This window comes from Erwinia sp. AK-PDG3-5 (assembly GCF_056821705.1).
The window spans coordinates 230685-346027 of record NZ_CM165967.1; the positions used below are offsets into that span (position 1 = coordinate 230685).

Genomic DNA, 115343 nt, shown 5'->3' on the forward strand with positions numbered 1-115343 from the left:
CTGAAAAACGCGCTTCTTGTATACTTTTTTTGCGTTTTACTAACAAAAGTTTAATCAGGTAGCCGAAATGAAAAAATTCTTTAAACGTGTGTTGCACAGCTATGTTGAAGCGTTCAAACACGTGCCGCCAGGCGCCATGTCTTAATGGTTCCGGCCAGACACCCTCGATAGCCTCGGTCAGGGACCGACCGGTGGTTATCACTTTCTTCTGTTCTTCACTGCCTTCCGCTCTCCCTAAAAATCTTCTTACGCCTTCTGAACCCGTCCAGCTATCGGGCGATTTGCTGTGCCTGTCGATCGCCGCATTGTTAGCGTAAATGGAATAAAGTTACGTGCTGGCGGGTGATTATCTTTCCCCTATTATCATTCAAGCTGTCTCCATCCAATCCAATGAGGAATTCAGCATGACAACGTTAAACAACAAAGTGGCTATCGTAACCGGCGCTTCGCGCGGTATTGGGGCGCAGATTGCTCTGCGCCTCGGTGAAGAAGGCTTTAACGTGGTGGTCAATTACGCCAACAGCGCGAAGGAAGCCAACGACGTGGTGGTGCAGTTGCAGGGGCTGGGGGTGGATGCGATGGCGGTTAAGGGCGATGTTTCTCGCTCGGATGATGTCGCCGCACTCTTTACCGCCGCCGAACAGAAGTTTGGCCGCATCGATGTGCTGGTGAACAACGCGGGCGTGTTGAAAACTCTGCCGCTGATTGAGCACTCCGATGAGCTGTTTGCCCAGACCTTCGCCATCAATGTACAGGGGGTGTTTAATACCCTTCGTGAGGCGGGGAAACGGCTGGCGGAAGGCGGACGCATCATCAATCTCTCCAGCTCTGCCATTGGCTTAAATATGCCTGGCTACGCGATTTATAACGGCAGCAAAGCGGCGGTCGAAGCCTTTACTCACACCTTCGCCAAAGAGTTGCGGGGTCGCCAGATCACCGTGAATGCCATCGCGCCCGGCCCGGTGGCCACTGAACTGTTCCTGAACGGTAAAAGCGACGAGCTGATCCAGAACCTGGCCAATCTCAACCCGATGCAGCGCCTCGGCCAGCCGGATGATATTGCGGCGGTGGTCGCCTTCCTGGCCAGCGAACAAAGCGGCTGGATCAACGGCCAGGTCATTCGCGCCAACGGCGGGATGGTCTGATTTATTTCCCCCATCGCGCATTTACGCCTTACACTCATTAAGTACCGCGTTAAGGGTCACCGTGGGGCCTGGTGGCCTCACTTGTTTTCGACGGATTGAACCCGACTTGTCTCAAAATAGTTGTGTGAAAAGAAGGTGTTAATAGATGGAATTTAAAGATTATTATGCCCTGCTGGAGGTTGAACCGACGGCAGATTTGAAAACCATTAAAACGTCGTACCGTCGGCTGGCGCGAAAATACCATCCCGATGTCAGCACCGAAGCCAATGCCGAAACGAAATTTAAAGAGATGGCAGAAGCTTACGAGGTTCTGAAGGATAGCGACAAGCGCGCTGAATACGACAATCTGCGCTTACACCGCGACGATCCCCGCTTCTCACAATCCGCACCGGACTTCGGTGGCGGATTTGGTCAACATTCTCAGGGTAATACCGGTGACTATTCTGACTTCTTCGAATCCATCTTTGGCCGTCAGGGCGGTGGATTCCAGGGGCAGACGCGACGTCATCCACCAAGACGAGGTCAGGATTTGGAAATGGAAGTGCCGATGTTCCTTGAAGAGACGCTGGCCGGCGACAGCCGCAACGTCTCCTTCACCCTGCCAGTGCTGGATGAGTTTGGTCGCCAGACGGATGAAATAGCAAAAACCCTGAAGGTGAAAATCCCCGCAGGCGTGGTCGATGGCGAGCGTATTCGCCTGAAAGGCCAGGGCGTGGCGGGCAGCCACGGTGCGGGGAACGGCGATTTGTATCTGGTGATCCGCGTGGCGCCGCATCCGCTGTTTGAAGTCGATGGGCAGAATTTGCAGATTGTGGTGCCGCTGGCTCCGTGGGAAGCCGCGCTGGGCGCGACGATTCAGGTACCAACCTTGACCGGAAAAATCGCGCTGACCATCCCGGCGGGCAGTCAGAACGGCCAGCGAATGAGGGTCAAAGGCAAAGGCCTGGTCAGTAAAAAAGGCAGCGGCGATCTGTTTGCCATTTTAAAAGTGGTGATGCCGGGCAAAGCCGATGAGCAAACGGCCGCTCTGTGGCGTGAGTTAGCGGAGAAGGCCGCCTTCGAGCCGCGCTCAGCATGGGAGAACGCATCATGAGTGAACATGTCCGCTATACCGTGATTGAGATTTGCCGTTCGGTGGATATTTCCCCTGAAGATCTGACGGAAGTGGTGGGGCTTGGGGTGATTACCCCGCTGGAAGTGACGCCAGGCTGGATTTTCGATTATCACGCGCTGCGTAGCCTGCGCAAAGCACGGCAACTGCAAATTGAGCTTGAGCTGGAGTGGGCGGGTATTGCGATGGCGCTGACGCTGATGGAGAAGGTGGAGCATCTGGAGAAAGAGAACGCCCATCTGCAGCGCCAACTTGAGCGGCTGCTGCACACCCATTAATTTTCCGGTGTGGCGAAGTGTTCAGGGTCGGTTTGCCCGACCCTGATTTTCATTAATCCTGGCTTTGATATTCATCCAGCGTGGCGTTCTGGCACGCTTCGGGACTCTGACGCGCTTCCTTCTTCTGGTTTTCATTCAGGTTCATCCAGGCGGCGATCACCGTTCTGGCTTCATCTTCATCAAACTCCGGTTTTTCCTGCGCGGAAGGCGACTGACCGCGTGCATCCAGCGCTTTCAGTTTGGCAATGTAGCTGTCCACAGAGCCGCTGGTTTTTTCCTGGGTCACTAACGTACACAGATTGGCGATATAGCCCTGAGCCGGATCGTCAGAGTCATCTGCGGCCTGCGCCGCGCCGGTTGCTGCCATTATGGCGAGCAGCATTAGTGCTTTTTTCATACCTGCTCCTTGTGAAAGGGGTGAAGTTAACGCATCTTCCATCAGGCAGCCTTTAAATTGCAACTGTTTCAGCCTGCTCGCCAGTGTCGATCGGATTGATGACAGAATTTCATTCAGACTCTTTTAAAGATTCAGGATCGCACGATGGTGGGTTGTGCCGCTCTGTTGCTGTGCTTCAGCATTGGCCTGGACCAGGTCACGGTGGGCATCGATACAGCATTAAGCCTGAAGCAGGCGACGACAAGCTGGAGCGGATTAAATACCTTCGCCCAGCGTGCGTCTTATTTTTCCAGCGCGCCGAGAGCCACAGTCAGTATATATATGGGCGTTCATGGCTGGATGGGAATTATTGGCTAAAGGATTTATTTAACCTTTTCTGGCATGGCAGAAGAGTGATGGCTTGAAATTAACCATTTTTCGCCATTCCAGGCATAGGTAAAGGTATAGCGAGCCGCTGCCTTGCTGCCATCTTTAAAGGTGAAGGTGTAAGTTCCGCTATCAATCGCTTTATTACAGCCAATACGAATAGTACGGCTATCAATATGGCCAACCGGTTTTTTCGCCAGGAAGTCTTCAAAATAATGAATGCGCTCTTCATCGGTCAGACGGACCTGATTGGAAAGTGTTGGCAGTAATACTGCATCTGAAAGGTAGTTTTCAGAGACTGTTTTTGCGTCGCCCGTTTGCAGAGAAGCGTTCCAGCGGTCGAACATTGATGCAACTTCCTTTTCGTTCATCTTAACGCAACCATGACTTTCCTGCGCAAAGGCAGCCGATGACGTCAGCACACCAGCAATAATAAGACCGGTTATTCCAGCTTTCATTTAATTCATTCCCATGATGTTTCATTAATTTTGTTTTTTCGAAGGGAACGGTAGCAACAGTAGATTAAACGCGGAGTAAACCTTTCCAGATGGCTAAACGGGTGCGGGAATATTGCTGATTTAGATCAATTTCATTCTCTTTTTTTAATTTAATTATCGTCAAATGATATTATCAGAAATGGGGTGTCGGAATTATTAAGTTTCCGCCTGTGTAATAGCCGTGGGCAACATTATTTTTACAGAAGGGGGATAAATGAAGACAGCCACATAGTGTGGCTGCCGGTAATCCTGTAAGAATTAGTGCTGAATCAATTTCCTGACCCAGGCAATAATCTCGGCATCTTTACCCTGTTCAAACAGGCAGTGTTGGAAGCGTTTACCACCCACGGCGGTTTTTACCAGTTCCGGGTCGATGGCCCGCAGCGTATCCAGGTAGTTTTCCTTGATCACCGCACTCTTCACCTGGTTCAGAATACCTGCGTTACGCACCTGAGGCTCTTTACGGTCAAGCGGATAGCCTTCGCCTTTGCGACCGGTGAAGGCCTTCTCAAAGATATAACGCACGTTCAGCTCCGCGCCCCAGCCAAAGCCTTTAGCAAAAGGTAACGACAAGGCGTTGCCGTTATTGATCTGCGCAAACAGGAAAGCGTCAGCCGGATCGATACAGTAGCCGCACACCACGCCCGGATGGATATTAAGTGACATTAATGCGCCCTGCCCGGTGCCGCAACCCGTGACGACAAAATCTACCGCTTTAGCATTCAGCAGGATACTGGCCATGATCCCTAAGTGAATATAGGTCAGATGGTGGTCCTGATCGTCCTGCATACCCACGTTAAACACCGCATCCTTGTTGTCTTTAGCGACCGCTTCCAGCTGGGCTAACACCAGCGCATTTTTCCCCGCCTGGCTGTTTTCCATCATCAGTGCAATATTCATATTTACTCCCATTTAAGGCTTATTCATTCAAAAAAAGGGTAGAAGGGGCTAGCGGGCAAGCCAGCCGCCATCTACCGCAAGGGTATATCCGTTAACGTAGTCAGACGCTTTAGAGGCCAGGAAAACCACCGGGCCCATCAGGTCCTCCGGGGCGCCCCAACGTCCTGCCGGAATGCGATTAAGAATGTCTTTGTTGCGCGTTGGGTCTTCGCGTAACTGCTCGGTGTTATTGGTAGCGATATAGCCGGGTGCCAGCGCGTTAACGTTGATGCCATGCTTCGCCCATTCGTTGGCCAGCTCGCGGGTCAGGCCCATCACCGCGCTCTTCGAGGCGGTATATGACGGCACGCGAACCCCGCCCTGGAAAGAGAGCAGGGACGCGATGTTGATAATTTTTCCGCCGTGGCCCTGTTTAACGAACTGACGGGCGACCAGCTGGGACAGAAAGAACAGCGTCTTGATGTTCACATTCATTACGTCGTCCCAGTCCTGTTCGCTGAAATCCAATGCCTCATCGCGGCGGATGATCCCGGCGTTGTTGACCAGAATATCGATTTGCCCCATCTCGCCGACCGCGCGCTCAAGCAGCGACGCCAGTTGATCCTGTTTGCCCAAATCGGCATTCAGACTCAAAAAACGTCGACCTGCTGCCGTGACTTCCTTAGCGGTTTCTGTGGGTTCACTGCGGTTTATGGCGACAATGTCGCACCCGGCTTGCGCCAGGCCGACGGCCATACTCTTCCCCAGTCCGGTATTGCACCCGGTGACCACGGCGACCTTGCCGTGGAGAGAAAAATCGTTAAGGATCATGCGGTTTTCCTTTATTTAAAGATAGACATGCAGGTATTCCACCAGGCATAAAATCGCCATCGCCTGGCCATACGGCATCGACGTCAGCGGGACCTGGCGGTAGTAATCAAGGTTTTTGCCCATTGCGGTGCCAAAGGAAACCTGGGTCAGTTCCCCCTCGGCATTGATATGCTTAATCAGTCCTTTCAGCGCCTTTTCCGCCACAGCGATGTAGCGGTCGTCGGCATAATGGCAGCGAGCAGCTTTCAGCATGCCGAAGGCAAAGCCCGCGGTGGCGGAGGCTTCCAGATAGGAGGTCGGATCGTCCAGCAGCGTGTGCCACAGGCCGCTCTCATGCTGGCAGCTCTCTAGCGCCGCCAGCTGGCTGGCAAGCACCTGCTGAAGATAACGCCGGGTGGCGTCTTTCTCCGGCAGATCCAGCAGCTCAAGGAATTCCGGGATGACAATGGTCAGCCAGCTGTTACCGCGCGCCCAGCGGGCATTGGCAAAGTTGTGGTGGCCTTCAAACGTCCAGCCGTGGAACCACAGCCCGCTCTGGCGATCCATCAGATACTGGGTATGCAGCAGGAACTGATATTTCGCCTCTTCAATGTAGTCCGGGCGGTTCAGCAACTTGCCAATCTTCGCCAGCGGCAGCACGGTCATCATCAGCGTGTCGTCCCACAGCTGCTGATGGTTTTCCTCTGCCAGCGTAATGTGTTGCAGACCGCCGCAATCGGTACGCGGCATCTTGTGCACTATCCAGTCGGCCCAGCTTTCCAGATAGGGCAACCAGCGTGGGTCTTTACTCTCTTCATAGCGGTAAGCCAGCGTCAGGAACGGGCAAACGGTGTTGACGTTGCGGGTGGTGGAACCCTCCGCGAAGCGGTCGCTAAACCAGTCATCAACGATTGCCCGCAGACGGTCATCACCGGTCTGGCGGTAGTACTGATGAATACCGTACAGCCCGATGCCATGCGTCCACTCCCAGCCTGCCCAGCCTTTAGTATCAATTACCCGTCCGTCATCCAGTCTTAACAGGAACTCGCCAGACTCATCGGTAATGTTCACCAGGTTATCCACCAACTTATTGATCAGCTGATGTAATTCTTTACTGGAGATAAAGCGGTCCGGCTGGCGGAGCAGTTCGCTGTGTTTTACGGGATAGACCAACATATTTTTTTGTCCTCGAATATTCAGGGATGACGGGTTAACTGACTGGCGACAGGTTCAACCAGCGGCGTGACGGGCAATGGCGTCACAGCAGGCTTGTTGCGGTTGAGGTAGCCAATATTGTTGTTGCCCCACAGCGCTTCGTACGGCAGTCCGGCAAGCATCTCGACGGTTGCCCGGGCCTCAGGGGTGATATTGCCGGGTACCACATTGCCGGCTGCACGCATTTTCTCGGTCTCTTCACGCAGCGTCTGATGCGTTGCCAGGTTGAGTTTGAAGCGCAGGGAGATAAAGAAGCCGAAGCACAGCATCACCAGCGTGCCGCCACAAAGGATGCCGAGAATAGCCTCGCTGACCGTTGAAGTTTGCGTGCTGCTGCCAGCGACAAAACCGGAGAGCTGCATCAGGATGCCGACCAGCATCACCGCGCCAGCCTGGGAGGCTTTGCGGGTCAGGGTCATTATTCCGGCGAAGATACCCTCACGACGTTGTCCGGTGATCACTTCATCGACGTCAGAAATGTAGGTGTAGATGTTCCATGGGACATAGTTGATACCGCCACGGCCCAGTCCGGCAAGGCCCGACACCAGCAGCAGCAGCGAGAACACATCGTTCAGGCCAGCGTAATGCAGCACGCCGTAGGAGAGGGTGCTCAGACCGAAAAGCACCACCACGATGCGGTAAGAGGGAGCAGGTCCAAAACGGATGCACAGCGGGATCATGCCCATCACGGCGATAAACTGCATGATCGCCATGGTGCCCATCAGATTGGAAGCCAGGCTGGCGCTCTGCATCAGCACGAACACCACGTAGTAGGTGAACACCGCATTGAACACGTCCTGAGCGATATAGCCGCCGAGATACATGCCGAGATGTTGGCGGAAAATGCGCACGCGCAGCGTGGAGGACAGCTCAATCTTCAGCCGTGAAAGGCTTTGCCAGAGCGTCAGTTTCTGCTGCTCGGCTTCCAGTGCGGCAGCGGATTTTTTCTCGGCCGGCCGTTCCCAGGTGTTGAACCACACCAGCGTCAGCACGATGGCGCAAATCACCGAGAACACCAGGCTCGAATAGAAGAAGGAGATCACGTTATCTTTGCCGAAGTAGCTCAGCAGCACGCCCGGCAGGAAAGCTGCCAGAATGGCGGAAAGCTGCGCCAGGGCGATACGTGCGCCAGAGAATTTGGTTTTCTCTTTGAAATCATCGGTCATTTCCGGCACCAGCGTTTCGTATGGCACCAGAATTGAGGTGTAGACCACTTCAAACACCAGATAGGTCATCAGGTAATAGACGTAAGTCATATCGCCGACCCACATCAGGCTGTAAGTGAAGACCAGCGGGATACCGGTCAGAATGAAGAATTTGCGGCGACCAAAGCGCTTGCCCAGCCAGGTCGAACCGAAGTGGTCGGTCAGATAGCCCATCAGCGGGCTGACCACGGCGTCCAGCACGCGGGCCATGGCAAAGATGGAAGTAGCTTCAATGGGGCTGAGCCCGCAGAAGGTGGTGTAAAAATAGAGAAGCCACGCAGAGGTTAGCGCCATGGTGCCAGCGCCGAGAAAATCTCCTGATCCGTAGGCTAAATAAGTTAGCGTTCCTGGTTTACGTATCTTCATAGTGCCCATCCTGGTTAGACAATTGTCAGACCCGGCCTTATGTCGGGGATGAGCTAAGTTAGAACCAGCACGCACAGAAAACCTTTGCGATTTTGCCAGGTTTGAGGAGGTTGTGACATTAAAAAGAAGAAACCGGACACCGATCTCACCAATTTAATAAAATGCCGTTTCATTTTTATTGAAGTGCCGTAGTGAGGGGTGGGTTTGGTGCGGTTTTTCTTCTTTGCGCTTCTTTACCTGTCACATCCGCTGACAGACTTTTTTATCCACTATGGTTAAGCCTTGTTTATGCTGATTTTTCTTCTCCCTTTTCCTCATTTGATAAGGATTAACCTGTGTCGAACATCCTTCGTGGCCTGGTCTTTGCCAGCCTGCTAACCGGTTTTTCTGCCACGGCGGCGGAGACCACACCGACCTACGGGCCGGAACTGCAAGGTTTTGATTTCCCTTACCCTATTCAGAAATTCGATTTCACCTCGCAGGGTCAGCCGCTCAGCATGGGCTACATCGATGTGCAGCCGACAGGCCAGGCCAACGGCCGCACTGCGGTGTTGATGCACGGCAAAAACTTTTGCGGCGTGACCTGGCAGGATTCGATCGATGCGCTGAGCCACGCCGGTTACCGCGTCATAGCCCCGGATCAGATTGGTTTTTGCACCTCCAGCAAACCCGCCCATTACCAGTACAGCTTCCAGCAACTGGCGCTGAATACGCAGAACCTGCTGAACAAGCTGCATATCGACAAGGTCACGCTGGTGGGCCACTCAACGGGTGGGATGCTGGCGACGCGCTTTGCGCTGATGTATCCGCAGGAAGTGCAGAAACTGGTGCTGGTGAATCCGATTGGTCTGGAAGACTGGAAAGCGAAGGGGGTGCCGTGGCGCAGCGTCGATGACTGGTATCAGCGCGAGCTGAAAACCTCAGCGGCCAGCATCAAAAAGTATGAGCTGAACACCTATTATGTCGGTCGCTGGAAGCCAGAATACGACCGTTGGGTCACCATGCTGGCCGGGTTGAATAACGGATCGGGCCACCAGATTGTCGCCTGGAATTCGGCGCTGCTGTACGACATGATTTTCACCCAGCCGGTGTACTACGAGTTCAAAAATCTGAAAATGCCGACCGCGCTGATGATTGGCACTTCAGACACCACAGCAATCGGCAGCGATATTGCCCCGCCGGAGGTGAAGGCAAAAATCGGCCATTACAATCAGCTGGGCAAGCAGGTTGCCGCGTTAATTCCACACTCCACGCTGATTGAATTCCCGGGAATGGGGCACGCGCCGCAGATGGAAGAGCCGGCGAAGTTTAATCAGGCGCTGATCAAAAATCTGGATCAACGTTAACGGCACTGCGACGTACAGGCCTGCAGGCAAGACTGTATTTTGGCACCACAGCCACTGTCATCATTGCGCTGACACTGGCTGTTCTGCACATAGCAATTTTGCTGGCACAGGCTGACATCACACTTTGCCGCCACCGGTGTAGCGATAATATCCTGCTTGGGCGGCACTAACGGCAGTTGAGACATTTGCGAACAGGCGGTACCTGAGAACGCCAGCGCCAGCAAGGCCAGAATGCCAGTCATCTTCATCGTTATTTCCCCAGAAAAAATCATGCAAAAGCGATACTGACAGCATAGATAGCCTGGTCAAAAACGCGAAGATTATCGGGCTGATATGCGACGACGGCCGGATGAAACCGTTGGCGGTAATTCTTCTGCCATCCTGGCGCTGTACTATGATTATCAGCGTGGCCTGAGTGCTCACACATTACAGCCTCACTCCGGCCCCAACGCCCGCAAGATCCTTCCGGCCTGATCCGCCGTTAGCGGGTAATCAAAGAAGCGCTGATAGAAATCCTGGGTGGTTTTCACCATATCGAGATCCGGGAATAACGCCGGATGCAGCCGCTTTGCCGCCCATTGGATTTGCAGCGCGGCTTCGGTACCGTAGCGATCCCAGGGGAAAACCCCGGCCGGGTTTTGCCACACCCGGTGGTTTTTTACCGCCTTCAGGTTGCTGAATAATGCCGCGTAATCGGAGTCAGTAATAGCACCTGCACCGGCACCAATAATGATGATATCCGGCTGCCAGAACAGCACGTTCTCCGGCGAGGTTTCCTTCATATTGCCGCTCACTTCCTCGGCTGCATTGCGCCCGCCGGCCAGTTTGATCCAGGTATCAATCAGCGTATGGCTGCCATCCACTTTTAACGGATGAAGTGATTCAATATGCAGGACGCGCGGGCGCTGGTCAGCCGGCAGCGCCGCCGTTCTGGCCTGAATCGCGGCAATATGCTGGTCCAGGTAGGCGTTGTACGCCTGCGCCCGCTGACGCGCTTTCTCCGTCCCGACCACTTCAGCAGTGGTCAGCAGGGAGCGCTTCATGGACGGGAAGTCGTCAAAGCCCATCACCAGCGTTGGCAGGCCAGCCTGGCGATAGGCGGCGGCATCGCCATCTTCTGCTGCGACAAACACGGCATCCACTTTTCGCATCAGCAGCGCTTCGCTCTCGAAACTGCGGCCATGCACCGACAGCGCCTGATTTAACGACGGCTGGATTTTAAACATCCACGGCCGGTCTTTGGCGTGATTTACCGTTGCCACGATCCGGTCGCCCGCACCCAGCGTCATCAGCAGCGAATGGTGTGCATACCAGCCATCGGCAATGCGCGTTGCCTGAACGGGTACGGTGACGCGATTCCCCGCGTCATCGGTTACCGTGCGGGCGAATAGCGACTGGCTAAACGTGGTCAGGCTCAGTGCCGCCAGCAGCGGCAGCAGGATCGGGCGCATATTCATCAGGACCTCATCAGAAGTTAAGCTGCATGGAAAGCTGCACCATTCGCGGTTCACCAATCTGGGCGCTGGCATAACCGGCACCGCTGTAGCCGTTCAGGCCGCCGGGCACAATGTTGGTCCAGTAATGGCGATTGGTCAGGTTGGTCATATCCAGCCGGAACGTGGTGTCCGTATTGAACAGCCGCGTTTTGTAGCGGGTCCCGGCATCAAAGGTGGCGTAGCTGCCCACCCAACTGTCGTTGGCGTTATCGGTGCTGCGGCGGCCAACGTAATGCATCCCGCCGTGAATATCAGTGCCGCTCAAGAACGGCAGATCGTAAGCAGCAAACAGGCTGGCGGTATAGCGTGCCAGGCCGACAATCTGCTTATCGTCGGTGGTTGTGCTGGCGGTATCGCGCAGACGCGGATCGAGCCAGGTCATGCCGCCATACAGATGCAGATTATCGCTGAGATCGCCGTCGGCCATCAGCTCCAGGCCCCGGTTGCGCTGGTTACCATCAACGGCATAGTCACCGCTGGGAGTGGTATAGGCAAACGGACGATCGATCTGGAACAGCGCGGCAGTGAGCAGGACTTTGCCTACCGCCAGCTTGCTGCCTACTTCCACCTGCTTGCTGCGGTACGGCGCCAGAATATTGCCGGCGTTGGCGGCTCCGGTCGGTGCGGTATCGCCCTGTTGCAGGCTGTCGGCATAGGTGACGTAAAGCGTCAGCGGATCGACCGGCTTAAACATCAGGCTGGCAGAACCACTGAACCCGCTGTCATTTGACTCGCTGGTGCGGCTGCCGGTTTTGGCGTAGTTCGCCGAAGTCAGGAAGCTTTCGCTACCGGCCAAGAGCAGGCTCCACTGCGGCGAAAACGTCAGCGTATCGCTGAGTAAAAAGGCCTGCTGGGTGGCGGTCGCCGAATGGTAACGATGGGTAAAATCAGGATAGTCCGGCTCGGCGAACGCCTGCGGATTGTCCAGCGACGCGCTGCCCAGCGTTGAGGTTGCGCCGTTGAGCGGGTTTTCATTCTTCCAGACAAAGCCGCGCATGCCGGTCGAAATCTGGTGATGCAGCCAGCCGGTGTCCACTTCGCCGTTGAGGTTCGCCATATAGCTATTGAGGGTAAAGCGGCTGGCGGTGGCGGACGAGGTGGTGGTTTTGTAATGGCCGGCGTTGTCGGTAAAGGTGTTGGTCACCGCGGTCGATTCGCGGTCGGCAATCTGGCGAAGTACGCCCACTTCGCCCTGCCAGTTGCCATCAAAATCATGCTTCAGATGCAGGCTGGCGGTCAGCGTAAGGTTATCGTCACCGGCATAGGACTGGCCGAGATGGGCGGTTTTCGGGTTGGGCGCTGACGGGAACGACAGCCCGCTGCCCAGCGCGAATTTGCCCGGCAGGCCTTTATCATAGAAGTGGTAGTAGCTGAAGTTGGTTTCCAGCACGGTTTTATCGGTCAGGTTGGCGTCCAGCGCAAGGCTGAATAGCTGACGACGTTTTTTACTGCCGCTGACGTAGCCGTTGCCTTCATCATCAAGGAGGTTCGCGCGATATCGCAGACGATCGTTATCATCCAGCGGACCACTAAAATCACCCGATACCAGATGGCTCAGCCCGGTTCCGCCACCGAAGGTCATGCTGTGCTGAGCGATATCGGTCGGACGTTTGGCGACAAAGTTAAACAGGCCCGCCGGGTTCGCCGGACCGTACAGCGATCCCGCCAGCCCGTTCAGCACCTCCAGATGATCAAACTGTTCCGCCGCGTAGTCGGTGGTGGAGACCACATTCAGCCCATCAATCATCGAGTTCTGTACCACGCTTCCCTGCATACCGCGGGTCTGCGGCCGCGCGCCATCGCCCTGCACGGACGGCATATAGCGATAGATATCGCTGAGGCTTTTCAACTGCTGGCGCTTCATCAGCGAAGGGGAGATAACCTGAACGGCATAGGGGGTGTTGCGGATATCCTGCTTGCCGAGGTTACCGAGCGTGGCCTGTTTATCCGCTGCGGGAACGTCGCGATCCGGCGCCGCGGCGTTGACCGTCAGCGTTTTATCTGCGGTTGCGGCCTGCGCCTGCAACGCGAAAAGAATCACTACGCTAAGCGCACTTGCCTTAAAAGAGGGGGTTACCACTGCCATTGTTATACTTTGCCTTACGATGCTTAGCGGCTCGGGCGGCCACCTGTGCGGGGATGCGGTCAAAAGAGCGCAGAGATTAACATATCGCTATATCATTTCGTATATAACGACAGGCTTGCGCAAGAGTTCGGAGGATGCTGCTAAAAGCGCGCTAAAAAGCGAAGTATGCTAACGAATTTAGTGTGACTGACATCACATTATTTTGCCACTGTCAGGTCATAACCTCAGGCTATACCCTGCCGATAAACAAGCATTATCCCGGCTGTCATAACAGTGAAATAGTCTTCTCAGGCAAACCCTGCAACCTGATAAGAGATAACCCTGATGCTGATCCCTCAACCCTATTTGTTATTCCTTGGCGATGTTACCGATCCGCTGGCGGCTAAAACGGCGCGCGGCATCCACGTCTGGCGTCCTGAGCAGTGCGTTGGGCAGATCCGTCTGCCGGGCTGCACTGTCTCTCTGGGCCTCGACGATCTGACCATTGAAGCCGCCGTCGCGGCCGGTGCGAAAACGCTGGTGCTCGGTACCGCCAATGCCGGTGGCTATCTGCCGGAACACTGGCTGGACACCGTGCGTGGCGCCATCGGTGCCGGACTGAACGTGGCCAGCGGCCTGCATTATCGCCTGGTGGATAACGAAGAGCTGGTGGCGCTGGCGAAAGCGCAGGGCGTTGAGCTGTTCGACATCCGCCATATGCGGCCAAAACTTGACGTGGGCAGCGGTAAGAAACGCAGCGGCAAACGCGTGCTGACGGTCGGCACCGACTGCTCGGTCGGCAAAATGTATACCTCGCTGGCGCTGGAATCCGCCATGCGTGAGATTGGCCTGAAGGCTGATTTCCGCGCGACCGGGCAGACCGGCATTCTGGTTGCGGGTGAGGGGATCGCCATCGATGCGGTGATTGCGGACTTTATCGCTGGCGCGGCAGAAGCGCTGTCTCCGGCCAACGAGGCCGATCACTGGGATATCGTGGAAGGTCAGGGTTCGCTGTTCCATCCCTCTTATGCCGGCGTCAGCATGGGTCTGATCCATGGCGCGCAGCCGCACTGGCTGGTGATGTGCCACGAGATGCACCGTCCGCATATGCGTCACCTGCCGCATCAGCCGATGGTCAGCCTGGCAGACTGCGTGGAAGCCAACGTGCGTGCCGCGCATGTCACCAGCGACAGCGTTCAGCTGGCCGGTTTCGCCATCAATACCTCTAACTACAGCGAGCAGGAAGCCCGTGATTACTGCCAGCAAATCAGTGAGGAGTTTGGCGTGCCGGCCACCGATCCGGTGCGTTTTGGCATTGCGGAGATTGCTGCGCTGCTGAAAGAGCGGGGCTGATTATGCGCCGGATGCAGGTTGAAGTTGTCGAGCTGCCGTTAGCGCGTCCGTTCGCCATCGCGCGCGGTACCCGCACGGCGGTGACGGTGGTGCGGGTCACGCTGGAAGAACAGGGCTTTATCGGGCGTGGCGAATGCACGCCAACCGCCCATTACCACGAAAGTGCCGAAAGCGTTACCGCGCAGCTGGCGGCGGTGCAGGAAGAAGTGGAAAACGGTCTGACGTTAAGCGAGCTGCAAAACCGTCTGCTGCCGGGGTCGGCCCGTAACGCGCTCGACTGCGCGCTGTGGCGGCTGGATGCGGCGCTCAACCGACAAACGCTGTGGCAGCGTCTGAATGCCGAGCCTCCTGCCACCGTGATCACTGCCGAAACGCTGAGCCTGGACAGCGTGGAGATGATGACAGCCGCGGCGGCGGATGCGGTTTCGCGCGGGGCGATCCTGCTGAAAATCAAACTCAACCGCGACCTGATACTGGAAAAAGTGGCGGCGATCCGCGCCGCCGCGCCGGACGCCACGCTGATTATTGATGCCAACGAAGCCTGGAGCGGGCTGGATCTCAGCAGCCTGTTCTCGGCGCTGACCCACTACAACATCGCGATGATCGAACAGCCGTTGCCTGCGGGTAACGACGCCGATCTGCAACGCTTCGATCACCCGATCCCGGTCTGTGCGGATGAAAGCTGCCATCACGTCGGCGACATCGCCGGGCTGCGGAACCGTTACGAGATGATCAACATCAAGCTCGATAAATGTGGCGGCCTGACCGAAGCGCTGGCGATGGTGGAAGCCGCGCGGATCCACAAATTACGGCTGATGGTGGGCTGCATGCTCGGCTCCTCACTGGCGATGGAAGCCGCGCTGCCGGTGGCCGTCTCGGCGGAACATGTTGATCTCGACGGGCCGATCTGGCTCGCGGCGGACAGCTCCCCTTATCTTTCCTACAACCAGGGTCGTATCTGGCTTTAATCCAGCGACTACCGGAGTCACGATGACGGAACGTATTCACTCAGAACCCACCGCCACCGGATCCGGCAACGCCTCGCCTGTACTGCAGGTTGAGGATTTGAGCGTCAGCTTTAGCGGGCGCTCCGGGAAAAACCTTGCGCTGAAAGGCGTCTCCTTCACCATCAATAAAGGCGAAATTGTTGCCGTGGTTGGCGAAAGTGGCTCGGGTAAATCGGTCACCTCGCTGGCGGTAATGGGCCTGCTGGCATCGTCTGCCACCATTGAGCGCGGTGCGATCCACTTCAGCCCGCGCAGCGGCGTGAAGCACCCGTTGCTGACCATGAGCACCGAGGAGCGCCGCAAGCTGCGCGGTCGCGATATGGCGATGATTTTTCAGGAGCCGATGACCTCGCTAAACCCGGTCCTGCGGATTGGCGATCAGCTGACGGAAGCCCTGCGCGATCACCAACTGTGCGACAGCAAAACTGCCAACGCCAAAGCCCGCGAGCTGCTGCGCAAAGTGCGTATTGCGGATATCGATCGGGTGATGAAAAGCCATCCGCATTCCCTGTCCGGCGGCATGCGCCAGCGGGTTATGATTGCCCAGGCGCTGGCCTGCGATCCGCAGCTGCTGATTGCCGATGAACCGACCACCGCGCTGGACGTCACCGTTCAGGCCCGCATCCTGCAAATCCTCCGCGACCTGCAACAGCAAAGCGATATGGCCGTGCTGTTTATCACCCACGATATGGGCGTGGTGGCGGAAATTGCCGATCGGGTGGTGGTGATGTATCGCGGCGAAGTGGTGGAACAGGGCCGCGTGGAGCAGATTTTTGCCGCACCCGAACACCCTTATACCAAAGCATTGCTGGCAGCGGTCCCGCGTCTGGGAGATATGAAAGCCAGCCGCTGGCCACAACGTTTTCCGCTGCTGGGTGAAGAGCAGGATGAGGAGGCCGGCGTGCAGATCACCGCGCGTTATGAGCAGAAGCCGCTGCTGGATGTGCGTGGGCTGAAGGTGTATTACCCCATCCGCAGCGGGATGTTTTCCGCGCTAACCCATCGTGTCCACGCCGTTGAGCAGATCGATTTTTGCATTTGGCCAGGGGAAACGCTGGCGATTGTCGGCGAAAGCGGCTGCGGCAAATCCACCACCGGACGCGCGCTGCTGCGGCTGGTTTCCAGCGAGTCGGAGAGTATTCACTTTCGCGGCGAAGAGATCAGCCTGCTGAAAGAGCCGGCGTTTCATGCGCTGCGCCGGGAAATTCAGATGGTGTTCCAGGATCCCTATGCCTCGTTAAATCCGCGCCTGACGGTGGGCTTCACCATTGCCGAACCGCTGCTGCTGCATGGGCTGGTGAAATCCCTGGAAGAGGCGACGCCGCAGGTTCAGTCATTACTGAAAAGCGTCGGATTATTGCCGGAACATGCCCGCCGCTATCCGCATGAGTTTTCCGGCGGCCAGCGTCAGCGTATCGCCATCGCCCGCGCCATGGCGCTGCAGCCGCAGGTGATTATTGCGGATGAAGCGGTGTCGGCGCTGGATGTCTCCATTCAGGCGCAGGTGGTTAACCTGATGATGGACCTGCAAAAAGAGACCGGCGTGGCGTGGATCTTTATTTCGCACGATATGGCCGTCGTCGAGCGTATCGCCAATCGCGTGGCGGTAATGTACCTCGGCCAGATTGTGGAAATTGGCCCGCGCCATGCGGTATTCAGCAACCCTCAGCATCCGTATACCCGTCGTCTGTTGGCCTCCGTTCCGGTGGCCGATCCTGCCCGCCGTACCGTGCGTGAACTGGACGACGGCGAAATCCCCTCGCCGCTGCGTAAAGCCGGGGAAGAAGTGGCAAAACTTCGTTACCGCCAGGTCGACCTGCATCACTGGGTTGCCGAAGGGGACATGCACCGTTAGCACTTATTTCATTTACCATTCTGGAGAGACACCATGAAGCCTTTTTTACGTCGTTCTGCCGTCGCCCTTGGGCTGTCACTGTGTCTGGCGGGCATCGCCCAGGCGCAGGACCTGCGGATTTCCGCCTATGTCGATATCACCGGTCTTGATCCACACGATACCTCGGACAACGCCAGCTATTCGGTGCAGGCGGGGATTTTTGAACGCCTGTTCCAGTTCGACAGCAAAATGAAGTTGGTTCCGTGGCTGGCGACCGATTACACCAGCAACGCGGACGCCACCGAATTCACGCTCAATCTGCGTAAAGACGTTATCTTCCAGGACGGCACGCCGTTTGATGCCGCGGCGGTAAAAGCCAACCTCGACAGGCTGGCCGATCAGACCAAAGGTCTGAAGCGTAACAGCCTGTATAAGATGATTAAAACTGTCACCGTCGTGTCGCCAACCCAGGTCAAAATCGATCTTAACCAGTCGTTTGGCGCCTTTATCAACACCCTCGCACACCCGTCGGCGGTGATGTGGAGCCCGACCGTGCTGAAGCAGTACCCGGACGAAGCGCAGCTGCGCCTGCATCCCACCGGCACCGGCCCGTTCAAATTTGTCAGCTGGCAGCCGGGAAAAGAGGTCAAGCTGAGCAAGTTTGACGGTTACTGGCAGAAAGGCTGGCCGAAGGTCGATAACGTCACCATCACGCCAAGCCCGGAAGACTCCACCCGCGTCGCGGCGCTGAAGTCCGGCCAGGTGGATGCGATCTATCCGCTGCCTTCCGACCTGATCAAAACGGTAGAGAGCGACAGCAAGCTGGCGGTTCAGCGCGATGAAAGTATTTACCTCTACTACATGGCGATCAACACCCAGCATAAATCGCTGGCCGATGTGCGCGTGCGTCAGGCCATCAACTACGCCATCAACCGTGATATCTGGCTGAAAGTGGCCTACGCGGGCATGGGCAAACCGGCCACCTCGGCGATCCCGCCGGCGGTGCAGTTCTACGCCAAACAGAGCGATCCGGATTACCGCTATAACCCGGAAAAAGCCAAAGCCTTGCTGAAAGAGGCCGGATTCGCCAACGGTCTGGACCTGAAGCTGTGGGTGACCAACGCCACCGCCAGCGTGCGTGCTGCGCAGTTCCTTAAGCAGCAGTTGGGTGCGGTCGGCATTCGCGTCTCGGTGACGCCAATGGATTCCGGTGCGCGCAACGCCAAACTGTGGGGCGTGAAGGATCCGAAGCAGGCCGAATTCGACCTCTATTACGGCGGCTGGTCAACCTCGACCGGTGATGCAGACTGGGCATTGCGTCCACTGTTTGCGACTGAATCCTGGGTACCGACATCGTATAACGTTTCTTACTACAGCAACCCGGAAGCGGATAAAGCCATTGCGGCAGCGCTGCAAACGGCCGATCCGGCGAAGCGTGCGGCGGCTTATGCCAAGGCACAGACCATCATCTGGAAAGATGCGCCCATCGCCTTCCTCGGCTCGCCAGATAACCTGGTCGGCAAGAAGAAGAACCTGACCGGCGTGTCGATGCTGGCCGACGGCTCGTTCCTGTTCGATCAGGCGGAGTTCAATTAATCCTGAGTCTGCGGCGGGAGCGATCCCGCCTTTGCTGCTGGTACACCCGAATTAACCCGGAAATCGCCTATGTTTGCCTATCTTGTCCGACGTTTACTGGAAATGATCCCGGTGTTGCTGGTGGTCTCCCTGTTGGTATTTGCCTTTATTAAACTGCTGCCGGGCGATCCGGCACGAATTTATGCCGGTCCCGATGCGCCAATTGAGGCGGTCGAGGCGGCACGACAGCATTTAGGCCTCAACGATCCGCTGCCACAGCAGTATCTGCACTGGCTGGGCGGGCTGGTGAAGGGCGACCTCGGCGTCACCTATCGCACGCAACAGCCGGTCACCGAGGTGATTGCCCAGGGCTTTATGCCGACGATGTGGCTGGCGCTGGCCGGATTTGCCTGGTCGGTATTGCTGGGGCTGATTATCGGCGTGATCTCGGCGCTGAAACGCGGGAAATGGCAGGACTGGACGCTGATGAGTCTGGCGGTGGGCGGCATATCAATGCCGCCGTTCTGGTTGGGGCTGCTGCTGATCCAGTTTGTGGCGATGCCGTTTGGCCTGTTTTCCGTCAGCGGCTTCAACCAACCCAGCGACATTATCCTGCCGGCCATTACGCTGGGATCGTCGGTGGCGGCAGTGATGGCGCGCTTCACCCGTTCGGCCTTTCTGGAAGTGGCGCAGGAAGACTACGTGCGCACTGCCAGAGCGAAAGGGCTGCGTAACCGGCTGGTGACCTGGAAACATATCATGCGCAATGCGCTGATCCCGGTGATCACCATGCTGGGCTTACAGTTTGGTTTCTTGCTCGGCGGATCGATCGTGGTGGAAAGCGTCTTCAGCTGGCCGGGTCTGGGCTGGCTGCTGATCGAGTCGATCAAAACCCAGGATCAGCCGGTGATTCAGGCGCTGGTGATGCTGTTTGTCTTTGAATTTATTGTCATCAACCTGCTGGTGGACCTGCTTTACGCAGTGGTAAATCCGGCCATCCGTCTGCGTCAGGAGCCTGCATGAAGCCAACAACCGAAGCGGCCATCGCGCAAACCGTGCTCGAGAACAGTACGCTGCGCTCGCCGTGGCACGATTTTATTCAGAACCTGATACGCAATCCGCTGGCGCTGGTGTCCGGTGGCTTTATCCTGCTGCTGGTGATTGTGGCGGTGTTTGCGCCGTGGATAGCGCCCTGGGATCCGATGGCTCCCGACTGGATGGCGCTGTCGGCACCGCCTTCTGCCGCGCACTGGATGGGCACCGACGATCTGGGTCGCGATGTGCTCAGCCGCATTATCTACGGCGCGCGCATCTCGCTGTATGTCGGCGTGCTGTCGGTCACCCTTGGGATGCTGGTCGGCATCGTGCTGGGACTGCTGGCGGGCTATTACGGCCGCTGGGTGGATATGCTGATTATGCGCGGCTCCGACGTGCTGTTCGCCTTCCCGGGCATGCTGCTGGCGATTGCAGTGGTGGCGATTTTAGGTCCAGGCTTAAATAACGTTATTATCGCCGTCGCGGTGTTTAGCGTGCCGGTATTCGCCCGTATCGTGCGTGCCTCGACGCTGTCGTTGAAGCAGGCGGCCTATGTTGAAGCGATGCGCTGTGCCGGTGCGCCGGATCGGGTGATTTTGATCCGCCATATTCTGCCGGGCACGCTGTCGAACGTGATTGTCTATTTTACCATGCGTATCGGCACCAGTATTCTGACCGCCGCCGGCCTGAGCTTTATCGGCCTGGGCCCGGAGCCGGATGTGCCGGAGTGGGGCAATATTCTGGCGATGAGCCGCAATATGATGATGGCCGGAGAGTGGCACGTCAGCGTGTTCCCAGGGCTGGCGATTTTTATTACCGTGCTGGCATTTAACCTGTTGGGTGATGCGCTGCGCGACACCTTAGATCCGAAACTGAAAGGGTAAGCAGATGGATTATCGTCAGGCCGCGCTCGACCTGTTATTGCAGCGCTGGCGAGAGACGCGCCGGTTGGGCAATCCTCGCGGCATCTGTGGTGCCACTAACAGCCTGAGCGATGTGCCGGGCGTTCGGGTCGGGCACGCCACGCTGGACGAGGGCGAACGCCAGACCGGGGTGACAGCGATTGTGCCGCCGGGCGACAACCTGTTTACCCAGCCGTTACCTTGCGGTGCGGCGGTGTTAAACGGCTTCGCTAAGCCGGTCGGGCTGGTGCAGATTGAAGAGTTGGGCGTGCTGCAAACGCCAATCCTGCTGAGCAACACGCTGGCGGTGGGCACGCTGTTTACCACCCTGGTGCGCGAGGCGATTAGCCATAATCCGGAGCTGGGGCGCTCGCTGCCGACGGTGAATCCGCTGGCGCTGGAGTGCAACGATGGCTGGCTGAATGACATTCAGGCGCTGGCGGTGACCGAGCAAATGGCGCAGCAGGCGCTGCAGTCTGCCTCCGCTGCGTTTCCCCGTGGCAGCGTCGGAGCCGGGCGCGGCATGAGCTGCTTTAGCATGAAGGGGGGCATTGGTACCGCCTCACGCAGCCTCCCGACACTGAATGCCACGCTGGGCGTGCTGGTGCTGGCTAACTTTGGCGCCTTAACCGCGCTGACGCTGGACGGGGTCAGAGTGGGTGAGGCGATAGAACCGCTGCTGCCCGAGCTGACGCCGCAGCGCGATGCCGGTTCGATTATCATTATTATGGCCACCGATGCGCCGCTGGATGCCCGGCAGTTAAAGCGGATAGCGAAGCGCGCCGGTGCCGGCCTGGGCAGGCTTGGCAGCTACTGGGGCCACGGTTCCGGCGATATCGCGGTGGCCTTCTCCACTCACCCGGTGCCGCAGCCGCCGGAGGAGTCGGCGCTGGAACCGCTGTTATCCGCCGCTGCCGATGCCACGGAACATGCCGTGCTGGATGCGCTGCTGAGCGCCGAAGCGGTCACCGGATTCCGTGGGCATCATCGCCCGGCATTAAGCGAATTATTAGATCGACTGGCTGCAGTCCTTGACGCCTGACTTATCCCTGGCGCGGCGCACGCTGGCCGCGCTGCAACCCCCTGGATTCTGCTGAAGGTCTTCCCCAATGAAAATTTTTATCTCCGCCGATATTGAAGGCATCGCAGGCGTGATGCGCCCGGAACAGTGCAGTCCGGGTCACGCCGAGTATCAGCTGGCACGTGGTCTGATGGAGCAGGAAATAAATGCCGCCATCGACGGCGCCTTTGCCGGTGGCGCAACGGAAGTGGTGGTTGCCGACAGTCATGCGCAGATGACCAATCTGCGGGCGGAAAACATCGATCCCCGCGCGCGTCTGGTGCAGGGTAAACCGCGCGGGTTATCGATGGTGGAAGGGCTGGAGCATCAGCCATACGACGGCATGATGTTCGTCGGTTTTCACAGCGCCGCAGGCGAGTTTGGCGTGCTGGCGCATACCATCAACGGTCGGGCGTTTTACCGGGTCAAAATCAACGGCGAAGTGATGGGCGAAAGCGATATCTATGCCGCCGCCGGCGCGGAGCAGAATGCGCCATTGTGGCTGGTGACCGGAGATGACAGGCTGCAACAGTGGATGGCCGATTACTATCCCTCGGCTGATTACGTCTGCGTCAAACGGGCGATTTCACACACCTGCGCCGAATCACTCAGCCCGGACGCCGCCCGCACCGCCATTCGTCAGGCCGCTGAAAAAGCAGTGAGGCGCGGCAGAAAAGTCAGCACCACCCGCGTTACCGCGCCTTACCAGCTGGAACTGATGGTCACTAAACCGGTACTCGGCGATCTGTTCTGCCTGGTCCCTGGCGTCACGCGGCTGGATGCCGTCACCGTCGGATACAGCGCCCAAAATATGGCGACCCTCGTCAGCCTGCTGAGCGCGTTCTCCTATCTGGCCTCGACGCAGAACTGAACCTGACCTGTGCAAACGTTTTTCAAGCTGGGTATTGTCGTTGTGGTTGATTATTGACCGACCAAAATTGTGCGCGTGGTCTGGTCAAACAGGTCAACTTTGTGGCTTGTGCTGACCAGTTTGCGGGTGGATGTATGCGCAAGATGAATCTGATCACCAATGATGGCAACCTCATCAAACACTCCGCCCGTTATATCGCTATCACCGCCTGTGGTTAACGCCGGTACTTCACCATCCGGCTGCGATTAAGCACCAGCTTCAGGCTGTCGCCGTCGACCTGCACGGCAAAGCGCTTCTGCCACAGGCCATCCTGCGCGGTGGCCAGCAGGCGGCCTTTGCCGAGCGGCACCAGCGTGGCGTGAATGGCGGCCGGGCCAATGCCCATCACCATCTTGTCACCGTTGATAACCAGCTCACTGCGCATCGCCGGGATGTGCCAGCGGCCCTGTACCGGCGGTAAGGTGGTGCTGTCCGCGTCCACCGGCACAAACTGGCGGGCGGCGAGGCCAATCTCACCGCTGATGGTGCTGCCCTGCTGGCGCAAACGAACCGGGAAGGTGCTGGACAGCGACACTGCTTCACCCGGCACGTCGCTGTGATAGAGATTCTCAGCATTGCCCAGCCAGTTGATGCTGTCGGCATTCACTTCCAGCCAGTCACTGCCTTCCTCCGCCACGTACAGACCGGGCGTCAGGCTGTGGCCGCGTTGCGGCAGCGATTGCCCTTGCAGCGCGGCCATGATCGCCAGCGCCGAATCGAAGCTGGCGACATCTTCGCGGTTGGCGACCAATGCCAGACCCACTTTTTGCTGCGGATCGAGCAGGAAATAGCTTTTATAACCGGCATGGGAACCGCCATGACCAACCAGTTTCACCTTGCCTGCCGACGAGTGGGCGATCCCCAGACCGTAGCCGGTCACCCGGCCATCGGCGAGCTGGCGCGGTGCAGCCAGCCTGTTCAGCGTCTGTTCTTCACGCAGCAGGTGCTGAAGCCATCGGCTGAGGTCGGTGACGCTGCCGGTAATACAGCCGGATGCCGACAGGTGCAGTCCGGCGCTGGCGAGCAACCACTGCTTGTTGTGCTGCCAGTAGCCCGGCACCAGGCCCGGCACGACGTCGAACCAGGTTTCCGGTGCGCTAAACGGGATGCCCAGCGGCCGGTTAATCTGCCCGGCGATAAGCTCAGAGAACAGCACGCCTTTGGCCTTCAGCGCTTCCTCGACCAGGCGATAGCCGGTATTGGAATAGGACACTTCACTGCCCGGCGGATAACTCAGGTCGCCCATCTCGGCCAGCAAAGCCAGTAAGGCCGCGGCGCTGGTGGCGTTGTAAACCGACAGGCCCAGCAGCGAGAGGGTTTCGCGCACGTCCGGCAGGCCGGAGGTCATATCCAGCGCGCGACCGACGGTCACCTGGCCGTTTTCGCCGGTCAGCTGCGGCAGATGCTGCACCAGCTTGTCCTCCAGCCCCAGATGCTGGCTGGCGGCACCGGTCACTAACGACGCGAAAATATGCTTGGTCACCGAGGCATAGCGCACCACGGTATCACCATCGAAGGCGCGGCCCTGCGCCAGATCCGCCAGGCCACCGGCGCTGATGCTGTGTATTTTTTCACTGTCGAACAGCGCGATAGCCCCGCCCGGTGCGCCGGGCTGTCCCCAGCCGGTGGTAATCTCGTCCGCAACCTTTTTCGCCTGCTGCCAGTTAAGGGTCATGCTGGTTCCTCCAGCGTCATGCTTAAATCAAACAGTTGCAGGGTGTGCGGGTGCTGAATGCGTCGCGCGCGCAGGTCGTCGGCGCTTAACATCTCAACCATTTCACCCTGTTGCATCACCCCAATATGCGCACACAGGTGGGTGACCACCGCCAGATTGTGCGTCACCATAATGTAGGTGAGTTTGCGTTCTTCCCGCAAATCACTGAGCAGATTCAGAATTTCCGCCTGCACCGACACGTCCAGTGCCGAGGTGGGTTCATCCAGCAGCAGCACTTCCGGTTCGGCTATCAATGCACGGGCAATCGCCACGCGCTGGCGTTGACCACCAGAGAGCTGATGGGGAAAACGGAAACGCACGCTGGCTGGCAGGCCAACGTCTGACAGTACCTGAGCGATGCGTTGCTCCGCGCGATCGATCCGGTGGATCAGCAGCGGCTCATGCAGAATGCGATCGATTGTCTGGCGCGGATGCAGCGATCCGTACGGATCCTGAAATACCATCTGCACCTGGCGGAAAAAGTTGCGCCCACGGTTGGCAGACAGCGCCATACCGCCGAAGGTCATCTCGCCGCGCCAGTCACTGTTCAGCCCAGCCAGCGCGCGCAGGATGGTGGATTTGCCTGAGCCGCTTTCGCCGACGATGCCGAAGCTGGCGCCGCTGGCGACGTCAAATGACACGCCCTTCACGACGTCAAGCGAACCAAAAGCAATGCGTAAGTCTTTAATTTTAATCATGGTTATTCCTCCCGCCACGCGGCTTCACGCTGCATCACGGGCAGACGCGCGCGCGGATGGCGGAGCGAAGGCAGGCACGCCAGCAGACCTTTAGTGTATGGATGCTGCGCCTGCTGCAGATCGCCCGCCGCCAGCATCTCGACAATGCGTCCGCTGTACATCACCGCCACGCGATCGCAAAAATGCGAGACCAGCGGCAGATCGTGACTGATCAGGATCAGCCCCATGCCGCGCATCGAAACCAGATCGTCAATCAGCCGTAAGATCTCCGCCTGCACCGTGGCATCCAGCGCGCTGGTCGGTTCATCGGCGATCAGCAGTTCAGGATCCGGTGCCAGCATCATCGCAATCATCACCCGCTGGCCCATGCCGCCCGACACCTCATGCGGATAGCGTTTCGCCACTAACGCCGGGTCGCGGATTTTCACCTGCGAAAGCAGATCGACGGCGGCCTTCAGCGCGTCGCGCTTGCTGCCGCCTTTGTGTTCACGCCAGGCCTCGGCAATCTGCTGACCAATGGTCATCACCGGATTCAGCGAGTATTTCGGGTCCTGCAAAATAAAGCCCACGCGTTTGCCGCGCACCTGACGCATGACTTTTTCACTGGCACCCCGCAGATCGATACCGTCGAAGCTCAGCTTATCCGCCGTGACCTTCGCGTTGCCGGGCAGCAACTGCATCAGGCAGCGCGCGGTCAGCGACTTGCCTGAGCCACTCTCACCGACGATGGCAAACTTCTCTTTGCCGACGCTGAATGAGACGCCGCGCACCGCTTCAAACGTCTCCGTGCCGCTGGTGAAGCCGATGCGTAAATTTTCAATTTCAACCAGCATTTACTGCTCCTTAGGATCCAGCACGTCACGCAGGCCATCGCCGAGGAAGTTGAAGGCCAGCGAGGTTAAAAAGATGGCGATGCAGGGCATCAGCGGCACCCACCATTCGCTGAACAGGAAGCGGCGCGCGGTGGCGATCATCGTTCCCCACTCAGGCGACGGTGGCTGCGCGCCCATCCCGAGGAAGCCAAGGCTGGCCGCGGTGATAATGATTGAGCTCATATCCAGCGTCACCCGCACAATCAGGCTGGGCACGCACAGCGGCATGATATGGCGCAACACGATGCGCAGCGGCGACGCGCCGCTAATCCGGCTGGCAGCGATAAAATCACTGTGACGAAACTGCAGCGTTTCGGCGCGGGCAAGGCGTGCGTAAGGCGGCCAGGCGGTGAGGGCAATCGCCAGAATGGCGCTCTCGACGCCGGGCGTTAAGGCAGCGACAAACGCCAGCGCCAGAATGAGCCGGGGAAAGGCCAGAAAGATATCGGTGATGCGCATCAGCGTTTTATCCAGCAGGCCACCGGCATAACCGGCGATACAGCCGATAAACAGGCCGATGGGCGCGGTGATCAACACCACCGCAATCACCATGCCTAAGGTGGTTCTGCCGCCAAACAGGATGCGGGTGAAAATGTCGCGTCCCAGCTCATCGGTGCCCAGCCAGTGCAGCGTCGAAGGGCGGGCCAGGCGGTTAGCCAGATCCTGAAAACCGGGATCGTAAGGCGTCAGCAGCGGTGCGGCCAGTGACAGCAGCAGCATCAGCAGCACCACCAGCAGGCCGCTCATCGCCAGCGGATGGCGCTTCAGCCCCAGCCACAGGCGATAACGTCTGCCCCACACCGCCTGACTGCGGGTGGTTGGCGTCTCGTTAAGTAGCCAGGCTCTTGATAAATTTGTCATTTTACGCGGGGATCCATAAGTCGGTAGAGAATATCGGCGCACAGATTCAGCAGCACATAGGCGGTGCCAACCAGCAGCGTCGCGCCGACAACCGGGTTCATATCGGCATTCATCAGCGAGGTGGTGAGGTATTGCCCCAGCCCCGGCCAGGAGAAGACGTTTTCGGTGACTACCGCGCCTTCCAGCAGCCCGGCATAGGTCAATGCCAGCACGGTCACCAGCTGAACCGCCACGGTCGGAAAGGCGTGACGCCAGACGACCCGACGTGAAGAGAGCCCTTTGGCGCGGGCGGTGATAACAAATTCGCCGCTCAGCGCGTTCAGCATAAAGGTGCGGGTCATACGGGTGATGTACGCCATGCTGAAATAGGCGAGGATCAGCACCGGCTGGGCCATATGCGCCAGCGCATCCCAGAAGGCGTCATAATCTTTCGCCAGCAGGGAATCCACCGTCAGCAGGCCGGTCACCTGCGGCACCATATCCTGATAAATGATGTCCTGACGGCCAGGGCCAGGCGCAATGCCCAACACCGCGTAGAACACCAGCAGGCTGAGGAGCGCGAGGACAAACACCGGCAGGGAGTGACCGGCCAGGCACAGCACGCGGATCACCTGATCGATCCATTTCCCCTGACGCACGGCGGCCCAGACGCCTAATGGAATGCCGATAATCGCCGCGACAATAATCGCCGCCGTTGCCAGTTCAAGCGTGGCCGGGAAAAAGCGGGCGATGTCCTGGCTGACCGGGTTAGAGGTCAGAATGGAGCGACCAAAGTCACCATGAAGAATTTGGGTCAGATAGTGCCAGAACTGAATGTACAGGGGCTGATCCAGCCCCATTTCCTGTCGAACGCGCTCGATGACGGCCTGCGGGGCGTTATCGCCTACCGCGGCCAGCACCGGATCGGTCGGCATCACCCGACCGATAAAGAACGTCAAAACCGACAGACCAAACAGCGTCAGCAGCAGGCTTCCCAGCGTGCTGGCAATACGGGTTAACCACGACATCAGGCTTTTTTCACCAACTCGTAAGGGTTGTCATTCAGCACGGTGATGTGCATGCCGGTGACGCCTTTGGTGCTGGCGTAGGTGTTCAGTTTCTGGAACATGAAAATGAACGGGCTCTTCTCGCGGTGCATGGTCTGGATCTGCTCATAGAGGGCAATACGTTTCGCCGGGTCTTTTTCGTGCAGGGCCGCTGCGGTCATTTTGTTGAAGTCTTCGTCGGACCAGCTGCAACGCCACGCCAGTGAACGCACGCGGGCGGTGTCGCTGTTATCGGTATTGACGCTGAACGCTTCGGTGTTGGAGTTCGGATCAAAATAGTCAGCGCCCCAGGCGGTGATCGCCAGCTGATGCTGACGGGCGCGCATCTTGGTCAGGACCTGGCGGTTTTCAGCGGAAATCAGCTGAACCTTGATGCCGATGGCACCGAGCTGCGTCTGGATAGCCTGAGCAATGTCCGGGAAAGGCTGGGCGGAGTAGTGATCCAGCGTCAGCTCAAACCCGTCCGGGTAGCCCGCTTCGGCCAGCAACGCTTTCGCTTTTGCCACATCCACCTTAAACGGCTGGTCGTTTAACGCCGCCGGGAAACCGGCTGGCAGTAGGCTCTGATGGACTTTGTAGGTCAGCGGAATAATATTTTTCTGGATGCTGTCGTAATCAATCGCCCACTTCAACGCCTGCCAGACCTGCGGCTTCTGCAAATGTTCGTTTTTGGTGTTGCAGGACATCAGCATCAGGGTGCCGACCATCTGCTGAACCACGTGGAAATTCGTGTCGCCCATCAGCGGCTTAAGCTGCTCGGTGGTCAGGTCGCGGGCGATATCCACATCGCCTTTTTGCAGCATCAGCAGCTGGGCAGAGGGGTCAATAATATGTTTGGCGATCACCCGCTTAATGGTGCTTTTTGACGGATGGTTGTCGTTTTTCTCCAGAATAATGCTCTCGCTGGCTTTCCACGCGCGCAGGGTGAACGGGCCGCTGCCGGCGCTGTGCTGCTTGATCCAGGCATTGCCCTGATCGTCGCCGGCCTGGTTCGCCAGCGCGGTTTTCTTCTGCACGATGCTGCCCACCGGCGCGGACAGGCAGTACAGCAGGAAGGTTTCGGCGGCGGGTTCCGCCAGGTTCAGCACCAGCGTGTGGGCATCTTTCGCCACAATCATCTGGTCAACGTTGTCTTTGGTGAAGCCGAACTGGTTGATGATAAAGGCCGGGCTCTTATCCAGCTTCACTACGCGTTGCAGCGAGAAGGCGGCATCATCGGCGGTCATCGGGCTGCCATCGGCGAATTTAACCGCCGGGTCGAGATGGAAGGTGAAGGTCTTGCTGTCGCTGCTGACGTCCCAGCTTTTCGCCAGTTCGCCCATCACTTCATTCGGCTTGGCCGGATTTGGCATTACCAGGCGTTGATAAAGGTTACCGCAGACTTCAGAGCCGATGGCTTCAAAGCTTTCGGCCGGATCCAGGCTGGTCATGTTGTCGAGCTGCATCGCCATCACCAGCATCGAAGGCGGGGTGGCGGCAAAGGCGCTGTTCAGAGAAAGGTAAGAGAGAAAAGGAACCGCACTGCATCCTGCAAGAAAACGTCTTCTGGTAACCATGGTATCTCCAACATATTGAAATTAAAGAAAAATAATGAATTTTATTGTGCTTTCTGTCTTGACAGCCACCGACGATCTCGGGTAGTACTGAAAGGAGAAGCTTTTTTTGCTGCGCGAAGCAGCATGCGCTTTGCTGGTGCAGCCTGCCTCAGCATGGCGCACCGTTAATCCCCTAACCTGAGAGCGGAATTCTCCCATGCAACAACTGCGTTCTGATGCCGTGACCGTGCCCGTCTTTGACGGCCATAACGATCTCCTGATGCGCCTGTGGCTGTCCCATCAGGACGATCCCGCTTCCGCTTTTCTCAACGGTCCGGCTGCGGGCCAGATGGACCTGCCACGAATGAAGCAGGGCGGTTTTGCAGGCGGTTTATTCGCGGCGTATGTGCCTTCGGCTGGATCCAGTGCAAGAAGCGCGCCAGCTGTCAGAAAAAACCGATCGGTGCCGGAATACAATGAGATAGAACCGACGCCATCGCGCGAAGAGGCGCTGGAAATCACCCTGTCTATGATTGCCACCTTATTGCGCATTGAGCAGCAGTCGGCGGGCGCGGCACGCATCTGCCGCACGGCGAAAGACATTCGTCAATGCATGCAGGACAGTGCAATCGCCATGGTGATGCACATCGAGGGAGCAGAAGCGCTGGATGAAGATCTGGCGTTACTGGAGGTGCTGTATGCCGCCGGTTTGCGCACGCTGGGCCCGCTGTGGAGCCGGCCGAATATTTTTGGTGACGGCGTGCCGTTCCGTTTCCCTTCATCGCCGGATATCGGCAACGGCCTGACGGACGCGGGATTAAGGCTGGTTCGCGCCTGTAACCAGAAGCGCATCATGGTGGATTTGTCGCATATGGATGAGAAGGGCTTCTGGCAAACGGCGAAAATCAGCGACGCGCCGCTGGTGGCCAGCCATTCCAACGCCCATGCGTTGTGCCCACAGTCGCGTAATCTGACCGATCGCCAGCTGGCGGCCATCCGCGAAACCCACGGCTTTGTCGGGGTGAATTTTGGCACCAGCTTCCTGCGTGGCGACGGTAAAAAAGCCGACGATGCCACGGTGCTGGAAATCGTCCGCCACGTGGATTACCTGGTTGAAAAGGTGGGTGAAGATAACGTCGGTTTTGGATCGGATTTTGACGGCACCACGCTGCCGCCGGATATGAAAGACGTGGCGGGATTGCCGTTGCTGGTCGGGGTGTTAAGCGAGCACGGTTACGACCGGCCATTGCTGGAAAAAATTTGCTACGGCAACTGGATCCGCGTGCTGGAAGCCACCTGGGGTGAATAACCATGCGCCTGCGCCATATTGAGGTTTTCCAGGCGATTGTTGAAGCCGGCAGCATCAGTGCGGCGGCGCGGCAGCTCAACGTCTCACAGCCGAACGTCAGCCGGGTGCTGAATCATGCCGAGCAGCAGCTCGGTTTTACCCTGTTTGAACGGCACAGCCAGGGAATGATCCCGACGCTGGAGGCGCAACGGTTGATCCCGGAGATCCGCGAGCTGTATGGCCGTCTGCAGGCGATCGGCGTGTTAACCGAGCAGCTGCGGCGCGGCGAAGGCCAGACGGTGCGGGTGGGCGCGGCCCATGCTTTTGGCCAGATGATCCTCGCCCCGGCGATGGTGGAATATCGCCGGCAAAACGGCTTCGTCAACGTCGACCTGGTGACCGAGCATTTCAGTACGCTGTGCCAGAACTTGCTGGAAGATCGGCTTGATTTTGCACTGGTGTTTGGTCAGCAGGTGCCGGCAGAACTGGTATCAGAACCGCTGTTTCACTCGTCAATGGTGGCCCTGTTGCCGGCGGATTCAGAGCAGACCTCGGCGGTGACGCTCGAGTGGCTATGCCAGAACAATTTGCTGATGATGCAGCAGGAAGATCCGCTGGGCCATGTGCTGCACCGCGCGCTGCGGGATAAGGCGCTGCAACCGGCCAATTCACTGTATATCAAGACCTATTCGGTGATCGCCGATATGGTGCTGGCCGGCGGTGGCGTGGGCATTGTCGACCTGTTTACCGGCCGCCGCTATGCCGACCAGCTGCGGGTGTTGCCGATCGCCCAGCCGTTGCCGTTTGAGGTAATGCTGATCGGCCGCCGCGACCGGCCACAATCGCAGTCTACGCTGCAACTCAAGCAGGTGATCCGCACCAGGCTGTGGGAGCTGGCGCGCCAGTGCGAGGCGCAAATTCACGCCGAACACTGAGCCGGCATCTGACCGAAATGCGCCGCGCTGCGCGAACAATTGGCGGTTTTTGCCGCAGCCGTCAACGAATGTCCGATGGAGTTAACAGTTCGGCGCTCTGCCGCTTTCTCTCTCCCGCGGCGGGTGCTTAAATCTGCTGTCGCTTAAAAAGATGCAGGAGGAGCTGTGCTGCCATCGCAAACCGTCAATGTGACCATCCCCCGTAACTGGGTAGACCTGTACGAAACCATCTGGAAACCCGAATTTTTCCCGAAGTGGGCCTCCGGCCTTAGCCAGTCATCGCTGGTCAGGGAAAGCACGCACTGGAAAGCCAACGGCCCGAACGGCGTGGTGAAACTGCGTTTTACCGAGCACAACCCCTGGGGCGTGATGGATCATTACGTCGATAGCGGTTTTGGCAAGGAAGTGTATGTGCCGATGCGCGTGGTGGGGAATGAAGCCGGGGCAACGGTGTTTATCACCGTGTTCCGACAGTCACTGATGTCTGAAGAGAAGTTTGCGCAGGATATTGAGTGGGTAAAGCGGGATTTGCAGGCGCTGCATACGCTGTTAACCACCTGACCGGCAACGCGGGGGAACCGCCGTTCTCCCCGCGCTGTCAGCAATGCTCTCAGAAATGAATCACACCTTTGATTAATTCCCGGTTGTGAATCACGTCCGCTTCAAACACCTCCGCCAGATCGGCAAACGCGAAGCGTTTATTCAACATCATCTCTGCGCTGATTTTGCCTGCGGCCATTAACTGGGCGACCTTCTCAAAATCTTCCTGAGTGGCATTGCGGCTGCCCATCAGCGTGGTCTCTTTCTTATGGAAATCGGTATCCGGGATCTGGATGTCGCCTTTGTGCAGACCGACAAACACAATGCTGCCGCCGTGGGCAATCAGCGAGACGCAGTTGTTCATGGCGTGCGGGTTACCGGTGGCATCAATCACCTTGCCCGGCAGGCGGCCGGAGAACTGCGCCCGCAGCTGCTGTTCGAAATCAGCGGCGGCGGCATCCAGCGCCGGCAGCGCCAGATTTTTTTCGACGTGGGAGCGGCGGAACGGGCTGGTATCGGCAACCACCACCCGCGCCCCGGCGGCATTGGCGATAGCGGCCACGCCCAGCCCGATCGGGCCGGCACCAACCACCAGCACGCTTTCGTCGGGCTGCACAGCCGCGCGGCGAACGGCATGAGCACTGATGGCAAAGGGTTCGATTAATGCCGCGGCTTCCGCATCAACGCCGGTGACATCCAGCAAATTACTTTCCGGCACGCTGAGGTAGTCACAAAAACCGCCGTCCTGATGGACACCAATCACCGAAATTTTCTCACAGCAGTTGGTTTTGCCGCTTTCGCAGGCGCCACAGGTGCCGCAGGAGAGGTAAGGGATCACCGAGACTTTCTGACCGACGCGGAAGCGGTGTGCGCCGGCACCCAGCGCCACAACCTCACCGCACAGCTCGTGGCCGAGTACGCGGGGATAACTGAAGAAGGGCTGATTACCTGCCCAGGCGTGGATATCGGTGCCGCAGATGCCGGCAGTCACAATCTTCAGCAGGGCTTCACCCGGCGCGGCATGGGGTTTCCCGCGCTGCTGGTAGGACATCTCTTTCGGCTGCTGGATCACCAGCGTGGTCATCATGGTCATGGGTTTTTCTCCGTTGTCTGGCCTGAGTTATGGAATAAAACCGGGCGTCCGCGCAGGGTGCTGCAGCGGATTTGTGACTGAACGCGCCTTTATCGGGCCTGAATTGGTTTTTAATGGATAAAAATCAGGAGAAGCCATGAGCCGCACGCAAAACCTTCGCCACAACGTGGTCAATCAGATGCTGGAAGGGATCGCCAGCCAGCATATCCGCTCGCCTTTGCCCCCGCAGGCGGCATTGGCGGAGATGTTCAACGTCAGCCGCACCACGGTTCGCCATACGCTGGCGCATCTGCATGAACGTGGCGTGCTGGATAAGGTGGAAGACCATTATCTGATCGTGCGTAAGCCCAGCCAGGATGACGGCTTCGATGCGGTCAGCACCTCGCTGGACGATCAGGCCCGCCAGTTTGAGCAGGCATTTTTCCAGATGATCAACCAGAAGACCTTGTCAGCCGGCGAAAGCTTTACCGAACTGCAGCTGGCGCAGCAGGTGGGGGTCAGTCCGGTGGTGGTGAGGGAGTTTTTGCTGCGCTTCAGCCGCTATAACCTGATTGAAAGCACCCGCCGCGGCCACTGGCTGATGAAGAAGTTCGACCGGCGTTATGCGGAAAAACTGTTTGAGCTGCGGGAAATGCTGGAGACGCACGCCCTGAACCGCTTTCTCAATCTTCCTGCCGATGATGAGCGCTGGATCAAAGCGCGTGACCTGCTTAGCCGCCACCGCGAGATGCGCGATACCATCGCCAGCAGTTACCGGATGTTTGCCCAGCTGGATCGCGAAATGCATCAGCTGATCCTCTCCGCGGCGGATAACCCGTTTATTGACCAGTCGCTGGAGATAATTTCGGTGATTTTCCATTCGCATTATCAATGGGATGAAAGCGATTTAAAGCAGCGTAATATCGTCGCGCTGGAGGAGCATATGGCGATCCTCACCGCAATAATCAGCCGCAATGACGTTGAGGCGAGCTGTGAATTACACCGTCATCTGGCGACCGCGAAACAGTCGATGATCCGCTCGATCAAACAGTACAGCGACTGATCCTGAAAAGGCTGCATCCGCACCCGGACGGGCGGCGGCATGCAGCCCGCCTTCAGAGATTACTTATCCGTTGGGCCACAGCCGCCAATGATTTTTGAGATGGAGACGGCCGGGTGCAGCAGATAGTCATAATTGCAGTCTTTCTCTTTGTTGTAGACGCTGCCGCTACAGCCGGAAAGGGTGGTAATAACAGCGGTCAGCAGTGCGAATTTCATGACGTTTTTCATCGGTGATAAATCCTTTTATAAAGTGAACGTGCCGGTCAGCCCGACACAACGCGCAGTATTATTTTTTGCAGCGGGTGGCGGTCAATCATTAATTGGCGGTGCGCGTGCCCGTGATTTAACCGGAATTACCGGGCTGTTCCGGTCCGCGTACGCCCGTCTGCGGGGGGATAAAGTGACTGGGATCTCGCTTTGCGCCGGGGCTTAGGGATAAAAAACCAATAAAAAACGGCAAAGCCCAATCTGTAGCACGGAACCGCAACATGATTACCCCAGGTAATTAACAGGGCATTTACTCTGGGCAGGACATCTTCACCGCCGAGCGCGGATTACAAGAACACCTGACACTGGGGAATGCTTTATGGAAAACAGCCCGATTGTGACTGGCAGCGGCCATCAACTTGGCTCTGACAAAGAGACGGTAGAAATCGTCCCGGCGCACGGCAAACTGGTACGTTCAGCGCGCATCAAACGCGTGCAAACCACCGCGATGATCCTGCTGTTCCTCGCCGCCGTGATTAACTACCTCGACCGCAGCTCGCTTTCGGTGGCTAACATGACCATCCGTGGCGATATGGGGCTGAGCGCCACCGAAATCGGCATGCTGTTGTCGGCCTTCTCGCTGGCGTACGGTATCGCCCAGCTGCCTTGCGGCACGCTGCTGGACCGTAAAGGCCCGCGCATTATGCTGGGGATCGGCATGTTCGTCTGGTCCTGCTTCCAGGCCCTGTCCGGGCTGGTGCAGAGCTTCACCCAGTTCATTCTGGTGCGTATTGGCCTGGGAATTGGCGAAGCGCCGATGAACCCGTGCGGCGTCAAGGTGATCAACGACTGGTTCAATATCAAAGAGCGCGGGATGCCGATGGGCTTCTTTAACGCCGCCTCGATGATTGGCCTGGCGATCAGCCCACCGATTCTGGCGGCGATGATGCTGACCATGGGCTGGCGCGGCATGTTCGTTACTATCGGACTGCTGGGCATCTTCCTCTCTGCCGGTTGGTACATGCTGTACCGCAACCGCGATAACAAAACGCTGACCAAAGAAGAAGTGAACTATCTGGAAGCCGGCAGCGTCGTCGCACGCAAAGAGCCGATGAGCATGAAAGAGTGGCGCGGCCTGTTTAAGAACCGCACCATGTGGGGGATGATGATTGGCTTCAGCGGCATCAACTACACCGCGTGGCTGTATCTGGCCTGGCTGCCGGGCTACCTGCAAACCACCTATCATCTGGATTTGAAAGCGACAGGCTGGCTGACGGCGATCCCGTTCCTGTTCGGTGCGGCAGGGATGTTACTGAATGGCTATGTGGTTGATGCGCTGGTGCGCCGCGGCATGCAGCCGGTCAAAACCCGTAAAATCTGTATCGTTGCCGGTATGCTGTTCTCCGCGGCCTTTACCGCCGTGGTGGTGCAGGCAACCACCACATACGCGGCCGTGGTGCTGATCGGTATGGCACTGTTCTGTATCCACTTTGCCGGCACCTCCTGCTGGGGCCTGATCCACGTGAACGTCACCTCCCGTATGACGGCGTCCGTCGGCAGTATCCAGAACTTCGCGAGCTTTATCTTCGCCTCGTTCGCCCCGGTCTTAACCGGCTTTATCCTCGATAAAACCGGCTCGTTCAACATGGCGTTAATGGTCTGTGCCTGCGTCACCGTACTTGGCGCGCTCTCTTACCTGTTTATCGTCCGCGACCCGATTGTCGATGCCGTAGCCTAACGACTGAGTCAGTAAATAAAGGCAGCGCTATAAAGGCGCTGCCTTTTTTATTTCCAGGCAGGATGATTATTTGTGGGGAAATGCAGATTGTTGCTACCTGATTTCAAGCCGCTTGCACAAAATTTGGATCCAGTTTTAAGTTTAAATAAGTGCTACGCAGGGAAGGTGATATTGTGCGCTACACTGCGCGCGGGCGTATATCCTGACAGGGTAAAAGCCGCTTTTTACCTGCGGCTTTGGTGGCATAAAGGTGTACATAGTCAACCAATGGTGTACTCTGGCGTTTAACAGAGAGAGTTATCAGTGAGCTATGCGATAGAGTTTATCGAGACGTCAACATTCACGCGACAGATAAAGTTGATTGCCACAGATGATGAGCTTAAGGATTTACAGAAAGAGCTGATTGGGTCGCCAGAGAAAGGCGATGTGATAAGGAATAAGGGTGGCCTGCGCAAAATCAGGATGGCGACAGGCTCGCAAGGTAAAAGTGGCAGCGCCAGGGTCATTTATTTTCTTGCTACAAAAAGGGTTATTTATCTTGTCATGGCCTATCCGAAAAACGTTAAGGTTAGCCTGACTGATGCGTAAAAAGTCCAGCTGAAAAAGTTAACTAAATTATTGAAAAGCGAGGTGTGATATGAACATTTTTGACGATCTTAAAGCGTCTTTAGAAGAGGCTGTGGATATCAGGAATGGCGATAAAGCGCCTGGCAATGTCACCCGCTATGAGATTGCCGATGTCAGGGCGATCCGGGAGCAGCTAAACGTTTCGCAAAGTGAAATGGCCAGGGCTCTGGGTACCAGCGTTGATACAATTAAAAGCTGGGAAAGTAAAAGGCGTAATCCCACCGGTCTGGCGGCTAAAGTGTTGGCCGCTATTCATGCCAATCCCGCATTTTTTCGGGAACTGGCCTCGCAGTAATTAATATAGGCACCCCAGCCTTTTTTTATACTTTTTTTACACCCCGCCCCTGCATTTTTACATCAACTTTGCACCCCGCTCGCAACAATAGAGGCCTTCGAAAGCGCCTCTGGAGGTGTGTTGTGAGCATGGCCTTAATTACCGGCATTGTGCTGGTGTTCCTGTTGTTGGGCTATCTGGTATATGCCCTGATTAATGCGGAGGCGTTCTGATGGCCGCCAGCGCATTTTTACTGATCGCCAGCTATCTGCTGCTGTTGATGATCCTCGCCCGTCCGTTGGGTAGCGGTCTTGCTCGCCTGATTGACGATCGTCCGCTGGCCGGTGTTGCCGGCTTCGAACGCCTGCTCTGGCGCGCCAGCGGCGTAGCGTCTGAATCCATGAGCTGGCGCAGCTATTTGCTCGCAATCCTGCTGTTTAACCTCGGCGGCCTGATCCTGCTGACAGTGATGCTAATGACCCAGGCCAGCCTGCCGCTTAACCCGCAGCACCTGCCGAATCTGAGCTGGCATCTGGCGCTGAATACCGCCGTCAGCTTTGTCACCAACACCAACTGGCAGGCCTATGCTGGCGAAAGCACGCTCAGCTACTTTAGCCAGATGGTGGGCCTGACCGTGCAGAACTTCCTCTCGGCCGCGACCGGGATTGCGGTGGCCTTCGCGCTGATCCGCGGCTTTGCTAACCGCTCACTGGGCACGCTGGGCAACGCGTGGCGGGATATGACCCGCATCACGCTGTATGTGTTGCTGCCGCTTTCCCTGCTGATTGCACTGTTCTTTGTCAGCCAGGGCACGCTGCAAAACGTTAACGGCTATCTGGATCTCACCACGCTGGAAGGGGTGAAACAGACGCTGCCGATGGGGCCGGTCGCCTCGCAGGAAGCGATCAAAATGCTTGGCACCAACGGCGGCGGTTTCTTTAACGCTAACTCGGCGCATCCGTTTGAAAACCCGACCGCGTTAAGCAACGTCGTGCAGATGCTGGCGATATTTCTGATCCCGGCCGCTTTGTGCTTTGCCTTTGGCGATGTGGTGAAAGACCGCCGTCAGGGCCATGCGCTGCTGTGGGCGATGTCGCTGATGTTTATTTGCGCGGTGGTGGTGGTGATGTGGGCCGAACTGAAAGGCAATCCGCACTTCCTCAGCCTGGGTGCCGACAGCGCCATCAATATGGAAGGCAAAGAGACCCGCTTTGGCATTCTCAACTCCAGCCTGTTCGCGGTGATCACTACCGCCGCCTCGTGCGGCGCAGTCAACGCGATGCATGACTCCTTTACCGCGCTGGGCGGCATGGTGCCGATGTGGCTGATGCAGATTGGCGAAGTGGTGTTTGGCGGCGTCGGGGCCGGGCTGTACGGCATGCTGCTGTTTGTCCTGCTGGCGGTGTTTATCGCCGGCTTGATGATCGGTCGCACGCCGGAATATCTCGGCAAAAAAATCGACGTCTGGGAAATGAAAATGACCGCGCTGGCGATCCTGATCACGCCGACGCTGGTTCTGCTCGGCACCGCGCTGGCGATGATGACCGACGCCGGACGCAGCGGTATGGCGAACCCCGGCATCCACGGCTTCAGCGAAGTGCTGTATGCGGTGTCGTCGGCCGCCAACAACAACGGCAGTGCCTTTGCCGGTCTGAGCGCCAATACCCCGTTCTGGAACCTGCTGCTGGCGTTCTGCATGTTGGTCGGCCGCTTTGGCATCATCATTCCGGTGATGGCGATTGCCGGATCGCTGGCGATGAAAAAAGTGCAGCCGGTGGGCAACGGCACGCTGCCGACCCACGGGGTGCTGTTTATCGCTCTGCTGATTGGCACGGTGCTGCTGGTAGGCGCACTGACGTTTATCCCTGCTCTGGCTCTGGGGCCAGTGGCGGAACACCTGATCATGTTTGCACATTAATCGCCGGAGAGAAGGATCATGAGTCGTAATCAACAGGCGCTGTTTGACGGTGCGCTGATAAGGGTCGCCCTGGGCGATGCCCTGAAAAAAATGAGCCCACGCGTGCAGTTCCGCAATCCGGTGATGTTTGTTGTCTGGCTGGGCAGCGTGCTCACCACGCTGCTGGCGCTGGCCATGCTGGCAGGCAAAACGCCAGGTAGCGCCGGCTTTACCGGGGCGATTTCGCTGTGGCTGTGGTTCACCGTGCTGTTCGCAAACTTTGCTGAAGCGCTAGCCGAAGGGCGCAGTAAAGCGCAGGCCAACAGCCTGAAAGGCATCCAGAAAACCAGCTATGCCAAAAAAATGGCGGCGGCAAAATACGGGTCGGCGCATCAGCAGGTCGCGGCAGATTCGCTGCGCAAAGGCGATGTGGTGCTGGTGGAAGCCGGTGACATCATTCCCTGCGATGGCGAAGTGCTGGAAGGCGGCGCATCCGTCGATGAGAGTGCGATAACCGGCGAATCTGCACCGGTGATCCGCGAATCAGGCGGCGACTTTGCGTCGGTCACCGGCGGGACGCGCATCCTCTCTGACTGGCTGGTGATCCAGTGCAGCGTTAACCCTGGCGAAACTTTCCTCGACCGGATGATCGCCATGGTAGAAGGCGCAACAAGGCGCAAAACCCCGAACGAAATCGCGCTGACCATCCTGCTGGTGGCGCTGACCATCGTCTTCCTGTTGGCGACGGCCACGCTCTATCCGTTCACGGTCTGGGGCGGGGATCCGGTCAGTATCACCGTGCTGGTGGCGCTCCTGGTCTGCCTGATACCGACCACTATTGGTGGCCTGCTGTCCGCGATTGGCGTGGCGGGGATGAGCCGGATGCTGGCCGCTAACGTCATCGCCACCAGTGGACGTGCGGTGGAAGCTGCGGGCGATGTCGATGTGCTGATGCTGGATAAAACCGGCACCATCACCCTCGGCAACCGCCAGGCCACCCAGTTTATGCCTGCGCCGGGCGTCAGCGAAGAGCAGCTGGCCGACGCTGCACAGCTGGCGTCGCTGGCCGATGAGACGCCGGAAGGGCGCAGCATCGTGGTGCTGGCCAAGCAGAAATTTAACCTGCGCGAGCGCGATCTCAACAGCATGGGCGCGACCTTTATTCCGTTCTCAGCCCAGACGCGAATGAGCGGCGTCAACGTGCAGGATCGCATGGTGCGGAAAGGGGCAGTCGACGCCGTTCGCCGCCATATCGACAGCAATGGCGGCACCTTCCCGGCAGAAGTGAACAGGCTGGTGGAGGACGTGGCTCGCAGCGGCGGCACGCCGTTAGTGGTCTGCGATGGCGCCAAAGTGATGGGCGTGGTGGCGCTGAAAGACATTGTGAAAGGTGGCATCAAAGAACGTTTTGCCGAGCTGCGCAAAATGGGCATCAAAACCATCATGATCACCGGCGATAACCCGCTGACGGCGGCGGCGATTGCCGCTGAAGCGGGCGTGGACGATTTCCTGTCAGAAGCGACCCCGGAAGCCAAGCTGGCGCTGATCCGTCAGTATCAGGCGGAAGGACGTCTGGTGGCGATGACCGGCGATGGCACCAACGATGCCCCGGCGCTGGCGCAGGCGGACGTGGCGGTGGCGATGAACTCGGGCACCCAGGCAGCGAAAGAAGCGGGCAATATGGTGGATCTGGATTCCAACCCGACCAAATTGCTGGAAGTGGTGCATATCGGTAAGCAGATGCTGATGACGCGGGGATCGCTCACCACCTTCAGTATCGCCAATGACGTGGCCAAGTATTTCGCCATCATTCCGGCCGCGTTTGCGGTGACCTATCCGCAGCTGAATGCGCTGAACGTGATGCGCCTGCACTCGCCGGACTCCGCCATTCTGTCGGCGGTGATCTTTAACGCGCTGGTGATTGTGTTCCTGATCCCGCTGGCGTTGCGTGGGGTCAGCTACCGTCCGCTGAGTGCCGCCGCGCTGCTGCGTCGTAATCTGTGGATTTATGGTTTTGGTGGCCTGCTGGTACCGTTTGCCGGCATCAAGCTAATCGATATGTTACTGACCCTGACCGGTTGGTTGTAAGGAGTGAGCATCATGAGTCAATTACGTCCTGCGGTGATTTTGCTGCTGTTACTAACGTTAATCACCGGGCTGATTTATCCTTTACTCACCACCACGCTGGCCCAGTGGTGGTTCCCTTCGCAGGCCAACGGTTCACTGTTGATAAATGATGGGAAAACGCAGGGATCGGCGTTGATTGGGCAGAACTTCACGCAGCCGAACTATTTTTGGGGCCGCCCTTCCGCCACCGGCGATTCACCTTATAATCCGCTGGCGTCGTCGGGCAGCAACCTGGCGGGCAGCAACCCGGCGCTCGATGACGCGGTAAAACAGCGGGTGGCGGCATTACGTAAAGCCAATCCGCAGGCCAGCGCGGCGGTGCCGGTCGATTTGGTGACGGCATCGGGCAGTGGCCTGGATCCGCAGATTTCACCGGAAGCGGCCTTCTGGCAGGCACCGCGCGTGGCGGCGGCGCGTCAGCTGCCGCTGCAAGAGGTGAAAAGGCTGATTGAGGATAATACCCATACGCCATTCCCCGGCTTTATTGGCGAACCGGCGGTCAACGTGGTGACGCTGAACCTGGCGCTGGATGCATTGCGATAACTGACACCTTAACAGGGAGCGTCCATGAACGATGAACTGCACCGACCGGACCCGGATTCCCTGCTGCTGCAGGCGACGGAAAGCGGGCGCGGCAAGCTGAAAATCTACTTCGGTGCCTGTGCCGGGGTAGGCAAAACCTGGGCGATGCTGCAGGAAGCGCGTCGCCTGCGGGCGCAGGGGCTGGAGGTGCTGGTCGGCGTGGTGGAAACCCATGGGCGTGAGGAGACGGCGGCGCTGCTGGACGGCCTGACGGTTCTGCCGCGCAAGGCGACCGGACAAAACCGCCATCCGGAATTCGATCTGGATGCGGCACTGGCGCGTCATCCGGCGGTGATCCTGATGGACGAACTGGCGCACACCAATGCGCCAGGCTCCCGGCATCCTAAACGCTGGCAGGATATTGAAGAGCTGCTGGACGCCGGGATGGACGTGATGACCACCGTCAACGTTCAGCATCTGGAAAGCCTGAATGACGTGGTCGGCGGCGTGACCGGGATCCGCGTGCGGGAAACCGTGCCGGATCCCTTTTTCGATGCGGCCGACGAAGTGGTGCTGGTGGATTTGCCGGCCGACGATTTACGCCAGCGGCTGAAAGAGGGCAAGGTCTATATTGGCGACCGGGCCGAACGCGCCATTGAGAACTTCTTTCGTAAGGGCAACCTGTTTGCCCTGCGTGAGCTGGCGCTGCGCCGCACCGCCGATCGGGTTGACGATCAGATGCGGGCCTGGCGGGACAGCCAGGGTCGGGAGAAAGTCTGGCATACGCGCGATGCAATCCTGCTGTGCATTGGCGATAACACCGGCAGCGAAAAACTGGTGCGTACCGCAGCCCGACTGGCGGCCCGGCTGGATAGCGTCTGGCACGCGGTCTACGTCGAAACGCCCCGGCTGCACCGGCTTTCTGAAGCCCGACGCCGGGGCATTCTGCGCACCTTACAGCTGGCACAGGATTTAGGGGCGGAAACCGCCACGCTCTCCGATCCCGACGATGCCAACGCGGTGCTGCGTTACGCGCGTGAACATAACCTCGGCAAAATCATCCTCGGTCGCCGGCCAGCCCGCCGCTGGCGGCGCGACAGCTTTGCTGAACGGCTGGGCAAACTCGGCCCGGATCTGGATATGGTGATTGTCGCGCTGGATGAGCCGGTTTCGGCACCGGCCAGCGCGCTGGCTGATAACCGTCCCGGCGGCGACAAATGGCGAAATCCGTTGCGCGGTTGCCTGGCCAGCCTGATTTTATGTTCGCTGGTCACGCTGGCCGGACGCTGGCTGCTGCCGGGCGTCGACTCCGTGAACCTGGTGATGGTTTATCTGCTGGCGGTGGTGGTGGTGGCGCTGCGCTATGGTCGCTGGCCATCTGTCGTTGCCACCGTGCTGAATATTGTCGCCTTTGACCTGGTGTTTGTGATGCCGACCGGCACCATCGCGGTGTCGGATGTGCAGTATCTGGTCACCTTCGGCGTGATGCTGGCGGTGGGGGTGATTGTCGGCAACCTGACGGCGGGCGTTCGCTATCAGGCCCGCGTGGCCCGTTACCGTGAACAGCGCGCGCGGCATCTGTATGAGATGGCGAAGACCCTGAGCCGCGCGCTCAGCCAGCAGGACATTGCGCAGGCGTTACCGCGAAGTCTGGACACCACGTTGCAGGCCCGCAGCGAACTGCTGTTGCCGGACGAGCAGGGCGAACTGGTGGCGGTTGGCGAGTCGCGGCTGAATAACGTACCGGATAACGCCATCGCGCGCTGGAGCTTCGATAAAGGGCAGCCGGCCGGTGCCGGCACCGACACCTTGCCGGGCGTGCCCTGGCAGATCCTGCCGCTGAAAAGCGGCAATGAAACCCTGGGCCTGCTGGTGCTGGAGCCGCTGAATCTGCGTCAGCTGATGATCCCGGAACAGCAGCGGCTGGTGGAAACCTTTACGGTGCTGATTGCCAACGCGCTGGAGCGTATTGCCCTGAGCCAGCGCGAAGCGGTTTCCCGTCTGGCTGCGGAACGCGAGCAGTTGCGCAATGCGCTGCTGTCGGCGTTGTCGCACGATTTGCGCACGCCGCTGACGGTGTTGTTTGGCCAGGCGGAGATCCTGACGCTGGATCTGGCGACGGAAGGCTCAAAACACGCCGTTCAGGCCAGCGAGATGCGCGAGCAAACGCTGAATACTATCCGGCTGGTCAATAATCTGCTGGATATGGCTCGCCTGCAGTCCGGCGGATTTAGCCTGCGTGCCGAGTGGATGGCGCTGGAAGAGTTAATTGGCAGCACGCTGAAGATGATGGCGCCGTCGCTGGGCAACAGGAAAGTGGCGTTGGCGTTACCGGAAGAGATGTTGTTGATCCACGTTGACGGTCCGCTAATGGAGCGGGTGCTGACTAACCTGCTGGAGAACGCGCTGAAATATGCCGGTGACGATGCGCAGATCGGCATTCGCGCCGGAGTGCAGGCGCAGCGACTGGAAATTGAGGTATGGGACAGCGGGCCGGGCATTCCTGGCGGCCAGGAAATGCAGATTTTTGAGAAGTTTTCGCGCGGCAATAAAGAGTCGGCGGTGCCGGGTGTTGGACTGGGACTGGCTATCTGTCAGGCCATCGTCAGCATTCACGAAGGCAAAATTCGCGCCGAGAACCGGGCGGAAGGCGGTGCGCGCTTTATTATCACCCTGCCGGTCAAAGCGCCGCCGGTGATTGAAGAGTACCAGTGAGCAGGCACAAAAAAAGCCGCCCGGAGGCAGCTTCTTCTGGCACGTCCTTATGCACCATTCCTTATTTGTACAGTTCAGCGGTCATATACACGCCGTTATCTGCACGGGCACTGGTGATTTTGTAAGAATCAGCGCCGGATGCTTTCGCCTGAGCTTCGATCTTGGCCTGTGCGCCGTCAAGGGTTGCACCGTGTGCGGAGATGCTCTGGGCAGCGAAGCTACCGAAAGAAACCAGTGACAGGGCGGCAATAGCGGCGACAGACAGCGTTTTGATGGTTTTCATGGTTAAAATCCTTCTTTATGGTTTGCATGTTTTGCAGGTGAAGACCGTGTGCCTTCGATGGGTGTAATAATAACCCTGGTAATTATTAGTCTATTAACAATAAGTGCGGTCTTAATCACACTTTTTCGCAGGGTTAGGTGGTACGGGCGAAAGGCATGTATTAAGTGGTTGAATATAAAGTAAATAAAAAAGCTCCCTGAGGAGCTTTGCTGTTCATTCTGGGCTGCGCCAGCGCACATCCACGCCGTTTTGCCACTTTAAGCCAGACAGCGGGCGATAAATTCGGCCGCTGATCGCGCGCCCTGGGCGGAAATGGTGTGGCCAATGGAAGCATCAAATTGGGTACTGACGGTAATGCCGGCTTCGCGCAGCGCGATGGCGGCGGTTTCCGTTTCGCTATAAGGGATCACGCTGTCTGCCATACCATGGATCAGCATTACCGGCGTATTCACCGCCGGATGATACGGCGTTGGTGAGGCGAGGCGACCGGAAAAAGACACCAGTCCGGCGACGGGCCAGCGGCCAGTAACAATCGCGTCCAGGCCCATAATCGAGCCCTGCGAAAAGCCCACCAGCACCACTTTATCCAGCTGATTTTCCATATGATGTTCGGCCAGGATTGCGCTAAGCTGCCGGTCGAAGGCCTCGCGCGCGGCTTCCACGCGCGCCGGGCGATTATCCGACGTGATGCCGTTCAGGCTGAACCATTGATAGCCCGGCCCATGTTCAAAACGGAAAGGGGCATTGGGGCTGGCAAAGCTCACGCCAGGCAAATCGCCAGACCAGTGTGCGCCAAGGCCGGCCAAATCCTCTCCGTTGCTGCCAACGCCGTGCAGTAAAATTACCAGTCCTGTTGCCATCTTAGCCTCGTTAACTCTGTTGTCGTCGGATGTTGATGTTGCTTTGACCACAAGGCTACACCGGTTTTAGCGGGATTATTATCCCGGAAAAATCGTAAAAACTCTTTCCAGTTTGGAAACAATCCAGTGGACACCCATTATCGGTTTAACTGAGTCGGTTACCGCTTTCAGCATCGAACAGGTGCATTTTTTCACTGTTGATGGCCAGCGCAATAGCCTGTTCCGGCTGGGCATCCACCCGACCTGCGAACTGCACATGTAAGGAAAAGCCCTGCCAGTCAATATGCAGCAGGCTCGACTCGCCGGTCACTTCGATCAGGTTGACGGTGGCGGTTGGCTGAGCTGACGCGGGATCGAGGATGAAATCCTGCGCGCGCACACCCACCAGCACCGGTTTGTTTCCCTGGCGGCTGGCGGCGTCATGCCAGCGCGCAGGCAGGGAAAACCTCAAGCCATGGCACAGCACGCCCGGTTGACCTTGCTGGATGTCCAGCTGGCCCTCAAGCAGGTTCATCGGCGGCGAGCCAATAAAACGGGCCACAAAGGTGTTCACCGGAAAGTCATAAATCTCCAGCGGTTTGCCCTGCTGTACGATAACGCCATCCCGCATCACCACTATCTGGTCAGCCAGCGTCATCGCCTCAACCTGATCGTGAGTGACATACACCATGGTGGTTTTGAATCGCTGATGCAGCGCTTTGATTTCCGCCCGCAGCTCCATGCGCAGCTGGGCATCAAGGTTGGACAGCGGCTCATCAAACAGGAAAACCTGCGGGTTGCGCACCATTGCCCGACCCATTGCCACGCGCTGGCGCTGGCCGCCAGACAGCGCACGGGGAAAGCGGTTTAACAGTTTGCTGATGCCGAGGATCTCCGCCACGCGGGCGATTTTGCTCTCCTGCTCTTCGCGTTTGACCCGCTTGACCTTCATATGGAAGCCGAGGTTTTCCGCCACCGTCAGGTGGGGATAGAGCGCGTAGCTCTGAAACACCATCGCAATGTCGCGATCCGCGGGATCCAGATCGTTGATCTGTTTGGCATCCAGCAGGATCGCCCCTTCTGACAGCGTATCCAGCCCGGCCAGCAACCTGAGCAGCGTGGATTTGCCACAGCCTGACGGGCCGACCAGCACGGTAAAGCTACCGTCCGGAATGGTTAAATCCAGCGGGCTGAGCACCGTTTGTTTACCGTAGCGCTTGGCCACTTTCACCAGTTCAACACGAGCCATAATTCAGCGTTCTCTCCATAAAAGGGCGACGGCTAGCCTTTACTGCCGCCACTGGCCAACCCGTTAACCAGGCTTTTTTGCAGCCAGATGGCGATAAACAACGGCGGAACCGAGGCCAGAATGCCGACGGCGGCAATCAGCCCGTCATCGGTGGCGCGGCCTGCGGTAAAGCCCGCAATGGTCACGGGCAGCGTCTGGGCACTGATATTGCTGGTAAACAGCAAGGCGTAAAAGAATTCATCCCAGGCCAGCAGCCAGCCAAACAGCGCCGAGGCGCCCAGCACCGGTTTCGCCAGCGGCAGCGTGATGCGCAGCAGCACCTGCCAGAAGCGCAGCCCATCCAGACGCGCCGCCTGTTCGATGTCCCTTGGCAGCGCATCAAACTGGTTTTTCAGCATCCAGGTGAGAAACGGCAGGATCAGCGAGCAGTAAACCAGCACCAGGCCAAGATGGGTGTTCAGTAGATTGAGCTGTTGCAGCACGAAATAGAGCGGCAGTACGAAGGCCACCGGCGGCACCATATAAATCGCCAGGCTGCCAAACAACCAGCCGTCACGGCCCGGATAGCGGGAAAAGCTGAATGCCGCCGGGATCGCCAACAGCAGCGAAATCAGCGTTGCGCTGGTGGCCACCAGAATACTGTTGCCCAGCGCGTGCAGGAATAACGCGCCCGGCTGACCGGGTGCCAGCGAGACCAACGCCGCGTAGCGACTGAAGTCCCATTTGCGCGGCAACCACTCCAGCGGAATGCGTGCCAGATCGTTATTCGAGCTGACGCTCATCAGGAACAGCCACAGCATCGGGCCAAGAATGCTGACCGCAACCAGCAGCGCGGCCAGATAACGCAGAACCAGCCGGAGTTTACGCTTCATTGACTACGCTCCTGCGGCGTTGGCGATAGAGCATCACCATATAAAGGGCAATCAGGATGCTACACATCAGCGTCATCAAAATGGCGTAGGCCGCACCGCTGCCGGCACGGAGATAGCTGAACGATTCCTGATAGACGAAGAAGCTGAGGGTTTTGGTGCTGTCGACCGGCCCACCGCGCGTCATCACGTAGATGATGTCGAAGATTTTAAAGGCATCAATGGTGCGCAGGATCAGCGCCACGCTGAGCGGCCCGACAATGGCCGGGAAGGTAATGGCGCGGAAGCGGCGAAAGGCCGACGCGCCATCCAGCCGGGCGGCTTCAAACAGATCGTCCGGGATCGACTGCATTGCGGCCAGCGTCATCAGGGTGACCAGCGGGTAGTTTTTCCAGACGTCCGCCAGCATCACCGCATTCAGCGCGGAATCCGGTGAACCCAGCCAGCTGCGGTAGCCGTCAATAATTCCCAGCTGGGTCAGCAGGGCGTTAATGCTGCCGTAGTCAGGATTGAAATTCAGTCGCCACATCATGGCGTTAACGATGGTCGGCAGCGCCCATGGCAAAATCACCAGCACCCGCAGCACGCTTCGGCCATAAAACTTTTGATTGAGCAGCAGGGCGACCAGCACGCCAATAATGCCTTCCAGCGCCACCGACACCACGGTGAAATAGAGCGTACGCAGGATAGAGGCAAGGAAATCGGGATCGGTGAGGGCATAGAGATAGTTCTCGATACCCACGTAATTGATTTCGCCACCGGTGCCGATCAGCGCGGCGTCGGTAAAGCTGAGCCAGATGGTTCGCAGCAGGGGCCAGGCGGTCAACAGCCCCATCACGATCAGCATGGGTGCCAGTAGCACCCATGCCTGACGCTGCTCACGTTGTGACAAACTGAGCATCGCGACTCCTTAATGCAGACGCTGAGCGCTTTTCGTCACGGCTGCCATACCCGCTTCCGGCGTGACCTGTCCCTGCAATACCTGCTGAAGCTGTTGCTGCAGGGTGTTGGAGAGACGGGAATAATCGGCGGTAATTGGGCGCATCAGCATCACGTCCAGCGCCGGTTTGGCGGCAGCAATTAACGGCTCCTGGCCTTTCTGCACCGCCGGATCGTCATAAGAGGATTTCCAGATTGGCAGGCTCAGACGGGCATATTTATCCTGCACCGGCTGAGACGTCAGGTAGCGAATGTAATCCCAGGACTGATCCGGGTGGCTGCTGGTCTGAGTCACGCCCAGGCCCATCGAGCCATTCATCGCCGCCACCGCACCGGGTTTTTCAGAAGGTGCAGGCACAATGCCGACGTCACCGGCCACTTTGCTCTGTTTCGGATCGTTGGCCATGTTGTACATATAGGTCCAGTTCAGGGCAAACGCCGCATCGCCATTGGAGAACACCTTGCGCACATCCTCTTCCAGATATTCGCGGGAGTTCGGGTTAGTGACCCCTTTATCCAGCGAGGTTTTCATATAATCGACGGCTTTAACCGATCCGGCATCGCTGAAGGTCAGCTTGCCATCTTTATAGAATTGACCACCGAAAGCGGAAACCAGCGTGGTGTAATCACAGACCAGCGCTTCGGCCTGCGACCAGCTCCACACCAGCGGATATTTCACGATGCCTTTCTCTTTCAGGATCTGCGACTGCTCCATCACCTGTGCCCAGGTTTTTGGCGGCTCTTTAATTCCGGCTTTCGCCAGCATCGCTTTATTGTAATAAAGGTATTTGGTATCGAGGATCCACGGCATCCCCCACTGTTTGTTATTCCAGCTGACGGTACTCCAGGCGCCATCAAAGACTTTCGCCTTTTCATCCGGGGTAATTTTACTGGTGATGTCTTTCAGCATATTGAATTTGCTAAATTCAGCGGGCCACATATCGTCAAATAACACCACGTCATAGCCATTGCTGCCCGCACCGCGTGCCGCGACGATTTTATCGTGCAGCGCTTCATAAGGGACAAATTCAAGATTAACGCTGACGTCGGGATGGGCTTTTTCAAAATCAGTGGTCATGGCACGCACGTCGCTTTCGCTGTAGGCGGCCTGAGACATAAATAAGGCATTAATTTGGGTTTTTGCAGAGGCCATCCCGGAGGCGCTGAGTGCCAGCAGGGTGAGGACATAACCGGTCAAACGGGGGGTGAATCGACGCGTCATACAAACTCTCCAGTTTCAGTAAATGAAAAGCGATTGGTCAATCTTTTTTAACAACGGTAAAACGCCTGGCGCCCTTGTAAACTAAAGGTGCCAGGCGATAATTACGAGCACTTTCTTATTTTATTTCTTACAGTTGGCGGGATTCCCCTGGTGCTGGCTGACTCGCCGTTCCTGACGCGCCCGCCGCGCGTCGAGAGATGAATAGGTGATTTAATTTAAGACTGTTAACGAGTGGCCCTGAGCGTCGGCAATATTGCCGCGCCCAACGCACCGGCCGCATCGCCAAGTGCAGAATGCGTAATATGGTTATTTACCGCATAGCCGTCTGCGCGGACCAATGCTGAGTCGAGACCTGACTGATAAAGCGGAAGCAGGGGCGCCGCGCTACCGCTTAATACGGTAATATCCGGGCCATACAGCGTCAGCAGCGTATTTAATCCGCGCCCAACGGTATGACCATATTTATACAGAATGTCGGCGACTTTCGGCCTGGCGGCTTTCATTTCGGTTAATACCGCCGGGGTGCTGCCATTCCAGATCAAATCCGGCAGCTCGCTTTCCAGCGCCTGCTGCAAGGCACTGCGCGAGGCGAGCATCTCCCAACAGCCCTGCAAACCGCAATAACACATCACCGGTTCGGAAGAGACCGGAATATGCCCGGCTTCCGGGTGCTTGCCGTCAACACTGCGCAACGGTTCGCCGTTATCCAGCAGCGCGACGCCAATGCCGGTGCCTAATGTCACCATCAGCATGCGCTGGCTGCCGCGGGCTGCGCCTAAATGGTATTCGCCCAGCGCGGCCACCACCGCATCGTTATCAATGGCCACCGGTATCGCCAGCATTTCGCGTAATTGCGCCACCAGCGGGTAATAGGAAAAGCAGGCCAGCGTGTCGTTATTCTCAATAATTTCAGTGGCGTTATTGACCGGGCCACTGGCGCCGATGCCTAAACTTGCCAGCGAAGAGCCGTTCGGCAACAGGCGGCAAATCTTGTCGACCAGCGCCTTGGCCCGCAGCGTTTGCGGCAGGGTGGTAAACCAGGCCGTCGCCACCGTTTCTGACACCACTTCCCGTTCACCGTCCAGCAACACAATGCGTGTCCCGGTGCCACCCATATCGATACCTGCGCGGAGAGGAAGTGTGTGAGTTGTCATATTTTTTCCGTTATTTTTTTGCCGTAGAGGAATTCACCTGGCACCATACCATTGCCACGGGCAAGCGTAACGGTAAGATGCTGAACCCAGAGCATAGCGCAGAGTAAACGGGTTAACGGCGAGTTGCCTGGCGTGTCCCAGCGCTGACTGCGGGCGTAGGCCACCGGCCCAACGGTAACCACTTCGGTGCCGTTGCTCAGCAAATCCGTGGCCAGCGTTTGCAGCGTCACATCGCTGCCATCGCCAAACAGCACGGCCAGCATGCCCTCACCCGAGGTTTCCATCGGGCCATGTCGGAATTCGCCGCCAATAAAGCCTTCTGCACTCACTTTTGATGCTTCTTTGATAATCAGTGCCCCGGTTAAGGCGGTGGCGGCATCGGCTCCCATGCCGACCATCGCTACGCGCGGTTTAGCATGGCGGAATAAACGGTCGGTCAGCTGCTGTACCGGATCGCGTTGTTCGATGATCCCGGCCACCTGCGGCAGCACGGCGCGGACCTCTGTCAGCAGCGGCTTTTCGTCCTGACTGGTCAGGGCGTACAGCGTACGGTAGCTGGCGACTAAGGTGTTCAGATAGCTTTTGGCACTGACGGTGGCTTCATCACCACTTTTCAGTTCCACCACGATATCCGCCTTTTTTGCCAGCAGGCTGGTGATATCGTTGGTGACGCCAATCAGCGTTTTCGGCGTGGCGACGGCATCCAGCACCGCCACCACTTCGCCACTCATCCCGGATTGTGACGTTATCCATAATAAGGTCCCTGGTGTGACCATTTTCGGCATATCAAGTAAGCGACCTGCATCAATCCGCCACACCGGTAAGCCCTGGGCGATCAGCGCCCGTTCGATCGGGATCAACGCATAATCAGACGATCCCATTCCGGCCAGCACAATGCGATCGTACTGGTTGAGATCCAGTGAATTCAGTGTGCCCGGCAGGGCATAGTCGAGCTGGTCGCCAAGGGCGCTGACCTGCTGCGCTAACTCTTTTTCGTAGTCACTGAAGCACAATGCCGTCATGGGTCTTATTCTCTTAAAGGTAAACATTCCTGATGTGTTTAAACATATATGCACGAATTCGTGCAGTCAAGGCGAAAATTCGTGCAGCCTGATTGTTTTTACCGCGAATAAAGCCCTGTCAGGGTGACAAGTTGCACGTTGTGAGTCAGTATATGCATGATAACGTGCAATTACACAGCAAGGGAGTGAGGGATGACAGCGGCACAGCGCAGAGCGCAAATAGTAGAAATGATTGCTGAACGGGGCTATCTGAATGCCGCAGAGCTGTCGGAGATCTTCGGCGTGGACAGTTCAACCATCCGCCGCGATCTCTCCTTGCTGGCGAAAACCGGCAAGGTGATGCGCACCCACGGCGGCCTGTTGCCGGTTGAAGCCGAGAGCAATAATGATACGCCGTTTACTGAGCGACTGACGATGAACGCCGCGGCCAAAACCGCGATTGCGCAGTACGCCGCCAGCCTGGTGAAAGATGGCCAGTCGTTGATTCTGGATAACGGTTCAACGGTGTATGCGCTGGCGCTGGCATTGAAGGATAAAAAGAATCTGACGGTGGTCACTAACGACATTTTTACCGCGATGGCGCTGGGCAATTTTCCGGGCATTACCGTGCACGTGGCCGGCGGGCTGATGCTGGATCAGGTTTACACCCTGGTCGGGCAGGAAACCGTCGACAAGATCAACAGCATTCACGTTGACTGGGCGTTTCTGGGATCGGAAGGGGTGCATTTCGACAGCGGCATCACCAATATCAACACGGTTGAAATCCCGGTCAAACAGGCGATGATCAAGTCTGCCGAGCAAACGGTGGTCCTGGTCGACAGCTCCAAAATCGGCTATCGCGCGCTGGCACACGTCTGTCCGTTGAGCGATATCAGCCAGATAGTCACCGAAAATTCCCCCACGCTGAAACAGCGCGCGAAGTACGGTTCGCGGTTGGTTGTGGTCGAGCCGCAGGCATAAAAACGCACGTAGTGACGCAGAAGGGGATGAAATTGCACTAAAATCAGTTCTTTTAGCCGTAAAAGTGAGCCTTTAATGTTGTATCGCCGCTTTGAGAAACTGATCGACATCTTCCAGGATGCGCCCGGTGCCACGCCACCCAATAGCGTCTGGGCCTTCTACGTTTACTACCTTCGCCAGGTCTGGCAAAGCTTCGCGATGCTGTTGGTGGTCGGCCTGATTGGCTCGCTGATTGAGGTGGCGCTGTTCCGCTATCTCAGCACCATTATTGATATGGTCAACAGCACGCCGCCGGCCACCTTCTTCAGCGATCATGCGTCGGCACTGGTCTGGATGCTGGTGGTGGCGCTGGTGCTGAGGCCGATCTTTATCGGCTTGCACGACCTGCTGGTGCACCAGACCATCAACCCCGGCATGACCAGTATGATCCGCTGGCAGCATCATAACTACGTGCTGCGCCAGAGCCTGAATTTCTTCCAGAATGACTTCGCCGGACGGATCGCGCAGCGCATTATGCAGACCGGCAACGCGCTGCGGGACTCGGCGGTACAGGCGGTTGATGCCTTGTGGCACGTGCTGATTTACGCCATCACCGCACTGGTGCTGTTTGCCGAAGCCGACTGGCGACTGATGGTGCCGTTGCTGCTGTGGATTGTCGGCTACGTTGTCTGCCTCGCCTACTTTGTGCCGCGGGTGAAATCCCGTTCGGTAGCCTCTTCCGACGCGCGTTCCAAATTAATGGGCACCATCGTGGATGGCTATACCAATATCACTACCCTGAAACTGTTCGCCCACAGCGACCTTGAACGGCAGTATGCCCGCGAGGCGATTGGCGATCAGACCGCTAAAACCCGTGAACAGGGGCGGATGGTGACCAATATGGATGTGGTGGTCACCACGCTGAACGGCCTGTTGATCGTCGGCACCACCGGCCTGGCGCTGTGGCTGTGGACCCAGTCGTTGATTAGCGTCGGGGCGATTGCGCTGGCCACCGGTCTGGTGATCCGCATTGTGAATATGTCCGGCTGGATCATGTGGGTGGTCAACGGCATTTTCGAGAATATCGGCATGGTGCAGGACGGCCTGCAAACCATCGCCCAGCCGCTCAGCGTGATGGATAAACCGAAAGCGCCGACGCTGAAGGTCCATCGCGGCGAAATTCGCTATGACGAGGTGAACTTCAATTACGGCGGGAGTCGTCGGGTGATCGATAACCTGCAGCTGACCATTCGTCCGGGCGAAAAAATCGGGCTGATTGGGCCTTCCGGCGCCGGTAAATCGACGCTGGTGAACCTGCTGCTGCGCCTGTACGATCTGGACGGTGGCCGCATTGTGATTGATGGTCAGGATATCGCCCAGGTCAGTCAGGAAAGTCTGCGGGCGCAGATCGGCATGATCACTCAGGATACCTCGCTGCTGCACCGCTCGATCCGCGACAACCTGCTGTACGGTCGTCCCAACGCCACCGAAGCCGAGCTGGAAAAGGCCATCCATCAGGCAAAAGCGGATGAGTTTATCCCGATGCTGTCCGATCCACAGGGCCGTTACGGGCTGGATGCGCACGTCGGTGAACGCGGCGTTAAGCTCTCTGGCGGCCAGCGACAGCGTATTGCCATCGCCCGCGTGTTGTTGAAAGACGCGCCGATTCTGATCATGGATGAGGCCACCTCCGCGCTGGATTCGGAAGTGGAAGCGGCGATTCAGGAGAGCCTGGAAACGTTGATGGGCGGAAAAACGGTGATTGCCATCGCGCACCGCCTGTCGACCATTGCCAAAATGGACCGTCTGGTGGTGCTGGAGAAAGGACGAATTGCCGAAATGGGCACCCATCAGGAACTGCTGGCGCACGGCGGACTGTATGCACGGCTCTGGGCGCATCAAACCGGCGGCTTTGTCGGCGAGGATTAATATTACGCGGCCCTGGTGAACAGGGCCGCACTCTCCCGGCCTAGCTGGCGGGCTTCAGTTTTTTCAGCTCCAGCGCATAGGCTGTGCCATCCACCATCACCTTCAGATACTTCACATCGGTTCCCACGTCTGCCGTCGCCACATTGGCACTTTTCAGCAGCAGGGCATTGTCATTATTAAAGCCAATACCCACGGCGGCTTTGCCGTGCCAGTGCTGATGAAAACAGTTATCGGCCGCCCCATTTAAGGTGGCCAGCATCGTGGCATCGGTCACCGCGGTGTAGGACTTTTCGAACATAAAACGGATGCCCTTACTGAACCGGCTAAAATCATTGGTCTCAATGATGGCGGTGGTATAGCCGGTATATTTGCCGAGCTTAACGTAAATTTTAATCTTGCCGTTTGAGGAACCGGGCTGGGTCAACACGCGGGTAGCCGGAGAGGAGCCCTGGCCAACCCAGCTGCTGGTAAAAGAGTTGTCGCCGGTTTTCAGAATAAAGATATCCGCGCTGCCCTCAGGCGATCGTTCAGAATAGCCGGTTTGCGTTTCGCCCTGGCTGCTGTAACCACAGCTGGCTAACAGACGGATTTTGGTCTGCACGGTATTTTGCGACGGAGCCAGTTCCCCAAGGTAAAACCAGGTTTCAGCATCCTTACGGTTATCCATCTTGTTGGGCGAGGAGAGGTAGTCGTAGCTGAGCGAACCGTTGATCTCAATACCGTGACTTTCGGTATGCACGTTGCCTTTTTCATAGGCAGAAATGGAAGACCAGGTATCGCCGGTTTCCGAGGTGTCGATGCTGGAACCGGCCTGCATATTGAATTGCGTATTAATAAATCGGGTGTAATGGCATTCAAAGGGATGGGTGCAGGTTTCCAGATTAAAGCCGATAAATGACCAGTCACCATTTGAAAGATTGCCGGGATAATCTGAGTGCTCAATCCAGCCATTCCAGATAAACGATTGGGTGGCGCGTTGCAGATCGATGGCGGGTTTTAAGGTACTCCGTTGAATATTAAAGTTGGATAATTCGATGGCGGTGATATGGTCCCATTTTCCCGAGGGGTTATTTGACCAGGCGCCATAAATAACCGTGTCAGAACAATCACGGGCGTACCACTGATCTATTTTACAATCGAGGGTATCGAGCATACTGAGTCCTTTCCCACCCAAGTTATAAAACATCATATTACTGACGCGAATAAACTGTCCGGCCTGAATAATATTTTTGTAAAAGCCTTTGGTATTGGGTGAAGCGGCCTTACTTTCACCATCAACAATAATACTGGTGATTTCCGTATAGCGGGCATTAACGTTAAACATTACCTCGTCATTCTTTTGGTCTGAAATCAGGGTAGTCGAAGGCGAATAGCCAAAGGTCACCAGATCGCCCGCCAGACGAAATCGGGTCACCTCCTTACTGGCGATATCAAATTTTGACATCAAAAAACGCCCTGCCGGAAACTGAATGCCTATGTTGGGACTGGTGTTTTGTGACCAGTTCCACATCCGCGTCACCGCATCGATACAATCGATTTCACCGCCGGGTACCGCACCAAAAAAAACGACGCTCACTTCGCGGTAGTTCGCCAGATTACGTTTCCACCGTGCTCCTTTGGCACTGACGACATTGATGCCATAGTCTTCTGGCGTTGTTTTGTCGTTAATATCATAAATAAACACGCCACCACCAATTTTGGTTCCGGCCGCGTACTCCATCACCACGGCAATTTGCCCGGCGGTGGTGGGTTCAAGCGCACGTAAAGCATCGATGGTGCCGACAGTGGTAACAGACGTGTTCCCGCCGCTGACGGTGGCCAGCTCCATGACGACTTTGCCAAATTCAATGGCTTTTCCGTCTTTACCCAGTACCGTTAATGTATTGCCATTCGCCTGGTCGTAAATTGAATTTTCTTCACTGGTGTTAGTGGAACTTTTAGACGGCATACGCTGAACCTCTTGTAATTAACGTTAATGACGGGATTCGCTAAGAATTATATGTGAGCGGAAAAAAAAGAGTTTATCAGGACCAGTAATAAATAATTTTAATGGCGTCGCGATGCGTTATTTTTGGCAGGAAAAATAGGGAGGGGTTTTGTTTGAAATGACTATTTTTTTATTTGAGTTAAATGAATTTGCAGACTTTCCTTAGCGTTATTCTATTTGTCTCAGGCTCTACAACCGTTAACCAGAGTTTGCGATTGAACCATAAGGTTGGCTAAATTATAAATTGCTTTTTATGGAAAATAACCGCCATTGCTGGCAGTTATTTTATTAATGATATTAATTTAATTTATGCGTCACGCCTCATCACCCTGACGTCGATAAGGTAAAGCTTCCCGCGCTTCTTCTGCCCACACCGCCACGCCAGCGCGCTCTTGTTGCAGGAAATCGGCCACGGCGTCGCGCAGACCTTCATGCCGCAGATAGTGCCAGGACTCGGTGATCGCCGGTTCAAAACCGCGTATCAGCTTGTGTTCGCCCTGGGCGCCGGCATCAAAGCGCTGTAAACCGTGGGCAATCGCATAATCCATCCCCTGATAGAAACAGGTTTCAAAATGCAGGCGATTAAATTCTTCCAGGCAGCCCCAGTAGCGGCCGTACAGCGTGTTGCCATCCAGCAGGCTGAAGGCCATCGCGGCTGCCAGACCGTTTTGCGTCGCCAGCACCACGCGGATCGCCTGCGGCATTTTTTCCGCCAGCAGGCTGAAAAAGGCGCGGGTGAGGTAAGGACGCTGGCCACGAACCGCATAGGTATTGGCGTAGCAGGCATAAACAAAGTCCCAGTGCGACTCGCTGAGCTGGCTGCCGGTCAGCCACTCAAACTCGAATCCCTGGCTGGCAACCAGCTGCCGCTCTTTGCGGATCTGCTTACGCTTGCGCGACATCAGCGTGTCGAGGAAGTCCTGAAAATCGCGGTAGCCCGGATTATGCCAGTGATACTGCAGGCCTAGGCGTGGCAGCCAGTTGGGTTCCTCCGCCAGACGATCGTGGGTAAAGGCATTGCCGAAATTGATGTGGGCGCTGTGCATCTGCCGCTGTTGCAGGAAATCCGGAATGCCCTGCAGCAGTTTTATTGCCGCGTCGGCCTCACCCAGCAGGCGTGCACCGGTGACCGGGCTGAACGGCACGGCGGCCAGCCACTTGGGATAGTAGGGCAAGCCCGCCCGCTGGCAGGCATCTGCCCAGGCATGGTCGAATACGTACTCGCCCCGGGAATGGGTTTTACGGTAGCCAGGCAGCGCCGCCTGCACCTCGCCATTTTCCACCCACAGCAGATGTTCAGGCTGCCAGCCGGTGCCTTTGCCCAGACAGCCGCTCTCTTCCAGCGTGCTCAGAAAGGCATGGCTGATAAACGGCTGGTCGTCAGGCGTTAACGTATCCCACTGACTGGCGGGAAGGTCGGCCAACTGCGTCAGAAGGGTAAGAGACATAGCGGTACTCCGTCATTGCGGCGAGTACGGGAACCCGTACCGGATAGATCACGAAAGGCTAAGGTGAAGGTTTTTACCGCGAAGATCAACGACTGATACCGCCACCGCACGGGCCGCTAAAGCCGGAGCGGTGACGGAAGAGGGCAGGTTAGCGAACGCCGTGGGTCAGCGTGTAATCGACATCCTCAGGCTCTTCGCCGCCGACGCGTACCACCGGCCCCATGATAAACAGGAAGCAGAACGCCGCCAGCAGGCAATGTGCGCCAACAAACACCAGCCCCAGACTGTAGCTGCCGGTGATGGCCACCAGGTAGCCAAAAATGATCGGGGTGACGATACCGGCAATATTGCCCACGCAGTTAAAGATCGCCCCAGCCAGACCCACCGCTTCTTTTGGCGCGGTATCGCTGATAATCGCCCAGGTTCCTGCCCCGGCCGCCACCCCTTTGCCATAGAAGGCGAAGGACATAATGGCGATAACCCAGAAGTTACTGTTGGCCACCGCTGCCGCAATCAGCGTGGCGGCCATCAGCATGCCGACAATATACGGCGTTTTGCGCGCCCAGGAGACTGACCAGCCGATGCGGATCAGGTAATCGGAAATGATGCCGCCAGAGATACCGCCGGCAAAGCCGAACAGCGCCGGTGCGATAGTGGCAAACCCGGCGTGCAGAATATCCATTCCGCGTGCCTGCACCAGATAAATGGGGAACCAGGTGATAAAGAAATAGCTGAGGGCAATGGTGCAGTACTGGCCGATATAAGCGCACCACAGCATGCGGTTGGTCAGCAGCTTGCGGAAGGTGGCATGCGACAGGCGATTTTTATCTTTCCTGACGGCAGTGGAGTCAATATCGATCAGCCCGCCGCCGTCGATAATATAGTCCAGCTCCTGGCGGGAAACCTGCGGATGCTGGCGCGGTTCCTTCATATACCACAGCCAGGCAAAGAAGGCGCAAATGCCAATCAAGCCCAGCACAAAGAACGGCCACGGCCAGCCAAACTCAGACACCAACCAGCCGGACAACGGGGAGAAGATTGCTACCGCGAAATACTGTGAGGAGGCAAACAGCGAAGAAGCCCGGCCGCGTTCCGATTTTGGAAACCACATAATGGCAACGCGGGCGTTGGCGGGAAAGCTGGGGGCTTCAATTAATCCCAGCGCAAAACGCAGGCTGAACATAATAATGAGCGCGCTGGTGACGCCCTGAGAAAACTCGCCGATAAAGCCCATCGCCAGCGTCGATAGTGACCACAGCACCAGGGTAATGCCATAAACTTTTTTGGTGCCAAAGCGGTCGAGAAATAAACCGCCGGGAATTTGCCCAATAACATAGGCCCAACTGAACGCGGACAGCACAAACCCCAGCTGAATCGGCGACAGGCCAAATTCATCCTTAATTGCGCCGCCGGCAATCGACAGAATAGATCGGTCAGCGTAGGCAATTACCGACAGAAATAAGATCAACATTAATATCCAGATGCGGACATGCGAGCCGTTTTTTGCGGTCATAACAGGTTACCTTGTGGGCCTTTCTTTCAAATATAGGAGCGCCGTCAGGTAACGGTCATTGGGCTTTTGTTGCAATAACGCGCGAATAAAACGGGGAAATTCAGCAAGAGTCACAAGGGCGCTTGAAGCGCTTCACATTCCCGCCACTGAATGCCGGTGGGCCGAAAAGGCTTTGCAGGAATGTGCTCTCTGTCGAGGAATTGAGCGGCAGAAGCTTCTACGGCCGCGTCAGTGATCCATTAAGCCGGGCGCGATATCTTTCAGGAAATTATAAAACCAGGTCTTGGCGGAGATATCGCCGATTTCGGTATGCGCATAGACAAAGACTTCCTGATCCGCCACCTGGAACGGCAGCTCCAGCAGGCGACCATTGCCCCTGCGCTGATAAATTTTGGCGGCAGCTGAAGGCAGGGTGACCAGCAGTTCGCTGGAGGAAATCAGTTCGCCCAGCGCGGAGAATCGCGGCACTTCCAGCGCGATTTCACGCTCCAGCCCAAACTCTTTAAGCCGGTCTTCCACGATATGGTGCCCGCTGCTGGCGGCCACAATCACATGCTGTTCCCGCATATATTCATCAAACGACAGCGTACTGCCAATGCGGGGATGCTGTTCGTTCAGCAGGCAAACATAGCGTTCATACAGCAGCAGTTCGCGCTGTGCGGAAGAGATGGTTTCGTTGCGGTTGCAGATGGCGGCATCCACCTTGCCGGTCAACAGCCAGTCATTCAGCCTGAGGGATTCTATCGCCACCACTTCCAGCTGAATGTGCGGCGCCTCCACCCGCAATGAGGCCACCAGTCCGGGGAGCAGCAACAGTTCGCCGAGGTCAGACAGGGCGAGGCGGAATTTTTGCCGCGAGGTGGCGGGCACAAAGTTTCGCGTATCCGCGACCGCCTTTTCAATGCCGGTCAGGGACTTTTTGAACACCTTATACAACTGCAAAGCGATCGGGGTGGGCTCCATGCCGGCCCGGCTGCGTTTAAACAGCTCGTCGTTGGTTTCATTTCTCAGACGCGATAACGCATAACTGGCAGAGGGTTGGGTAATGAACAGCCGGTCTGCCGCACCGCTGACGCTGCGTGTTTCGTAAATGGCGATAAACACACGGACAAGATTGAGATCCATCATAATACGGCCTTATAGATGCTATCTATAAATGAAGATTCAAATTATCTATTTGAACTATTTTAAACTTCTTTATAACATCCACACCATCAATATTTGATATGTTGCATTATTTTTTGCATATCACCTCAAAGCATAACAAAAACATACACCTATAATAATTCCATCGCGCAAATGGCGGCGGCCTTGTGCAGGCTGTGCGTCCCGGGAGAGAGCAAGTGAAAGGCGAAATCGTAGAAATTATCATCGACTGGATTGAAGAGCACCTTGATGATGGTCTGAATATTGAAGCCGTAGCCGCCCGTTCGGGCTATTCAAAATGGCACCTGCAACGTGCATTTAAAGAGCAACAGGGCATGACCTTAGGCACCTTTATCCGCTGCCGTCGACTGGACGAAGCGGCCAAAAGCCTGATCAGTTCCCATAAGACCATTATGACCATCTCGATGGATCTGGGATTTTCTTCCCAGCAGTGTTTCCAGCGGGTGTTCAAAAAGCATTTTAATATCACGCCAAGAGACTATCGCAACCAGCACCGTGAAATTCACTGAGTCAGCGTAGCCAGGCAACACCTTTAACCCTACACCTCCTGTAAGCTAAACAAGATGAAAAAGACTCTGTTGTTACTTATCGCCGTGGCGATGAGTGGACCTGCTTTTGCCCTGACCCTGGGCCCGCAAGCGCCGGTCAGTGTTCTCACTGTTCACTGCGATCCGGGCAGCTGCTTTAGCGCAAACGGGGCTGCCCAGGACCTCACTCAGGGACTGGTGGGTTATGCCCGTCAGGTACAACGGGTACTGCGGCCGGTTGAGACCGTGGGTGCGGTGGGCGACATCAGCTTTTCCAGCCAACCAAAGTAAAACGCCCTCTGTTCGCGTAAAATCCGTTAAATATCGCTGCGATAAGCCGGCGCTATGCAAAATTTAATATTTCCTCGGGTATACTGACCCCCGTGTTAATTTGCTTACGGGATGCTATGGAACGTTTCGCTGAAAACCTCATTTATGCCTCACGCTGGCTGCTGGCGCCGATTTATATCGGGCTGTCGCTGGGTCTACTGGCACTTGCGATTAAATTTTTCCAGGAGGTTTTTCACCTGTTGCCAAATGTATTGGCGATGGCAGAAAACGACCTGGTGTTAGTGCTGCTGTCGATGATCGACCTGACGCTGGTCGGCGGTCTGCTGGTGATGGTGATGCTCTCCGGTTACGAAAACTTCGTCTCAAAACTGGATATTGCCGACCACAAAGAGAAGCTCAGCTGGTTGGGTAAAATGGATTCCGGCTCGCTGAAAAACAAAGTGGCCGCGTCGATTGTTGCCATCTCTTCCATTCACCTGCTGCGGGTGTTTATGGATGCCAAAAATATTCCGGACAATAAACTGCTGTGGTATGTGGTGATCCATCTGACCTTCGTACTCTCGGCGTTTGTGATGGGCTATCTGGACAGCCTGTCGCGGAAAGAGAAGCTCAGTAGCCACTAAGCCCCATCTGCCCGGCGTTCCGGGCAGATTTCCCGCTTTTTTCACCTTATCGCGCTGTTTTGCTTGCATCCACAGGGGCAAATCGCATAAAAAGCGGTGAAGAGCCCGGATACCCTGCCGATATAAAAACATCACGGTCGCCGACATTCCCTGATATCGCACTGAAATGCGGTTATTCTGCGAATAACTTCTGGCATTTGCATTGCATGATATCAGGTATCTTCCCATGGCCTGGGATCGCCTGTTGATAACTGAGGACGGAAATGCCAGATGATTAGTCGTCGTCGGTTGATATTAGGAACCGGCGCCACGTTGCTTGCGATGACCACCGGAAAACTGTTTGCCAGAGAAGATATTATCCCTCTGTGGCAGGACGAACCGCCCGGCGGCGGCGGACCCAGCGGAAACCTGCATGTTTCTGCCAACGGCTCGTGGTCGAATATCGTCAGCCCGGCGATCCAACGCTTCCAGCCAGAAAACCCGAACGGATCGGCCGTATTGATTGCCGCGGGTGGCGGCTATCGCTGGATCGGCATGGGTGGCGAAGCCTGGCCCGTGGCGCGCTGGCTGAATGCGCGTGGCTATACCGCCTATGTCCTCAGCTATCGCCTGCCGCGTGAGAAGTGGCACGCAGGCAGCCTTGCCCCGTTGCAGGACGCCCAGCGCGCCATTCGTCTGGTGCGCTCGATGGAACGTAAGGTGCATCTGCTGGGCTTCTCAGCCGGTGGCCACCTGTTTGGTATGGCGGCGGCCCGTCCTGGGTTCGTCACCTACGAGCCGCAGGATGCGCTGGATAATGTGGTCCCGGTGGTGGACAGCGTCGGGCTGATTTACCCGGTGATCACCCTGGAGCCGCCGTATACCCACACCACCACGCACAAGCAGCTGGTCGGTAACAATGCCTCCGCGAATGAAGAGGCGAACTGGTCGGTAGAGAATTATGTCACCCGTAACTACCCGCCGACTTTCCTGGCGCAGGCGGAAGACGATCCGATCTCTAACCCGCATAACACGGTGATCATGCACACCGTTTGCCGGCGTATGGGCGTACCGGTTGAGCAGATTAATATCACCCGTGGCGGACACGGTTTTGGCCTCGGTAAAGCCGGTTCCCCGGCGGCGATTTGGGATGAAGCCTACGCCATCTGGCTGGATGCCCGTAAGTAAGCTGCACCGTGACGGTGCATTCACCTGCCGCACTCATGCTTCAGCACGCCACGCCGCGTCAGCTGCCGGTAAAAAAAACCTTCGTAACCCGCCACCGTTAAAGTTTTCCCGCAATCGGGCGATAACGTTTATGACGTGAGAGGCAGTAAACACAAGCCGCGTTTTCTCTCACTTCTGAGTTCTTCTCGCGTATGGAACATGCCTTTAGCCCTCCTTTGGTCGTCAGACTTTCTGCTTCACCACCCATAATTAATCAAGTATTTGAAAAGTATAGGTAAAACCATGTTTCCATTAATGGCGATTAAACAGCGCCTGTCGTCTTTGCTGTTTCGTAATAAACACCAGCCCGCAAACGGGACCTTTGACTGCCGCAGCCTGCCTGCTTCGCTTTCGCAGGCCGGACTCAGTGAAAAAAGTGCCGGCATTCTCATGACCTTTGTGCCGCCGTATGCCGACTTTCAGCCGGTCAGCCAGAGCTGGCAGCGCTTTAGCTCCGCCGATTTGACGGTGATTACCCTCTCGTCCAATGGCGCACTAAGCAGCAGCGGCAAAGAGACCACCTATTGCGACGGCGCCGGTCAGCAGGGGAGCTGGCTGTTGCTGCCGGAGAGCCTGATAGCGCGTCATGAAACCCATATCGTTGATTTACATGTCAATGACACCCATACCGCTGCCGACCGTATCAACGCCATCCAGCAGGAGCTCAGCAGGCTGGCGGTGCGGATGCCACTCTCATCCGACCGCACCTTCGCGATGATTTACTGCGATGGCCTGTCCGCCTCGGAAGGCTTCCTGATGCAGGCCTGGTACAACTGTGGACGCTTCCCGTGCCTGGCGATCGGCGGCTCGGCTGGCGGTAAGATTGAGTTTGATGGCACCTGGATCGGCGTGGGTGGCAAAATTCTGCAGGGCAAAGCGGTAATCATTTTCTGCCAGATGGCCGCCGGCAAATCCTTTGCGCCGTTCAAAAGTCAGAACTTTGTCCCAAAAGACAAAAGCTGGCTGATCGCCGAGGCCGATCCGATTGGCCGCACGGTCAGTTCGGTATTCGATCAGCAGGGCCAGCAGGTGAGGTTTACTGACGCGCTGGCCAGCTGGCTGGGCTGCAACGTGCCGCAGCTGACCGAAAAGCTGAAAGGGCTGACCTTTGGCGTGAAGGTCGGCGAGGAGTATTTCATTCGCTCCATCGCCAAAATTGACGCCGACAGCATTCAGTTTTTCTGCGACCTGGAATTTGGCGACCGCCTGTATCTGCTGGAAGAGAAAGATTTTAAACAGACCACGCGTCAGGACTGGCAAGCCTTTATCGCCAACCGCGGCAGGCCGGCGGCCATTCTGATGAATGACTGCATCCTGCGCCGGGTTGGCAACGAAGGGCAACTGCATAATGCGCATTTCTTTAAGGGGCTGCCGGCCGCAGGCTTCTCCAGCTTTGGCGAAATCCTTGGCGTGCCGATTAACCAGACGCTCTCTGCGCTGGTGTTTTTCAACCAGGACGTGAAGGCGATGAGCCAGTTCCCGGTACAGTACGCCGGGTACGCCGGGCATTATGCGCAACGCGCGCTGCGCCGTTGGGAAGCGCTGAACAGCATTCAGTCGCGGGTGCTGAAGCGGGTGATCGCCTATCAGCACGAGCTGGCACCGCTGATGGAAGCCTTACCGATGCTGGAAGCCGCTACCCAGACGCAGAATGAGACGCTGGGGATGGCGGAAAACAGTATCCGTTCGATTGGCGATATTGCGCAGAAAAGCCAGCAGGCTCAGCAACGTTTGGGGCAGGGGCTGGATGACCTGGAGAAAATTTCCAACGGCATCAACGAGATCACCAGCGGCATCAGCAATATCGCCTTCCAGACCAATTTGCTGTCGCTGAATGCGGCGGTGGAAGCGGCGCGCGCCGGGGAAGCCGGACGGGGATTTGCGGTGGTGGCCGGGGAAGTTCGTCGGCTGGCCCAGTCTTCGAAAGAGCAGGCGGATTCAACGGCAGGCAATATTGGTCAGGCGGTGGATACCATTTTCCGCATCCGTACCGTCGCCAGCGAAACGGTGGAAACTTCCACCGAGATGGCGGAACGCAGCATCGCTGCGGCGGATACGATTGCCGCCATGAGCCATCAAACCGCGCACCAGCGTGAAAGCATCGCGCAGCACCTCGGTAGCCTGCGCAGCCTGACCGCCGGTATGGATGCGATGCAGGACGCTGTCGCGCAGCTGTCCGTATTGCAGAGCCTCTCCGGGGCGAACGAGAAAGGGTAATTTCGCCGACCCTCCGCCAATAAAAAAGCCAGCATATGCTGGCTTTTTTGATCCTGAAGCAGGACTTAACGCATGGTGACAAACTCTTCCGAACCGGTCGGGTGGATAGCCACGGTGTTGTCAAAGTCTTTCTTGGTGGCGCCCATTTTCAGCGCGACCGCGAAGCCTTGCAGCATCTCATCCATACCGTAGCCGATACCGTGGATGCCGACGATCTTCTCGTCTTTACCCACGCAAACCAGCTTCATGCGGCACGGCTGACGGTGCTGCGTCACGGCGGTGTACATGGCGGTGAACGCCGACTTATACACTTTCACTTCATCGTCGCCGTACTTCTCACGCGCTTCCGACTCGCTCAGGCCCACGGTGCCGATTGGCGGGTGGCTGAACACCACGGTTGGCACGTTGCTGTAATCCAGATGCTCTTCAGGCTTGTTGTTGAACAGGCGCTCGGACAGACGACGACCTGCGGCAACCGCCACCGGCGTTAATTCAACCGCACCGGTGTTATCACCAACCGCATAAATGCCAGATACGCTGGTGTTCTGGTACTTATCGACGCTGATGTACCCTTTTTCATTCAGCTTCACGCCCGTGACGTCCAGGTTCAGGTTGTCGGTCATTGGCTCACGACCGATGGCCCATACCAGACAGTCAACGGTCTGCTCCTGGCCATTTTCCAGCTGCAGCGTCAGGCTGCCGTCGGCATTTTTGATCACCGCTTTCGGCACGGATTCGGTGTGCAGCGCCGGGCCTTCAGCATTCATCACTTCAACCAGCGTATCGACGATCAACGGATCGAAGCTGCGCAGCGGCGCGTGTTTACGCACAAACAGGTGGGTTTCGGAACCCAGTGCGTTCACCACTCCGGCGATTTCGACCGCGATGTAGCCGGCACCGACAACGGCAGTGCGTTTTGGCAGGGCATCCAGCTCGAAGAAGCCGTCAGAGTCGATACCGTATTCCGCACCCGGAATCGACGGATGGGTTGGACGGCCGCCGGTGGCGATCAGGATGTTGTCGGCAGTAATTTTTTCGCCGTTCACTTCCACGGTGTGCGCATCGATAAAGCGCGCGTAGCCTTTGATCACGTCGACGTTGTTTTTACCCAGCACGTTATCGTACGAGGTGTGAATACGGTCGATATAAGCGCTGCGGTTTTTGACCAGCGTCGCCCAGTTAAAGCTGTTAACGGTGGTATCGAAGCCGTAATCCGGGCCATACAAATGGATCGCTTCGGCAATCTGCGCCGCGTGCCACATCACTTTCTTCGGGACACAGCCGACGTTTACACAGGTACCGCCGAGTTCTTTCGCTTCGATCAGCGCGCATTTCTGTCCGTACATCGCGGCACGGTTAATAGAGGCGATACCGCCGCTGCCGCCGCCAATAGCAAGGTAGTCATAATGTCTGGTCATCGGTGATTCCATAAGTCAGTGAAATGAATTGGCAGTAGTGTAACGCCACTCGGTTAAATGCCGCAAAGTTTGCGTCTATGATTGTGATAGGGCAGCGGGGCGTAAATCAGCGATAATCGACAATTACTGCGAGATGGCTCACTGTTTTCGCATACTAACAGGCAGAGAGAGGCCAGATGGAACTGCTATTTTTAGGGACCGGCGCGGGCACGCCCAGCCGCCAGCGGAATGTCACCAGTATCGCCTTAAATTTGCAGGGGACGCGCAGCGGATGCTGGCTATTTGACTGTGGCGAAGGCACCCAGCATCAGATGATGCGCTCCCAGGTAAAGACCGGGAAAATCGAGAAAATTTTTATCACCCATCTGCACGGCGACCATATTTTTGGTCTGCCGGGGTTGCTGACCAGCCGCTCGATGAATGGCATCAGCGACACCCTGACCCTTTACGGCCCAAAAGGCATCAAGGCCTTTATCGACACCACCCTCAGCCTGAGTGGTTCCTGGCTGACCTTCCCGCTGGAGATTGTCGAGATCGCCGCCGGCGAGCTGTTTAGCGATGAGCATTTCCGCGTCACCGCCTGGCCGCTGACCCATCCGGTTGAGTGTTACGGCTTCCGCATTGAAGAGCATGACAAGCCGGGCGCGCTGGATGCGCAACGGCTGCTGGCCGACGGCATCAAGCCCGGCGTGCTGTTCCAGCAGCTCAAATTGGGCAAAACCGTGACCATGGACGACGGTCGGGTGGTCAGGGGCAAAGACTATCTTGGCCCGGCAACCAAAGGCCTGACGCTGGCGATTTTCGGCGATACCAGCCCGACGGCCGCTGCCGCCGAACTGGCGGCGAATGCCGATGTGATGGTGCATGAAGCCACGCTGGAAGTGGCGCTGGAAGAGAAAGCCAACAGTCGGGGGCACTCTTCAACGGTGCAGGCGGCCACGGCGGCAAAGAACGCGGGCGCGAAAAAGCTGATCGTCACCCACCTCAGTTCGCGTTATCTGCGAGAGGATGCGGAAAGGTTACTGGCGGAGTGTCGGGCGATATTTCCGGATACCGAAATGGCGCATGATTTCTCGCTATTCCGGCTCTGAGCGGCGGTTCGAAAGGCAGGGATGATACGGTGGGACGCGCGGCGGCGTCCCACGAGCGGCATTTATTCCGGCACAATCCAGCTGACTTTGGTGTGACCGGTGCCGGATGGCACCAGGTGCTTCAGCAGCCACGGCAGCACGTTGTTCATCTGCTGCTCCAGCTTCCACGGTGGGTTGATCACAATCATCCCTGACGCGGTCATGCCAAAGCGATCGCTGTCCGGACGCACGCCCAGTTCGATCTGCAGGATACGGCGAATACCGGATGCTTCCAGCTCTTTGGTAATGCGTTTGATCTGTTGACGCAGCACCACCGGATACCACAGCGCGAACACGCCGGTACCAAAGCGCTTATAGCCTTCAACCAGCCCCTGAACCACCGCCTGATAATCGGATTTCATTTCGTAAGGCGGATCGATCAGCACCAGACCCCGGCGTGACAGCGGCGGAAGCTTGGATTTCAGCTGCTGGAAACCGTCTGCACGTTCGGTGCGGGCACGGTCATCTTTCTGGAACTCGTTACGCAGCATCGGGTAATCGCTTGGGTGCAGCTCGGTCATGTTCAGCTTGTCGAACGGACGCAGCAGATGACGGGCGATCAGCGGTGAGCCCGGATAAAAGCGCAGCTTGCCGTTCTTGTTCAGTGCCTGGACGCAGGAGATATAGCTCTCCAGCTCTTCCGGCAGATCGTCCTGTTGCCAGATACGGGCAATGCCTTCCAGATATTCACCCGTGCGCTCGGCGTGCTCGCCGCTCAGCTGATAGCGCCCGGCACCGGCGTGGGTGTCCAGATAGAGGTAGGGTTTATCCTTCTCATTAAGCGCAGTGATAATCAGGCTCTGAACGGTATGTTTGAGAACGTCGGCGTGATTGCCGGCATGAAAACTGTGGCGATAACTCAGCATGTCGTGGGATCTGTCCGGTGGGGAATGAGGAGCGTGCCGCCGCTGGGCGGCACATATTGGCGCCAGTATAACTGTCCTGCGCTTAAAATGCTCTGTTATCCTGGCAGGTGCTGCCACATCGGATAGGTAAAGAACAGCAGGTGCAGCAGATTAAAGCTGAAGTGCACCAGCGTGGCGACCCACACTCTGCCGCTCCATAGCCACGCCAGGCCGTAGATAATCCCCGCCAGGCTGGCGAAAATTACCAGCAGCGGGCCGCCGGCGATATGCGCCAGGCCAAACACCGCGGCGGCAATCAGTAATCCCCAGACGTTGCCCAGCTTCTGGCTCAGCCGTTGTTGCAGATAGCCCCGAAACAGCGCTTCCTCGGCAAACGAGACAAAGAACAGGTTCGCCAGCACAAAGGCACCCAGCCACTCGGGCAGATGCCGCTCGACGCGCAGGCCGCCGGCCAGAGTGGCAATCAGCAGCAATAGCGGCAATGACAGCATCAGCACCAGCCACCACAGCGTGTTCTTCGGCCCGGCCGCCGGACGCTTAAGCAGCGTGGGCAGACAGGCGAGCAGCAGGAAGGGGATCAACGCCTTATCGAAGTTGTAATAGAAGCTGAACGGCGCGCTTTCTGGCCCGGCTTTCACCTCGCTGACAATCTGCGGGTTAGAGAATCCGGGGATCAGATGCAGCATCAGCGCCACCGCGCCCAGCACCAGTACCGCTTCAGTCACCAGCGTCACGGCGGCAGGTTTTTTGATTTGACGATGGCCGATCGCCACCGCGCCAAGCACCATTAAGGCGGCGATTGCCGGCCAGTGAAGCGTGCCATCCACGGCCGCCATAATCAGCGCCAGCGCCAGCAGCCCGAACGAGGCGCGGCGGTAAAAAGGCAGAAAAAGTAACGAGGCCGCAAAGACGTACCACATAACAACACTCCGTGTAGAAATCGTATTAACTGGAAAACGGCGAAAGTATGCGGCTGGCCGTCGGGGTAGGCAACTGGAATCGTGGTGAAAAGGTCAGGATTTGCGGGTGCAAATGACCAGGATCAACAGCCGGGTTTTCTCAATCAGGCCATTGAATTTCGCTACACTTAGCCTCATGTTAACCTAATCGCGCGCTTAAACGCGCCTCAAACATGTTTGACTATAAGGACTGCGCAATGACCAATCCGTTACTCTCCTCTTTTACGCTTCCTCCTTTCTCCGCCATCAAACCCGAGCACGTGGTCCCTGCTGTTACTCAGGCACTGGCCGAGAGCCGCGCGGCGGTTGAGAAGGCGGTTGCCCAGGGCGCGCCTTACACATGGGATAACCTGGTTCAGCCCCTTGCTGAAGTTGACGACCATTTAAGCCGTCTGTTCTCACCGGTCAGCCACCTGAACTCGGTGAAAAACAGCCCGGAACTGCGTGAAGCCTATGAGCAAACGCTGCCGCTGCTGTCCGAATACAGTACCTGGGTGGGCCAGCACGAAGGCCTGTATCAGGCTTACCGCAATCTGAAAGAGACCAGCTACGCCGGATTAACCGCCCCGCAGAAAAAGGCCGTGGATAACGCGCTGCGTGATTTTGAGTTGTCCGGTATTGGCCTGTCGAAAGAGAAGCAGAAGCGTTATGGCGAAATCGCCGCGCGTCTGTCCGAGCTGGGCTCGAAATACAGCAACAACGTGCTTGATGCCACCATGGGCTGGAGCAAGCTTGTCACCGATGAAAGCGAACTTGCCGGTCTGCCGGAAAGCGCCCTGGGCGCGGCCAAAGCCCAGGCAGAAGCCAAAGAGCAGGAAGGCTGGCTGTTAACGTTGGATATCCCGAGCTATCTGCCGGTGATGACCTATTGCGACAACCAGGCGCTGCGTGAAGAGATGTACCGCGCCTTCTCTACCCGTGCCTCCGACCAGGGCCCGAATGCCGGCAAGTGGGACAACAGCGAGGTGATGGCTGAAGAGCTGGCGCTGCGCCACGAACTGGCCCAATTGCTGGGCTTTGACTCCTACGCCGACAAATCGCTGGCCACCAAAATGGCCGAGAATCCGGCGCAGGTCACCGACTTCCTGACCGGTCTGGCAAAACGTGCCCGTCCGCAGGCCGAGCGTGAAATTGAACAGCTGCGCGCCTTCGCGCTGAAAGAGCACGGCGTTTCTGACCTGAACCCGTGGGATCTGACCTATTTTGGTGAGAAGCAGAAGCAGCACCTGTTTTCTATCAGCGACGAACAGCTGCGTCCTTACTTCCCGGAAGAGCGTGCGGTTAACGGCCTGTTCGAAGTGGTGAAACGCATTTACGGCATCACTGCCAAAGAGCGCAAAGACGTCGATGTTTATCATCCTGACGTGCGTTTCTTCGATCTGTTCGACGAAACCGGCGAGCTGCGCGGCAGCTTCTATCTGGATCTCTATGCGCGTGAACATAAACGCGGCGGGGCGTGGATGGATGACTGCGTTGGCCAGATGCGCCTTGCCGACGGTTCGCTGCAAAAACCGGTCGCCTACCTGACCTGTAACTTCAACCGTCCGCTGAAGGGCAAGCCTGCGCTGTTTACCCATGATGAAGTGACCACGCTGTTCCATGAATTTGGTCATGGCCTGCACCATATGCTGACCCGCATCGAAACGCCGGGCGTGTCCGGCATCAGCGGAGTGCCATGGGATGCGGTCGAGCTGCCAAGCCAGTTTATGGAAAACTGGTGCTGGGAGCCGCAAGCACTGGCCTTTATCTCCGGCCATTATGAAACCGGCGAGCCACTGCCGCAGGAACTGCTGGAGAAAATGCTGGCGGCGAAAAACTACCAGGCGGCGCTGTTTATCCTGCGTCAGCTGGAGTTCGGCCTGTTCGACTTCCGCCTGCATGCCGAGTTTGACCCGGCCAAAGGCGCGCAGATCCTTGAGATGCTGAAAGAGATTAAACAGCTGGTGGCGGTGATCCCAAGCCCGGCATGGGGCCGCTTCCCGCATGCCTTTAGCCATATCTTTGCCGGCGGCTATGCGGCGGGGTACTACAGCTATCTGTGGGCCGACGTGCTGGCGGCCGATGCTTATTCGCGCTTTGAAGAAGAAGGTATTTTCAATCGTGAAACGGGCCAGTCATTCCTCGATAACATTCTGACCCGTGGCGGGTCTGAAGAGCCAATGGAGCTGTTCAAACGCTTCCGTGGGCGTGAGCCTCAGCTGGATGCGATGCTGGCTCATTACGGTATTCAGGAATAGCGTTAACGTGAAGATTTGTTTAGTGGATGAATCGGGCGCCGGAGACGGCGCCTTATCTGTTTTAGCCGATCGCTGGCAGCTGGAGCACGATGCGTCAGCGCCGATGGCATTAGTGATGACCGCCACGCACCTCGAACTGCGCAAGCTCGATGAGCCTAAGCTTGGCGGGATTTTTGTCGATTTCGTTGAAGGCGCGATGGCGCACCGTCGGCGTTTTGGTGGTGGCCGCGGCGAAGCGGTGGCCAGAGCGGTCGGTATCAAAAGCGGTTATCTGCCTGCGGTGGTCGATGCCACTGCCGGTCTGGGACGCGATGCGTTTGTGCTGGCCTCGATTGGCTGCCGGGTGCAGATGCTGGAGCGCCATCCGGTGGTGGCCGCGCTGCTGGATGACGGTTTACGGCGGGGCTATGAAAGTGCCGAAATCGGCGGCTGGCTGCGCGAACGGCTGACCTTGATCCACGCGTCGAGCCTGCAGGCGCTCGCTGATATCGTTGAACAGCCGGATGTGGTTTATCTCGATCCGATGTTCCCCCACAAGCAGAAAAGCGCGCTGGTCAAAAAAGAGATGCGAGTTTTTCAAACGCTGGTGGGTGCCGATGACGATGCCGACGGCCTGCTGGAACCGGCCCGGCGTCTGGCGAAGAAGCGCGTGGTGGTGAAGCGGCCTGACTACGCACCGCCACTGGCGGGCGTGGTAACTCAGGCGGCGGTGGTGACCAAAAGCCACCGTTTTGACATCTATCCGCCGCTGGTCAGCGACTAGGTGCGGGATGGCGAAAATAAAAAGGGCGGAATTTCTTCCGCCCTTTTTTATGACTTATGCCTCAGACTATTCGTCTTCTTCGTCGCGCAGCGGCACGATCAGCATATCGATATGTACGGTGTTGATCAGCTGGCGAGCCGAGGACATCAGCTTGCTCCAGAAGTCCTGATGGTGACCACAGACCACCAAATCCACATCGTATTTTTTGATGGCGTCGACTAATACCTGGCCCAGATCGCCGCTGCCGCTAAGGGTTTCGGAAATCGGGTAGCCTGCGCTGTTAGAGAGGTCAGTCAGGGCGGTATGGGTCTCTTCAGAGATACGTTTTTGCATATCGCCAAGGTTCACATCGATCAACCCGGTATACAGGTCGGAATAGTTCACATCGACGTGGATCAGTGACACTTTGGCATCGTAAGGACGCGCCATGGACACCGCTTTGGCGACCAGCAGCTTACTTTCAGGGGAAAGGTCGACTGCAATCAGAATGTGTTTGTAAGACATAACGATACTCCTTTCATTCGTTGCGGAGAGTTATCCGCCGACAAAGTTGTCTTTTTGCATCATAACACATTGAAATCCGTTGCTAATGTTTAATGCATGATGGTTTAGTACCGCGCCTGAGATGAGCAAACATCCCGGCACCTTTATAGTTTTCGCATTGATTATAGCCCGAATTGTTAACAGACGGGCGTGCAGGCCGCGCCCTTTGCGAGCGGGATCAAAATGAATTTTTCTCTCTTTCTGCTGCTCAGGCAAAACATCGCTGGAATTATTTTAATCAAATCTCCTACACTGATATTAACGACCCGTTATGCGCTAATGACGGTCGCTCAGCGGTTACAACTTCAATTCTGTCTGGTTCAATGAGGTGATTGGCGAATCATTGTGGGGCTTGTCCGGCATTCCCCGCGGATAACGTCCTTTAGATGCCTTGCCGGGAGGGGATCATGATCAGCACCATCGCGCTTTTCTGGGCTCTTTGTGTGGTTTGTGTGGTGAATATGGCGCGCTACTTTTCCTCTTTGCGCGCGCTTTTAGTGGTGCTACGTGGGTGTGACCCTTTACTGTATCAATATGTGGATGGCGCGGGATTTTTTACCTCACACGGGCAGCCGAGCAAGCAGGTTCGACTGGTGCGTTATATCTGGTCACAGCGTTATCGCGACCATCATGATGATGAGTTTATTCGCCGCTGCGAGCGGGTTCGGGGCCAGTTTATCCTGACCAGCGCCTTATGCGGATTGATTGTAATTAGTCTGGTCGGGCTGGCGATTTGGCACTAACGCCGCGCCGACATCAGAAACGAAAAAGGGCGGAGATGATCTCCGCCCTTTTGTTTTTTCTGCTGCTGATTACGCCACGAACCTCAACGCAATCCAGTACAGTCCACCGGACAACACGATCGAGACTGGCAGAGTCAACACCCATGCCAACAGGATATTTTTGATGGTGCGACTCTGTACGCCTCCGCCATCAACCAGCATGGTACCGGCGACGGAAGAAGAGAGCACATGGGTGGTCGACACCGGCATTCCGGTGTAGCTCGCCACGCCGATGGAGACCGCGGCAGTCATCTGCGCGGACATGCCCTGCGCATAGGTCATGCCTTTTTTACCGATTTTCTCACCGATAGTGGTCGCCACACGGCGCCAGCCAACCATGGTACCCAGCGACAGCGCCAGCGCGACCGCCACGATAATCCAGATCGGTGCGTACTCAACGGTGTTCAACAGGTCGCTTTTCAGCTTACCGAGGAAGCGCTGATCGTCATTGCTGACGCCAGGCAGCTTGGCGGCTTTCTCTGCGGTATCGGAGATACACATCAGCAGACGGCGAAGCTGCGCGCGCTGATCGACGGTCAGGTTGTCGTAGCTCTGCAGGTTATTCAACAGGCTCTGGGCATGGTCGATAGCCGGCAGCGCACGGGCCGCATCACAGTGGAACTCATGCGGGCCGCTTGGCACTTCTTCCGGCGTAGGAACGGCCGGCGGCGCCATCTGAATAATATGGGTCAGCGAATCAGCATGCTGCTGATAGTACTGCTCCAGATGATTCACCGCATCGCGGGTACGGGTGATGTCATAGCCAGAGGAGTTCATATTGACCACGAAGCCGGCCGGGGCGACGCCAATCAACACCAGCATAATCAGGCCAATGCCTTTCTGACCATCGTTCGCACCGTGTGAGTAGCTCACGCCGATAGCGGAAACAATCAGCGCGATCCGGGTCCAGAATGGCGGTTTCTTTTTACCGTCAATCTTTTCACGATCGGCTGGGGTCATATGAATGCGCAGACGCTTTTTGTTCCCGCTCCAGTAACGACGCAGCAGGAAAACCAGGCCGCCAGCCAGCACCAGGCCGACAATCGGTGAGATCACCAGCGAGGCAAAAATGCCGATCATTTTCGGGATGTTCAGCGCGTCCACTACCGAAGTGCCGGTAATCAGTGCGTTGGTCAGGCCAATGCCGATAATGGCCCCGATGAGGGTATGGGAGCTGGAGGCCGGCAGACCGAAGTACCAGGTGCCGAGGTTCCAGATAATTGCCGCCAGCAACATGGAGAAGACCATGGCAAGGCCATGCGCCGATCCAACATTAAGCAACAGGTCAGTGGGAAGCAAATGAACGATGGCATACGCCACACTCAGTCCGCCCAGCATGACGCCAAAGAAGTTGAATACTCCGGCCATCACCACCGCAAGTTGCGATCGCATTGCGCGGGTATAAATAACGGTAGCCACAGCATTGGCCGTATCGTGGAAGCCATTGATCGCTTCGTAGAACAACACAAAAAGCAGCGCAAGCACCAGTAAAATACCGGTGTGATAATCGAGACCAGCAAACAGATGTAACATAAGCGTTAAGCCATTTTGGAGGACATGAACGCGGCGCATTATCAGCGAGAAAGCGCGGCCGGGGAAAGCGAAATATAGACTTTTTTTGACATTTATGTGGCGATTAGATGAATTCAGAACATTGCTCTGCGCAAAAAATAACCGGTTTTGCGATCTTTGCCGGACGCGCGTTTTGTGACTCTGGTATCAGCGGCCCCTTATCACTACAATCAGCGTTTTTTCAGCAGCCCCGGAGCGAGTCGTGGAAAAGTTTGACGTTATCATTATTGGCGCCGGTGCGGCTGGTTTGTTTTGTGCCGCGCAGGCGGGACAACGCGGCAAGCGGGTGCTGCTGCTGGATAACGGCAAAAAGGCCGGCCGTAAGATCCTGATGTCCGGCGGCGGCCGCTGCAACTTCACCAACCTGTTTATCGAACCGGCGGCCTACCTGTCGCAAAACCCCCATTTCTGCAAATCGGCGCTGGCGCGGTATACCCAGTGGGATTTTATCGATCTGATCAACCGCCACGGCATTGCCTGGCATGAGAAGACGCTGGGGCAGCTGTTTTGTGATGAGTCAGCGCAACAGGTTGTCGACCTGCTGCTGAAAGAGTGCGAAGCGGGGAAGGTCACGGTGCGGCTGAGAAGCGAAGTGCTGAGCGTTTCCCGCGACGAGACGTACCGGCTTCAGCTGAATGGCGATACGGTGCAGGCGGATAAGCTGGTGATTGCCACCGGCGGGCTGTCGATGCCGGGATTGGGCGCGTCGCCGTTTGGCTACAAGATTGCGGAGCAGTTCGGCCTGAAAGTGTTTCCGACCCGTGCCGGGCTGGTGCCGTTCACCTTGCATAAGCCGCTGCTGGAACAGCTGCAGACGCTGTCCGGCGTGGCGGTGCCTGCGACCGTCACCGCCGAAGACGGCACGGTGTTTAAAGAGGCGTTGCTGTTTACCCACCGGGGATTATCAGGACCGGCAGTGTTACAGCTCTCCAGCTACTGGTTGCCGGGTGAGTTCGTCACCATCAACCTGTCACCGGAACGCGAGCTCGGCGCCTTTATTAATGAAGAGCGCGACGCCCATCCGAATCAAAGCCTGAAAAACACTTTGGCAAAAGTGCTGCCGCGCCGGCTGGTCGACAGCCTGCAGCTGCTCGGCCACGTGCCGGAATGCACTTTAAAGCAGCTTAACAACCGCCAGCAGGCTGAGCTGGTCGCGCTGCTGCACAACTGGCGCATTCAGCCTAACGGCACTGAGGGTTACCGCACCGCCGAAGTGACCCTTGGCGGCGTCGATACCAGCGTGCTGTCGTCGAAAACCATGGAAGCACGGGATGTGCCTGGCCTGTACTTTATCGGTGAGGTGGTGGATGTTTCGGGCTGGCTGGGCGGCTATAACTTCCAGTGGGCGTGGGCATCGGCCTGGGCGTGTGCGCAGGCGCTGTGATCGTCACTCAGCCGCGCTTCGCAAGCGCTGGCAATGAGGCGACGATAGCACCGTTCTGCAACGGCCGTTAAGGCCGTTGGGAATTCTGCTTCAGCGGGAACAGGCGGGTGTTGATGATGGCAATGTTCACCTCGCACGGCACGCCGTCGTCGAGAAACACGGTTTCATTGATCTGAATAACCGCATCGTTTTCCGTCAGCTTTAATAACGCGATCATCTCCGGATCGGTTAAATTTAACGCCGTCAGGTTTTGATCCCTGAGCTGGACTTTCTTCCCGGTAAGCTCCTCGATATAAGAATATTTCGAGATTTCCAGCTTGCTGAATTCCATGCTGCTAAACAGGTTTACCGGCAGGTGAATATGTTCCAGCGCCACCGGAATATCATCGAAGCACATCAAACGTAAAATCTTATAGACCTGATCGCTGTTCTTAATGCGCAGCGCCTGCGCCATATCTGCTGACGGCACCTTCATGATGCTGACCGAAATGATTTTTCTGACGCCTTTGTGACCATGCTTTTGCGCCTGATAATCAAACGGTGACAGCGCGTGAAATCGCCCCGACTGGTTACTTATCCCGATAGACCCAACAAAAAGCCCGGATCCTTTCACCCGGTAAATCCGCTGTTGCTCTATCAGAATGCGCGTTGCTTCGCGCACCGTCGCGCGGGTAATGCCAATGTTTTTGGCAATTGAAATTTCGGTATCCAGCTTCTCTCCGGGTAGAAGGCCATCGTCCTTAATTTTGTTGAGGATGTAATCAACAACCTCTCGCTGTTTTTCTGTAATGCCATCAACCATCGATTTTCTTCCCGTGAGAGTGAAAGACAGATTTCCCCAGTCCGGCCGCGATTTGCCTGACTTTCCGTGCTGAATATCACTTTGGTTACATGGATATGTGATCAACTTAACGAATTTACACTGAGGGTCAGCCTGTCCAGCTGGTTTTAAACTTTACATGTTGTATCTGTACACGTCCACGTACATTATTGAGATGACTAGACACCTGAAACATGTATAGACGGGATCGCCTTACAGAGGCCATGGCTTTTGGGTCAATGCACTATCTGCCGTGCTTATTATTTTAACTGTCTGTAATAAATCAATTTTATTGATTTATTTTGAAATCATTTTTCCTGCTGGTTTGGCCGTTTTTAAGTCAGATTTGTGGATAGGAAACGGGCAGGAAAAAATGAGGCTAAACATTATCTGACTGTACAACTCAATCAGATCGCTCATGTAAACAGCAGGATGAAGATTATGCCACACCTGGGAAATTGGTTAGATAATAATAAAATTCAATACGTTGAAAGCGTTGCTGACTGGAAGGACGCGCTGCTGATCGCCGGGCGTCCGCTGCTCAGTGAAGGGATCATTTCACAAGATTACATTGATGCCATCATTCAGCAAAAAGAGCAGATCGGACCCTATTTTGTTATCGCGCCGCGGATTGCCATGCCCCATGCGCGTCCTGAGCAGGGCGCATTAAAACTGGGGTTGTCGATTGTACTGTTGGGCAATGCGGTGAACTTTGATTCTGAAGAGAACGATCCGGTCAGCGCGATATTCATGTTTGCCGCACCGGACAGCAACAGCCACATCGAAATGATTTCCCAACTGGCGGAAGTTCTTTCCGATGAAGACACCATGGAACTGCTCTTCAATGCGGGCAGCAAAGAAGCCCTGATGACGATTTTAGTAGGCGGCGGGTCTGCCCGTTAACACTCTCCTTTTGACTAACAGATATTGAGGTTTGATATGAAAATTATGGCGGTGTGTGGTTCAGGTTTGGGCAGTAGCTTCATGATGGAAATGAACATCAAAAAAGTGCTGAAAACTCTCGGAATTGAAGCGGAAGTGGAACACTCCGATCTCGGCTCGGTAACGCCTGATGTGGCCGATGTGTTTGTTATGGCGAAAGACATTGCCTACAGCGCCAATCTTCCGGAACAAAAGGTCATTATCATAAATAACATTATTGACCTGAAGGAAATTGAGCAAAAAGTACGCGAGTATTTCGGCAAATAATAACGCTCATAACCAGATAAACACCTTACCCTCGAGGTTAAAATGTTTACGCAAAACCTTTTGCAGTTCGTCGTCGACGTGCTGAAAGTGCCCTCCATCCTGGTTGGACTGGTGGCATTATTCGGCCTTGTTGCACAGAAGAAGCCGCTGCCTGATGTGATTAAGGGCACGGTAAAAACCATTCTGGGCTTCCTGGTGCTGGCGGGCGGAGCGACGGTATTGGTCGGCTCACTGACGCCACTGGGCGACATTTTCAAACAGGCGTTTGATGTACAGGGCATCATTCCCAATAACGAAGCGATGGTCTCCATTGCACTGGCGAAATATGGTGCCCCTACCACCATGATTATGGCCTTCGGCATGGTGGCGAATATCGTGGTCGCCCGGTTCACCCGTCTGAAATATATCTATCTGTCCGGCCATGTCACCTTCTATATGGCCTGTATGATCGCGATTATTTTATCGGTGGCGGGTTTTGAAGGCATCCAGCTTATTTATACCGGTTCGCTGGCGTTGGGTATTCTGATGGCGACCTTCCCGGCCATTGCTCAGCCTTATATGCGTAAGATCATCGGCGGTGACCACGTCGCGCTGGCGCATACCGGTACCATTGGCTATGTGTTATCGGGTTGGATTGGCTCGCTGGTCGGTAAAGGTTCCAAATCTACCGAAGAAATGAACATGCCAAAAAACCTCAGTTTTTTGCGTGACAGCACCATTTCTATCTCGCTGACGATGATGATCATTTACCTAATCCTGTCGGTTTCCGCCGGTAAAGCGTATGTGGAAACGAACTTCAGTAACGGTCAGAACTACCTGGTGTACTCCTTTATTCAGGCCATTACCTTTGCCGCCGGTGTCTTCATCATTCTGCAGGGTGTGCGTCTGATTCTGGCCGAAATCGTTCCTGCCTTTACGGGCTTCTCCGAAAAGCTGGTGCCGAATGCCCGTCCTGCGCTGGATTGCCCAATTGTCTTCCCGTATGCGCCTAATGCGGTGCTGGTCGGCTTTATTTCCAGCTTCATCGGTGGCCTGATGGGGTTGTTTATCCTCGGTCAGCTGCACTGGGTGCTGATTCTGCCGGGTGTGGTGCCTCACTTCTTCTGTGGCGCGACGGCGGGCGTGTTCGGTAATGCCACCGGCGGCAAGCGCGGGGCGATCTGCGGTGCCTTTGCGCACGGCATACTGATCACCTTCCTGCCGGTGGCGTTGCTGCCGGTTCTGGGACAGATTGGCCTGACCAACACCACCTTCTCGGATACCGATTTCGGCGTGGTGGGGATCCTGCTGGGCAACATGGCTCACTTTATGGATAAAGGGACCATCACCATGATCATCACCGGCATTTTCGGCCTGTTAGTGATTTATAACTTCGCCGCGCCGAAAAAAGTCGTGGTGGAAGAGAACGCAGGTTAAGCCCAACGGCTCACCGCAACCGGTCAGGCAAGCGAAGGTGCCTCCGGTTGCGGTTTCCTTATCGCGGTTCGGGATCGGCAGAATGGGAGGATCTCAACTTGTTAAAAAATCATCAAAAAAATTAACGCTTGCTTAATGAGTCGTGCTGCGCGTAGTATGCGTCATCGGTTTGGAACACAGACCTTATGTAAGCAGTTTTAGTAAAGCAGTCCTCAGTTTAAGTGTTATCCCTAGATACCCTTCCTCATGAGCCTCCTCCTAAGTGCGCCCATAAGTAATTATCTGAAACTCAGGCCAAGTTCGCCGCGTTGAGTGGCTCAAAAAATTAAAGGAAATATCTATGTCTAACAAAATGACTGGTTTAGTAAAATGGTTCAACTCTGACAAAGGCTTCGGCTTCATTTCTCCAGAAGACGGCAGCAAAGATGTATTCGTACATTTCTCTGCAATCCAGAGCAACGATTTCAAAACTTTAGATGAAGGCCAGAAAGTAGAGTTCACTATCGAGAACGGTGCTAAAGGTCCATCAGCTGGCAACGTAGTTGCTCTGTAATTGCTGATACTTCGCTAACACTTGCGACAGCGATGACGGCATTAGCCCGAGCAGCCAGGTACCCGCGATAAAAAAACCCGCCTTGTGCGGGTTTTTTGTTTTCAGCGTTCAGTAAAAGCCACTCCCCGGGAACGGCCGCCATCAAGGCGCGCGGTTATCCGGCGGAGTGGCTTTTTTTATGGGCGTGATTCGGTAACAGCGCTCAGCGGCAGGGGCCGGTCCTGAAATCAAATACCGCCGTTTGCTGGTACAGGAACAGTTTGTAGACGCAGTCCTGTGACAGATAGGTGGCCGTCGCGGTTTTCATCTCCGGCAGGGTTGGCGTTAACCGCAGGGCGATATTTTCCCGCAGAGCCAGCACCTGATATTCCCAGGGCGCTGACTCCATCAGCATCGGCAGGCGAATAGCCTTGATCAGCGGGAAGTTACGCAGGCTGATGATGATATCGGGTGAATCGGCCGGCTGGCCGATAAACGCAATATTCTTCACGTCCTGGGGGGGGATATGCGACAGGTCGATCTTCATTCGCTGCAGCAGATTTGCGGTGTAGCGCTGATCGTTGGCGACGGTGTTAAAGGCCGAGACCATCAACACCAGGCAGTAAAACAGCGGCAGCAGCGTCAAAGCCTGTACCCAACGTCGTATCGCCGGAAAGGCCAGAATATTGACGCAGAAGCAAAACAGGCTGAAGCAACTCCAGGCAATCAGCACGCGAGGACTGATTACCGGTTCGCTCAGCAGCAATGAAAGCCCCGGAATGGCGGCGATCGCCAGAAACGGCAGCAGAACGATCGCCAGGCCGTTGACCATTTTCCGCCTGGCGGAGCCAGCCTCTCTTGCCGTCCTGACCAGTAACCTCAGCAACCCCAGAGCGGCTAACAGCAGCGGAACTGCAATCAGCAGCACCTTATTACCCGGAAACGCGCTCAGCACCATCGCGGTGAAGCTGTCGACGTTCTGCAACAAGGTGGCAATGGCAGCGGATCCGGGCGGAATCATTTTACTGTGCGCCAGGCTGTAAGGGTCGGTCACCAGCCAGGCGACGATAATGACCTTATACAGCACGGCGGCGATCAGACCGGCCGCCATTTTTTCGCCGATATACGGCCAGATCGCCTCACGGTTAACCCACAGCCTGAAGGTGATAATGGCGCAACAGCCGAGATACACATTCAATCCGGTCTGGTACGTAGTCAGTACCAACAGCATCAGCCCCGCCGTCAGCAGGATATTAAGAGTCCGACTGAATCGGAACGGCAGACTGGCTAGCATCGCCATGGCCAGCGACAGCATCATGGTCAGCGAGTCATAGCTATAGAGCAGTGACTGCGCGAGAAAAGGGTTGAGCATCATAAACTGGGCGGGCAACAGCTGCCAGTAACCGCGTAGCGGTAGCGCCAGTTTTTCTGCGTATATCACGCTGGCGGCGGCGAGGATCGCCAGGCCCATCAGCAAAGGCAGCGGCGAGATATCGTTGACGCTGGTATTAAAGCGCAGCGCAACGTTAATCAGCCAGGTTAACGGGCGGCCGTTGGAGATCCACAGATTGGCCTGGCCATTAACAATGCGGAAGAAGTCATCCCGGTAATACACTTTTTCGCTCCACAGCGGCAGCGTCATCAGCAGGCCAGTCAGGAAGGTGTAAAGGATCTGCCGGTGACGGCTGATTACTGAGGTGGCAGACTCACCATTGCGCATGTTATTCCAGATTAAGGCGTGCGTTGAAGAGCCACTAAACAGCCGTGGAGTGCTTCAGTTTAACCAGGAATGTCGGTGGCGGAAGTCCGTATTAACGGGGGATATGAGAGGGCGTTTGCAATTTTGAGTAACAGCGTGCGGCAGAGTTCAGGCTCTGCCGCATAAAGCCTTTAAATCACCGCAGAGAGCAGCCAGACCAGCACAAAGCCGGTGACGCCCATCGCGGTGGTCAGCACGGTCCAGGTTTTCAAGCCGTCCGCCACTGACAAGCCGAGGTAACGGGTGACCACCCAGAAACCGGCGTCGTTTACGTGGGACAGGCCCAGTCCGCCAAAGCAGGCTGACAGCGTAACCAGCACCAGCTGCATATCGCTCAGGCCGGTGACGGCCTGGGTCAACAGTCCGCTGGTGGTCAGGATCGCCACGGTTGCCGACCCCTGCGATGCCCGCAGCGCCAGCGACAGAATAAAGGCGGCGGGGATCAGCGGCAGATGGATGGTTTCCAGCGACAGCGCCAGCGCTTTACCCACGCCGGACTCGACCAGCACTTTACCAAAAGCACCGCCCGCGCCGGCGACGAGGATCACTCCCGCCGAGCTTGGGATGGCGCGATCCAGCAGTTCACCCAGCTTCTCTTTGCTGATGCCACGACGCAGCGCCAGCAGCCAGGCCGACAGCGACAGCGCAATCAGCAGCGCAATCGCCGGCGTACCGATTAATGTCAGCAGCTGGCGGATAACGTTGCCTTCTGGCAGCGCCGTGTGCGCCAGCGTGCCCACCACAATCAACACGATAGGCACCACAATCAGTGAAGCAATCAGCGTTGCGCCCGGCGGTTGCGTCCCGGTTTTTCCCGGCGTGCTTTCAGGTTTAGCCAGCTGCAGCTGCTCCAGCACCGCCAGCGACAGATGATACTGACGGCGGTTCATCGCTTTCGCCACAAAGTAACCCACCACGCCAACCGGGATCGACACCGCGATGCCCAGCAGCATCAGCCAGCCCACGTCGGTGCCCAACAGGCCCGCCGCCGCTGCCGCACCGGGGTGCGTCGGTAACGCCACGTGCACGGTCAGCATCACGCCCGCCATCGGCAGGCCATATTTGATTGGTGAGACCTTCGCGACCTTGGTGAAGCCGTAAATCAGCGGGATAACAATAATAAAGCCGACTTCAAAGAACACCGGGATGCCGAGAATAAAGGCGGCCATGGTCAGCGCGGCGACGGTGCGTTTAATGCCCAGCGCGTGGGTGAAGCGCTGCGCCAGCGACTCCGCGCCGCCGGAAGATTCAATAATCGCCCCGAGCATCGCCCCCAGCACGATAATGATGGTAATCGACCCCAGCAGGCCGCCCATCCCGGCAACGATCACCTTCATAATGTTGTCCGCCGGGATGCCGGTGGCGATCGCCACTAACAGACTGACCACTAACAGGGCGACGAACGGGTGGATTTTCAGTTTGATCACCATCAGCAGCAAAATCAGCACGCTGGCGACGGCGATAGTTAATAACAGGGCGGTGGACATTATTTCAGCCTCGTAGGATTTTATAATTTTATCATGCTTTTCAACATGGTATGGGTAGGTCATCCCTGGCTCTGGCCTGATTCAGGCAACAGAAAGCCAACGCTGCGCTAAAGGCGCGCAGCGTTTACTCGGTCAGTCGTTAACTATTTATAGGCGTCGAACCAGCCCAACCCGTCGGTGGTGCTGGCGCGGGGGAAGTACTCGCAACCGATCCAGCCCTGATAGCCGCTGCGATCGATTAAATCGAAGATCCACGGGTAGTTGATTTCGCCTTCGTCCGGTTCATGGCGATCCGGTGCGGAGGCAATCTGGATGTGTTGATACTGGCCGCTAAAGGCGGTGATCAGATGGCTCAGGTTGCCGTCGACCAGCTGGGCATGGAACAGATCGAGTTGGGTAAACACGCCCGGCCGATCAATGCGTTTGACCATCTCCAGCGTCTGGTACTGGCTGGAATAGAGATAGCCTGGCTTGGTTTTCGGGTTTAACGCTTCCAGCAAAATGCGGATGCCGTGCGGCGCGAAACGGTCGGCGGCGTAACGCAGGTTGCTGATAAAGGTCTGGCAGTAAGCTTCACGATCCGCGCCTTCCGGCACGGTGGAGGCCATGATATGCACCTGCGGGCAACCGAGTGCCAGCGCGTATTCCAGCGCCATATCGATATCGCGACGGGCGGCTTCTTCACGGCCGGGAATGGCACAGACGCCCCATTCGCCGGCGGCCACATCGCCAGGCCCGGTGTTAAACAACACCAGCGCCAGATCGTTACGTTCCAGCGCCTGCTTTAATTCGCTGGCGGCATAGTCGTAAGGGAACAGAAACTCCACGCCACGGAATCCCGCTGCCGCTGCCGCGTCAAAACGCGCCATAAACGGCAGTTCGGTAAACATGGTTGAGAGGTTGGCAGCAAACTTAGGCATGTTTAGCTCCGTAATTCAGCCACTTCGTCATCCTTCAGATAACGAATCGGGCGGTCGCCCAGGGTGAAGATCAGGCGGGCGGTCTCTTCCAGCTCTTCGGTGTTGTCCGCCGCTTCACGCAGGGTTTTGCCTACCACCACCGGGCCATGATTGGCCAGCAGGAAAGCTTTGTAATGTGGTGCCAGCTTCGCCAGGTCTTCACCCAGCCGCGCATCGCCCGGACGGTAATAGGGCACCACCGGCACATCGCCGACGCGCATCACCACATACGGGGTAAACGGGCGGATGCAGTTGTGCGGATCCAGGCCTTCCAGGCAAGAAAGGGCGGTCAGATACAGGCAGTGCAGATGGACGATTGCGCCGCAGGCCGGGTTGTTCAGATAGATGGCGCGGTGGAAGCTGACCTCTTTCGAGGGCTTATCCCCGCCAATCCATTCCCCTTCCAGCGTCACTTTCGACAGCCGGTCGGCGACCAGCTCACCGAGGCAGGAGCCGGTGGGTGTGGCCAGCAGCGTGCCGTCTTCGAGCAGCATCGAGAGGTTGCCCGCCGAACCGGTGGCATAACCGCGCTGGAAGAAGGACGCGCCCAGCCGGACCATCTCTTCCCGTGCTTGTTGTTCAGTCATAGCGAGAACTCCTGTTGAGCGCGTGCGAAGAAGTTTTCATCGCCAAAGTTGCCGGATTTCAACGCCAGCGAGATCGGCTGGGAAACGGCTTTGACCCACGGCACGCCGGGCGAAATCACCGGGCCGATATGGAACGCATCGATATTCAGCGTCTGCGCGACCACGCCGGAGGTTTCACCACCGGCGACGATAAAGCGCTGCCAGCCACGCTGTTGCAGTTCTCGCACCACTGCGGCAAACAGCTGCTCGACCGCTTCACTGCTTTCTTCGGCCCCATACTGTTGCTGAATACGCTTAAGGGTTTCCGGTTCAGAGGTGGCGAACAGCAGCGGTGCCAGGCTTTCGCCGCTGTGCTGCGCGACCCAGTCACAGAGCTCGATCGCATAGGCGTCACGCTGTGCCAGCGCGCGTTCCACGTCGACCGCCAGAGACGCCGCCTGATCGCGGTAACGCGCCACCTGACGATTGGTCATGGTAGAGCATGAGCCGGACAGTACCACCGCGCGTTCCCCCTGCGGCGTGCCGGCGGCCTGCGCCTGCGCGCTGTTATGGGCGCTGCTTGCCCACTGACGGGCCAGACCGATCGCCAGGCCGGAACCGCCGGTCACCAGCGTCATTTCCCGCAGCGCTTCGCCCTGGGTCAACAGATGCTGTTCGTTCAGCGCATCCAGCACCACATAACGCACGCCCTGTTGTTTCAGTTCAGCCAGCGCATGACGCACGGCGTCGGCACCCCGATCCAGCGTCTGGCTGTTGATCAGTCCGGCTTTGCCTTCACTCTGGGCTTCCATCAGACGCAGCAGGTTGCTGTCGGTCATCGGCGTCACCGGATGGTGGCGCATACCGGAATCCGACAGCAGCTGATCCATCACAAACAGATGTCCCTGATACACCGTGCGGCCATTGACCGGCAGTGACGGGGAGATGATGGTCTGGGTTTCGCCCAGCGCGGCCAGCAGCGCGTCGGTAACCGGACCGATGTTGCCTTTGACGGTGCTGTCGAAGGTCGAGCAGTATTTAAAGTAGAAGCGCTCGCAGCCCTGTTGCTGTAGCCATGCCAGCGCCTGCAACGAGTCGGCAACCGCCTTCTCCGCTGCGCAGGAGCGGGATTTCAGGCTGACAACAATCGCCTCAGCCTCCAATGCCAGCGGCTCGGCCGGCACGCCATTTACCTGTACCGTCGCCATGCCGTTCTGCACCAGGAAGCTGGCGATATCGGTGGCACCGGTAAAGTCATCTGCTATCACGCCCAGGCGCATTATTGCGGCTCCTTTTTCGCTGGCAGGGTAATGCCACTGAAGATTTTGATCACCGCGCTGTCGTCTTCACGGCCATAGCCGGCGTTGCTGGCGGAGGTGAACATAGTAAAGGCGGTGGAGGCCAGCGGCAGCGGGAAGTGCAGCGCTTTGGCGGTGTCGGCCACCAGACCCAAATCTTTGACAAAGATATCCACCGCCGATTTTGGCGAGTAATCACCGTCCACCACGTGACGCATACGGTTCTCAAACATCCACGAGTTCCCCGCTGCGTTGGTGACCACGTCATACATGGTATCCAGCGGAATACCGGCGCGCGCCGCCAGCGCCATCGCTTCGGCACCGGCGGCAATATGCACGCCTGCCAGCAGCTGGTGGATGATTTTCACCGTCGAGCCGAGACCGATTTCGCTACCAATGCGGTAGACCTTGCCTGCCACGGCATCCAGCACCGGTTGCAGCAGCGCAAAGGCCTTATCGCTGCCGGAGGCCATTACCGTCATCTCGCCCAGCGCCGCTTTCGCCGCACCGCCAGAGACCGGCGCATCCAGCATAATCAGCTGATGCTCCGCCAGACGCTGTTCAATCAGCAGCGCATCCTGCGAAGAGATGGTGGAGGACACCATTACCGCGGTCCCGGGCTTCAGATGGGCCGCCAGGCCGTTATCACCAAACAGGATCTGGTTCACCTGCTGCGCATTGACCACCAACAACAGCACCGCATCTAACTGTTCGGCAAAGCCATCCGCACGGGTTTCGGCCGCTTTGGCTCCGCTGCTCAGCAGCGTTTGCAGCGCGGCGGGATTCAGGTCAACACCGTAGGTGTTCAGGCCGGCTTTGATACAGGATTGCGCCGCGCCCATGCCCATAGACCCGAGGCCAACGACACAGACCGACATTGATGATGCGTTAGGCATACGCTCTCCGTGTTAATTTAGGTGATTATTTGTTTTGTTGTGTGAAGTATAGGCGCTTTTATCGCCAGACTTGGTGACCTGTATCACATTAATTAACAGTAATTAACCTGTATTTCACAAGGTTTAACATGCCTGTGAATCGCGTTATAAAGTATTAAATCCTTTATTATCAGTGGCATGTGTCTTTGTGTCTGCTGATCAAAACCTGAGCAGTTCCCCGAGTGCGTGATAAAATGATAAAAATTGGGGTGCAGACCGCGCCTCAGCTCCATTACACTTGTCCCGCAGATAACCCGCTCACAAGGAGAGACCATGATCCCGGTCGAAAGACATCAACAAATTTTAGCGCTGGTGCAGGAAAAGGGCGTGGTGAGCATTGCTGAACTGACCGATCGGCTGGCGGTGTCGCATATGACCATCCGACGGGATCTGCAGAAGCTGGAAGAGCAGGGCGCGGTCATGCTGGTGTCGGGCGGCGTGCGATCGACCGAGCGACTGGCCAGCGAGCCGTCACATCTGGATAAAACCAGTATGTTCAGCCAGGAGAAGCAGGCGATTGGCGAAGCGGCGGCCCGGCATATTCCCCGTAACAGCTGCATCTATCTGGATGCCGGCACCACCACGCTGGCGCTGGCCCGCGAGCTGGGTATGCGGGACGATTTAACCATCGTCACCAATGACTTTGTGATTGCCAACTTCTTTATCGACAACAGCCAGTGCCGGATGATCCACACCGGCGGCACGCTCTGTCGCGATAACCGCTCCTGCGTCGGCGATGCGGCGGCGCTGGCGTTGCAGGGACTGTCGATTGATATCGCCTTTATCTCCGCGTCCTGCTGGGGAATGCGCGGGATCTTCACCCCCGATGCGGAGAAGATCACCGTAAAGCGTGCGGTAAGTGAAGTGAGCCGCAAACGGGTGCTGCTGGCTGACAGCTCAAAATACAACAAGATCGCCACCTTCCTCGCGCTGCCGCTGGCCCGCTTTGACGCGATTATTACCGATCCCTATCTGCCGGACTCCGCCCGCCAGGAAATGGCGGCGCTGGAAATCGAGATCACGCTGGCCAGTTAACGGCGTGTCGCACGATGTAGAAAGGGCCTTCTGGCCCTTTTTTTATTTACTAAAAGGCGCAGGCTATTAGTGAGATTGATAATGACAATGAAAGTTATTATCATTCGCGCACAAAAACACTAACAACATCGCAATCACTTTATGAAAACGCCACGTTTCTCCTTTTCCACCTTCACGCGCCTCCATGGAAAACCGCATTTAGTTCTGTTTGTCAGCCTGCTGGGCAGCGGCTCCGCGCTGGCGGCAGAGAGCACCCTGACCGTCAATGCCGATCCGGCGACGGCGGTGGGCAGCTACAGCCAGGATACCGCGACCATTGGCGGCACCACCGCCACACCGCGTAACGACACCCCGCAGTCGGTCAGCGTGGTGACGTCGCAGGTGATCAAAGATTACCAGGTCAAAACCGTTAACGACGCGATGAAGTTTGTCAGCGGCGTCACCCAGGGCAATACGCTCGGGGGTATTGAAGATGGCTTCGTTAAGCGTGGCTTTGGCGCCAACTCTGACGGATCGATTTTCCTCGATGGCATCCGCAGCAATCAGGGCCTGTCGATGGATTCAACCATCGATCGTGTGGAAGTGCTGAAAGGCTCGGCTTCCCTGATGTACGGCATTCTCAATCCTGGCGGCGTGATCAATCTGGTCAGCAAAAAGCCGCAGTATGAGTGGAATACCCATATCAGCGGCGAATCCAGCAGCTTCGGCGGCGGTGCCGGTACGGTGGACATCACCGGTCCGCTCGGCAATGGTTTTGCCTTCCGGTTGATTGCCGAACGCCAGCGCGAAGATTACTGGCGCAACTTCGGCGTGAACCAGCATACGCTGATTGCCCCTTCCCTGAGTTGGTTTGGCGAGAAAGCCTCGTTCAATATCAGCTACATGGAAAATAAATACGATATCCCGTATGACCGTGGCACCGCCTTTATCAACAAAAAACCGGTCGATATTCCGTATAACGAACGGCTGGACGACAGCGCCAACCATGCTTACGGCAAAAATAAGCGGCTGAACGTCAATTACGGCTATAACCTTGATGACACCTGGGCGACCCACGTTAATTATGGCTGGATGCAGCGCCGCTATGACAGCAACGAAGTCAGGGCCACCGCTATCGACACCACCACCGGGATTGTCTCGCGCCGCGCGGACGCCAACCGTGGCTTTAACCATCAGACCACCTATCTGTCATGGGATATCGGCGGCAGCCCGGAGATCTGGGGCTTGCAGCACGATCTGATGCTCGGCGTGGACTACGAGCAGGACGAAACCTATAAGGCCTATTCCTATCGCGGCAAAGTTTCCAAAACCTTCAATATGTACGACCCGGTTTATGGTGAAGAACCGGTGGTCAGCAGCAGCACCGTCAGCGACACGATCAGCAACCTGCGAACCAACCTCTACAGCCGGTCAGTGTTTGCCAAAGACAGCATTCACCTGACCGATAAGTGGATCGCGGTGTTGGGCGGCCGTTTCCAGCGTTACACCCAGACCGCCAGCAGCGGCTGGACCAATCCCGCTACCACGCTGAACGATCGGGGCGACAGCTTCCTGCCACAGGCGGGGCTGGTGTATAAAGTCCTGCCGGATCTGTCGCTTTACGGCAGCTACAGCCAGTCCTTTACCCCGTCGACGCAAACCGATGACGACGGCAACGTCGCCTCGACTGAAAAAGGCACCACCTATGAAGTCGGTGCCAAGTGGCAGGTGGTGCCGGCGGTTTCTGCCACGCTGGCGCTGTACCGCATTGATGAAAAAGACATGTCGGTATTTATCAACGGCGTGACCCGTAACATTCCGAAAGCCCGCTCAACCGGCGCTGAAGTTGAAATCAACGGCGAAGTGGCAAAGGACTGGAACCTGACGGCGACCTACAGCTATGACAAAACCGAGATCGTTGAGGACAACCTTAACCCGGATAACGTCGGCAACCGTCTGGTCAACGCGCCAACCAATATGGGCAGCCTGTATCTGAGCCACACCCTGCGCTTCTCCTGGCTGCCGGGCGAACTGCGTATTGGCGGCGGCGGACGCTACGTCGGCAGCCGTGCTGGCGATCCTGAAAACAGCTTCACCATGCCGGACTACACCGTGGCGGATGCCTTTATCGCCTGGGACAGCCAGCTGGTGGGGAAACATACGCAGCTGAAGCTGAATATGAACAACCTGTTTGATAAGGAATATTACCAGTCCAGTGGCGGTAATCTGCGGGTGAGTGAAGGCGAGCCGCGCGTAATGTATCTGCAAGCGTCTGTCGATTTCTGATAGCAAACAGAACAGGAAAAGCGATGAACAGGACATTGATCAGCCTGCTGCTGATGCTGGTCAGCAGCGTGGCGTCGGCGAAAACCATCACCGACATTCTGCAACGCAAGGTAGAGGTGCCGGATAACCCGCAGCGGATCGTGGTGGGGGAAAGCCGGATGATTTACACCCTGGCGCTGGTGGAAGAGGGCAACCCGGCGAAACGGGTGGTGGGCTGGCCGGGCGATCTGCAAAAGCTGGATCGTCAGAGCTGGGATCGTTACGTTGACGCATTCCCGCAGATCAAGACCATCCCGCTGGTCGGCAAGTCGAATTATACCCAGATCAGCGTGGAGAAGGTGATCGCCCTGCAGCCCGATCTGGTGATCCTGCCGGTGTATGCCAAACAGGAAAGCAATCATAACAGCTTCCAGATGCAGCTTACTGCGGCGGGCATTCCGGTAATCTATATCGATACCCGTGTCGACCTGCTGAAAAACACCGTGCCGAGCCTGAAAATTCTGGGCGAAGCGCTGAATGATCAGGCGAAAGCGCAGCGCTTTATTGATTTCTATCAGCAGCATATGAATCTGATCCGCGATCGGCTGGCAACCGCCAATCCGGCAAAACCGAGCGTGCTGTTGCAGCTGCATATCGGCCGCAGAGAGGAATGTTGCACCACGGTAAGCCACGGCAATCTGGCCGATTTACTGGCGTTTGCCGGCGGCAATAATATTGCGACGGGTCGGTTTGGCGGCGTGTTTGGCCAGCTGAGTCCGGAAGCAATCATTGCCGCCAACCCGGAGGTTTACCTGGCCACCGGCTCGGGCGGCCCGCAGCAAACGGAGCAGCTTCAGCTTGGCCCGCAGGTCAATGCGGCGGCGGCTCAGCAGAGCTTCAGCAAGGCGCTGGCGAATGAGTCGGTCATCTCCCAACTGCCGGCCATCCGCAATGGCCGGGCGCTGGCGGTGTGGCATAACTTCTATATGAGTCCGTGGCATCTGCTGGATGTGGAGATCTTCGCGAAGGCGCTACATCCCCAGCTGTTTGCCGATCTCGACCCGCGTAAAACGCTGGATGAGATGAATCAGCAGTTCCTGCCGTTAGCCGAAAAGGGCACCTACTGGACCACGGCTGACCCGGCTGCAAACGGGCACTAAAAACGTCAGGCCATAAAAAAAGGCCCGCGAATTTCGCGGGCCTTTTGCTGCTATAAGTCCAGACCAACGTTATTCGTTGATATTGGGATGCTGATTAATCAGATGCTTACGTTTCTCTTCCAGCTCGGCAATCTGCTCACTGATATCGTCGATTTTGGTTTCGATATTATCGTGATGCTCCTGCAACAGCTCTTTCGCTTCATGAATATCGGAAGCCGCCGGGGTCGCGCCACGCAGTGGCATATTGGCGGTTTCTTTCATCATGATACCGGTGACCAGGCCCACAACCGCCACCACCATCAGGTAGTAAGCCGGCATGTAGAGGTTCGCGGTATATTCAACCAGCCAGGCGGCCAGCGTTGGCGTCAGACCTGCCACCAGAATCGAGATATTAAAGGCACTGGCTAAGGCGCTGTAACGGATGTGCGTCGGGAACATCGCTGGCAGCGATGAGGCCATCACGCCGGTGAAGCAGTTCAGTATCACCGCCAGGATCAGCAGACCGGCAAAGATCAGCCCGGTGACGTTACTGTTGATCAGCATGAAGCAAGGAATGGCCATAATCATCAGCGCGATACTGCCGATAATCACGAACGGACGACGACCAAACTTATCGCTCATCAGGCCCATGATCGGCTGAATAAACAGCATACCAATCATGATAGCGATGATGATTAACACGCCGTGATCTTCGGAATAGTGAAGATTGTGTGACAGGTAGCTCGGCATATACGTCAACAGCATGTAGTAGGTGACGTTAGTCGAGAGCACCAGACCGATACAGGCCAGCAGGCTTTTCCAGTGCTTGGTGGCAATCTCTTTGAACGACACTTTTGGCCCTTCGGCCAGACCTTCACGATCGCCTTTTTCCAGCTTGTCCACGTGCTGCTGGAACGCCGGCGTTTCTTCCAGCGCGTTACGCAGGTAGATACCGATCAGTCCTAACGGCAGCGCCACGAAGAACGGAATACGCCAGCCCCACTCAAGGAACTTAGCATCACCGACCACGGTGGAGATCAGGACGACCAGACCCGCACCGGTGACGAAGCCGACGATGGAACCGAAGTCCAGCCAGCTACCCATAAAGCCGCGTTTACGGTCCGGGGAGTATTCCGCCACGAAGATCGACGCGCCGGTATATTCGCCGCCGACCGAGAAGCCCTGCGCCATTTTACACAGCAGCAGCAGGATCGGTGCCCAGATGCCAATCGTGGCGTAAGAGGGTATCAGGCCGATACAGAAGGTACTGACCGACATGATCACAATGGTAATCGAGAGGATTTTCTGGCGACCGTATTTGTCACCGAGTCTGCCGAAGAAAAGACCACCTAAAGGACGAATAAGGAAAGGAACGGAGAAGGTTGCCAGAGCGGCAATCATCTGCAAACCCGGATCGGCACCCGGGAAAAACACCTGGCCTAAGGCGAAGGCCACAAAGCCGTAAACCCCAAAGTCAAACCACTCCATAGCGTTACCCAGCGACGCTGCGGTAATGGCTTTGCGTAACCTGGCATCATCAATGATCGTTACGTCTTTTAAGCCAATCGGCTTAACACGCTTCCTACGTAGCTTCATATAAAACACCCTGTAATTGTCTGTTTCCCAATTAGATTCTTGCCCCTTTCTGCTCGTGCGCAAGACCTGGCACCGGGCGAAACGGGTCAAATAGTGCAGGGCCAGAAGCCCCACTGACAGCGATTTGTGGTGGGTAATGGCGCCCATCAACAGATAACTGTCTGCTTTCAGTATATCGTTTCTTACGCGGCTAACATAATTTCTGTCTGAAATTAGCTACAGCGATGCAACAGACCGAATCTGATTCAGACAAGGAATTTAACAAAGCCAGGACCAGCCGCCGACGGGGCTGCTTCACGGCAAAACGGCCATTGGCAGGTATTTATTCTGATGAGCAGAATAATAGAAGAGAACAAAACCGTTAATTGCTGATAATTCATTGGCTGAATTAAGTGAAAATAGTTAATGAAATTCAAAAAAGTTATTTGTTGCGTGAGAACAGACTATGGGTAATACTTCCTGCCGCATTTTTGCGGAGTCAGCAATGTATAATAAAAATAGCAACACCTTTGAAAATTATTATCTTAATATGCACGAAAGCATTGATAATAATTTATGTCTCTGGCGTCATTATCACGCCGTTAACCTTTTTGATAATCAGGTCATTTCGCCGCAAAATGCGTGGCTGAACTGTGGTGAAAGTGTCGACAAGGTATTGCAGCAGGTGCATTTACAGAGCAAAAGTGTGGCGCAGCAGGCTGGGTTGCTAAACCGTTACGGACTGTTGTCAAAGCAGATGCAGGGAATGGTGGAACGCTTTCAGGCGCTGGGTGTAAAACTGGGCGAGCAAAGTGTTAATTCCCGCCGCGAGGAAATTTATCAGGAGTATCAGCAGCTGGCCGATCATATTATGCCGACGCTGGAACGCATTAATCAGCGGGTAGAAGCACGCCGTGAAGCGGTAGGGATTAAAGCCGAAACAAAAATAACCCCGCCGCTGGCTGACGAAACGGTCAACGTGGCATTACGCGCCGCACTTAAACGTCGCAGTTAACTTTTTACCTTTTGTTCTTCCATCCACGCCATTAACGCACTGCCGCTCATCGGCCGGGCATACAGATAGCCCTGGATAAAGATTACCCCACGCTTTTTCAGATACTCCAGCTGTAGCGGTGTTTCCACCCCTTCCGCCACGATGCTCAGCTTCAGCTTATGGCTCAACATGATAATCGCATCCAGCACCGGCGCTTCGCCCTCAACCGATTCAATGGCATTCACGAAGCCACGGTCAATTTTCAGGTAGTCCAGCGGGAAGGTTTGCAGGTAAGAGAGCGAGCAGTGGCCGGTGCCGAAGTCATCAATGGCGATCTTGATCCCCTCCAGGCGAAGCTGCTGCAATTTGCTGATCACATCGTCGCCGTCGGAAATCAGGCTGCGCTCGGTCAGCTCAAGGGTAATATTCGGTTGATGGTGGGCTATTTTGGCGGCAAATGCACGAATGTCCGCCATAAAATCCGCATGCTGAATATGCTCACCGGCGATATTCAATCCAATATGGAAGTTCGGCGGGACCTGCCAGTCGCGCATATCGTCGGCGATATTCTGTAATAAATTCTGCGTTAACGGGACAATCATCCCTTCTTCTTCAGCAGCCTGAATAAACAAGTCCGGCCTGGCCCAATGGCCATTAGGTAATTTCCAGCGCATTAGCGCTTCCGCACCGGACACTTTTCCTGTCTCGACGTTATACACCGGCTGATAACTCACCGAAAATTCCCGACGCTGGATAGCCCGCTTAAGCTGGTCGCGGATCGACACCTTTCGCTTCAACAAGTTATTGGTCACCATCATTAATAACAGCGAGAAAATAACCGCCATCGGAATAAAGGTCATCATGCCGTGGCGCCAGGTCAATGCCAGGTCACGCGCAGGAGAGGTGACGGTGGCGACAATCGGATAGCGCTGAGAGCTTTCAGTCAGGGTATGCGAACTGAGCAGGGAAGCGGTGGCTTCCGGGAGAACGCCGCTGGCGATACGGTAACCGCCACCAAACTGCAGGGCGATGGCGTAGTCATGGCTTTTACCCACCGCATCCATAAAGTCGAGCAGATACTGGCCATCCACCACCGCATAACTGCTGAACCTGCTTGCCGTGTCGAGCATATAGATCACAGCCGGGCGATCTTTGACCGAAAAGGTGCCTGCCAGCGAATACATCCACCAGGCTTTACGCGATTCCGGAGGGGAAGCCTGCAACATGGTTTTAAGGTCACCCTTTAAACCGGCATAAATCGATGAACAGGTGACTTCGCCATGCTGCATAACGCCTATCGAGCGAAAATAGGGGTACTGCGAAGCATATTGTTGCAGCTGCTCATTGATATCGTCGCAGGATTTGCCGTCAAACATGCGCAAATAGCCGACCATATTCCACGCCTGATCGCTAATTGATTCGGCCTGAGTTAACAGCATCGAGGCGGTGACGGCCTGCTGACGATGCACAATTTGTTGGGCGTCAATAAAGGTAAACAGCAGGCAGAGGATCAGGGGCGCCAGACCGGCAATACTCAGAAAAAGGCCCTTCTTTTCCGGGTTGGTCTTAAAAATAGAGTCCACGTCGTACCTCTGTAACCCAACAAATCGTTGCGTAAAAAAAAGTTCCGGCCTGCCGCGAATGGCGGAATGGCTGACGAAAAGCCAGATAGTCTGCCAGCATCATAAGCGCAGAGACCCGGCTTTAGTCAATATTCTGCAAATTATTGCCAGATTGATCGTTTCCCCGCCGTTTTTCTCCTGTGTCAGGATGCCCTCGCGGTCTGGCCGCGTAACCCGGACAACAACAGGAGCGAAAATGACTGATGCGGTGGTACTAAAAAGTGCAGCGCCTTTACGGGGCAGGATCACGGACGAGGAGTGGCAGGCGAGGGTCAAACTGGCGCACTGTTATCAGCTGGCGGCGAAACTGCGCTGGACCGACCATATCTATACCCATTTCTCGCTGCGCGTGCCGGGGGAAAAGCCTCACTTCCTGATCAACGCCTACGGACAAACCTTCGATGAGATCACCCCGGAAACGCTGGTCAAGATCGATCTGGATGGCGAGATCATCGACGATCCGACCGGTCTGGGCATTAATCCGGCCGGCTACGTGATCCACAGCGCCATCCACCGCGCGCGCCCGGAAACCCATGCCGTGTTGCATACCCATACCGCCGCCGGGATTGGCGTGGCGGCGCAGAAAAAGGGTCTGCTGATGATTTCCCAACACAGCATGCGTTTCTTCCAACGTCTGGCGTATCACGACTACGAAGGGATAGCGCTGGATCTGGACGAGCAGCAGCGCATCGTCGCCGATCTGGGCGATCTCAACGCGCTGATCTTGCGCAATCACGGCCTGCTGACCTGTGGCAACAACCTGGAAGAAGCCTTCTATAACCTCTATTACCTTGAACGCGCCTGCGTGGCCCAGCTGGCTGCCCAGACCGGCGGCAGCGAGTTGACCATCGTGCCGGACGACGTGGCGGAGAAAGCCGCGCAGGTGTTTGATAACGGCATTAAAAACAAAAAATATCTCCTGCACTGGGATGCGTATATCCGTCAGCTGCAACGCAACGCACTTTAATAAGGGATCGCCATGAAATATTTAGCGGCCGTGCTGCTGCTTTGCACCACTTATGCCGCCAGCGCGGCCAGTGACCTTTCAGGCGTGACGCTGGTGCTGGGCGATCAGGCGCGTAATCTGCGTTCGCTGGTGGACGCCTCTGGCGTGATGAAAGACGCGCCATATCAGTATCGCTGGGCCAATTTCCAGGGCGCGGCGCCGTTGTTCGAAGCGCAACGCGCCGGGGCGGTGGATACCTCTTATGCGGGGGATTTGCCGGTACTGATGGCGGCTTCGGGCGGGGTGGAATTAAAGATTATTGCGACTAACGTCGGCGATCCCGGTTCGAATGGGCTGGTTCTTCCGGCCGATTCACCGATCCACAGCGTCAAGGATCTGGCTGGCAAACCGGTGGTGGTCTCCTCCGCCCGGGGCAGCATTTCCCAGCACTTGCTGTATCAGGCGCTGGAAGAGGCGGGCGTAAAGCGTGATGCGGTGCCGGTCCGTTTTGTGCTGCCAACCGATGCCAGCGCCGCGTTCAACTCCGGGCAGATTGCCGCCTGGGCGACCTTCGATCCCTATCTCGGCATCGCCGAACAGCACGGGGCGCGCCTGCTGCGCGACGGCAAAGGGCTGACCACCGCGCTGTCATTTGTTACCGCCACCGGGAGTTCGTTAAAGGATCCGCAAAAAAGGCTGGCGATAGCCGACTTTGCCCGCCGCCTGGCGAAAGCGCGGGAATGGGCGCTGCAGCATCCTGATGAATATAATCAGGTTTACTCTTCTCTGACCCGACTGTCGCCGGAAGACGCGAAGGCGATTACCGTCAGGATTTCTCACGGCATTCGCCCGGTCTCGGCGGAGGATATTGCGAAAGTGCAGAAGGTCTCCGATCTGTTCTCCTCGCTGGCGATCCTGCCGGCGAAAGTGGACGTCCAGTCGATCACCGACACCAGCGTGTTCGCGGCGCAGTAGGTTCCGTTACAGCCGCACCACCTGGCCACTGTTCATCGACGCCAGCGCTGCGTCCGCCAGGCGCAGCGCCTGCAAACCGTCTTCGCCGCCAGGGGAGATGGCTTGGCCACTCTTCAGGTGCGCAATCAGGCTGGCGAACTCCAGACGATAGGCATCGGCATAGCGTTGCAGGAAGAAATACATCGGTTTCTGCGCCACCACGCCGCCAATGTCGGATTTTACCAGGCTGCTTTCCGGCAGGTTATTCACCGCCAGCATCCCCTCGCTGCCGTGCACTTCAATGCGCTGATCGTAACCGTAGCTGGCGCGGCGGCTGTTGGTGATCACCGCCATTTTGCCGCTGGCACAGGTCAGGGTGACGACGGCGGTATCAATATCGCCCAGCGCCTTAATGGCGGGATCGACCAGCGAACAGGCGCTGGCATAGACGCTGACCGGCTCTTCCTGCAGCAGCCAGCGCGCCATATCAAAATCGTGGATGGTCATGTCGCGGAACAGGCCGCCAGAGGTTTTCAGGTATTCCGCCGGTGGCGCACCGGGATCGCGCGAGATAATGGTGACGATCTCGGTATTGCCAATCTCGCCGGCGGCCAGGCTTTGCTGAAGCTGCGCCATGCTCGGGTCGAAGCGGCGGTTAAAGCCGACCATCAGGGTCACGCCACATTCTTTGACCGTGGCCAGGCAGCGCTCGACGCGCTCTAAACTCAGGTCCACCGGCTTTTCACAGAAGATGGCCTTGCCCGCTTTGGCTGAGGCCTCAATCAGATCGGCATGGGTAATGGTGGCACTGCAGATGGCGACCAGGTTGATGCTGCTGTCATCCAGCGCCTGTTCGGCGGTAACCACTGTCGCCCCGTATTTTTCTGCCAGTGCCTGGGCGGCAGGAGGATACACGTCGATCACATACTGTAAGTGACAATCTGGGTGCGCCGCGATATTGGCCGCGTGGATTTGACCGATACGACCGGCACCGAACAGGGCAACGTTATACATACACTGATTCCTTAGTCTAGGGAGAGAAATAGCTGGTGCATGAGTGATCGTTTTTGGCCGAAATAAAGTCAACGCAAAGGCCAAACGGCATCATCAAAAAATGCGTTAAATCACAGATTTAAATGAGGTGAAGTCCATCATTTTGCAGCAAACAGAATGGAATCATTGGCTTAGCCTTACTGGCTGAATGCGCGCTTTGCACTATGATGAAAAACACTTCACGCGCAAGGAAAGGGATGCAGGCATGCCTGACAAAAACAGCTGGAAAGGGCCCACCATCGCCGAAATAGCCAAAGAGGCCGGGATCAGTATGGCCACCGTCGATCGGGTGCTGAACGGGCGCGCGGGCGTGCGTGACGTGACGCGAAAAAAGGTCAAACTGGCGATAAAACGACTGGGTGGCAACTGGGATGAGAGCGGCGTGACCGGGCAGCAGCGGCGTATCGCCTTTATCTGCGAGTCCGGCACCAGTTTTATCAGCCTGGTGGAACAGGAAGCCCGGCGTTATATCGCGGCTCATCCTGAAATCGCTTTCAGTTTTGACAGCGTGGCGAATGTGCAGGTGAACACCGAGCGCTTCAGCCAGCTGATCGCCCGCCGGGCAGCAGAATCAGAGGCGGTGTTTCTGGTCTGCCGCGACGACGTTAAAATCAACCGCGCGGTACGTGAGGCGATCGATAACGGCGTCCACGTCATCTGCCTGACCAGCGATCTGCCCAATTCGCGGCGTACCGCCTATGTCGGCCTCGACCAAATCAGCACCGGCTCCACCGCTGGCTGGCTGATGGGCCGGATGCTGCCGAAACAGCCCGGCAATATCCTGCTGATCTTCAGCTCAACCTATCGCACCCAGGAAGAGCGGGAAGTGGGATTCCGCCGGGCGTTACGGCTGGAGTTTCCGCATCTGACGGTGGTGGAAAGAGTGAATATCAACGATGAATCGGAAAGTTCATACCAAAGCGTGAAAAAGTTTCTGGCAGACAATCCGCCAATGGCCGGCATTTATAATATGGCGGGTGGTAATCGCGGCGTCGCGCGTGCCTTGACGGAAAAGGGGCTGGCTAACGAGGTGGTGTTTATTGGGCATGAGCTGAGTGACTACACCCGCAGCCTGCTGGAAACCGGGGAAATGGATATCGTACTGGGCCATGATATTCAACGGGAAATCGAGCTAGGTGTTGAGGTTATCGACCGTTTACGGACCGGTGAGAGTATTCAGAGCATAAACACCCCTTTGCTGATTTATACCAAGTATGCGCATTTTTGATCCCTGACGGCGCAAAATACAGCAGGACATGCGCGCCGCGCCGTTGCTATGCTGCGATAAGCCTCTTAAATCCAGGACATCCCCACGATGAAGATGAGTGATATTCCGTTTGGCACCACGGCATGGTCCGCACTGGCCACCACTGAACACCCTGGCGAAACCGGCATAGCGCTGTGGCGTACCCAGCATTTCGGCGAAATTCGCGTCAGAATGGTCGAATACACTGCCGGATATCTGGCCGATCACTGGTGTTCCAAAGGGCATATTCTGCTGTGTCTGTCCGGCGAGCTGCACACCGAACTCGACGATGGACGGGTCTTCACCCTGACGGCGGGAATGAGCTATCAGGTCGCCGATGATGCCGAAGCGCATCGCTCCTGGACCCACACCGGCGCGCAGCTGTTTATCGTCGATTAGGCGATTGCCGGTGCAATGACGGGCCAGATCCGTGCCTGGCCCGTTAACTTCAGTCGTTAAAATAGATCTGCTTCAGCGCCACTTCCACTCCGCGCACCTCCGCTAGCCCTTTCAGACGGCCGATGGCTGAATAGCCCGGATTGGTCTTCTTATGCAGGTCATCCAGCATCTGGTGACCGTGGTCGGGACGCATCGGGATCCCGCGCGTGTTGCCCTGCTGACGGCGACGCTGCTCTTCCGCCAGAATCACCTTTACCACGCCAACCATATCCACATCGCCGCCAAGATGCGCCGCCTCGTGGAAGCTTTTCGGGTTCTCTTCGCGCAGCGTCGAACGTAAATGGGCGAAGTGAATGCGGTCGGAGAAGGTTTCCGCCATCTTCACTAAATCGTTATCTTCCCGCACGCCGTAGGAGCCGGTGCAGAAGGTGAAACCGTTATGCACGCTGTCCACGGTCTCTTTCAGCCACTGCATATCTTCCTGCGTGGAGACAATGCGCGGCAGGCCGAGGATCGGGCGCGGTGGATCGTCCGGATGCACCGCCAGCACGATGCCGGACGCTTCCGCCACCGGCACGATGGCCTGCAGAAACGCCGCCATATTTTTCCGCAGACCAGCTTTATCGATGCCGTCGTACTGCGAAAGCTGCGCCTGGAACTGCTCCAGCGTGTAGCCTTCTTCCGCACCGGGCAGCCCGGCAATAATGTTGCGGGTCAGGGTCTCGATGGCGTCCGGCGTCATGGCATTGAAGTAGTCAGCGGCGGCTTGCTGCTCCTGCGCGTCGTAATCCTGGCTGGCGTTCGGCCGCTGTAAAATATGCAGTTCGAAGGCGGCAAAGGCGATATGGTCGAAGCGCAGCGCTTTGGCGCCATCCGGCAGGGTCCAGGCCAGATCGGTACGCGTCCAGTCGAGGACCGGCATAAAGTTGTAGCAGACGGTATCAATGCCACAGCGACCAAGATTGCGGATCGACTGCTGATAGTTGGCGATGTAATGCTGATAATCACCGCGCTGGGTTTTGATCGATTCATGGATGGGTATGCTTTCCACCACCGACCACACCAGCCCTTTTTCCGCCAGCAGTGCCTGGCGAGCCTGAATCTCTTCTACCGGCCAGACCTCGCCATTCGGAATGTGATGCAGGGCGGTGACGATGCCGGTTGCTCCCGCCTGGCGGGCATCGTCCAGCGAAACGGGATCGTTTGGGCCATACCAGCGCCATGTGTGTTCCATGCAGAGCTCCTTAAATACGCAGGAAAAAACCGGTTACGGCCCAGTGGTCAGGCGGATGGACCAAGGATAAAACGCAACGGCAGTGGAGTGCCGTGATCCGGATCGCAGCGCGCTGAGTGGCATATCCAGCACGTCTACGATCGGCTTTTTAGCGGACAGTGATTGGATTGGTGGCGGGTTCAGCCGCCACCGTTGAGGCCGGAACGCCGCTTATTCGCTCGCCGACTTTCTTCGGGTCAGCGCCTTTTTCTCTTTCGGTCTGCCATTCCCCAGCAGAATCGCCAGCTTGTTGCCGCCCGGCGTGGTTTCCATCAGGATTTTACACACGCTGGTCAGCGGCACGGACAGCAGCATACCCACCGGCCCCAGCAGCCAGCCCCAGAAAATCAACGACAGAAACACCACGAGGCTGGAGAGTCCCAGCCCTTTGCCCATCACGCGCGGCTCCAGCATATTGCCAAATACCATATGAATGGCGGTGAACAGCACCGCGACCATCGCGGCATCAAACACCGTATTCAGCAGCAGCGCCTGGATCAGCGGCGGAATGCCGGCAATGATTGGGCCGATATTGGGAATAAAGTTCAGTACAAAGGCGACGACGCCCCACAGCAGTGAAAACTTCACCCCCAGCAGAAACAGCGACAGCCAGACGGCGGCCCCGGTAATCAGACTGATCAGCGTTTTCAGCGCCAGATAATGGGTGACGCCTTTCAGCGCCTTATGCAAACCGGCAATGCGGATTTTCGGGTTCACCAACGCGAAACGCAGCTTGTAGGGCAGGTGATGCACCTCAAACAGCATAAACACCACGGTCATCAGCAGCAGCACCACATTGGTCATCGCCCCGGAGAACTGGCTCAGTACCGTGGTGGCGACGTTCATCAACGAATTCGGATCCAGCCGCTCGGCCATACGTTCGGTGGAGAGGTTGATATGGAAGGTGGCGGCAAAGTGCTGCACGATGCCCAGCTTATGCTCCATCTGCGCGCGGATTTGCGGGTAGATGTCGCTGAATTCATTGACCGATCCGGCCACCATCGCCACCAGCAGGCCAATAACAATCAGCACGCCCAGCATTACCAGGCTGATGGCCAGGCCCCGCCTGACGCCTTTGCGCATCAAATAGGTGACCAGCGGGTTCAACACAATGGCCAGAAACAGCGCCATTAAAAACGGCACCAGAATCTCTGATGCCGCTTTGATACCCGCCAGAATCACAATCAGCGTGGCCATTTTCAACAGCATATTCTGCCCGATCTTTTCCTGCTGCAGTTCGCTCATTCCCTCTCCAGTTCAACCTCAGATGCGTAAGTTTAACGCCTCTGAACAGTGCCAGGATGCTTTTAGGAAAGATCGGAGGCTTTTCCCTGTTTTTGCAGCAGCGCCAGCGCCGCCAGCATCAGCAGCAAACTCACCGTCATCGCAATACTGGCCATCGCCATTCCCTGACCGACCGAGCCCTGTTCAAACTGCCGCCAGATAAACACCGCCACCGTTTGCGTACCGGCGGGTGCCAGCAGCAGCGAGGTCACCAGCTCGCGGGAGGCGATGGCAAACACCATCAGCATCGCCGCCAGCAGGCTGGGAAACACCAGCGGCAGAATAATATGGCGCAGCGCCTGCAGCGAGCTGGCCCCGTGCACGCGGGCGGCGGGTTCCAGATTGCCGCCAATCTGTTTTAGCGCGCTGCCGACATAGCGCACCGGCCACGGCAGCAGAATGCAGCAGTACGACAGCAGTAAGATCGCCCAGCTGTTGTAAGGCGAAACCGGCCAGAACGATCGGTTCCACAGCAGGATTAACCCCACGCCAACCACCACGCCCGGGATGGCGGCAGGCAGCAACGACAGGGCATCGATTATTTTCGCGCCACGCATTTTGCCCTCCACCACCAGCCAGGCTGCCAGAAAACCCAGCACGCCGGTAATGGCGGCGGCACCCAGCGCCAGCGCCACGCTGGTGGAGAGGGCCGATAACGCTTCGCTTTGCTGCGCGAACAGCGCGACAAAATGGCGATCGGTGAGGTTAGCCAGGTGCAGCCCGCCGGACAGCGTCGACATCAGCGCGGTGACGTAAAGCGAGCAGAGCGGCATTGCCACCACCACCACTGAAACCAGGGTAAACAGCGCCATCACCGGGATTTTCCACACACCCAGCAGAACCGGGCTGCTCTGCGCCGGTTTGCCGGTAATGCTGGTCACTTGTTTATTGCCGGTCAGCGGCTTTTGCAGCGCGAAGGCCGCCAGGGCGATCAGCACCAGCATCACCGAAAGCAACGACGACCCGGGCAAATCAATTGGCCAGTCCGCCAGCCGCTGTTCTATGCCAACGGTCAACATCACCACACCCGCACGCGGGCCCAGTGCTGCCGGTACGCCGAACTCCTCAATCGCCAGGGTAAAGGCCAGCAACACCCCCGCCGCCAGTGCGGGCAGCGCCATCGGCAGGGAAACATGCCAGAATGCCCGCCAGGCGGATGCGCCATGTATCCGGGCGACCATTGCCAGCCGCTGACCGCTCGCCAGCATGCTGCGCGACACGGCAAAGTACACCACCGGGAAAATGTTCAGCGTCATGATCACCATGATGCCGGTCTGGCTGAAGAGCAGAGTGTTGAGGTTCGGCCCGCCCAGCTGCATCAGGTAGCCATTTTGTTGCAGCGCCAGCATCCAGCTGAGTGCGGCGATATAGGGTGGGGTCAGGAACGGGATCAGCATCAGCAAATCCCACACGCGGGCCAGCGGCAGATGAAACAGCCCGCGCAGCGTACCGAGCGGAATTCCCAGCAGCGCGCTGAACAGCGCCACACCAACGCCGGTTTTCAACGTGCCCAACAGTAATGTCGGCAGTTCAGGATCCGTTAACAACGCCGGGAGAGTCGAAAACGCCCCGGCCAGCGATCCTTCGCTGAGCGCCGGGAACAGCGCCTGCAGCAGAATAAATAACAGCGGCAGCGCCACCAAAATAATTAAAAGTGCCACGGTCAGCAGTGGCATCAGGCGCAGTTTCACAGGCAGATTTCCAGTGCGTAAGGTCGCGTTATTGCTGTGCAAATACGTTGCCGAAGCGCTGAAGCACCGCCGCGCGGTCACTTTTCGCCTCGCTCTTCGCTGGCAGGATTTTAAGATCGTTCAGCAGCGGGCGTTTCGCGCCAATATCTGCACGGGCTGGCATCAACCACGCACCCGCCACTAATGCCTGGCCTTCCGGTGACAGCACATAATCGATAAAGGCTTTGGCATCTGCCGCATGCTGCGTTGATTTAAGGATCATCATCGGACGCGGTGCGACCACCGTGCCGCTTTCCGGGAAGATCACTTTGATCGCTTCACCATCCTGAATGCTGCCATAAGAGACATAATCCACCGCGCCAAAGACCGCCGCTTTCGCCCCCTGTAAAACCGGCGTCAGCGCCTGCGCATTCGGGCCACTGATCACCATGCCGTTGGCTTTCAGCTTATCGAACAGCTGCCAGGCACCGTCTCCCATGCCGTTTTGCAGGCCAATCAACAGATCCAGTGAGGCGCCAGACATCGACGGATCCGGCGTGGTCACCTTGTCCTTAAACGCGGGCGTAGTGAGGTCGGCCCACTCTTTCGGTTCCGGCGTGCCGCTTTTGGTATTCCAGACGATGCCCAGTGCGGAAATACCCTGCGCCACATAAGCATCGCTCTTCAGCGCATCCGGCACCTTAGCCGCGTTGGCGCTTTGATAAGGCAGCAGCCAGCCGCGATGCTGCAGATCTTCTGCCGTATCCCAGGAGGCGGAAATCAGCACGTCTGCCAGCGGATTAGCCTGCTCGGCTTCCAGTCGGGCCATCACCTTGCCGGTGGTGGCCTGGAAAATATTCACTTTTACGCCGGTCTGCTTCTCATAACCGGCGGCAAGTTTTTTGGCCAGTGAGCCAGGTCCGGCGGTATACACCGTCAGCGCGCTGGCATCATTGATCATCATGGCGGAGGTGAAGATCATCGCGACGATGGCTCCTGTTTTTTTAGTCAAAATGGATTTCATGCTAATTCCCCAGAGTATGGCGTGACGGCCTGAATGGACGTCACGGAACCGTGTGACAGGTGAACAATGCGGTTGGCGAGCACGTCGGCCTCGTTGCGATCGTGGGTGACATATACCGCAGTGGTGCCCAGCTGGCTTAGCAGGCTGCTCATCTCACGGCATAAAGATTCACGCAGATCGCGATCAAGGTTCGAGAGCGGTTCGTCAAACAACAGAATGCCGGGCTCGGCGATGATGGCGCGTGCCAGCGCCACGCGCTGTTGCTGGCCACCTGACAGATCCCCAGGGCGACGCAGGGCGAAGTTGGCCAGGCCAACGCGCTCAAGGGCAATCATGGTTTTCTTCAGCCGTTCGGCGGTCGCCACCTTGCGCATCAACAACGGGAAGCCGACGTTCTGCGCCACCGTCATATGCGGCCACAGCGCGTAGTCCTGAAACACCATGCCGATATCACGCTGTTCCGGGGGAAGCGCACTTCGCGGGCTGGCAATCAGCCGGTCACCAAAGTGGATTTCGCCCTGCTGCGGTTGCAGCAGACCGGCCAGCAGTTTCAGCAGCGTGCTTTTGCCACAGCCGGACGGGCCCAGCAGCGCCACGGTGGTGCCGGCTTCAACCGTCAGGTCGAGCTGTTGCAGGACGCGCTGATCGCCAAAGGCATATTGAATGCCCTTCAGCACAATGCGGATCGGAGTGCGCGTCATAAGGCGGCCTCGGTAATGAACAGGCATCGCCCACAGACCGTCAGCCGTGACCGACGGTTCGCGCTCTCCTGGGGGAAAATCAGGGGAGCTAACATATTTTTTATCCTCTTTGGGACTTCATTAAGGCGGCAGTATAGGAGCGCTATGTGACGGATTTATGGCGGAAATGGTGACCATCCTGTAAACGGGGGATGACAGGCAGGGGGGAAATCAAGGTATAGTGACCTCTCGTGTTGTTGTTAACAGAGTCCCGATCCCCATGCCTGATCAACCCGCGCTGGAGCCTGCTCAAAGCGGTTTACGCTTGAATCTGCGCATCATTTCCGTGGTGATTTTCAATTTTGCCAGCTACCTGACTATTGGCTTGCCGCTGGCGGTTCTGCCGGGTTACGTCCATGACGTGATGGGCTACAGCGCCTTCTGGGCGGGGCTGGTGGTCAGCCTGCAATACTTCGCCACCCTGCTCAGTCGTCCGCATGCCGGCCGCTATGCCGATCTGTGGGGGCCCAAAAAGGTGGTGGTGTTTGGCCTGTGCGGCGCGCTGCTGAGTGGCATCTGCTATGCGCTGGCGGCGGTGGAAAGCGCGCTGCCGGTGGTAAGCCTGATGATGCTCTGCCTGGGGCGAGTGATCTTAGGCGTCGGGCAAAGCTTCGCCGGCACCGGCTCCACGCTGTGGGGCGTGGGCGTGGTGGGTTCGTTGCATATTGGTCGGGTCATCTCGTGGAACGGTATTTTCACCTACGGTGCCATGGCGATTGGCGCACCGCTGGGCGTGGGCATTTATCAGTGGGGCGGCCTGCTGCTGCTGGCGGGGATCATCATCGCTATCGCCCTGATCGCCATTCTGTTTGCGCTACCCAGGCCTAACGTCACCAGCAGCAAAGGCAAGCCGCTGCCGTTCCGCGCCGTATTGGGCAAGATCTGGGGTTATGGCGTGATCCTGGCGTTGGGTTCAGCCGGGTTTGGGGTGATCGCCACCTTTATCACCCTGTTTTATCAGGATAAGGGGTGGGATGGCGCAGCCTGGGCGCTGACCCTGTTCAGCGGGGCATTTGTCGGTACGCGTCTGCTGTTTCCTAATGCCATTAATCGCCATGGTGGGCTGGCCGTCGCGCTGGTTTGCTTCGCGGTGGAAGCGGTGGGGCTGTTTCTGGTATGGGGATCGGTCGATCCGTGGATGGCAAAGCTGGGCGCGTTCTTCACCGGTGCCGGTTTCTCGCTGGTGTTCCCGGCCGTTGGCGTGGTGGCGGTGAAAGCCGTTCCGCCACAAAATCAGGGCAGCGCGCTGGCCGCCTACACCACCTTTATGGACCTGTCATTGGGCATTACCGGGCCGCTGGCCGGGTTTGCCATGAGCTATCTCGGCGTGCCGGTGATCTACCTGATCAGCGCGTTGCTGGTTTGCGTGGCGATCCTGCTGACGATTCGACTGAAACGGGTGTTGAAGGGGCAAAAAGAGGCGCTGGTCGAGATGTCCTGAGCCCGGCTGGACGCCTGCGGGCACGCGGGTAACAGCAAAAAAATAGCGGCAGTTCGACAGCTGCCGCCAAAGTGACACAGATAAGGGTGGGGGCGTTTCCCCCGGCATTAATCCTGCAAGATTTCGATACTACGACGGATTTCACGCTCAATATCCGCCGCTTTCCAGCTGTCCATCACCGAGGAGAACGGCTCGAAAGCATAAATTCCCCGGTAGCCCAACTGCTCAAGACGCTGCACCTGAGCGGCAGTTTTCAGCACATCCCCCTCGGTCAGCATAATGCGCTCTTCATCGGTCAGTTCGCTGGTCGGACGGCCATCTTCCACGCCGGACAGATGCACCAGGCCAATCGCGTTGATATCCACCCCGCTGGCAAACTCTTCTTCTGCCTTCTCATAAAGGAAATGGTGGAAGGTATCCAGCACCAGGCGGAACGGCACCTTGGCATCCCGGATCAACGCCTGCGCCTGTTGCGCCGAGCGCAGCGAACTTACCGGGAAGCCCAGCGGCTCAATCAGCCCTTCAATGCCATACTGAGCAAACAGCGGACCAAGTTTTTGCAGCGCCTCAAGCGTCTGCTGTTCGGAAACCGGCGTGCCATCGTTCAGCGGGCAAAGCACCAGCGCTTTTGCGCCAACGCCCTGCGCATCTTTCAGTAAGCTTTCCGCTTTCGCCATCAGCGCATCGTCAGCCTGATTGAACGGGTAGACCGCATTGATGGTGACAATTTCCAGATCGTAACGCTGCGCCAGCGCTTTCACTTCGGCATGGCTCAGATTGTCGGTGACGCTACCGCCACGCATATCGTTACGCAGTTCAACTTTATGCAGCCCAAGCTTATTCACCAGTTGGAAAAACTGTTCGATGCTGAGGCCGGGGGCAATCTTACGGTTAATACAGAAACGGGTAGGGTCAATCGCCATGGTACTGCTCCTGCAAGCAAGGTAGAGAGGATCAGAAGAGGCCCTTTTTTGTGCAGAAGGAGGATGGCCTCAGGTTATGGTCTATAAAAGAACATTTATTTCATGTTTGGTGAATTATGAAATTTAAATTTTTGGATCGCTCTCGCAAAATTTCGTTTTTTTCGACCTAAAGCCGCAACGAGAGGGAGGAAATGTGAGCCCTGTCGCAGGCGAAATTGGCAATTAATTGTCTGACGCTGACATGCCCATGAGCCGCGCCATTGTTAAGTTTAAGCTGAATTTCGCCGGCGGCCGGTAGCAATCGGCGCTGGCAACCGCTCAGCGGGTAAAAATGCGATCCAGGCCGCTAAAAATGAATTTTCTAAAGTGAAATATTTGAAAAATTTATTCCAATATAATACTGTCCTTGCACGCATTCGGGATTTGTCCGGTCAGGTTGCCAGCGGCTAAACGCGGCAGCCCGCAGGGAATACTCACATCAAAGAGGCCAGAACATGACTATCGTAGGCAATTTTATTGGCGGAAAAACGTCTCAGAGCGCCAGCAATGAAACCATCCCAATTTACGATCCGGCTACCGGCAAACCGGTGCGCGAACTGACGCAAAGCACCGCCGATGAGGTGACTCACGCCATCGAAGTGGCGCATAACGCCTTTGAAGACTGGTCACGCACCTCGCCTCTGCGTCGTGCGCGCGTGATGTTCAACTTTAAAGCTCTGATGGAACAACACCGCGAAGAGCTGGCTGAGCTGATCGTCAGCGAACACGGTAAAGTCTGGTCAGATGCGCTGGGTGAACTGACGCGCGGCCTGGAAGTGGTCGAATTTGCCTGCGGTATCCCGCATCTGATTAAAGGCGAAAACTCTGCCGACGTGGCAACCGGCGTGGACAGCTATTCGCTGATGCAGCCGCTGGGCGTGGTGGCCGGGATTACCCCGTTCAACTTCCCGGCGATGGTGCCACTGTGGATGTTCCCCATCGCGTTGGCGTGCGGTAATACCTTCGTCCTCAAGCCACCGGCGCTGGATCCTTCTGCATCGGTGCGTATGGCAGAACTGCTGACCGAAGCCGGCCTGCCGGATGGCGTCTTTAACGTGGTCCACTGCTCGAATGAAGATGCTGAGCAGCTGTATAAAGATCCCCGCGTGCAGGCGGTGAGCTTCGTCGGTTCTTCTGGCGTGGCAGAACATATCTATAAAACCGCCAGTGCCCATGGCAAGCGTGTGCAGGCGTTTGGTGCAGCTAAAAACCACGCCATCGTGATGCCGGATGCCGACCTGGAAGCAACCGTCAATGCCATCATGGGCGGCGCGTTCGGTTCAGCGGGCGAACGCTGCATGGCGCTGCCGGTTGTCGTGGCAGTGGGTGATGACACCGCAGACAAACTGATTGCTGCGCTGACCCCGCTGGTGAAAGCCCTGCGCGTGGGCCCGGGTATTCAGAAAGGCAGTGAAGAGAATGAGATGGGGCCGGTGGTTTCCGCTGCGCACCAGAAGAAAGTGCTGGGCTACATCGATAAAGGTGAGCAGGAAGGCGCGAAGCTGGTGGTCGACGGCCGCAACTTCCAGGTGGAAGGCTACAACGAAGGTTACTACGTGGGCGGTACGCTGTTCGACAACGTGACTTCCGATATGGTGATCTGGCGCGAAGAGATCTTTGGACCGGTGCTGAGCATCATGCGTGCGCCGGATTACGCCAGCGCGTTGAAGCTGGTTAACAGCCACGAGTTTGGTAACGGTAGCGCCATCTTCACCAGCAATGGCCACACCGGCCGTGACTTTGTGCGTGAAGTGCAGGCCGGTATGGTCGGCGTGAACGTGCCGGTGCCGGTACCGATGGCCTTCCACAGCTTTGGTGGCTGGAAGCGTTCGGTGTTTGGCGCGCTGAACGTGCATGGGCCAGACGGCGTGCGCTTCTACACCCGAATGAAAACGGCGACCGTGCGCTGGCCGAGCGGTCAGAAAACCGTTTCAGAGTTCAGCATGCCGACGCTGGGATAATTCATACATTCCAAAACCTCTGGCGCGGCTGCAAGGCGCCAGAGGAAAATAAGGAGAATTGAATGTCATTGTTGTCCAAAGTACAAAAACCGGATGCGCAAGGGCGCATTCAGCATGTGACGCCGGAGAGCGTGGGCTGGCGTTACGTTGGCTTTGATGCCTATCAGCTGAAAAAGGGGCAGACCCTGCAGCTGGAGAGTGGCGATAAAGAGCTGTGCCTGGTGCTGGTTGCCGGCCTGGCGTCGGTGAAGACGCTGCACGCTGAATTCCCCGGCATCGGTAAGCGGATGTCGCCGTTTGAACGCACGCCACCTTACTCGGTGTATGTGCCGAACAATGACAAAGTGGAAGTCTATGCGGATTCCGACCTTGAGCTGGCGGTCTGTAATGCGCCGGGCAAGGGGTCATTACCTGCCCGACTGATTTCACCGGCGGACGTCGGCGTGGAGCAGCGTGGCAAGGGGCGTAACAAGCGTCTGGTTCACAATATTCTGCCTGATGATAAGCCAGCGGACAGCTTGCTGGTGGTGGAAGTGTATACCAACGAAGGTGACACCAGCTCCTATCCGAGCCACAAGCACGATCAGGAAAACTCAGAAAACGAAACCTATCTGGAAGAGACCTATTACCATCGGTTTAACCCGGAGCAGGGCTTTGCTATGCAGCGCGTCTATACCGACGATCGCTCGCTGGATGAGTGCATGGCGGCCTATAACCGCGATGTGGTCACGGTGCCGCGCGGGTATCACCCGGTCGCCACCCTTGCCGGTTATGACAATTACTATCTGAACGTGATGGCCGGGCCGGTTCGACTGTGGAAATTTACCTGGGAGAAGGATCACGCCTGGGTGAACAGCGATGCGTATCCGGTCGAAAAGTAGAACGGGATGCGACAAAAAAACGGGTGGAATTTTCCACCCGTTTTTTTATGCCTTATCGGCGTTGTTCAGCGCCAGTGAAACGGCCAGCGTCTGGGCCAGGCATAGCGATGCCACCTGCGAACGGAAGCCATCAACCTGCGCTTCACGCACCACAAAACAGACGTCGCTGAAGGCAGCCAGCGGGCTGACCTGGCTGTCGGTGATCGCAATCAGATGCGCCCCACGTTTGGCCCCTAGCTCAACCAGTTCCACCGCTTCACGCGCATACGGTGAATAGCTGATGGCAATCACCACATCCTTCGGATTCACCATGCTGAGCTGCTCGGTAAACATCCCGCCCAGGCCGTCAATCAGGAAGGCACGGCGTTCCAGATGGCGCAGTGCATAGGTCAGATAGGACGCCACGCTGAACGAACGGCGCAGGCCAATCACGTAGATGTTCTCTGCCTGATGCAGCATCTCAACCGCTTTATCCAACTGCTCGGGATTGGTCTGCATCGCCAGCTGTTGCAGCGCCTGTGAATTCACCATGGTGAACACATTCAGGATTTCAGCCGGGTTCTCGGGTGGAGCAGCCGTTTCATCGGTCGAGGTCTGGCGGAACAGCCGCGCGCGCTCGGTGTAGTTCACCGTCTCTTCCATCAGGTGCTGACGGAAAACCTGTTTCATTTCGTTGAAGCCGCTAAAGCCAAAGGCATTCGAGAAGCGGATCAGGGTAGAAGGCGGTACGTCTGCCTGCTGGGCAATCGAGGCCACGGTGTCAAAGGCAATGCTGTTGCTGTTGTCCAGAATATAACGAGCCACCTGTTTCAGGCGCTTACTCAGGGTGTCGTAGCGACGGCGGATGTCGTCCTGCAACAGGGAAAGCTGCGTTGGGTTGTTGGTCATTACTTCGGCTCGCTAAATAAAATACGTCGTTTCTTTTGTCCGATATTCTACCAGATGAACAAAAAATTTCACTTTCTAACGGATTTCAGGGGATCTATTTCATCGGGATATGAATGGAATCACAGATTCTGGCTGAAAAGAGAGCAGAAAGGAGGGGGGATTCGTTCGCGAAGAGAAATAAGGGCAGTGAGAAGGGCGTGATGTGAAGGTTGAAAGGGCAGGACAGCAAGGTTAAAAGGGCATGAACGGGTGACTGTTCAGCGGCCGCTGGCATTGCCAACAGCCGAGCCTGTCGCGTTCCTGCCCTGGTTAATGGATTACTTCGCTGGCCGCACTTCGCGCCAGTAGTTGATCAACTGATGGTAGTTGCTTTTCACCTGGGCGATCAGCGCGTCATCATCCAGCTCCCCTTGCAGCCACTGGCGTGAAGGCTGGCCGAAGATGGTGCGGCCGACGGCAAATCCTTTCACCCACGGTGCTTTGGCGGCGTCAGCGAAACCGGCTTTCAGCTTCTCTTCCGGCGCATCAAGGCCGAGGATCAGAATGCCGCGACAGTTCGGGTCTTCCCGCTCAATCAGGCCACTGATTGCCTGCCAGCTTTCCAGTTTCAGCGGCGGCAGTTTCCACCAGTCCGGCTGAATACCCATCGAGTAGAAGTGGGTCAGGATGTCGAGGTAGTAAGACTCTTTCTTGTCCGGATTGCCCTCCGGCAGGATCACTTCCAGCAACAGCTCGTGGCCGGTTTTGTTACAGCCGTTCCACACGTCCATCACCAGCTCATCCTGCTCTTTACGCAGTTCGGCGCTGTCATGCGGGTGGTAGAACACCAGGCATTTCACCACGTGTTCCTGCGGCCAGTCGACCAGCTGGGAACCGATGTTGCCGTGTTCCAGGCGCAGCGGACGGGAGCTGGGTAACTCAATCGGGCGACCAATCCACCAGCCTTTACCGGTAATGGCGTTCAGCGCCGGCTGTCCGAAGGTGGTGTCAGCGAGGATACCGCTGCGGCCATCCAGCCCGGCTTCACCGGCGGCTTCTTCTGCCGCACGCAGCAGCAGCAGCTTCAGTTCAGGCAGGCGTGAGGTGTCGACGCCCGCTTCATTGGCCATATCCACCAGCTGTTTACGGTGGTCGAAGGCAAAGACACACAGCTCTGGCCACTGTTGCTTGCGGGTGGTGACGCGGTGCAGGTGATTCAGGCGGCTGTCGAGATCCGGACGCTTAACGTCCTTATCGCGGCTGAGGAAATCATCCAGTTCGGCTTTGGTTGGCATCGCTGGCGCGCAGCCATGGCGTGACACCACCAGGGCGCCGCAGGCATTGGCATAGCGGCAGGCCTGCTCCCAGCTTTCGCCATTCAACCAGCCGCGC

At 56.8% G+C, this 115343-nt stretch carries 106 protein-coding genes (1 of these 106 only partly in view); 54 read left to right on the plus strand and 52 right to left on the minus strand.

Going from position 1 to position 115343, the window contains the following annotated elements; all coding sequences use genetic code 11:
• Positions 1–67: 67 nt before the first annotated feature.
• The 4 genes from azuC (at position 68) to AC1UKS_RS01000 (ending at position 2534) form a co-directional block, all read left to right on the plus strand.
• Entirely contained in the window at positions 68–145 is a 78-nt protein-coding gene (gene azuC / locus AC1UKS_RS00985) for a stress response protein AzuC (protein WP_134824821.1), read from the plus strand.
• Between the two features lie 259 nt (positions 146–404).
• Positions 405–1145, plus strand: a complete 741-nt coding sequence (locus AC1UKS_RS00990; protein WP_482435383.1) for an SDR family oxidoreductase — start codon at positions 405–407, stop codon at positions 1143–1145.
• A gap of 145 nt (positions 1146–1290) precedes the next feature.
• The gene (gene cbpA / locus AC1UKS_RS00995; RefSeq protein ID WP_482435384.1) at positions 1291–2238 is read left to right on the plus strand and encodes a curved DNA-binding protein; all 948 of its coding nucleotides are present in this window, start codon (positions 1291–1293) and stop codon (positions 2236–2238) included.
• The gene (locus tag AC1UKS_RS01000; RefSeq protein ID WP_265909191.1) at positions 2235–2534 is read left to right on the plus strand and encodes a chaperone modulator CbpM; all 300 of its coding nucleotides are present in this window, start codon (positions 2235–2237) and stop codon (positions 2532–2534) included. The genes cbpA and AC1UKS_RS01000 overlap by 4 nt, the downstream gene beginning before the upstream one ends.
• Before the next feature lie 52 nt (positions 2535–2586).
• On the opposite strand, the gene AC1UKS_RS01005 is transcribed toward AC1UKS_RS01000, so the two are convergent.
• Entirely contained in the window at positions 2587–2931 is a 345-nt protein-coding gene (locus AC1UKS_RS01005) for a hypothetical protein (protein ID WP_265909192.1), read from the minus strand.
• Positions 2932–3075: 144 nt separating this feature from the next.
• Here AC1UKS_RS01005 and AC1UKS_RS01010 point away from each other — a divergent pair, with 144 nt between their 5' ends.
• Positions 3076–3288, plus strand: a complete 213-nt coding sequence (locus AC1UKS_RS01010; RefSeq protein ID WP_482435386.1) for a hypothetical protein — start codon at positions 3076–3078, stop codon at positions 3286–3288.
• Between the two features lie 5 nt (positions 3289–3293).
• Here the strand turns inward: AC1UKS_RS01010 and AC1UKS_RS01015 are convergent, their stop codons facing one another.
• The 5 genes from AC1UKS_RS01015 to AC1UKS_RS01035 form a co-directional block, all read right to left on the minus strand.
• Complete coding sequence (locus tag AC1UKS_RS01015; RefSeq protein WP_482435388.1) at positions 3294–3755, minus strand: SgcJ/EcaC family oxidoreductase; 462 nt, start codon at positions 3753–3755, stop codon at positions 3294–3296.
• A 297-nt stretch (positions 3756–4052) separates the two neighbouring features.
• Positions 4053–4694 carry an RpiB/LacA/LacB family sugar-phosphate isomerase gene (locus AC1UKS_RS01020; protein WP_265909194.1) on the minus strand — a complete coding sequence of 214 codons (642 nt, stop codon included), beginning with the start codon at positions 4692–4694 and terminating at the stop codon, positions 4053–4055.
• 48 nt (positions 4695–4742) lie between these two features.
• A complete protein-coding gene (kduD, locus tag AC1UKS_RS01025) occupies positions 4743–5504 on the minus strand; it encodes a 2-dehydro-3-deoxy-D-gluconate 5-dehydrogenase KduD (protein ID WP_482435390.1) in 762 nt (253 codons plus the stop codon).
• A 15-nt stretch (positions 5505–5519) separates the two neighbouring features.
• Positions 5520–6659, minus strand: a complete 1140-nt coding sequence (bglB, locus tag AC1UKS_RS01030) for a beta-galactosidase BglB (RefSeq protein WP_482435391.1) — start codon at positions 6657–6659, stop codon at positions 5520–5522.
• A gap of 20 nt (positions 6660–6679) precedes the next feature.
• Positions 6680–8269: an MFS transporter gene (locus tag AC1UKS_RS01035; RefSeq protein WP_482435392.1), complete on the minus strand. Its 1590-nt coding sequence runs from the start codon at positions 8267–8269 to the stop codon at positions 6680–6682.
• A 335-nt stretch (positions 8270–8604) separates the two neighbouring features.
• Between AC1UKS_RS01035 and AC1UKS_RS01040 the strand changes: the two genes are divergently transcribed.
• Positions 8605–9615 (plus strand): alpha/beta fold hydrolase, encoded by a 1011-nt coding sequence (locus AC1UKS_RS01040; RefSeq protein WP_482435394.1) that lies wholly within the window; start codon positions 8605–8607, stop codon positions 9613–9615.
• Here the strand turns inward: AC1UKS_RS01040 and AC1UKS_RS01045 are convergent.
• The 3 genes from AC1UKS_RS01045 to AC1UKS_RS01055 all read right to left on the minus strand — a co-directional run bounded on the left by AC1UKS_RS01045 (position 9612) and on the right by AC1UKS_RS01055 (position 13197).
• Positions 9612–9863 carry a hypothetical protein gene (locus AC1UKS_RS01045; RefSeq protein ID WP_265909199.1) on the minus strand — a complete coding sequence of 84 codons (252 nt, stop codon included), beginning with the start codon at positions 9861–9863 and terminating at the stop codon, positions 9612–9614. The genes AC1UKS_RS01040 and AC1UKS_RS01045 overlap by 4 nt on opposite strands.
• 186 nt (positions 9864–10049) lie before the next feature.
• A complete protein-coding gene (locus AC1UKS_RS01050; protein ID WP_482436859.1) occupies positions 10050–11066 on the minus strand; it encodes an ABC transporter substrate-binding protein in 1017 nt (338 codons plus the stop codon).
• Between the two features lie 16 nt (positions 11067–11082).
• Positions 11083–13197 carry a TonB-dependent receptor gene (locus AC1UKS_RS01055; RefSeq protein WP_482435395.1) on the minus strand — a complete coding sequence of 705 codons (2115 nt, stop codon included), beginning with the start codon at positions 13195–13197 and terminating at the stop codon, positions 11083–11085.
• 324 nt (positions 13198–13521) lie between these two features.
• Here AC1UKS_RS01055 and dgcN point away from each other — a divergent pair, with 324 nt between their 5' ends.
• The 9 genes from dgcN (at position 13522) to AC1UKS_RS01100 (ending at position 23031) form a co-directional block, all read left to right on the plus strand.
• Positions 13522–14529: an N-acetyltransferase DgcN gene (gene dgcN / locus AC1UKS_RS01060; protein ID WP_206404272.1), complete on the plus strand. Its 1008-nt coding sequence runs from the start codon at positions 13522–13524 to the stop codon at positions 14527–14529.
• A 2-nt stretch (positions 14530–14531) separates the two neighbouring features.
• Complete coding sequence (gene dgcA / locus AC1UKS_RS01065) at positions 14532–15497, plus strand: N-acetyl-D-Glu racemase DgcA (protein WP_482435396.1); 966 nt, start codon at positions 14532–14534, stop codon at positions 15495–15497.
• Between the two features lie 22 nt (positions 15498–15519).
• Positions 15520–17391: an ABC transporter ATP-binding protein gene (locus tag AC1UKS_RS01070; RefSeq protein ID WP_482435397.1), complete on the plus strand. Its 1872-nt coding sequence runs from the start codon at positions 15520–15522 to the stop codon at positions 17389–17391.
• Between the two features lie 33 nt (positions 17392–17424).
• Positions 17425–18966, plus strand: coding sequence for a glutathione ABC transporter substrate-binding protein (locus AC1UKS_RS01075; protein WP_482435399.1), 1542 nt, complete (start codon positions 17425–17427; stop codon positions 18964–18966).
• 69 nt (positions 18967–19035) lie between these two features.
• Positions 19036–19968, plus strand: a complete 933-nt coding sequence (locus AC1UKS_RS01080; RefSeq protein ID WP_013204359.1) for an ABC transporter permease — start codon at positions 19036–19038, stop codon at positions 19966–19968.
• On the plus strand, positions 19965–20864 hold the full coding sequence (locus AC1UKS_RS01085; RefSeq protein WP_482435401.1) for an ABC transporter permease subunit: 900 nt from the start codon (positions 19965–19967) through the stop codon (positions 20862–20864). Before AC1UKS_RS01080 ends, AC1UKS_RS01085 begins: the two co-directional genes overlap by 4 nt.
• A 4-nt stretch (positions 20865–20868) precedes the next feature.
• Positions 20869–21924 carry a DmpA family aminopeptidase gene (locus tag AC1UKS_RS01090; protein ID WP_482435402.1) on the plus strand — a complete coding sequence of 352 codons (1056 nt, stop codon included), beginning with the start codon at positions 20869–20871 and terminating at the stop codon, positions 21922–21924.
• Positions 21925–21991: 67 nt separating this feature from the next.
• Complete coding sequence (locus AC1UKS_RS01095) at positions 21992–22813, plus strand: M55 family metallopeptidase (RefSeq protein ID WP_482435404.1); 822 nt, start codon at positions 21992–21994, stop codon at positions 22811–22813.
• 53 nt (positions 22814–22866) lie between these two features.
• The gene (locus AC1UKS_RS01100) at positions 22867–23031 is read left to right on the plus strand and encodes a hypothetical protein (RefSeq protein ID WP_482435405.1); all 165 of its coding nucleotides are present in this window, start codon (positions 22867–22869) and stop codon (positions 23029–23031) included.
• Here AC1UKS_RS01100 and AC1UKS_RS01105 read toward each other — a convergent pair.
• The 6 genes from AC1UKS_RS01105 to AC1UKS_RS01130 are packed head-to-tail and all read right to left on the minus strand — an operon-like array spanning position 23028 to position 29599.
• Positions 23028–24527 carry a serine hydrolase domain-containing protein gene (locus AC1UKS_RS01105; RefSeq protein WP_482435406.1) on the minus strand — a complete coding sequence of 500 codons (1500 nt, stop codon included), beginning with the start codon at positions 24525–24527 and terminating at the stop codon, positions 23028–23030. The two genes, AC1UKS_RS01100 and AC1UKS_RS01105, sit on opposite strands and share 4 nt — an antisense overlap.
• Positions 24524–25264, minus strand: a complete 741-nt coding sequence (locus AC1UKS_RS01110; RefSeq protein ID WP_265909209.1) for an ABC transporter ATP-binding protein — start codon at positions 25262–25264, stop codon at positions 24524–24526. The genes AC1UKS_RS01105 and AC1UKS_RS01110 overlap by 4 nt, the downstream gene beginning before the upstream one ends.
• A gap of 2 nt (positions 25265–25266) precedes the next feature.
• Positions 25267–26097: an ABC transporter ATP-binding protein gene (locus tag AC1UKS_RS01115; protein ID WP_482435408.1), complete on the minus strand. Its 831-nt coding sequence runs from the start codon at positions 26095–26097 to the stop codon at positions 25267–25269.
• On the minus strand, positions 26098–26997 hold the full coding sequence (locus tag AC1UKS_RS01120) for an ABC transporter permease (protein WP_013204352.1): 900 nt from the start codon (positions 26995–26997) through the stop codon (positions 26098–26100).
• A complete protein-coding gene (locus AC1UKS_RS01125; RefSeq protein ID WP_482435409.1) occupies positions 26994–28004 on the minus strand; it encodes an ABC transporter permease in 1011 nt (336 codons plus the stop codon). The genes AC1UKS_RS01120 and AC1UKS_RS01125 overlap by 4 nt, the downstream gene beginning before the upstream one ends.
• Positions 28004–29599 (minus strand): ABC transporter substrate-binding protein, encoded by a 1596-nt coding sequence (locus AC1UKS_RS01130; protein WP_482435411.1) that lies wholly within the window; start codon positions 29597–29599, stop codon positions 28004–28006. Before AC1UKS_RS01130 ends, AC1UKS_RS01125 begins: the two co-directional genes overlap by 1 nt.
• A gap of 196 nt (positions 29600–29795) precedes the next feature.
• On the opposite strand from AC1UKS_RS01130, the gene AC1UKS_RS01135 reads away from it, so the two are divergent.
• The 3 genes from AC1UKS_RS01135 to AC1UKS_RS01145 all read left to right on the plus strand — a co-directional run bounded on the left by AC1UKS_RS01135 (position 29796) and on the right by AC1UKS_RS01145 (position 32362).
• Positions 29796–30887 (plus strand): dipeptidase, encoded by a 1092-nt coding sequence (locus AC1UKS_RS01135; protein ID WP_482435412.1) that lies wholly within the window; start codon positions 29796–29798, stop codon positions 30885–30887.
• 2 nt (positions 30888–30889) lie between these two features.
• Positions 30890–31801: a LysR family transcriptional regulator gene (locus tag AC1UKS_RS01140; RefSeq protein WP_482435413.1), complete on the plus strand. Its 912-nt coding sequence runs from the start codon at positions 30890–30892 to the stop codon at positions 31799–31801.
• Positions 31802–31966: 165 nt separating this feature from the next.
• Complete coding sequence (locus AC1UKS_RS01145) at positions 31967–32362, plus strand: polyketide cyclase (RefSeq protein ID WP_105760420.1); 396 nt, start codon at positions 31967–31969, stop codon at positions 32360–32362.
• Between the two features lie 49 nt (positions 32363–32411).
• Here the strand turns inward: AC1UKS_RS01145 and AC1UKS_RS01150 are convergent, their stop codons facing one another.
• Positions 32412–33434 (minus strand): zinc-binding alcohol dehydrogenase family protein, encoded by a 1023-nt coding sequence (locus AC1UKS_RS01150; protein ID WP_482435414.1) that lies wholly within the window; start codon positions 33432–33434, stop codon positions 32412–32414.
• A gap of 136 nt (positions 33435–33570) precedes the next feature.
• On the opposite strand from AC1UKS_RS01150, the gene AC1UKS_RS01155 reads away from it, so the two are divergent.
• The gene (locus AC1UKS_RS01155; protein ID WP_482435416.1) at positions 33571–34476 is read left to right on the plus strand and encodes a GntR family transcriptional regulator; all 906 of its coding nucleotides are present in this window, start codon (positions 33571–33573) and stop codon (positions 34474–34476) included.
• 59 nt (positions 34477–34535) lie between these two features.
• Here the strand turns inward: AC1UKS_RS01155 and AC1UKS_RS01160 are convergent, their stop codons facing one another.
• Complete coding sequence (locus tag AC1UKS_RS01160) at positions 34536–34703, minus strand: YhfL family protein (protein WP_206404284.1); 168 nt, start codon at positions 34701–34703, stop codon at positions 34536–34538.
• 487 nt (positions 34704–35190) lie between these two features.
• Between AC1UKS_RS01160 and AC1UKS_RS01165 the strand changes: the two genes are divergently transcribed.
• The 8 genes from AC1UKS_RS01165 to kdpD all read left to right on the plus strand — a co-directional run bounded on the left by AC1UKS_RS01165 (position 35191) and on the right by kdpD (position 44582).
• Positions 35191–36420 (plus strand): MFS transporter, encoded by a 1230-nt coding sequence (locus AC1UKS_RS01165; protein ID WP_482436862.1) that lies wholly within the window; start codon positions 35191–35193, stop codon positions 36418–36420.
• A gap of 303 nt (positions 36421–36723) precedes the next feature.
• Positions 36724–37008: a type II toxin-antitoxin system RelE/ParE family toxin gene (locus AC1UKS_RS01170; RefSeq protein WP_482435418.1), complete on the plus strand. Its 285-nt coding sequence runs from the start codon at positions 36724–36726 to the stop codon at positions 37006–37008.
• Positions 37009–37057: 49 nt separating this feature from the next.
• A complete protein-coding gene (gene nadS / locus AC1UKS_RS01175; RefSeq protein WP_482435419.1) occupies positions 37058–37342 on the plus strand; it encodes a NadS family protein in 285 nt (94 codons plus the stop codon).
• 122 nt (positions 37343–37464) lie between these two features.
• Positions 37465–37554, plus strand: coding sequence for a K(+)-transporting ATPase subunit F (gene kdpF, locus AC1UKS_RS01180; RefSeq protein WP_082267203.1), 90 nt, complete (start codon positions 37465–37467; stop codon positions 37552–37554).
• On the plus strand, positions 37554–39239 hold the full coding sequence (kdpA, locus tag AC1UKS_RS01185; protein WP_482435420.1) for a potassium-transporting ATPase subunit KdpA: 1686 nt from the start codon (positions 37554–37556) through the stop codon (positions 39237–39239). Before kdpF ends, kdpA begins: the two co-directional genes overlap by 1 nt.
• A gap of 18 nt (positions 39240–39257) precedes the next feature.
• Positions 39258–41306, plus strand: a complete 2049-nt coding sequence (gene kdpB, locus AC1UKS_RS01190) for a potassium-transporting ATPase subunit KdpB (RefSeq protein ID WP_482435421.1) — start codon at positions 39258–39260, stop codon at positions 41304–41306.
• A 12-nt stretch (positions 41307–41318) separates the two neighbouring features.
• The gene (gene kdpC / locus AC1UKS_RS01195; protein WP_482435422.1) at positions 41319–41888 is read left to right on the plus strand and encodes a potassium-transporting ATPase subunit KdpC; all 570 of its coding nucleotides are present in this window, start codon (positions 41319–41321) and stop codon (positions 41886–41888) included.
• Between the two features lie 24 nt (positions 41889–41912).
• Entirely contained in the window at positions 41913–44582 is a 2670-nt protein-coding gene (gene kdpD, locus AC1UKS_RS01200) for a two-component system sensor histidine kinase KdpD (protein WP_482435423.1), read from the plus strand.
• A 61-nt stretch (positions 44583–44643) separates the two neighbouring features.
• Here the strand turns inward: kdpD and AC1UKS_RS01205 are convergent, their stop codons facing one another.
• The 8 genes from AC1UKS_RS01205 to AC1UKS_RS01240 all read right to left on the minus strand — a co-directional run bounded on the left by AC1UKS_RS01205 (position 44644) and on the right by AC1UKS_RS01240 (position 52159).
• Positions 44644–44865 (minus strand): YdgH/BhsA/McbA-like domain containing protein, encoded by a 222-nt coding sequence (locus tag AC1UKS_RS01205; RefSeq protein ID WP_013204338.1) that lies wholly within the window; start codon positions 44863–44865, stop codon positions 44644–44646.
• A 257-nt stretch (positions 44866–45122) separates the two neighbouring features.
• Positions 45123–45725, minus strand: coding sequence for an alpha/beta hydrolase (locus AC1UKS_RS01210; protein WP_482435425.1), 603 nt, complete (start codon positions 45723–45725; stop codon positions 45123–45125).
• A gap of 145 nt (positions 45726–45870) precedes the next feature.
• Complete coding sequence (locus tag AC1UKS_RS01215; RefSeq protein ID WP_482435426.1) at positions 45871–46953, minus strand: ABC transporter ATP-binding protein; 1083 nt, start codon at positions 46951–46953, stop codon at positions 45871–45873.
• Positions 46954–46985: 32 nt separating this feature from the next.
• The gene (locus AC1UKS_RS01220; RefSeq protein ID WP_265909224.1) at positions 46986–47825 is read right to left on the minus strand and encodes a carbohydrate ABC transporter permease; all 840 of its coding nucleotides are present in this window, start codon (positions 47823–47825) and stop codon (positions 46986–46988) included.
• Positions 47815–48723 (minus strand): carbohydrate ABC transporter permease, encoded by a 909-nt coding sequence (locus AC1UKS_RS01225; protein WP_482435428.1) that lies wholly within the window; start codon positions 48721–48723, stop codon positions 47815–47817. Before AC1UKS_RS01225 ends, AC1UKS_RS01220 begins: the two co-directional genes overlap by 11 nt.
• Positions 48724–48732: 9 nt before the next feature.
• On the minus strand, positions 48733–49983 hold the full coding sequence (locus AC1UKS_RS01230; protein WP_053141386.1) for an extracellular solute-binding protein: 1251 nt from the start codon (positions 49981–49983) through the stop codon (positions 48733–48735).
• Between the two features lie 224 nt (positions 49984–50207).
• Positions 50208–51137: an ROK family protein gene (locus tag AC1UKS_RS01235; protein ID WP_482435429.1), complete on the minus strand. Its 930-nt coding sequence runs from the start codon at positions 51135–51137 to the stop codon at positions 50208–50210.
• Positions 51134–52159 (minus strand): SIS domain-containing protein, encoded by a 1026-nt coding sequence (locus AC1UKS_RS01240; protein ID WP_482435430.1) that lies wholly within the window; start codon positions 52157–52159, stop codon positions 51134–51136. The genes AC1UKS_RS01235 and AC1UKS_RS01240 overlap by 4 nt, the downstream gene beginning before the upstream one ends.
• A 192-nt stretch (positions 52160–52351) precedes the next feature.
• Between AC1UKS_RS01240 and AC1UKS_RS01245 the strand changes: the two genes are divergently transcribed.
• The gene (locus tag AC1UKS_RS01245) at positions 52352–53119 is read left to right on the plus strand and encodes a DeoR/GlpR family DNA-binding transcription regulator (RefSeq protein ID WP_013204330.1); all 768 of its coding nucleotides are present in this window, start codon (positions 52352–52354) and stop codon (positions 53117–53119) included.
• A 75-nt stretch (positions 53120–53194) separates the two neighbouring features.
• Positions 53195–55027, plus strand: a complete 1833-nt coding sequence (locus AC1UKS_RS01250) for an ABC transporter ATP-binding protein (protein ID WP_482435431.1) — start codon at positions 53195–53197, stop codon at positions 55025–55027.
• Between the two features lie 40 nt (positions 55028–55067).
• On the opposite strand, the gene AC1UKS_RS01255 is transcribed toward AC1UKS_RS01250, so the two are convergent.
• The 4 genes from AC1UKS_RS01255 to AC1UKS_RS01270 form a co-directional block, all read right to left on the minus strand.
• Complete coding sequence (locus tag AC1UKS_RS01255; protein WP_482435432.1) at positions 55068–56975, minus strand: hypothetical protein; 1908 nt, start codon at positions 56973–56975, stop codon at positions 55068–55070.
• Between the two features lie 353 nt (positions 56976–57328).
• Entirely contained in the window at positions 57329–58462 is a 1134-nt protein-coding gene (locus AC1UKS_RS01260; RefSeq protein WP_482435433.1) for a GNAT family N-acetyltransferase, read from the minus strand.
• Between the two features lie 148 nt (positions 58463–58610).
• Complete coding sequence (locus AC1UKS_RS01265; RefSeq protein ID WP_482435434.1) at positions 58611–59975, minus strand: MFS transporter; 1365 nt, start codon at positions 59973–59975, stop codon at positions 58611–58613.
• Between the two features lie 228 nt (positions 59976–60203).
• Entirely contained in the window at positions 60204–61103 is a 900-nt protein-coding gene (locus AC1UKS_RS01270; protein WP_072134872.1) for a LysR family transcriptional regulator, read from the minus strand.
• A gap of 215 nt (positions 61104–61318) precedes the next feature.
• On the opposite strand from AC1UKS_RS01270, the gene AC1UKS_RS01275 reads away from it, so the two are divergent.
• From AC1UKS_RS01275 to AC1UKS_RS01295, 5 genes are all read left to right on the plus strand, one after another.
• Positions 61319–61651: a helix-turn-helix domain-containing protein gene (locus AC1UKS_RS01275; RefSeq protein WP_265909231.1), complete on the plus strand. Its 333-nt coding sequence runs from the start codon at positions 61319–61321 to the stop codon at positions 61649–61651.
• Positions 61652–61705: 54 nt separating this feature from the next.
• Positions 61706–61960, plus strand: a complete 255-nt coding sequence (locus AC1UKS_RS01280; RefSeq protein WP_482435435.1) for a hypothetical protein — start codon at positions 61706–61708, stop codon at positions 61958–61960.
• A 116-nt stretch (positions 61961–62076) separates the two neighbouring features.
• Positions 62077–62583, plus strand: coding sequence for a TIGR00645 family protein (locus tag AC1UKS_RS01285; RefSeq protein WP_041692152.1), 507 nt, complete (start codon positions 62077–62079; stop codon positions 62581–62583).
• A gap of 270 nt (positions 62584–62853) precedes the next feature.
• Complete coding sequence (locus AC1UKS_RS01290) at positions 62854–63750, plus strand: alpha/beta hydrolase (protein ID WP_482435436.1); 897 nt, start codon at positions 62854–62856, stop codon at positions 63748–63750.
• A 294-nt stretch (positions 63751–64044) separates the two neighbouring features.
• Entirely contained in the window at positions 64045–66006 is a 1962-nt protein-coding gene (locus AC1UKS_RS01295; RefSeq protein WP_482435437.1) for a methyl-accepting chemotaxis protein, read from the plus strand.
• A 65-nt stretch (positions 66007–66071) separates the two neighbouring features.
• Here the strand turns inward: AC1UKS_RS01295 and gorA are convergent, their stop codons facing one another.
• Positions 66072–67424 carry a glutathione-disulfide reductase gene (gene gorA, locus AC1UKS_RS01300; protein ID WP_482435438.1) on the minus strand — a complete coding sequence of 451 codons (1353 nt, stop codon included), beginning with the start codon at positions 67422–67424 and terminating at the stop codon, positions 66072–66074.
• Between the two features lie 176 nt (positions 67425–67600).
• On the opposite strand from gorA, the gene rnz reads away from it, so the two are divergent.
• Positions 67601–68515: a ribonuclease Z gene (gene rnz / locus AC1UKS_RS01305; RefSeq protein WP_265909235.1), complete on the plus strand. Its 915-nt coding sequence runs from the start codon at positions 67601–67603 to the stop codon at positions 68513–68515.
• Between the two features lie 62 nt (positions 68516–68577).
• On the opposite strand, the gene AC1UKS_RS01310 is transcribed toward rnz, so the two are convergent.
• Complete coding sequence (locus tag AC1UKS_RS01310) at positions 68578–69420, minus strand: 23S rRNA (adenine(2030)-N(6))-methyltransferase RlmJ (RefSeq protein ID WP_105760402.1); 843 nt, start codon at positions 69418–69420, stop codon at positions 68578–68580.
• Positions 69421–69515: 95 nt separating this feature from the next.
• The gene (locus AC1UKS_RS01315) at positions 69516–70340 is read right to left on the minus strand and encodes a CPBP family intramembrane glutamic endopeptidase (protein WP_482435439.1); all 825 of its coding nucleotides are present in this window, start codon (positions 70338–70340) and stop codon (positions 69516–69518) included.
• A gap of 236 nt (positions 70341–70576) precedes the next feature.
• Here AC1UKS_RS01315 and prlC point away from each other — a divergent pair, with 236 nt between their 5' ends.
• Positions 70577–72616, plus strand: coding sequence for an oligopeptidase A (gene prlC / locus AC1UKS_RS01320; RefSeq protein WP_482435440.1), 2040 nt, complete (start codon positions 70577–70579; stop codon positions 72614–72616).
• 7 nt (positions 72617–72623) lie between these two features.
• Positions 72624–73379, plus strand: a complete 756-nt coding sequence (rsmJ, locus tag AC1UKS_RS01325) for a 16S rRNA (guanine(1516)-N(2))-methyltransferase RsmJ (protein WP_482435441.1) — start codon at positions 72624–72626, stop codon at positions 73377–73379.
• A gap of 66 nt (positions 73380–73445) precedes the next feature.
• On the opposite strand, the gene uspA is transcribed toward rsmJ, so the two are convergent.
• Positions 73446–73883: a universal stress protein UspA gene (uspA, locus tag AC1UKS_RS01330; protein WP_013204311.1), complete on the minus strand. Its 438-nt coding sequence runs from the start codon at positions 73881–73883 to the stop codon at positions 73446–73448.
• 446 nt (positions 73884–74329) lie between these two features.
• Between uspA and uspB the strand changes: the two genes are divergently transcribed.
• Positions 74330–74665 carry a universal stress protein UspB gene (gene uspB / locus AC1UKS_RS01335; protein ID WP_013204310.1) on the plus strand — a complete coding sequence of 112 codons (336 nt, stop codon included), beginning with the start codon at positions 74330–74332 and terminating at the stop codon, positions 74663–74665.
• A gap of 69 nt (positions 74666–74734) precedes the next feature.
• Here uspB and pitA read toward each other — a convergent pair whose 3' ends face one another.
• Positions 74735–76237, minus strand: coding sequence for an inorganic phosphate transporter PitA (gene pitA / locus AC1UKS_RS01340; protein ID WP_013204309.1), 1503 nt, complete (start codon positions 76235–76237; stop codon positions 74735–74737).
• Positions 76238–76478: 241 nt separating this feature from the next.
• On the opposite strand from pitA, the gene AC1UKS_RS01345 reads away from it, so the two are divergent.
• Positions 76479–77660: a BaiN/RdsA family NAD(P)/FAD-dependent oxidoreductase gene (locus AC1UKS_RS01345; protein WP_482435443.1), complete on the plus strand. Its 1182-nt coding sequence runs from the start codon at positions 76479–76481 to the stop codon at positions 77658–77660.
• Positions 77661–77727: 67 nt separating this feature from the next.
• On the opposite strand, the gene AC1UKS_RS01350 is transcribed toward AC1UKS_RS01345, so the two are convergent.
• The gene (locus AC1UKS_RS01350; protein WP_265909239.1) at positions 77728–78462 is read right to left on the minus strand and encodes a GntR family transcriptional regulator; all 735 of its coding nucleotides are present in this window, start codon (positions 78460–78462) and stop codon (positions 77728–77730) included.
• A 459-nt stretch (positions 78463–78921) separates the two neighbouring features.
• Here AC1UKS_RS01350 and AC1UKS_RS01355 point away from each other — a divergent pair, with 459 nt between their 5' ends.
• The 4 genes from AC1UKS_RS01355 to cspE all read left to right on the plus strand — a co-directional run bounded on the left by AC1UKS_RS01355 (position 78922) and on the right by cspE (position 81658).
• Entirely contained in the window at positions 78922–79383 is a 462-nt protein-coding gene (locus tag AC1UKS_RS01355; protein ID WP_265909240.1) for a PTS sugar transporter subunit IIA, read from the plus strand.
• A 36-nt stretch (positions 79384–79419) separates the two neighbouring features.
• Positions 79420–79689 carry a PTS sugar transporter subunit IIB gene (locus tag AC1UKS_RS01360; RefSeq protein ID WP_013204304.1) on the plus strand — a complete coding sequence of 90 codons (270 nt, stop codon included), beginning with the start codon at positions 79420–79422 and terminating at the stop codon, positions 79687–79689.
• A gap of 42 nt (positions 79690–79731) precedes the next feature.
• Entirely contained in the window at positions 79732–81105 is a 1374-nt protein-coding gene (locus tag AC1UKS_RS01365; RefSeq protein WP_482435444.1) for a PTS ascorbate transporter subunit IIC, read from the plus strand.
• 340 nt (positions 81106–81445) lie between these two features.
• Positions 81446–81658, plus strand: coding sequence for a transcription antiterminator/RNA stability regulator CspE (gene cspE / locus AC1UKS_RS01370; RefSeq protein WP_013204302.1), 213 nt, complete (start codon positions 81446–81448; stop codon positions 81656–81658).
• Positions 81659–81860: 202 nt separating this feature from the next.
• Here the strand turns inward: cspE and AC1UKS_RS01375 are convergent, their stop codons facing one another.
• The 6 genes from AC1UKS_RS01375 to ltnD form a co-directional block, all read right to left on the minus strand.
• Positions 81861–83357 carry a glucosyltransferase domain-containing protein gene (locus AC1UKS_RS01375; protein WP_482435445.1) on the minus strand — a complete coding sequence of 499 codons (1497 nt, stop codon included), beginning with the start codon at positions 83355–83357 and terminating at the stop codon, positions 81861–81863.
• 170 nt (positions 83358–83527) lie between these two features.
• Positions 83528–84883, minus strand: coding sequence for a GntP family transporter (locus AC1UKS_RS01380; protein ID WP_482435446.1), 1356 nt, complete (start codon positions 84881–84883; stop codon positions 83528–83530).
• Positions 84884–85026: 143 nt separating this feature from the next.
• Positions 85027–85803 (minus strand): HPr family phosphocarrier protein, encoded by a 777-nt coding sequence (locus tag AC1UKS_RS01385; RefSeq protein ID WP_265909244.1) that lies wholly within the window; start codon positions 85801–85803, stop codon positions 85027–85029.
• A 2-nt stretch (positions 85804–85805) separates the two neighbouring features.
• Positions 85806–86429: a 3-oxo-tetronate 4-phosphate decarboxylase gene (otnC, locus tag AC1UKS_RS01390; RefSeq protein ID WP_482435447.1), complete on the minus strand. Its 624-nt coding sequence runs from the start codon at positions 86427–86429 to the stop codon at positions 85806–85808.
• Positions 86426–87688: a 3-oxo-tetronate kinase gene (gene otnK / locus AC1UKS_RS01395; RefSeq protein ID WP_482435449.1), complete on the minus strand. Its 1263-nt coding sequence runs from the start codon at positions 87686–87688 to the stop codon at positions 86426–86428. The genes otnC and otnK overlap by 4 nt, the downstream gene beginning before the upstream one ends.
• Complete coding sequence (gene ltnD, locus AC1UKS_RS01400; protein WP_482435450.1) at positions 87688–88602, minus strand: L-threonate dehydrogenase; 915 nt, start codon at positions 88600–88602, stop codon at positions 87688–87690. The genes otnK and ltnD overlap by 1 nt, the downstream gene beginning before the upstream one ends.
• Before the next feature lie 312 nt (positions 88603–88914).
• Between ltnD and ygbI the strand changes: the two genes are divergently transcribed.
• The 3 genes from ygbI (at position 88915) to AC1UKS_RS01415 (ending at position 93080) form a co-directional block, all read left to right on the plus strand.
• On the plus strand, positions 88915–89676 hold the full coding sequence (gene ygbI, locus AC1UKS_RS01405; RefSeq protein WP_105760395.1) for a DNA-binding transcriptional repressor YgbI: 762 nt from the start codon (positions 88915–88917) through the stop codon (positions 89674–89676).
• A 141-nt stretch (positions 89677–89817) separates the two neighbouring features.
• A complete protein-coding gene (locus AC1UKS_RS01410; protein WP_482435451.1) occupies positions 89818–91941 on the plus strand; it encodes a TonB-dependent siderophore receptor in 2124 nt (707 codons plus the stop codon).
• Between the two features lie 23 nt (positions 91942–91964).
• On the plus strand, positions 91965–93080 hold the full coding sequence (locus AC1UKS_RS01415; RefSeq protein ID WP_482435452.1) for an ABC transporter substrate-binding protein: 1116 nt from the start codon (positions 91965–91967) through the stop codon (positions 93078–93080).
• A 69-nt stretch (positions 93081–93149) separates the two neighbouring features.
• On the opposite strand, the gene proP is transcribed toward AC1UKS_RS01415, so the two are convergent.
• Positions 93150–94655: a glycine betaine/L-proline transporter ProP gene (proP, locus tag AC1UKS_RS01420; RefSeq protein ID WP_053141435.1), complete on the minus strand. Its 1506-nt coding sequence runs from the start codon at positions 94653–94655 to the stop codon at positions 93150–93152.
• Between the two features lie 484 nt (positions 94656–95139).
• On the opposite strand from proP, the gene AC1UKS_RS01425 reads away from it, so the two are divergent.
• On the plus strand, positions 95140–95649 hold the full coding sequence (locus AC1UKS_RS01425; RefSeq protein ID WP_482435453.1) for a hypothetical protein: 510 nt from the start codon (positions 95140–95142) through the stop codon (positions 95647–95649).
• On the opposite strand, the gene AC1UKS_RS01430 is transcribed toward AC1UKS_RS01425, so the two are convergent.
• The gene (locus AC1UKS_RS01430) at positions 95646–97211 is read right to left on the minus strand and encodes an EAL domain-containing protein (RefSeq protein ID WP_482435454.1); all 1566 of its coding nucleotides are present in this window, start codon (positions 97209–97211) and stop codon (positions 95646–95648) included. The genes AC1UKS_RS01425 and AC1UKS_RS01430 overlap by 4 nt on opposite strands.
• Positions 97212–97446: 235 nt before the next feature.
• Here AC1UKS_RS01430 and AC1UKS_RS01435 point away from each other — a divergent pair, with 235 nt between their 5' ends.
• Both AC1UKS_RS01435 and AC1UKS_RS01440 read left to right on the plus strand, forming a co-directional pair.
• Complete coding sequence (locus tag AC1UKS_RS01435; RefSeq protein ID WP_265909251.1) at positions 97447–98217, plus strand: class II aldolase/adducin family protein; 771 nt, start codon at positions 97447–97449, stop codon at positions 98215–98217.
• Positions 98218–98229: 12 nt separating this feature from the next.
• Complete coding sequence (locus tag AC1UKS_RS01440; protein ID WP_482435455.1) at positions 98230–99171, plus strand: ABC transporter substrate-binding protein; 942 nt, start codon at positions 98230–98232, stop codon at positions 99169–99171.
• 6 nt (positions 99172–99177) lie between these two features.
• Here AC1UKS_RS01440 and iolG read toward each other — a convergent pair whose 3' ends face one another.
• A complete protein-coding gene (iolG, locus tag AC1UKS_RS01445; protein WP_482435457.1) occupies positions 99178–100164 on the minus strand; it encodes an inositol 2-dehydrogenase in 987 nt (328 codons plus the stop codon).
• 244 nt (positions 100165–100408) lie between these two features.
• Between iolG and AC1UKS_RS01450 the strand changes: the two genes are divergently transcribed.
• Together AC1UKS_RS01450 and AC1UKS_RS01455 are read left to right on the plus strand one after the other, a co-directional pair.
• A complete protein-coding gene (locus AC1UKS_RS01450; protein ID WP_482435458.1) occupies positions 100409–101431 on the plus strand; it encodes a LacI family DNA-binding transcriptional regulator in 1023 nt (340 codons plus the stop codon).
• An 87-nt stretch (positions 101432–101518) separates the two neighbouring features.
• Positions 101519–101848: a DHCW motif cupin fold protein gene (locus tag AC1UKS_RS01455; RefSeq protein WP_482435459.1), complete on the plus strand. Its 330-nt coding sequence runs from the start codon at positions 101519–101521 to the stop codon at positions 101846–101848.
• 49 nt (positions 101849–101897) lie between these two features.
• Here the strand turns inward: AC1UKS_RS01455 and uxuA are convergent, their stop codons facing one another.
• From uxuA to AC1UKS_RS01480, 5 genes are all read right to left on the minus strand, one after another.
• Positions 101898–103082: a mannonate dehydratase gene (uxuA, locus tag AC1UKS_RS01460; RefSeq protein WP_482435461.1), complete on the minus strand. Its 1185-nt coding sequence runs from the start codon at positions 103080–103082 to the stop codon at positions 101898–101900.
• Positions 103083–103292: 210 nt separating this feature from the next.
• Positions 103293–104366: an AI-2E family transporter gene (locus AC1UKS_RS01465; RefSeq protein ID WP_265909255.1), complete on the minus strand. Its 1074-nt coding sequence runs from the start codon at positions 104364–104366 to the stop codon at positions 103293–103295.
• A gap of 62 nt (positions 104367–104428) precedes the next feature.
• Entirely contained in the window at positions 104429–106081 is a 1653-nt protein-coding gene (locus AC1UKS_RS01470) for an ABC transporter permease (RefSeq protein WP_482436865.1), read from the minus strand.
• Between the two features lie 43 nt (positions 106082–106124).
• Positions 106125–107099, minus strand: coding sequence for an ABC transporter substrate-binding protein (locus tag AC1UKS_RS01475; protein WP_482435462.1), 975 nt, complete (start codon positions 107097–107099; stop codon positions 106125–106127).
• Positions 107096–107800, minus strand: coding sequence for an ABC transporter ATP-binding protein (locus tag AC1UKS_RS01480; protein WP_482435463.1), 705 nt, complete (start codon positions 107798–107800; stop codon positions 107096–107098). The genes AC1UKS_RS01475 and AC1UKS_RS01480 overlap by 4 nt, the downstream gene beginning before the upstream one ends.
• A gap of 259 nt (positions 107801–108059) precedes the next feature.
• Between AC1UKS_RS01480 and AC1UKS_RS01485 the strand changes: the two genes are divergently transcribed.
• Complete coding sequence (locus tag AC1UKS_RS01485; protein ID WP_482435464.1) at positions 108060–109280, plus strand: MFS transporter; 1221 nt, start codon at positions 108060–108062, stop codon at positions 109278–109280.
• A 107-nt stretch (positions 109281–109387) separates the two neighbouring features.
• Here AC1UKS_RS01485 and AC1UKS_RS01490 read toward each other — a convergent pair whose 3' ends face one another.
• Entirely contained in the window at positions 109388–110203 is an 816-nt protein-coding gene (locus AC1UKS_RS01490) for a TIM barrel protein (RefSeq protein WP_482435466.1), read from the minus strand.
• Positions 110204–110697: 494 nt separating this feature from the next.
• Between AC1UKS_RS01490 and AC1UKS_RS01495 the strand changes: the two genes are divergently transcribed.
• A complete protein-coding gene (locus AC1UKS_RS01495) occupies positions 110698–112203 on the plus strand; it encodes a CoA-acylating methylmalonate-semialdehyde dehydrogenase (RefSeq protein WP_013204271.1) in 1506 nt (501 codons plus the stop codon).
• A 62-nt stretch (positions 112204–112265) separates the two neighbouring features.
• Positions 112266–113084 (plus strand): 5-deoxy-glucuronate isomerase, encoded by an 819-nt coding sequence (gene iolB / locus AC1UKS_RS01500; RefSeq protein WP_265909261.1) that lies wholly within the window; start codon positions 112266–112268, stop codon positions 113082–113084.
• A gap of 45 nt (positions 113085–113129) precedes the next feature.
• Here the strand turns inward: iolB and AC1UKS_RS01505 are convergent, their stop codons facing one another.
• On the minus strand, positions 113130–113972 hold the full coding sequence (locus tag AC1UKS_RS01505; protein WP_013204269.1) for a MurR/RpiR family transcriptional regulator: 843 nt from the start codon (positions 113970–113972) through the stop codon (positions 113130–113132).
• A gap of 317 nt (positions 113973–114289) precedes the next feature.
• Positions 114290–115343, minus strand: partial view of a bifunctional 5-dehydro-2-deoxygluconokinase/5-dehydro-2-deoxyphosphogluconate aldolase gene (locus AC1UKS_RS01510; protein ID WP_482435467.1) — the 3' portion only. Its footprint extends 866 nt past the window's final position; the window shows 1054 of its 1920 coding nt (coding positions 867–1920); the start codon falls outside the window, past its right edge; the stop codon is at positions 114290–114292.

Coding starts and splice junctions, on each gene's coding strand:
- azuC (WP_134824821.1), top strand. CDS start 68: ATGAAAAAATTCTTTAAACGTGTGTTGCACAGCTATGTTGAAGCGTTC.
- AC1UKS_RS00990 (WP_482435383.1), top strand. CDS start 405: ATGACAACGTTAAACAACAAAGTGGCTATCGTAACCGGCGCTTCGCGC.
- cbpA (WP_482435384.1), top strand. CDS start 1,291: ATGGAATTTAAAGATTATTATGCCCTGCTGGAGGTTGAACCGACGGCA.
- AC1UKS_RS01000 (WP_265909191.1), top strand. CDS start 2,235: ATGAGTGAACATGTCCGCTATACCGTGATTGAGATTTGCCGTTCGGTG.
- AC1UKS_RS01005 (WP_265909192.1), bottom strand. CDS start 2,931: ATGAAAAAAGCACTAATGCTGCTCGCCATAATGGCAGCAACCGGCGCG.
- AC1UKS_RS01010 (WP_482435386.1), top strand. CDS start 3,076: ATGGTGGGTTGTGCCGCTCTGTTGCTGTGCTTCAGCATTGGCCTGGAC.
- AC1UKS_RS01015 (WP_482435388.1), bottom strand. CDS start 3,755: ATGAAAGCTGGAATAACCGGTCTTATTATTGCTGGTGTGCTGACGTCA.
- AC1UKS_RS01020 (WP_265909194.1), bottom strand. CDS start 4,694: ATGAATATTGCACTGATGATGGAAAACAGCCAGGCGGGGAAAAATGCG.
- kduD (WP_482435390.1), bottom strand. CDS start 5,504: ATGATCCTTAACGATTTTTCTCTCCACGGCAAGGTCGCCGTGGTCACC.
- bglB (WP_482435391.1), bottom strand. CDS start 6,659: ATGTTGGTCTATCCCGTAAAACACAGCGAACTGCTCCGCCAGCCGGAC.
- AC1UKS_RS01035 (WP_482435392.1), bottom strand. CDS start 8,269: ATGAAGATACGTAAACCAGGAACGCTAACTTATTTAGCCTACGGATCA.
- AC1UKS_RS01045 (WP_265909199.1), bottom strand. CDS start 9,863: ATGAAGATGACTGGCATTCTGGCCTTGCTGGCGCTGGCGTTCTCAGGT.
- AC1UKS_RS01050 (WP_482436859.1), bottom strand. CDS start 11,066: ATGCGCCCGATCCTGCTGCCGCTGCTGGCGGCACTGAGCCTGACCACG.
- AC1UKS_RS01055 (WP_482435395.1), bottom strand. CDS start 13,197: ATGGCAGTGGTAACCCCCTCTTTTAAGGCAAGTGCGCTTAGCGTAGTG.
- dgcN (WP_206404272.1), top strand. CDS start 13,522: ATGCTGATCCCTCAACCCTATTTGTTATTCCTTGGCGATGTTACCGAT.
- dgcA (WP_482435396.1), top strand. CDS start 14,532: ATGCGCCGGATGCAGGTTGAAGTTGTCGAGCTGCCGTTAGCGCGTCCG.
- AC1UKS_RS01070 (WP_482435397.1), top strand. CDS start 15,520: ATGACGGAACGTATTCACTCAGAACCCACCGCCACCGGATCCGGCAAC.
- AC1UKS_RS01075 (WP_482435399.1), top strand. CDS start 17,425: ATGAAGCCTTTTTTACGTCGTTCTGCCGTCGCCCTTGGGCTGTCACTG.
- AC1UKS_RS01080 (WP_013204359.1), top strand. CDS start 19,036: ATGTTTGCCTATCTTGTCCGACGTTTACTGGAAATGATCCCGGTGTTG.
- AC1UKS_RS01085 (WP_482435401.1), top strand. CDS start 19,965: ATGAAGCCAACAACCGAAGCGGCCATCGCGCAAACCGTGCTCGAGAAC.
- AC1UKS_RS01090 (WP_482435402.1), top strand. CDS start 20,869: ATGGATTATCGTCAGGCCGCGCTCGACCTGTTATTGCAGCGCTGGCGA.
- AC1UKS_RS01095 (WP_482435404.1), top strand. CDS start 21,992: ATGAAAATTTTTATCTCCGCCGATATTGAAGGCATCGCAGGCGTGATG.
- AC1UKS_RS01105 (WP_482435406.1), bottom strand. CDS start 24,527: ATGACCCTTAACTGGCAGCAGGCGAAAAAGGTTGCGGACGAGATTACC.
- AC1UKS_RS01110 (WP_265909209.1), bottom strand. CDS start 25,264: ATGATTAAAATTAAAGACTTACGCATTGCTTTTGGTTCGCTTGACGTC.
- AC1UKS_RS01115 (WP_482435408.1), bottom strand. CDS start 26,097: ATGCTGGTTGAAATTGAAAATTTACGCATCGGCTTCACCAGCGGCACG.
- AC1UKS_RS01120 (WP_013204352.1), bottom strand. CDS start 26,997: ATGACAAATTTATCAAGAGCCTGGCTACTTAACGAGACGCCAACCACC.
- AC1UKS_RS01125 (WP_482435409.1), bottom strand. CDS start 28,004: ATGTCGTGGTTAACCCGTATTGCCAGCACGCTGGGAAGCCTGCTGCTG.
- AC1UKS_RS01130 (WP_482435411.1), bottom strand. CDS start 29,599: ATGGTTACCAGAAGACGTTTTCTTGCAGGATGCAGTGCGGTTCCTTTT.
- AC1UKS_RS01135 (WP_482435412.1), top strand. CDS start 29,796: ATGCAACAACTGCGTTCTGATGCCGTGACCGTGCCCGTCTTTGACGGC.
- AC1UKS_RS01140 (WP_482435413.1), top strand. CDS start 30,890: ATGCGCCTGCGCCATATTGAGGTTTTCCAGGCGATTGTTGAAGCCGGC.
- AC1UKS_RS01150 (WP_482435414.1), bottom strand. CDS start 33,434: ATGACCATGATGACCACGCTGGTGATCCAGCAGCCGAAAGAGATGTCC.
- AC1UKS_RS01155 (WP_482435416.1), top strand. CDS start 33,571: ATGAGCCGCACGCAAAACCTTCGCCACAACGTGGTCAATCAGATGCTG.
- AC1UKS_RS01160 (WP_206404284.1), bottom strand. CDS start 34,703: ATGAAAAACGTCATGAAATTCGCACTGCTGACCGCTGTTATTACCACC.
- AC1UKS_RS01165 (WP_482436862.1), top strand. CDS start 35,191: ATGATCCTGCTGTTCCTCGCCGCCGTGATTAACTACCTCGACCGCAGC.
- nadS (WP_482435419.1), top strand. CDS start 37,058: ATGAACATTTTTGACGATCTTAAAGCGTCTTTAGAAGAGGCTGTGGAT.
- kdpA (WP_482435420.1), top strand. CDS start 37,554: ATGGCCGCCAGCGCATTTTTACTGATCGCCAGCTATCTGCTGCTGTTG.
- kdpB (WP_482435421.1), top strand. CDS start 39,258: ATGAGTCGTAATCAACAGGCGCTGTTTGACGGTGCGCTGATAAGGGTC.
- kdpC (WP_482435422.1), top strand. CDS start 41,319: ATGAGTCAATTACGTCCTGCGGTGATTTTGCTGCTGTTACTAACGTTA.
- kdpD (WP_482435423.1), top strand. CDS start 41,913: ATGAACGATGAACTGCACCGACCGGACCCGGATTCCCTGCTGCTGCAG.
- AC1UKS_RS01205 (WP_013204338.1), bottom strand. CDS start 44,865: ATGAAAACCATCAAAACGCTGTCTGTCGCCGCTATTGCCGCCCTGTCA.
- AC1UKS_RS01210 (WP_482435425.1), bottom strand. CDS start 45,725: ATGGCAACAGGACTGGTAATTTTACTGCACGGCGTTGGCAGCAACGGA.
- AC1UKS_RS01215 (WP_482435426.1), bottom strand. CDS start 46,953: ATGGCTCGTGTTGAACTGGTGAAAGTGGCCAAGCGCTACGGTAAACAA.
- AC1UKS_RS01220 (WP_265909224.1), bottom strand. CDS start 47,825: ATGAAGCGTAAACTCCGGCTGGTTCTGCGTTATCTGGCCGCGCTGCTG.
- AC1UKS_RS01225 (WP_482435428.1), bottom strand. CDS start 48,723: ATGCTCAGTTTGTCACAACGTGAGCAGCGTCAGGCATGGGTGCTACTG.
- AC1UKS_RS01230 (WP_053141386.1), bottom strand. CDS start 49,983: ATGACGCGTCGATTCACCCCCCGTTTGACCGGTTATGTCCTCACCCTG.
- AC1UKS_RS01235 (WP_482435429.1), bottom strand. CDS start 51,137: ATGACAACTCACACACTTCCTCTCCGCGCAGGTATCGATATGGGTGGC.
- AC1UKS_RS01240 (WP_482435430.1), bottom strand. CDS start 52,159: ATGACGGCATTGTGCTTCAGTGACTACGAAAAAGAGTTAGCGCAGCAG.
- AC1UKS_RS01245 (WP_013204330.1), top strand. CDS start 52,352: ATGACAGCGGCACAGCGCAGAGCGCAAATAGTAGAAATGATTGCTGAA.
- AC1UKS_RS01250 (WP_482435431.1), top strand. CDS start 53,195: ATGTTGTATCGCCGCTTTGAGAAACTGATCGACATCTTCCAGGATGCG.
- AC1UKS_RS01255 (WP_482435432.1), bottom strand. CDS start 56,975: ATGCCGTCTAAAAGTTCCACTAACACCAGTGAAGAAAATTCAATTTAC.
- AC1UKS_RS01260 (WP_482435433.1), bottom strand. CDS start 58,462: ATGTCTCTTACCCTTCTGACGCAGTTGGCCGACCTTCCCGCCAGTCAG.
- AC1UKS_RS01265 (WP_482435434.1), bottom strand. CDS start 59,975: ATGACCGCAAAAAACGGCTCGCATGTCCGCATCTGGATATTAATGTTG.
- AC1UKS_RS01270 (WP_072134872.1), bottom strand. CDS start 61,103: ATGATGGATCTCAATCTTGTCCGTGTGTTTATCGCCATTTACGAAACA.
- AC1UKS_RS01280 (WP_482435435.1), top strand. CDS start 61,706: ATGAAAAAGACTCTGTTGTTACTTATCGCCGTGGCGATGAGTGGACCT.
- AC1UKS_RS01285 (WP_041692152.1), top strand. CDS start 62,077: ATGGAACGTTTCGCTGAAAACCTCATTTATGCCTCACGCTGGCTGCTG.
- AC1UKS_RS01290 (WP_482435436.1), top strand. CDS start 62,854: ATGATTAGTCGTCGTCGGTTGATATTAGGAACCGGCGCCACGTTGCTT.
- AC1UKS_RS01295 (WP_482435437.1), top strand. CDS start 64,045: ATGGCGATTAAACAGCGCCTGTCGTCTTTGCTGTTTCGTAATAAACAC.
- gorA (WP_482435438.1), bottom strand. CDS start 67,424: ATGACCAGACATTATGACTACCTTGCTATTGGCGGCGGCAGCGGCGGT.
- rnz (WP_265909235.1), top strand. CDS start 67,601: ATGGAACTGCTATTTTTAGGGACCGGCGCGGGCACGCCCAGCCGCCAG.
- AC1UKS_RS01310 (WP_105760402.1), bottom strand. CDS start 69,420: ATGCTGAGTTATCGCCACAGTTTTCATGCCGGCAATCACGCCGACGTT.
- AC1UKS_RS01315 (WP_482435439.1), bottom strand. CDS start 70,340: ATGTGGTACGTCTTTGCGGCCTCGTTACTTTTTCTGCCTTTTTACCGC.
- prlC (WP_482435440.1), top strand. CDS start 70,577: ATGACCAATCCGTTACTCTCCTCTTTTACGCTTCCTCCTTTCTCCGCC.
- uspA (WP_013204311.1), bottom strand. CDS start 73,883: ATGTCTTACAAACACATTCTGATTGCAGTCGACCTTTCCCCTGAAAGT.
- uspB (WP_013204310.1), top strand. CDS start 74,330: ATGATCAGCACCATCGCGCTTTTCTGGGCTCTTTGTGTGGTTTGTGTG.
- pitA (WP_013204309.1), bottom strand. CDS start 76,237: ATGTTACATCTGTTTGCTGGTCTCGATTATCACACCGGTATTTTACTG.
- AC1UKS_RS01350 (WP_265909239.1), bottom strand. CDS start 78,462: ATGGTTGATGGCATTACAGAAAAACAGCGAGAGGTTGTTGATTACATC.
- AC1UKS_RS01355 (WP_265909240.1), top strand. CDS start 78,922: ATGCCACACCTGGGAAATTGGTTAGATAATAATAAAATTCAATACGTT.
- AC1UKS_RS01360 (WP_013204304.1), top strand. CDS start 79,420: ATGAAAATTATGGCGGTGTGTGGTTCAGGTTTGGGCAGTAGCTTCATG.
- AC1UKS_RS01365 (WP_482435444.1), top strand. CDS start 79,732: ATGTTTACGCAAAACCTTTTGCAGTTCGTCGTCGACGTGCTGAAAGTG.
- cspE (WP_013204302.1), top strand. CDS start 81,446: ATGTCTAACAAAATGACTGGTTTAGTAAAATGGTTCAACTCTGACAAA.
- AC1UKS_RS01375 (WP_482435445.1), bottom strand. CDS start 83,357: ATGCGCAATGGTGAGTCTGCCACCTCAGTAATCAGCCGTCACCGGCAG.
- AC1UKS_RS01380 (WP_482435446.1), bottom strand. CDS start 84,883: ATGTCCACCGCCCTGTTATTAACTATCGCCGTCGCCAGCGTGCTGATT.
- AC1UKS_RS01385 (WP_265909244.1), bottom strand. CDS start 85,803: ATGCCTAAGTTTGCTGCCAACCTCTCAACCATGTTTACCGAACTGCCG.
- otnC (WP_482435447.1), bottom strand. CDS start 86,429: ATGACTGAACAACAAGCACGGGAAGAGATGGTCCGGCTGGGCGCGTCC.
- otnK (WP_482435449.1), bottom strand. CDS start 87,688: ATGCGCCTGGGCGTGATAGCAGATGACTTTACCGGTGCCACCGATATC.
- ltnD (WP_482435450.1), bottom strand. CDS start 88,602: ATGCCTAACGCATCATCAATGTCGGTCTGTGTCGTTGGCCTCGGGTCT.
- ygbI (WP_105760395.1), top strand. CDS start 88,915: ATGATCCCGGTCGAAAGACATCAACAAATTTTAGCGCTGGTGCAGGAA.
- AC1UKS_RS01410 (WP_482435451.1), top strand. CDS start 89,818: ATGAAAACGCCACGTTTCTCCTTTTCCACCTTCACGCGCCTCCATGGA.
- AC1UKS_RS01415 (WP_482435452.1), top strand. CDS start 91,965: ATGAACAGGACATTGATCAGCCTGCTGCTGATGCTGGTCAGCAGCGTG.
- proP (WP_053141435.1), bottom strand. CDS start 94,655: ATGAAGCTACGTAGGAAGCGTGTTAAGCCGATTGGCTTAAAAGACGTA.
- AC1UKS_RS01425 (WP_482435453.1), top strand. CDS start 95,140: ATGTATAATAAAAATAGCAACACCTTTGAAAATTATTATCTTAATATG.
- AC1UKS_RS01435 (WP_265909251.1), top strand. CDS start 97,447: ATGACTGATGCGGTGGTACTAAAAAGTGCAGCGCCTTTACGGGGCAGG.
- AC1UKS_RS01440 (WP_482435455.1), top strand. CDS start 98,230: ATGAAATATTTAGCGGCCGTGCTGCTGCTTTGCACCACTTATGCCGCC.
- iolG (WP_482435457.1), bottom strand. CDS start 100,164: ATGTATAACGTTGCCCTGTTCGGTGCCGGTCGTATCGGTCAAATCCAC.
- AC1UKS_RS01450 (WP_482435458.1), top strand. CDS start 100,409: ATGCCTGACAAAAACAGCTGGAAAGGGCCCACCATCGCCGAAATAGCC.
- AC1UKS_RS01455 (WP_482435459.1), top strand. CDS start 101,519: ATGAAGATGAGTGATATTCCGTTTGGCACCACGGCATGGTCCGCACTG.
- uxuA (WP_482435461.1), bottom strand. CDS start 103,082: ATGGAACACACATGGCGCTGGTATGGCCCAAACGATCCCGTTTCGCTG.
- AC1UKS_RS01465 (WP_265909255.1), bottom strand. CDS start 104,366: ATGAGCGAACTGCAGCAGGAAAAGATCGGGCAGAATATGCTGTTGAAA.
- AC1UKS_RS01470 (WP_482436865.1), bottom strand. CDS start 106,081: ATGCCACTGCTGACCGTGGCACTTTTAATTATTTTGGTGGCGCTGCCG.
- AC1UKS_RS01475 (WP_482435462.1), bottom strand. CDS start 107,099: ATGAAATCCATTTTGACTAAAAAAACAGGAGCCATCGTCGCGATGATC.
- AC1UKS_RS01480 (WP_482435463.1), bottom strand. CDS start 107,800: ATGACGCGCACTCCGATCCGCATTGTGCTGAAGGGCATTCAATATGCC.
- AC1UKS_RS01485 (WP_482435464.1), top strand. CDS start 108,060: ATGCCTGATCAACCCGCGCTGGAGCCTGCTCAAAGCGGTTTACGCTTG.
- AC1UKS_RS01490 (WP_482435466.1), bottom strand. CDS start 110,203: ATGGCGATTGACCCTACCCGTTTCTGTATTAACCGTAAGATTGCCCCC.
- AC1UKS_RS01495 (WP_013204271.1), top strand. CDS start 110,698: ATGACTATCGTAGGCAATTTTATTGGCGGAAAAACGTCTCAGAGCGCC.
- iolB (WP_265909261.1), top strand. CDS start 112,266: ATGTCATTGTTGTCCAAAGTACAAAAACCGGATGCGCAAGGGCGCATT.
- AC1UKS_RS01505 (WP_013204269.1), bottom strand. CDS start 113,972: ATGACCAACAACCCAACGCAGCTTTCCCTGTTGCAGGACGACATCCGC.